Source organism: Streptomyces xantholiticus, from assembly GCF_014651015.1.
GTDB classification, from domain to species: domain Bacteria; phylum Actinomycetota; class Actinomycetes; order Streptomycetales; family Streptomycetaceae; genus Streptomyces; species Streptomyces xantholiticus.
Genome location: NZ_BMWB01000001.1, coordinates 521,771 through 633,347 on the forward strand (window position 1 = coordinate 521,771; position 111,577 = coordinate 633,347).

The 111,577-nt window shown below is 71.2% G+C and carries 110 protein-coding genes and 5 pseudogenes (2 of these 115 cut by a window edge); 41 read left to right on the plus strand and 74 right to left on the minus strand.

The window, feature by feature from the left end:
- Positions 1-420: the 5' portion of a hypothetical protein gene (locus IE198_RS02405; RefSeq protein ID WP_189882054.1), read on the minus strand. The gene continues 252 nt to the left of window position 1, outside the view; 420 of the gene's 672 nt are visible here — the first part of the coding sequence; its start codon is at positions 418-420; the stop codon falls past the left edge of the window.
- Between the two features lie 361 nt (positions 421-781).
- Here IE198_RS02405 and IE198_RS02410 point away from each other — a divergent pair, with 361 nt between their 5' ends.
- The 3 genes from IE198_RS02410 to IE198_RS02420 all read left to right on the plus strand — a co-directional run bounded on the left by IE198_RS02410 (position 782) and on the right by IE198_RS02420 (position 4,123).
- Positions 782-2,581: an AMP-dependent synthetase/ligase gene (locus tag IE198_RS02410; RefSeq protein ID WP_189882792.1), complete on the plus strand. Its 1,800-nt coding sequence runs from the start codon at positions 782-784 to the stop codon at positions 2,579-2,581.
- A gap of 87 nt (positions 2,582-2,668) precedes the next feature.
- Complete coding sequence (locus IE198_RS02415) at positions 2,669-3,499, plus strand: aldo/keto reductase (RefSeq protein WP_189882056.1); 831 nt, start codon at positions 2,669-2,671, stop codon at positions 3,497-3,499.
- A 150-nt stretch (positions 3,500-3,649) separates the two neighbouring features.
- A complete protein-coding gene (locus IE198_RS02420; protein ID WP_189882058.1) occupies positions 3,650-4,123 on the plus strand; it encodes an RICIN domain-containing protein in 474 nt (157 codons plus the stop codon).
- Positions 4,124-4,137: 14 nt separating this feature from the next.
- Here IE198_RS02420 and IE198_RS02425 read toward each other — a convergent pair whose 3' ends face one another.
- Complete coding sequence (locus IE198_RS02425; RefSeq protein ID WP_189882060.1) at positions 4,138-5,001, minus strand: class I SAM-dependent methyltransferase; 864 nt, start codon at positions 4,999-5,001, stop codon at positions 4,138-4,140.
- A 218-nt stretch (positions 5,002-5,219) separates the two neighbouring features.
- Between IE198_RS02425 and IE198_RS02430 the strand changes: the two genes are divergently transcribed.
- Entirely contained in the window at positions 5,220-5,408 is a 189-nt protein-coding gene (locus IE198_RS02430; protein WP_189882062.1) for a hypothetical protein, read from the plus strand.
- Positions 5,409-5,414: 6 nt separating this feature from the next.
- On the opposite strand, the gene IE198_RS02435 is transcribed toward IE198_RS02430, so the two are convergent.
- Together IE198_RS02435 and IE198_RS02440 are read right to left on the minus strand one after the other, a co-directional pair.
- The gene (locus IE198_RS02435; protein ID WP_189882065.1) at positions 5,415-6,152 is read right to left on the minus strand and encodes a class I SAM-dependent methyltransferase; all 738 of its coding nucleotides are present in this window, start codon (positions 6,150-6,152) and stop codon (positions 5,415-5,417) included.
- Positions 6,153-6,191: 39 nt separating this feature from the next.
- Positions 6,192-6,494 carry a 4a-hydroxytetrahydrobiopterin dehydratase gene (locus tag IE198_RS02440; protein ID WP_189882067.1) on the minus strand — a complete coding sequence of 101 codons (303 nt, stop codon included), beginning with the start codon at positions 6,492-6,494 and terminating at the stop codon, positions 6,192-6,194.
- Between the two features lie 103 nt (positions 6,495-6,597).
- Here IE198_RS02440 and IE198_RS02445 point away from each other — a divergent pair, with 103 nt between their 5' ends.
- Positions 6,598-7,104, plus strand: coding sequence for an FBP domain-containing protein (locus tag IE198_RS02445; RefSeq protein ID WP_189882069.1), 507 nt, complete (start codon positions 6,598-6,600; stop codon positions 7,102-7,104).
- 51 nt (positions 7,105-7,155) lie between these two features.
- Here IE198_RS02445 and IE198_RS02450 read toward each other — a convergent pair whose 3' ends face one another.
- Positions 7,156-8,697 (minus strand): ATP-dependent DNA ligase, encoded by a 1,542-nt coding sequence (locus tag IE198_RS02450; RefSeq protein ID WP_189882071.1) that lies wholly within the window; start codon positions 8,695-8,697, stop codon positions 7,156-7,158.
- 185 nt (positions 8,698-8,882) lie between these two features.
- On the opposite strand from IE198_RS02450, the gene IE198_RS02455 reads away from it, so the two are divergent.
- From IE198_RS02455 to IE198_RS02465, 3 genes are all read left to right on the plus strand, one after another.
- Entirely contained in the window at positions 8,883-9,953 is a 1,071-nt protein-coding gene (locus IE198_RS02455; protein ID WP_189882073.1) for a phosphatidylinositol-specific phospholipase C domain-containing protein, read from the plus strand.
- Positions 9,954-10,439: 486 nt separating this feature from the next.
- Positions 10,440-10,859, plus strand: a complete 420-nt coding sequence (locus IE198_RS02460) for an SsgA family sporulation/cell division regulator (protein WP_189882075.1) — start codon at positions 10,440-10,442, stop codon at positions 10,857-10,859.
- Between the two features lie 32 nt (positions 10,860-10,891).
- On the plus strand, positions 10,892-11,704 hold the full coding sequence (locus IE198_RS02465; protein WP_189882077.1) for a helix-turn-helix domain-containing protein: 813 nt from the start codon (positions 10,892-10,894) through the stop codon (positions 11,702-11,704).
- Here IE198_RS02465 and IE198_RS02470 read toward each other — a convergent pair.
- From IE198_RS02470 to melC1, 5 genes and pseudogenes are all read right to left on the minus strand, one after another.
- Complete coding sequence (locus tag IE198_RS02470; RefSeq protein WP_189882079.1) at positions 11,694-12,113, minus strand: hypothetical protein; 420 nt, start codon at positions 12,111-12,113, stop codon at positions 11,694-11,696. The genes IE198_RS02465 and IE198_RS02470 overlap by 11 nt on opposite strands.
- Positions 12,114-12,250: 137 nt before the next feature.
- Positions 12,251-13,290 (minus strand): annotated as a pseudogene (locus tag IE198_RS02475) (zinc-dependent alcohol dehydrogenase family protein).
- 57 nt (positions 13,291-13,347) lie between these two features.
- Positions 13,348-13,485: a hypothetical protein gene (locus IE198_RS02480; RefSeq protein ID WP_189882852.1), complete on the minus strand. Its 138-nt coding sequence runs from the start codon at positions 13,483-13,485 to the stop codon at positions 13,348-13,350.
- A gap of 63 nt (positions 13,486-13,548) precedes the next feature.
- Positions 13,549-14,370, minus strand: coding sequence for a tyrosinase MelC2 (gene melC2, locus IE198_RS02485; protein WP_189882081.1), 822 nt, complete (start codon positions 14,368-14,370; stop codon positions 13,549-13,551).
- A gap of 24 nt (positions 14,371-14,394) precedes the next feature.
- Positions 14,395-14,793, minus strand: a complete 399-nt coding sequence (gene melC1 / locus IE198_RS02490; RefSeq protein ID WP_189882083.1) for an apotyrosinase chaperone MelC1 — start codon at positions 14,791-14,793, stop codon at positions 14,395-14,397.
- Positions 14,794-15,390: 597 nt separating this feature from the next.
- On the opposite strand from melC1, the gene IE198_RS02495 reads away from it, so the two are divergent.
- Entirely contained in the window at positions 15,391-15,819 is a 429-nt protein-coding gene (locus tag IE198_RS02495; RefSeq protein WP_189882086.1) for a subtilase-type protease inhibitor, read from the plus strand.
- Between the two features lie 226 nt (positions 15,820-16,045).
- Here the strand turns inward: IE198_RS02495 and IE198_RS02500 are convergent, their stop codons facing one another.
- Positions 16,046-18,223 carry a phage holin family protein gene (locus IE198_RS02500; RefSeq protein WP_189882088.1) on the minus strand — a complete coding sequence of 726 codons (2,178 nt, stop codon included), beginning with the start codon at positions 18,221-18,223 and terminating at the stop codon, positions 16,046-16,048.
- Between the two features lie 115 nt (positions 18,224-18,338).
- On the opposite strand from IE198_RS02500, the gene IE198_RS02505 reads away from it, so the two are divergent.
- Positions 18,339-19,121, plus strand: a complete 783-nt coding sequence (locus IE198_RS02505; RefSeq protein ID WP_189882090.1) for an MBL fold metallo-hydrolase — start codon at positions 18,339-18,341, stop codon at positions 19,119-19,121.
- Entirely contained in the window at positions 19,118-19,783 is a 666-nt protein-coding gene (locus IE198_RS02510; protein ID WP_189882091.1) for a DedA family protein, read from the plus strand. The genes IE198_RS02505 and IE198_RS02510 overlap by 4 nt, the downstream gene beginning before the upstream one ends.
- Here the strand turns inward: IE198_RS02510 and IE198_RS02515 are convergent.
- Both IE198_RS02515 and IE198_RS02520 read right to left on the minus strand, forming a co-directional pair.
- A complete protein-coding gene (locus IE198_RS02515; protein WP_189882094.1) occupies positions 19,763-20,794 on the minus strand; it encodes an MBL fold metallo-hydrolase in 1,032 nt (343 codons plus the stop codon). The genes IE198_RS02510 and IE198_RS02515 overlap by 21 nt on opposite strands.
- Before the next feature lie 79 nt (positions 20,795-20,873).
- Positions 20,874-22,091, minus strand: a complete 1,218-nt coding sequence (locus tag IE198_RS02520; RefSeq protein WP_189882096.1) for an aminotransferase class I/II-fold pyridoxal phosphate-dependent enzyme — start codon at positions 22,089-22,091, stop codon at positions 20,874-20,876.
- 210 nt (positions 22,092-22,301) lie between these two features.
- On the opposite strand from IE198_RS02520, the gene IE198_RS02525 reads away from it, so the two are divergent.
- From IE198_RS02525 to IE198_RS02540, 4 genes are all read left to right on the plus strand, one after another.
- Positions 22,302-23,804, plus strand: coding sequence for a bifunctional phosphatase PAP2/diacylglycerol kinase family protein (locus IE198_RS02525; RefSeq protein ID WP_189882098.1), 1,503 nt, complete (start codon positions 22,302-22,304; stop codon positions 23,802-23,804).
- A gap of 106 nt (positions 23,805-23,910) precedes the next feature.
- A complete protein-coding gene (locus IE198_RS02530; protein ID WP_189882099.1) occupies positions 23,911-24,720 on the plus strand; it encodes a methyltransferase domain-containing protein in 810 nt (269 codons plus the stop codon).
- Positions 24,721-24,778: 58 nt separating this feature from the next.
- On the plus strand, positions 24,779-25,135 hold the full coding sequence (locus IE198_RS02535) for a VOC family protein (RefSeq protein WP_189882101.1): 357 nt from the start codon (positions 24,779-24,781) through the stop codon (positions 25,133-25,135).
- A gap of 115 nt (positions 25,136-25,250) precedes the next feature.
- Positions 25,251-25,589, plus strand: coding sequence for a DUF6204 family protein (locus tag IE198_RS02540; protein ID WP_189882104.1), 339 nt, complete (start codon positions 25,251-25,253; stop codon positions 25,587-25,589).
- On the opposite strand, the gene IE198_RS02545 is transcribed toward IE198_RS02540, so the two are convergent.
- Together IE198_RS02545 and IE198_RS02550 are read right to left on the minus strand one after the other, a co-directional pair.
- Complete coding sequence (locus IE198_RS02545; protein WP_189882106.1) at positions 25,571-26,164, minus strand: GNAT family N-acetyltransferase; 594 nt, start codon at positions 26,162-26,164, stop codon at positions 25,571-25,573. The genes IE198_RS02540 and IE198_RS02545 overlap by 19 nt on opposite strands.
- 9 nt (positions 26,165-26,173) lie before the next feature.
- Positions 26,174-26,743, minus strand: a complete 570-nt coding sequence (locus tag IE198_RS02550; protein ID WP_189882108.1) for an SRPBCC family protein — start codon at positions 26,741-26,743, stop codon at positions 26,174-26,176.
- Positions 26,744-26,943: 200 nt separating this feature from the next.
- On the opposite strand from IE198_RS02550, the gene IE198_RS02555 reads away from it, so the two are divergent.
- Both IE198_RS02555 and IE198_RS02560 read left to right on the plus strand, forming a co-directional pair.
- Entirely contained in the window at positions 26,944-27,684 is a 741-nt protein-coding gene (locus IE198_RS02555) for a GntR family transcriptional regulator (protein ID WP_189882110.1), read from the plus strand.
- 252 nt (positions 27,685-27,936) lie between these two features.
- Positions 27,937-28,998: an adenosine deaminase gene (locus tag IE198_RS02560; protein ID WP_189882112.1), complete on the plus strand. Its 1,062-nt coding sequence runs from the start codon at positions 27,937-27,939 to the stop codon at positions 28,996-28,998.
- A 215-nt stretch (positions 28,999-29,213) separates the two neighbouring features.
- Here the strand turns inward: IE198_RS02560 and IE198_RS02565 are convergent, their stop codons facing one another.
- The 13 genes and pseudogenes from IE198_RS02565 to IE198_RS02625 form a co-directional block, all read right to left on the minus strand.
- On the minus strand, positions 29,214-31,004 hold the full coding sequence (locus IE198_RS02565; protein ID WP_229833698.1) for an alpha/beta fold hydrolase: 1,791 nt from the start codon (positions 31,002-31,004) through the stop codon (positions 29,214-29,216).
- 185 nt (positions 31,005-31,189) lie between these two features.
- A complete protein-coding gene (locus IE198_RS02570) occupies positions 31,190-32,119 on the minus strand; it encodes a S66 peptidase family protein (RefSeq protein ID WP_189882116.1) in 930 nt (309 codons plus the stop codon).
- Positions 32,116-34,113 (minus strand): S9 family peptidase, encoded by a 1,998-nt coding sequence (locus tag IE198_RS02575; RefSeq protein ID WP_189882118.1) that lies wholly within the window; start codon positions 34,111-34,113, stop codon positions 32,116-32,118. The genes IE198_RS02570 and IE198_RS02575 overlap by 4 nt, the downstream gene beginning before the upstream one ends.
- Before the next feature lie 11 nt (positions 34,114-34,124).
- Positions 34,125-35,471, minus strand: a complete 1,347-nt coding sequence (locus IE198_RS02580) for a M20/M25/M40 family metallo-hydrolase (protein WP_189882121.1) — start codon at positions 35,469-35,471, stop codon at positions 34,125-34,127.
- Positions 35,464-36,300, minus strand: coding sequence for a M55 family metallopeptidase (locus tag IE198_RS02585; protein ID WP_189882123.1), 837 nt, complete (start codon positions 36,298-36,300; stop codon positions 35,464-35,466). The genes IE198_RS02580 and IE198_RS02585 overlap by 8 nt, the downstream gene beginning before the upstream one ends.
- A 120-nt stretch (positions 36,301-36,420) precedes the next feature.
- Positions 36,421-37,644 (minus strand): ornithine--oxo-acid transaminase, encoded by a 1,224-nt coding sequence (gene rocD, locus IE198_RS02590; protein ID WP_189882124.1) that lies wholly within the window; start codon positions 37,642-37,644, stop codon positions 36,421-36,423.
- Positions 37,641-38,471, minus strand: coding sequence for a dimethylargininase (gene ddaH, locus IE198_RS02595; protein ID WP_189882126.1), 831 nt, complete (start codon positions 38,469-38,471; stop codon positions 37,641-37,643). Before ddaH ends, rocD begins: the two co-directional genes overlap by 4 nt.
- Positions 38,472-38,675: 204 nt before the next feature.
- The gene (locus IE198_RS02600) at positions 38,676-39,326 is read right to left on the minus strand and encodes a maleylpyruvate isomerase N-terminal domain-containing protein (protein WP_189882128.1); all 651 of its coding nucleotides are present in this window, start codon (positions 39,324-39,326) and stop codon (positions 38,676-38,678) included.
- 44 nt (positions 39,327-39,370) lie between these two features.
- Positions 39,371-39,871 carry an Lrp/AsnC family transcriptional regulator gene (locus IE198_RS02605; RefSeq protein ID WP_189882130.1) on the minus strand — a complete coding sequence of 167 codons (501 nt, stop codon included), beginning with the start codon at positions 39,869-39,871 and terminating at the stop codon, positions 39,371-39,373.
- 73 nt (positions 39,872-39,944) lie between these two features.
- Positions 39,945-40,850, minus strand: coding sequence for a DUF8017 domain-containing protein (locus IE198_RS02610; RefSeq protein WP_189882132.1), 906 nt, complete (start codon positions 40,848-40,850; stop codon positions 39,945-39,947).
- Positions 40,851-40,883: 33 nt separating this feature from the next.
- Positions 40,884-41,447 (minus strand): annotated as a pseudogene (locus IE198_RS02615) (SpoIIE family protein phosphatase); the annotation flags it as partial.
- Between the two features lie 376 nt (positions 41,448-41,823).
- Positions 41,824-44,232: an MFS transporter gene (locus IE198_RS02620; RefSeq protein ID WP_189882134.1), complete on the minus strand. Its 2,409-nt coding sequence runs from the start codon at positions 44,230-44,232 to the stop codon at positions 41,824-41,826.
- A gap of 236 nt (positions 44,233-44,468) precedes the next feature.
- Positions 44,469-44,912 carry an SRPBCC family protein gene (locus IE198_RS02625; RefSeq protein WP_189882136.1) on the minus strand — a complete coding sequence of 148 codons (444 nt, stop codon included), beginning with the start codon at positions 44,910-44,912 and terminating at the stop codon, positions 44,469-44,471.
- A gap of 137 nt (positions 44,913-45,049) precedes the next feature.
- Here IE198_RS02625 and IE198_RS02630 point away from each other — a divergent pair, with 137 nt between their 5' ends.
- Together IE198_RS02630 and IE198_RS02635 are read left to right on the plus strand one after the other, a co-directional pair.
- Complete coding sequence (locus tag IE198_RS02630) at positions 45,050-46,078, plus strand: Rv2578c family radical SAM protein (protein WP_189882794.1); 1,029 nt, start codon at positions 45,050-45,052, stop codon at positions 46,076-46,078.
- A gap of 76 nt (positions 46,079-46,154) precedes the next feature.
- Positions 46,155-46,685 (plus strand): GNAT family N-acetyltransferase, encoded by a 531-nt coding sequence (locus IE198_RS02635; protein ID WP_189882138.1) that lies wholly within the window; start codon positions 46,155-46,157, stop codon positions 46,683-46,685.
- A gap of 390 nt (positions 46,686-47,075) precedes the next feature.
- On the opposite strand, the gene IE198_RS02640 is transcribed toward IE198_RS02635, so the two are convergent.
- Positions 47,076-47,645, minus strand: a complete 570-nt coding sequence (locus IE198_RS02640; protein WP_189882140.1) for an adenylosuccinate lyase — start codon at positions 47,643-47,645, stop codon at positions 47,076-47,078.
- A 358-nt stretch (positions 47,646-48,003) separates the two neighbouring features.
- On the opposite strand from IE198_RS02640, the gene IE198_RS02645 reads away from it, so the two are divergent.
- From IE198_RS02645 to pssA, 9 genes are all read left to right on the plus strand, one after another.
- Positions 48,004-49,785, plus strand: a complete 1,782-nt coding sequence (locus IE198_RS02645; RefSeq protein ID WP_189882142.1) for a 3-hydroxyacyl-CoA dehydrogenase family protein — start codon at positions 48,004-48,006, stop codon at positions 49,783-49,785.
- Positions 49,786-49,897: 112 nt separating this feature from the next.
- On the plus strand, positions 49,898-50,740 hold the full coding sequence (locus IE198_RS02650) for a TetR family transcriptional regulator (RefSeq protein ID WP_229833699.1): 843 nt from the start codon (positions 49,898-49,900) through the stop codon (positions 50,738-50,740).
- A 413-nt stretch (positions 50,741-51,153) separates the two neighbouring features.
- Positions 51,154-52,491 carry a crotonyl-CoA carboxylase/reductase gene (gene ccrA, locus IE198_RS02655; protein ID WP_189882146.1) on the plus strand — a complete coding sequence of 446 codons (1,338 nt, stop codon included), beginning with the start codon at positions 51,154-51,156 and terminating at the stop codon, positions 52,489-52,491.
- Between the two features lie 16 nt (positions 52,492-52,507).
- Positions 52,508-54,520 (plus strand): ethylmalonyl-CoA mutase, encoded by a 2,013-nt coding sequence (locus tag IE198_RS02660; RefSeq protein ID WP_189882148.1) that lies wholly within the window; start codon positions 52,508-52,510, stop codon positions 54,518-54,520.
- On the plus strand, positions 54,517-55,491 hold the full coding sequence (locus IE198_RS02665; protein ID WP_189882150.1) for an HpcH/HpaI aldolase/citrate lyase family protein: 975 nt from the start codon (positions 54,517-54,519) through the stop codon (positions 55,489-55,491). Before IE198_RS02660 ends, IE198_RS02665 begins: the two co-directional genes overlap by 4 nt.
- A 16-nt stretch (positions 55,492-55,507) precedes the next feature.
- Positions 55,508-56,020: a MaoC family dehydratase gene (locus IE198_RS02670; protein ID WP_100110066.1), complete on the plus strand. Its 513-nt coding sequence runs from the start codon at positions 55,508-55,510 to the stop codon at positions 56,018-56,020.
- Between the two features lie 2 nt (positions 56,021-56,022).
- Positions 56,023-57,228 (plus strand): acyl-CoA dehydrogenase family protein, encoded by a 1,206-nt coding sequence (locus IE198_RS02675; protein ID WP_189882152.1) that lies wholly within the window; start codon positions 56,023-56,025, stop codon positions 57,226-57,228.
- 169 nt (positions 57,229-57,397) lie between these two features.
- On the plus strand, positions 57,398-58,054 hold the full coding sequence (locus IE198_RS02680) for a phosphatidylserine decarboxylase (RefSeq protein WP_189882153.1): 657 nt from the start codon (positions 57,398-57,400) through the stop codon (positions 58,052-58,054).
- Positions 58,041-58,904 (plus strand): CDP-diacylglycerol--serine O-phosphatidyltransferase, encoded by an 864-nt coding sequence (gene pssA, locus IE198_RS02685; RefSeq protein ID WP_373299742.1) that lies wholly within the window; start codon positions 58,041-58,043, stop codon positions 58,902-58,904. Before IE198_RS02680 ends, pssA begins: the two co-directional genes overlap by 14 nt.
- Before the next feature lie 169 nt (positions 58,905-59,073).
- On the opposite strand, the gene IE198_RS02690 is transcribed toward pssA, so the two are convergent.
- The 9 genes and pseudogenes from IE198_RS02690 to IE198_RS02725 all read right to left on the minus strand — a co-directional run bounded on the left by IE198_RS02690 (position 59,074) and on the right by IE198_RS02725 (position 66,839).
- Positions 59,074-59,460, minus strand: a complete 387-nt coding sequence (locus IE198_RS02690; RefSeq protein ID WP_189882154.1) for a VOC family protein — start codon at positions 59,458-59,460, stop codon at positions 59,074-59,076.
- An 81-nt stretch (positions 59,461-59,541) separates the two neighbouring features.
- A complete protein-coding gene (locus tag IE198_RS02695; protein WP_189882156.1) occupies positions 59,542-60,000 on the minus strand; it encodes an SRPBCC family protein in 459 nt (152 codons plus the stop codon).
- Between the two features lie 181 nt (positions 60,001-60,181).
- Positions 60,182-61,441 (minus strand): ABC transporter substrate-binding protein, encoded by a 1,260-nt coding sequence (locus IE198_RS02700; protein WP_189882159.1) that lies wholly within the window; start codon positions 61,439-61,441, stop codon positions 60,182-60,184.
- Complete coding sequence (locus tag IE198_RS02705) at positions 61,438-62,508, minus strand: branched-chain amino acid ABC transporter permease (RefSeq protein ID WP_229833729.1); 1,071 nt, start codon at positions 62,506-62,508, stop codon at positions 61,438-61,440. The genes IE198_RS02700 and IE198_RS02705 overlap by 4 nt, the downstream gene beginning before the upstream one ends.
- Before the next feature lie 223 nt (positions 62,509-62,731).
- A complete protein-coding gene (locus IE198_RS02710) occupies positions 62,732-63,622 on the minus strand; it encodes a branched-chain amino acid ABC transporter permease (RefSeq protein ID WP_189882161.1) in 891 nt (296 codons plus the stop codon).
- Positions 63,619-64,422, minus strand: coding sequence for an ABC transporter ATP-binding protein (locus IE198_RS02715; protein ID WP_189882163.1), 804 nt, complete (start codon positions 64,420-64,422; stop codon positions 63,619-63,621). The genes IE198_RS02710 and IE198_RS02715 overlap by 4 nt, the downstream gene beginning before the upstream one ends.
- Positions 64,419-65,219 (minus strand): ABC transporter ATP-binding protein, encoded by an 801-nt coding sequence (locus tag IE198_RS02720; RefSeq protein ID WP_189882165.1) that lies wholly within the window; start codon positions 65,217-65,219, stop codon positions 64,419-64,421. Before IE198_RS02720 ends, IE198_RS02715 begins: the two co-directional genes overlap by 4 nt.
- Before the next feature lie 282 nt (positions 65,220-65,501).
- Positions 65,502-65,585, minus strand: a pseudogene (locus IE198_RS36525) (transcriptional repressor LexA); the annotation flags it as partial.
- A gap of 120 nt (positions 65,586-65,705) precedes the next feature.
- Positions 65,706-66,839 (minus strand): glycerate kinase, encoded by a 1,134-nt coding sequence (locus IE198_RS02725; RefSeq protein ID WP_189882167.1) that lies wholly within the window; start codon positions 66,837-66,839, stop codon positions 65,706-65,708.
- Between the two features lie 161 nt (positions 66,840-67,000).
- Here IE198_RS02725 and IE198_RS02730 point away from each other — a divergent pair, with 161 nt between their 5' ends.
- Both IE198_RS02730 and IE198_RS02735 read left to right on the plus strand, forming a co-directional pair.
- Positions 67,001-67,495 (plus strand): NUDIX domain-containing protein, encoded by a 495-nt coding sequence (locus IE198_RS02730; protein WP_189882169.1) that lies wholly within the window; start codon positions 67,001-67,003, stop codon positions 67,493-67,495.
- A 141-nt stretch (positions 67,496-67,636) separates the two neighbouring features.
- Positions 67,637-68,866, plus strand: a complete 1,230-nt coding sequence (locus tag IE198_RS02735; RefSeq protein WP_229833700.1) for a YncE family protein — start codon at positions 67,637-67,639, stop codon at positions 68,864-68,866.
- On the opposite strand, the gene IE198_RS02740 is transcribed toward IE198_RS02735, so the two are convergent.
- Positions 68,841-69,041 carry a type II toxin-antitoxin system VapB family antitoxin gene (locus tag IE198_RS02740; RefSeq protein ID WP_189882171.1) on the minus strand — a complete coding sequence of 67 codons (201 nt, stop codon included), beginning with the start codon at positions 69,039-69,041 and terminating at the stop codon, positions 68,841-68,843. The two genes, IE198_RS02735 and IE198_RS02740, sit on opposite strands and share 26 nt — an antisense overlap.
- A gap of 71 nt (positions 69,042-69,112) precedes the next feature.
- On the opposite strand from IE198_RS02740, the gene IE198_RS02745 reads away from it, so the two are divergent.
- A complete protein-coding gene (locus IE198_RS02745; RefSeq protein ID WP_189882175.1) occupies positions 69,113-69,844 on the plus strand; it encodes an SIR2 family NAD-dependent protein deacylase in 732 nt (243 codons plus the stop codon).
- Here IE198_RS02745 and IE198_RS02750 read toward each other — a convergent pair.
- Together IE198_RS02750 and IE198_RS02755 are read right to left on the minus strand one after the other, a co-directional pair.
- Positions 69,841-70,350: a methylated-DNA--[protein]-cysteine S-methyltransferase gene (locus tag IE198_RS02750; RefSeq protein ID WP_189882177.1), complete on the minus strand. Its 510-nt coding sequence runs from the start codon at positions 70,348-70,350 to the stop codon at positions 69,841-69,843. The genes IE198_RS02745 and IE198_RS02750 overlap by 4 nt on opposite strands.
- A gap of 11 nt (positions 70,351-70,361) precedes the next feature.
- The gene (locus tag IE198_RS02755; protein WP_189882180.1) at positions 70,362-71,846 is read right to left on the minus strand and encodes an AlkA N-terminal domain-containing protein; all 1,485 of its coding nucleotides are present in this window, start codon (positions 71,844-71,846) and stop codon (positions 70,362-70,364) included.
- 114 nt (positions 71,847-71,960) lie between these two features.
- On the opposite strand from IE198_RS02755, the gene IE198_RS02760 reads away from it, so the two are divergent.
- Positions 71,961-72,560 carry a DUF4291 domain-containing protein gene (locus tag IE198_RS02760; RefSeq protein WP_189882182.1) on the plus strand — a complete coding sequence of 200 codons (600 nt, stop codon included), beginning with the start codon at positions 71,961-71,963 and terminating at the stop codon, positions 72,558-72,560.
- 14 nt (positions 72,561-72,574) lie between these two features.
- On the opposite strand, the gene IE198_RS02765 is transcribed toward IE198_RS02760, so the two are convergent.
- The 3 genes from IE198_RS02765 to IE198_RS02775 are packed head-to-tail and all read right to left on the minus strand — an operon-like array spanning position 72,575 to position 74,678.
- Positions 72,575-73,096: an O-acetyl-ADP-ribose deacetylase gene (locus tag IE198_RS02765; RefSeq protein WP_189882184.1), complete on the minus strand. Its 522-nt coding sequence runs from the start codon at positions 73,094-73,096 to the stop codon at positions 72,575-72,577.
- Positions 73,097-73,104: 8 nt separating this feature from the next.
- Entirely contained in the window at positions 73,105-73,287 is a 183-nt protein-coding gene (locus IE198_RS02770; protein ID WP_189882186.1) for a hypothetical protein, read from the minus strand.
- The gene (locus IE198_RS02775; protein ID WP_189882188.1) at positions 73,263-74,678 is read right to left on the minus strand and encodes a phytoene desaturase family protein; all 1,416 of its coding nucleotides are present in this window, start codon (positions 74,676-74,678) and stop codon (positions 73,263-73,265) included. Before IE198_RS02775 ends, IE198_RS02770 begins: the two co-directional genes overlap by 25 nt.
- Positions 74,679-74,765: 87 nt before the next feature.
- Here IE198_RS02775 and IE198_RS02780 point away from each other — a divergent pair, with 87 nt between their 5' ends.
- Positions 74,766-75,560, plus strand: coding sequence for a nucleotidyltransferase domain-containing protein (locus tag IE198_RS02780; RefSeq protein ID WP_189882190.1), 795 nt, complete (start codon positions 74,766-74,768; stop codon positions 75,558-75,560).
- Between the two features lie 55 nt (positions 75,561-75,615).
- Here the strand turns inward: IE198_RS02780 and IE198_RS02785 are convergent, their stop codons facing one another.
- On the minus strand, positions 75,616-76,434 hold the full coding sequence (locus IE198_RS02785) for an inositol monophosphatase family protein (RefSeq protein WP_189882192.1): 819 nt from the start codon (positions 76,432-76,434) through the stop codon (positions 75,616-75,618).
- Positions 76,431-76,615, minus strand: a pseudogene (locus IE198_RS34915) (hypothetical protein); the annotation flags it as partial. The pseudogene IE198_RS34915 and the gene IE198_RS02785, both read right to left, overlap by 4 nt.
- Before the next feature lie 531 nt (positions 76,616-77,146).
- On the opposite strand from IE198_RS34915, the gene IE198_RS02790 reads away from it, so the two are divergent.
- Entirely contained in the window at positions 77,147-79,312 is a 2,166-nt protein-coding gene (locus IE198_RS02790) for a DUF1996 domain-containing protein (RefSeq protein ID WP_189882194.1), read from the plus strand.
- Positions 79,313-79,566: 254 nt separating this feature from the next.
- On the opposite strand, the gene IE198_RS02795 is transcribed toward IE198_RS02790, so the two are convergent.
- From IE198_RS02795 to IE198_RS02815, 6 genes are all read right to left on the minus strand, one after another.
- Entirely contained in the window at positions 79,567-80,223 is a 657-nt protein-coding gene (locus tag IE198_RS02795) for a M15 family metallopeptidase (protein ID WP_189882195.1), read from the minus strand.
- Between the two features lie 55 nt (positions 80,224-80,278).
- Positions 80,279-80,785, minus strand: coding sequence for a MarR family winged helix-turn-helix transcriptional regulator (locus IE198_RS02800; protein WP_189882197.1), 507 nt, complete (start codon positions 80,783-80,785; stop codon positions 80,279-80,281).
- A complete protein-coding gene (locus IE198_RS02805) occupies positions 80,782-81,477 on the minus strand; it encodes an FUSC family protein (RefSeq protein WP_373299744.1) in 696 nt (231 codons plus the stop codon). Before IE198_RS02805 ends, IE198_RS02800 begins: the two co-directional genes overlap by 4 nt.
- Positions 81,449-81,862: a hypothetical protein gene (locus IE198_RS36530; RefSeq protein WP_373299745.1), complete on the minus strand. Its 414-nt coding sequence runs from the start codon at positions 81,860-81,862 to the stop codon at positions 81,449-81,451. Before IE198_RS36530 ends, IE198_RS02805 begins: the two co-directional genes overlap by 29 nt.
- Before the next feature lie 359 nt (positions 81,863-82,221).
- On the minus strand, positions 82,222-82,824 hold the full coding sequence (locus IE198_RS02810) for a TetR/AcrR family transcriptional regulator (protein ID WP_189882199.1): 603 nt from the start codon (positions 82,822-82,824) through the stop codon (positions 82,222-82,224).
- Between the two features lie 4 nt (positions 82,825-82,828).
- Positions 82,829-84,259 carry an amidase gene (locus tag IE198_RS02815; RefSeq protein ID WP_189882201.1) on the minus strand — a complete coding sequence of 477 codons (1,431 nt, stop codon included), beginning with the start codon at positions 84,257-84,259 and terminating at the stop codon, positions 82,829-82,831.
- Positions 84,260-84,314: 55 nt separating this feature from the next.
- Here IE198_RS02815 and IE198_RS02820 point away from each other — a divergent pair, with 55 nt between their 5' ends.
- A complete protein-coding gene (locus tag IE198_RS02820) occupies positions 84,315-85,106 on the plus strand; it encodes an SDR family NAD(P)-dependent oxidoreductase (protein WP_189882204.1) in 792 nt (263 codons plus the stop codon).
- A gap of 62 nt (positions 85,107-85,168) precedes the next feature.
- Positions 85,169-86,119: a nucleotidyl transferase AbiEii/AbiGii toxin family protein gene (locus IE198_RS02825; protein WP_229833701.1), complete on the plus strand. Its 951-nt coding sequence runs from the start codon at positions 85,169-85,171 to the stop codon at positions 86,117-86,119.
- On the opposite strand, the gene IE198_RS02830 is transcribed toward IE198_RS02825, so the two are convergent.
- The 8 genes from IE198_RS02830 to IE198_RS02865 all read right to left on the minus strand — a co-directional run bounded on the left by IE198_RS02830 (position 86,082) and on the right by IE198_RS02865 (position 94,523).
- Positions 86,082-87,614, minus strand: coding sequence for an NCS1 family nucleobase:cation symporter-1 (locus IE198_RS02830; RefSeq protein ID WP_189882206.1), 1,533 nt, complete (start codon positions 87,612-87,614; stop codon positions 86,082-86,084). The two genes, IE198_RS02825 and IE198_RS02830, sit on opposite strands and share 38 nt — an antisense overlap.
- A 26-nt stretch (positions 87,615-87,640) precedes the next feature.
- The gene (locus IE198_RS02835) at positions 87,641-88,642 is read right to left on the minus strand and encodes a TIGR03842 family LLM class F420-dependent oxidoreductase (RefSeq protein WP_189882208.1); all 1,002 of its coding nucleotides are present in this window, start codon (positions 88,640-88,642) and stop codon (positions 87,641-87,643) included.
- Positions 88,643-88,654: 12 nt separating this feature from the next.
- The gene (gene hydA, locus IE198_RS02840) at positions 88,655-90,061 is read right to left on the minus strand and encodes a dihydropyrimidinase (RefSeq protein WP_189882210.1); all 1,407 of its coding nucleotides are present in this window, start codon (positions 90,059-90,061) and stop codon (positions 88,655-88,657) included.
- 18 nt (positions 90,062-90,079) lie between these two features.
- Positions 90,080-91,360 carry an aspartate aminotransferase family protein gene (locus tag IE198_RS02845; RefSeq protein WP_189882212.1) on the minus strand — a complete coding sequence of 427 codons (1,281 nt, stop codon included), beginning with the start codon at positions 91,358-91,360 and terminating at the stop codon, positions 90,080-90,082.
- The gene (locus tag IE198_RS02850; protein ID WP_189882214.1) at positions 91,357-92,199 is read right to left on the minus strand and encodes a nitrilase-related carbon-nitrogen hydrolase; all 843 of its coding nucleotides are present in this window, start codon (positions 92,197-92,199) and stop codon (positions 91,357-91,359) included. The genes IE198_RS02845 and IE198_RS02850 overlap by 4 nt, the downstream gene beginning before the upstream one ends.
- A 158-nt stretch (positions 92,200-92,357) precedes the next feature.
- Complete coding sequence (locus IE198_RS02855; RefSeq protein WP_189882216.1) at positions 92,358-93,791, minus strand: hypothetical protein; 1,434 nt, start codon at positions 93,789-93,791, stop codon at positions 92,358-92,360.
- A gap of 94 nt (positions 93,792-93,885) precedes the next feature.
- Positions 93,886-94,266: a PPOX class F420-dependent oxidoreductase gene (locus tag IE198_RS02860; RefSeq protein ID WP_189882218.1), complete on the minus strand. Its 381-nt coding sequence runs from the start codon at positions 94,264-94,266 to the stop codon at positions 93,886-93,888.
- Positions 94,263-94,523: a helix-turn-helix domain-containing protein gene (locus IE198_RS02865; RefSeq protein ID WP_189882220.1), complete on the minus strand. Its 261-nt coding sequence runs from the start codon at positions 94,521-94,523 to the stop codon at positions 94,263-94,265. The genes IE198_RS02860 and IE198_RS02865 overlap by 4 nt, the downstream gene beginning before the upstream one ends.
- Positions 94,524-94,592: 69 nt before the next feature.
- Between IE198_RS02865 and map the strand changes: the two genes are divergently transcribed.
- Positions 94,593-95,360 (plus strand): type I methionyl aminopeptidase, encoded by a 768-nt coding sequence (gene map / locus IE198_RS02870; RefSeq protein ID WP_189882222.1) that lies wholly within the window; start codon positions 94,593-94,595, stop codon positions 95,358-95,360.
- On the opposite strand, the gene IE198_RS02875 is transcribed toward map, so the two are convergent.
- Together IE198_RS02875 and ggt are read right to left on the minus strand one after the other, a co-directional pair.
- Positions 95,347-96,096 (minus strand): glycoside hydrolase family 75 protein, encoded by a 750-nt coding sequence (locus tag IE198_RS02875; protein ID WP_189882224.1) that lies wholly within the window; start codon positions 96,094-96,096, stop codon positions 95,347-95,349. The two genes, map and IE198_RS02875, sit on opposite strands and share 14 nt — an antisense overlap.
- Before the next feature lie 101 nt (positions 96,097-96,197).
- Positions 96,198-98,006, minus strand: a complete 1,809-nt coding sequence (ggt, locus tag IE198_RS02880; RefSeq protein ID WP_189882226.1) for a gamma-glutamyltransferase — start codon at positions 98,004-98,006, stop codon at positions 96,198-96,200.
- Positions 98,007-98,122: 116 nt separating this feature from the next.
- Here ggt and IE198_RS02885 point away from each other — a divergent pair, with 116 nt between their 5' ends.
- Positions 98,123-98,866: a hypothetical protein gene (locus IE198_RS02885; protein ID WP_189882228.1), complete on the plus strand. Its 744-nt coding sequence runs from the start codon at positions 98,123-98,125 to the stop codon at positions 98,864-98,866.
- Positions 98,867-98,881: 15 nt separating this feature from the next.
- Positions 98,882-99,293: pseudogene (locus IE198_RS02890) on the plus strand (CocE/NonD family hydrolase C-terminal non-catalytic domain-containing protein); the annotation flags it as partial.
- Between the two features lie 112 nt (positions 99,294-99,405).
- On the opposite strand, the gene IE198_RS02895 reads toward IE198_RS02890, so the two are convergent.
- The 6 genes from IE198_RS02895 to IE198_RS02920 form a co-directional block, all read right to left on the minus strand.
- Entirely contained in the window at positions 99,406-100,149 is a 744-nt protein-coding gene (locus IE198_RS02895) for an amino acid ABC transporter ATP-binding protein (protein WP_189882230.1), read from the minus strand.
- Positions 100,150-100,298: 149 nt separating this feature from the next.
- Positions 100,299-100,745 carry a DUF6278 family protein gene (locus IE198_RS02900; protein ID WP_189882232.1) on the minus strand — a complete coding sequence of 149 codons (447 nt, stop codon included), beginning with the start codon at positions 100,743-100,745 and terminating at the stop codon, positions 100,299-100,301.
- Between the two features lie 58 nt (positions 100,746-100,803).
- Positions 100,804-101,583: an exodeoxyribonuclease III gene (locus tag IE198_RS02905; RefSeq protein ID WP_189882234.1), complete on the minus strand. Its 780-nt coding sequence runs from the start codon at positions 101,581-101,583 to the stop codon at positions 100,804-100,806.
- A 44-nt stretch (positions 101,584-101,627) separates the two neighbouring features.
- The gene (locus IE198_RS02910) at positions 101,628-102,260 is read right to left on the minus strand and encodes an MBL fold metallo-hydrolase (protein WP_189882236.1); all 633 of its coding nucleotides are present in this window, start codon (positions 102,258-102,260) and stop codon (positions 101,628-101,630) included.
- A 12-nt stretch (positions 102,261-102,272) separates the two neighbouring features.
- Positions 102,273-103,550 (minus strand): bifunctional 3-oxoadipate enol-lactonase/4-carboxymuconolactone decarboxylase PcaDC, encoded by a 1,278-nt coding sequence (pcaDC, locus tag IE198_RS02915; protein WP_189882238.1) that lies wholly within the window; start codon positions 103,548-103,550, stop codon positions 102,273-102,275.
- A gap of 32 nt (positions 103,551-103,582) precedes the next feature.
- A complete protein-coding gene (locus IE198_RS02920) occupies positions 103,583-103,792 on the minus strand; it encodes a hypothetical protein (protein ID WP_189882240.1) in 210 nt (69 codons plus the stop codon).
- A gap of 240 nt (positions 103,793-104,032) precedes the next feature.
- On the opposite strand from IE198_RS02920, the gene IE198_RS02925 reads away from it, so the two are divergent.
- Both IE198_RS02925 and IE198_RS02930 read left to right on the plus strand, forming a co-directional pair.
- Positions 104,033-104,692: an RNA polymerase sigma factor gene (locus IE198_RS02925; RefSeq protein WP_189882242.1), complete on the plus strand. Its 660-nt coding sequence runs from the start codon at positions 104,033-104,035 to the stop codon at positions 104,690-104,692.
- Positions 104,693-105,373: 681 nt separating this feature from the next.
- Positions 105,374-105,715 carry a hypothetical protein gene (locus IE198_RS02930; protein WP_189882244.1) on the plus strand — a complete coding sequence of 114 codons (342 nt, stop codon included), beginning with the start codon at positions 105,374-105,376 and terminating at the stop codon, positions 105,713-105,715.
- A 356-nt stretch (positions 105,716-106,071) separates the two neighbouring features.
- Here IE198_RS02930 and IE198_RS02935 read toward each other — a convergent pair whose 3' ends face one another.
- From IE198_RS02935 to IE198_RS02960, 6 genes are all read right to left on the minus strand, one after another.
- The gene (locus tag IE198_RS02935; RefSeq protein WP_189882246.1) at positions 106,072-106,644 is read right to left on the minus strand and encodes a hypothetical protein; all 573 of its coding nucleotides are present in this window, start codon (positions 106,642-106,644) and stop codon (positions 106,072-106,074) included.
- Entirely contained in the window at positions 106,641-107,807 is a 1,167-nt protein-coding gene (locus IE198_RS02940; RefSeq protein WP_189882248.1) for an ROK family glucokinase, read from the minus strand. The genes IE198_RS02935 and IE198_RS02940 overlap by 4 nt, the downstream gene beginning before the upstream one ends.
- A 125-nt stretch (positions 107,808-107,932) precedes the next feature.
- A complete protein-coding gene (locus IE198_RS02945; RefSeq protein WP_189882250.1) occupies positions 107,933-108,760 on the minus strand; it encodes an ATP-binding cassette domain-containing protein in 828 nt (275 codons plus the stop codon).
- The gene (locus tag IE198_RS02950) at positions 108,761-109,822 is read right to left on the minus strand and encodes an ABC transporter permease (protein WP_189882252.1); all 1,062 of its coding nucleotides are present in this window, start codon (positions 109,820-109,822) and stop codon (positions 108,761-108,763) included.
- Positions 109,819-110,832, minus strand: a complete 1,014-nt coding sequence (locus tag IE198_RS02955) for a sugar ABC transporter substrate-binding protein (protein WP_100110017.1) — start codon at positions 110,830-110,832, stop codon at positions 109,819-109,821. Before IE198_RS02955 ends, IE198_RS02950 begins: the two co-directional genes overlap by 4 nt.
- Before the next feature lie 151 nt (positions 110,833-110,983).
- Positions 110,984-111,577 carry the 3' portion of a sugar ABC transporter substrate-binding protein gene (locus tag IE198_RS02960; protein ID WP_189882254.1) on the minus strand. 405 nt of this gene lie beyond the right edge of the window, so the window shows 594 of its 999 coding nt (coding positions 406-999); its start codon lies off the right edge, out of view; its stop codon occupies positions 110,984-110,986.

A 111,577-nucleotide genomic window follows, 5' to 3' on the forward strand; every position in this document is an offset into this window, starting at 1 on the left:
CTCCATGTCGCCGACCATGAAGATCCGGGTGCGCTGGTCGCTGTTGCCGGTACTGCAGACGCCTCGTTCCGTCACGCCCCAGTCGGCGTCCATCTCGGCGTCCTGGGGGTAGAAGCGCTCGTCGTTCGGGTTCGTCCCGAGGTCCTCGCAGTCGGAGTTGCCCGCGACGAAGTCGTATGCGGCCTTCATGCTGCCCGCGACCGGCAGTCCCGCGAAGCCGGTTGCGTCGTCGGGGGCGGCCCCGTTGACTCCGCCGTTCCTCGTGGGATTCTCCAGCGTGCCTTCGGCCGGGTCGCCGGCTCCTGCCTGCCCGGCCCCCTGGCCCGGCCCGAATCCCGGGCCGGTTTCCGGCCCTCCGCCTCCGCAGGCGGTCAGAACGAGGAGTGCGGCGGTGGTGGCGAGCATGGCTTTACTGCGCATTGAATGTGATCCCCCGAGAAGATGACCTTGAACCGCGGCGACCCTACGTTGATCAACATGTACACGGCAAACTGAACCGGGCTCCGCCCGGACCTGGTACGCACCACGGTCGCCCAGGTAGAGCGGCGGTGATCGGGCCGTACAGATTCGGTGGAGATTGACGACCGGGCTACTTACTCACCGGTCAGATATCGGGGCCCAAGGTCCGCTTCGCCGCCCGTCCACCGCGGCTGACCTGTGCCTACGCCATTCGTCCACAGTTCACGAGGACCCTCCCGCCCGAGGGGATGGTGGGGTACGGTCACGGCGCTGTGCGGAGCGCCACAAGGAGCAGCCATTGCGCGAGTTCACTGTCCCACCCCTGGCCGCGGCGCCTCAGGTCGGCGGACTTGCGGACGCGGTCTTCGACCATGCCCTCGACGATCCGGACCGCGTCGCGCTCGGCCGCAAGGACAGTGCCGGCCAGTGGCAGGAAGTGACCTCGGGGCAGTTCCGCGACGAGGTCCTGGCGCTGGCGAAGGGGCTGCTGGCGCACGGGGTCCGGTTCGGTGACCGGGTCGCCCTGATGTGCCGTACGCGCTACGAGTGGACTCTGTTCGACTTCGCGTTGTGGACCGTCGGGGCCCAGTCCGTGCCGCTGTACCCGACCTCCTCCGCCGAGCAGGTCTTCTGGATGCTGCACGACTCCGAGGTCTCCGCGTGCATGGTGGAGCACGAGGACCACGCCATGACCATCGGCTCGGTGATCGACCGGCTGCCCCTGATGAAACGGCTGTGGCAACTGGACGCCGGCGCTGTGGAGCAGCTGGTCGCGGCGGGCGCGCACATCGACGACGAGGTCGTGCACCGGCACCGGCGCGCGGTGACCCCCGACTCCGTGGCCACGATCATCTACACGTCCGGCACGACGGGCCGCCCCAAGGGCTGTGTGATCACCCACTCGAACTTCATGTTCGAGACGGACACGATGGTCGGCCGCTGGGAGCCGGTCTTCCGCTCCAAGCCGGGTGACGAGCCGTCGACCCTGCTCTTTCTTCCGCTGTCGCACGTCTTCGGCCGGATGGTGGAGGTCGCGGCGATCCGGGGCCGGGTCAAGATCGGCCATCAGCCGGTCCTGCAGGCGAGCGCCCTGCTGCCCGATCTTGCCGCGTTCCGGCCGACGTTCATCCTGGCGGTGCCGTACATCTTCGAGAAGGTCTTCAACGCCGCCCGCCGCAAGGCGGAGCTGGCCGGCAAGCTGGGCCCCTTCGACAAGGCGGCCGAGGTGGCCGTGAAGTACGCGGAGGCACTGGAGCACCGGGCCTTCGGGCTCGGCCCGGGCCCGTCCGCCGGACTGCGCGTCCAGCACCAGCTGTTCGAGAAGCTGGTGTACGCGAAGGTCCGCGAGGCGATGGGCGGCCGGGTGCGCCACGCGATGTCCGGCGGCTCCGGCATGGACCGTCGCCTGGGGCTGTTCTTCGAGGGCGCCGGCGTCACCATCTACGAGGGCTACGGCCTGACCGAGTCGACGGCCGCGGCCACCGCGAACCCGCCGGAGCGCACCCGCTACGGCACCGTGGGCCTGCCGATCCCCGGCACCACCGTGCACATCGCGGAGGACGGCGAGGTGTGGCTGCACGGCGCACACGTCTTCCAGGGTTATCTGGGCGACCCGAAGGCCACCGACGCCGTGCTGCACGACGGCTGGCTGGCCACCGGCGACCTGGGCGCGCTCGACGAGGACGGCTATCTGACGATCACCGGGCGCAAGAAGGAGATCCTGGTGACCTCGGGCGGCAAGAGCGTCTCGCCCGCCGGCCTGGAGGAGCGGGTACGGGCGCATCCGTTGGTGGCACAGTGCATCGTCGTCGGCAACGACCGTCCCTACATCGCGGCCCTCGTCACCCTCGACCAGGAGTCGGTCGACCACTGGCTGGCCATTCAGGGCAGGCCGGCGCTGCCGCCCGCGGAGATGGTGCGCGACCCGGACCTGGAGATGGAGGTCCGCCGTGCCGTCGTCGCCGCGAACACCCTGGTGTCCAAGGCCGAGTCGATCCGTACGTTCCGGATTCTGGCGCATCCCTTCAGCGAGGAGCACGGTCTGCTGACGCCCTCGCTGAAGCTGAAGCGGAAGGCGATCGAGAACGCCTACGCGGTCGAGGTCGAGGCCCTGTACCAGTGAGCCGCTACGCCTGGCCGGGGAATTCACCGGCGGCGCTGCTCGTTCATCGTGGGAGTACGCAACCGACGACGTAAGGATCGACCGCTCGTGAGCAAGGTCCCGTTCATCACCCTCCACAACGGCGTCGCGATGCCGCAGCTCGGCCTCGGTGTCTGGCAGGTGCCCGACGACGAGGCGGAGCAGACGGTCGCCACCGCCCTCGAGGCCGGCTACCGCAGCATCGACACCGCGGCCGTCTACGGGAACGAAAAGGGCACCGGCAAGGCCGTCACCAGCTCCGGGATCGCCCGCGAGGAACTCTTCGTCACGACAAAGGTCTGGAACTCCCACCAGGGGTACGACGCGACGCTGCGCGCCTTCGACGTCTCCCTCGGGAAGCTCGGCCTCGACTACGTCGATCTGTACTTGATCCACTGGCCGATGCCGGCCAAGGACACTTACGTGGACACGTACCGCGCCCTGGAGAAGATCCACGCCGACGGCCGCGCCAAGGCGATCGGCGTGTCCAACTTCAAGCCCGAGCACCTCGAGCGCCTCATGGGTGAGACGTCGGTCGTCCCGGCGGTCAACCAGATCGAGCTGCACCCGCAGCTCCAGCAGTCCGGCGTCCGGGACTTCCACGCGGAGCACGGCATCGCCACGGAGGCGTGGTCCCCGCTCGGCCAGGGCAAGGGCCTGCTCCGGGCCCCCACGGTCGTCGCCGTGGCCCGCAAGCACGACCGGACCCCGGCCCAGGTGGTGCTGCGCTGGCACCTCCAGGTGGGCAACGTGGTGATCCCCAAGTCCGTGACGCCGTCGCGGATCCAGGAGAACATCGACGTGTTCGACTTCGAGCTGGACGCCGACGACATGGCCGCCTTCGCGGCTCTGGACGAGTCCAAGCGCCTGGGACCCGACCCGTCGGACATCAACTCCTGAGCGGACGACGCCCTGACGACCCGTGCGGCGCAGCCGCGTACACGCGGATGCGCCGTTGCCGTGCGGGGTCGTTGTCAGTGGCGGGTGCGACGATGATCGTGTCGCTGACCCGGACGGGCCGGGTGGGGCGTCGGGACGAGGCGGGGTGCGGTGGACGGGCCACTTGAGCCAGGGCTCTACCTGGTGCGGAACGTGGGCAGCGGACTGCTGCTCGAGGTGTACGGCGGAGGCAAGGGCAGCGGGGTCAAGGTCCAGCAGGGCAAGGAGACGGGCGCGCCCTCCCAGCAATGGCACATCACCCCGGTGCCGAACGGCAACGGGCTGTACCACTTCGTCAACGCCGCAAGCGGCAAACGCCTCGACGTGGCGAACGCGTCGACGGAGAACGGCGCCGATGTCCAGCAGTGGAGGGCGAACAATTTCGGTGCCCAGGAGTGGATCGTCGAGCGGCACCTCGACTCGCCCGGCACGGTGACCGTCGTCAGCTTCATCAGCGGCCTGCTGCTGGAGGTGGCCGGTTCCTCCACGGACGAGGGGGCGAACGTGCAGCAGTGGGAGGACACCGACTCCCCCGGCCAGTGGTGGCGGTTGGAGCCGGTGGTCCCGGGCACGGCCGGCGGCTGAAGGCCCCGGCGGTCTCAGCCCTTGCGCGCCGTGAACACGGTCCGCGCGGTCAGGATGTACGCGTCGGGGCGCCGCAGCAGGCCCTCAGGGGCCTCGGGGTCCAGCAGCCGGTCGATGATCGCGATGTCCTCGTCCGGCAGCAGGCCCTCCACCATGCTGCGCTGCCATGTGAAGGCGGCCACCAGTTGCTCGCGTACGGTCATCGGTGCGGGCGCCGGGATGTCGAGGAGGAAGGAGCGCGTGCCGCTCGGGGTGAGTCCCGCGTCGGCCAGCAGCGCACGCCAGTCCTCGACCTCGTCCTTCACTCCCGGCAGCTCCGCCCGCATCCGCGAGAACCACTCGTCGACGGCCGCGCCGATCCTGCTTTCCAGGCCCGGCCTGCCGATCCCGATGTCGCGCGGCAGATGGCGGGCCGGCAGCCCGCCCTCGACGACGGCGAGCAGGCCGCCCGGCCGCAGCAGACGGGCGAGGGCGGCGGTCGCGGCGCGCTGGTCACCGAGGTGGTGCACGGACCCGGACGCCCAGATGAGATCCGCCTCGCCCAGGTGCTCGATCCCGTCGGGCAGTTCGGCGTGATGGGTGCGCAGGCGGTCGGCCAGGCCGCCCTGCGCTGCGCGGGCGAGAGCCCGCTGGAGCAGCGGCGCGGTGGCGTCGACGGCGACGACCTCGGCGTACGGGAAGGCCTCTGCGAGCAGCCCGCTGATCACGCCGGGGCCGCTGCCGATGTCGAGGATGCGGCGGATGCCACCGACCGGAACCAGCGCGCCCAGCCAGTTCGCCGCCTGCCGGTACAGAGGGCTCTGAACCTCCGCGCCCTGTTCCAGCAGCTGCTGCTTCTCGTTCCAGTCGATGTGGGTGGAGTCGTGGTGATGGCTCATGGCCTCAGGGTGGCCCGAGCACCGGCGTCACCGCGAACCTTGTTGCCGTTCCGGCAAAGACCCACCCGTTCGGTGCTCCTGCGGGCTGATGTCCCCTACCCCTGTGAACGCGGCGCTCAGGTGGGTCTGACGCTGCGGCTGTACGACCCCGAGCGGCAACCGTGGTCCCTCCACTGGGCCGCGGGCCGCGGGCCGTACCGGACCTGTTCCCTCCTGTCGTGGGACGCTTCGGCACCGACGGGAGGGGCCTCTTCCACGGCGAGGGCACCCATGACGGCAAGGCCGTCCCCATGCGCTTCGTCTGGTCGGGGATCACCGGCTCGGCCGCCCGCCGGGAGCAGGCGTTCTCCGTCGACGACGCGCGGACGTGGCTGACGAACCGGGTGATGGAGCTGTCGCGCCGGTAGGGCGTCTCAGGTCTCCTTGCGGAACGCCACGAGGGTGTAGGCGGGGTCCGGGCGGCGCCGGTCCTGGTCCGGCAACCGGCGCAGTTCCACGGCCAGTCGCCGGGCGCCGCCACCGTCGCCGTCGGTGAACCAGGAGGCGAACCGCCCTGCCGACAGGACGTCCGCCGCCGAACGCGGAGTGCGGCCCTGGCCGTGGCCGGTGAACCGGGCACGGCCGACGGGGCGCAGTCCGCCCGCGGCGGCGTACTCCTCGATGAAATCGGCCCTGTCAAACGCCGCGGCGAACGAGCGGTGCGGGCGCAGAACAGCGTCGATGTCGCTGCCCACGTCGTGACCCGCGTCCTTGTCGACGGTGGTGACGAACACCCCGCCGGGCCCGAGGACGCGGGCGACCTCGGCGACGACCGCCGCCGACCGGCGCACCAGGTGCAGCAGCCATACGGCACTGACCGCGTCGACGGACGCGTCGCGCAGCGGCAGCCGCCGTACGTCCCCGAGCACGACACCCCCGCCGAGGCGGTCGGCGGCCATGCGGGCCATTCCGTACGAACCGTCGCAGCCCAGTACGCGCAGACCGGGGCGGTGCAGGCGCTCGGTCACCAGGCCGGTGCCGCAGCCGATGTCGAGAAGGGTGCGGGTACGGTCCGGCAGCAGGCCGAGCACCGCCGCCGCGGCCGCCGCCGCCCTGGGTACGCCGCCACGTGTCGTGTCGTAGACGGCGGCCTCACGGTCGTAGTCGAGCATGCGCAGAGCATGACAGAGGTGATGACCTTTCTGCCGTGACTAGTTGGCGCCGTGGCCCGCCGCGATCTGCTCGATGCGCTCGGCCAGCCGGAAGTCCCGTTCCGTGAGGGTGTTGAGGTCGTGGGACTGGACGGTCAGGGCGACGGTGTTGTAGCCGAGGGTGAGGTCCGAGTGGTGGTTCAGCTCCTCCTGGATCTGGGCGATGTGCACGACCATGGCGGTCGCCGCGAAGTGCGAGTCGAGGCGGTAGGAGCGGGCGATCCTGGCGCCCTCGAGGGACCAGCCGGGAAGTTCCCGGAGCCGGTCCTCGATCTCCTTCTGCGACAGCGGCTCGGTGGGCATGGCCAGGCTCCTTCCGGGAGGGGGCGGCGGACGGGGACACCATAGATCCGATGCCCGGTAAATCGGATGCCCGCACCCGGCCACGCTGTGTACGTTCCACCGGGTGGAACCATTGACCGACAAACAGATCCGCTCGTCCTTCGTGAACTGCACGAAGGGCGAGGCCGGCCGTATGCGCCTGCCGGCCGACTTCGCCGAACTTCCCTGGGGCGACCTGGACTTCCTCGGCTGGATCGACCCGGGCGCGCCGCTGAAGGCGCATCTTGTGCTGCCGCGGGAGGACGGGCTCGTCGGAATCACCCTGCGTGTCCCGTCCACCGGACGGACCAGCGCCGTGAAGTCGAGCCTGTGCCATGCGTGTCTCACGGGGCACGCCTCCTCCGGGGTGACCCTGTTCGCGGCGCCCCTGGCGGGGACGGCGGGCCGCGAGGGCAACACGGTCGGCACGTATCTGTGCGCGGATCTCGCCTGCCCGCTGTACGTGCGCGGCAAGCGGCAGCCGAAGCTGCGGCACGGCCGTTACGAGGAGAACCTGACGCTCGAGGAGCAGATCGCCCGGACCATGGACAATCTGTCGGCGTTCGCCGACAAGGTGCTGGGGCTGCGCTGACTTTGGGCGCCAGGCGCGAGCGGCCTGCGCCGTGCGGGGCCGCCGGGCGGCTCAGCGCCCGGCGGCGGCCAGCACCTGTTCGATCGTGTCCGCCTCCGCGGCCGTCTTGTCCGGCCGGTGCCGCAGTACGCGCGCGAAGCGCAGGGCGACCCCGGCCGGGTAGCGGCTGGAGCGCTGCAGTCCGTCGTACGCGATCTCCACGACGAGCTCGGGCCGCACCCGCACCGTGAAGCCGTCGTCGTCGACGGCGAGTTCACTCAGCATCTCGGTCTGCCGGTGCAGCATCTCGTCGGTGAGCCCCTTGAAGGTCTTGCCGAGCATCACGAAACCGCCGTCCGGGGCCCGGGCGCCGAGGTGGAGGTTGGACAGCAGCCCCGTGCGCCGGCCATGACCCCGTTCGACGGCGAGGACCACCAGGTCCAGGGTGTGGACGGGCTTGACCTTGAGCCAGGAGCGGCCACGGCGCCCGGCGCTGTACGGCGCGTCCAGCGCCTTGACGAGGACTCCCTCGTGGCCGCGGTCCAGGGTCGCGGTGAAGAACTCCTCCGCGGCGGCGACCTGTTCGGGGTCGGACGGGTCGTCGACGACGGCGCGCCTGACCCGGGTCGGCCCGGGGACGAGCCGGGCCAGGATCTCGTGCCGGTCGCGGCCGGGGAGGTCGAGCACCGGCTCCCCGTCGGCGGCGAGGACGTCGAAGTACACCGGGTACAGCGGCAGCGCGGCACGGGCCGCCTCGACGTCGAGGCGCGAGCCGACGCGGGAGGCGATGTCCTGGAACGGTACGGGCCGGCCGTCGGCGGCCATCGCGATGACCTCGCCGTCGAGGATGAACCGGTCGCCGGTCATCTCCCCTGCCTGCTGGGCCACTTCGGGCAGCCGATCGGTGATGTCGTCCAGGGACCTGGTGAAGATCCGGACATCGGTTCCGGCGCGGTGCACCTGGACGCGGATGCCGTCGAGCTTCTCCTCGACGACGCAGGCGATCCCGAGCGCCCGGACCGCATCTGTCACGGACTTCGCGGTGTGCGCGAGCATCGGCTGCACGGGACTGCCGACCCGCAGCCGGAACCGTTCGAGGGCCGCAGGCCCCTCGGCGAGCAGGGCCGCGGCGACGCGGGGCAGCGAGCCTTCCAGCATGACGGCGCGGCGCACGTCCGGCGCCGGCGCGCGGGCGGCCTTGGCGACCGCCTCGAGCGCGACGGCGTCCAGCGCCCCTTGGCGTACCTCGCCGGTGAGGAGCCGCAGCAGGAACTGCTGCTCCTCCGCGGTGGCCGCGGACATCAGGCGGTGGACCCGGCTGCGGCGTTCCGCCTGGGCGCCGGGGCCGGAGACCTGGGCGAGGGCGGCGAGCGCGGCGTCCGTCTCGCCGACGGTGAGGGCCGGTACGGAGGCGGGCGGCACACTCTCCTTCAGCACGCTCCAGCCGATGCCGATGCGGCCCTGAGGGACCCGCCCGGCCAGGTAGGAGATCACCAGCGCGACGTCCTCCGGCCAGGCCTCGGCGAACAGTTCCGCCAGCGCGGCGATCTTGCGCGAGCGGGCCGAGGTGGCGGCGACCTCGCGGGAGGCCTCGGCGACGCGGGCGAGCAGCATGCGGCCATAGTGCCCCGGCCGGACGGCGTACGCATCCTGGCACGACGCCCGTGGGGGGCCGGTGAACACCGTTCGCCCAGCACCACGCGGCGCCCGGGGTGGCCGGGTACAGTCTCCCCACGGGCCGTCCAACTCCCTTAGCCTTCCGTCGACTTGACCCCCCGACGCAAAGGCAGGGATCCCCCATGGGCAAGTTTTCGCGCGCCGCCGTGACGACGACCGTCGCGGCCGGACTGCTGTCGGTCGCGCTCGCTCCGGCGCAGGCGACCACCACCGGCACGGCGGACACGGGGCAGCTCCCGTACTCCGCCACCACCGGCGTCGGCGTCCACAACGCCTACGAGAAATCGAAGTACACCTACCTCGCGGACGCGCTCGACTCCGGTGCCGCCATGCTCGAGATCGACGTGTGGACCAACGTCTTCGGCAGGTCGTGGCGGGTCTCGCACAGCAACCCGTTGGGAAACGACAACAACTGCGTGAACGCGTCGAGCGCCGCCGAGCTGCGCACGAAGGCGAGAAACCAGGACCTCGGGGGGTGTCTGGCGGACATGAGGTCCTGGCACGACGCGAACCCGGGCCACCGGCCGATCCTGATCAAGATGGAGCTCAAGGACGGCTTCCAGGGCAAGCAAGGCCGCGGACCCGCCGCGCTGGACGCGCTGCTGACCGCACGACTCGGTGACGCCCTGTACCGCCCGGCGGACCTGGTCGGCGGGCACCGCGACCTGGACACGGCCGTACGGGCGGACGGCTGGCCGGCGCGTTCGGCACTGGCCGGGAAGTTCGTGGTCGAGCTGATCCCGGGCACGCTCGAGGAGGACAACCCGTTCGACTCACTGTGGACCGACCGCGAGTACGCGACGCATCTGCGCGGCCTCGAGGCGGCGGGCCGCCTCGGCGAGGCGGGCGCGTTCCCGGCGGTCCATCACGCCGCGGCCGGTGACCCGCGCAGCCGGTACGCGGACGCCTCGATCCGCCCGTGGTTCGTCGTCTTCGACGGGGACGCGGCGGCGTACGCGGGCGGGTCGATCGACACGTCCTGGTACGACCGGAACCACTACCTCGTCGTCATGACCGCCGCACACAGCGTGGCGCCGGCGATCGACGGCACGAACCCGACCGAGCAGCAGGCCCGCGACCGCCTCTCGCTGCTGGCGGGTCGGCACGCGAGCGTGGTGTCGGCCGACTGGTATCCGCTGCCGTCGGTGCTGGGCTCGGTGGTCGCACGGGGCGGGTTGCAGCCGGGCTCGTGACCTTTGTCCGGAAATCACCTCCCGGTAGGTGACCGTGGGTAACGCACATCACAGCGGGCCCCTCGGTTCGCCGGAACACCACCAAGTGGTTTATCGTTCATCTACAAGTGGGTGCGCACGGGGCAGATGCCCCCGGGCCTCACCTTTTGCCCTAGGCGACCGCCGCTCGCGCCCACGCCCTGTGACCGCCCCGGCCGGAAACCCCCGTCCGGCCGGGGCATCCCCTCTTTTCCGGCCTGTCGCCACCCGTCCCGGGCGGCGATGCGGCGACTCAACCGCAACGCTTTGCGGCTACCCGTCCGTAACCAGCCAGCTGTCCCATTTACGGGGAAATGCGTTGGCGCAAAAGCCTAGCCATCCTGGCGCAATCGTTTCAGTCTTGGTGATGCAGGTCACACGCGCCACTGGCGTCGCTCACCCAGGCCTCTGCCTGCCCGCGACGTACGAGCACGAGAGCGGAACCGCACAGCAGCAGAGGAGCGAGCGATGTCATCGACCATCGAGCAATCCGTACGGGCCCGCCTCATCAGCGATGCGCCCCACTCCCTGGCCGTGCCGGTGGTTCTGTGTTACAGCGACACCGACCCGTTCGCCGTCCGCATGGCCTTCCCGCCGGAGGCCTGTCTGAACGACACCGGCGTGACCTGGACCTTTGCCCGCAGTCTGCTCGACGCGGGGTTGCGCGCGCCGTGCGGGGACGGGGATGTGCACATCTGGCCCTGCGGGCGGGTGCAGACCATGATCGAACTGCGTTCGCCGGAAGGGGTCGCGCTGCTCCAGCTCGACACCGCGAGCCTGCGCCGCTTCCTGGTCCGGTCGTACGCGACCGTGCCGGCCGGCAACGAAGCGGCCGCCATGGACATCGAGCGGGTGCTCGCTGCCCTGCTGGGCAACGCACGGGGCTGAGACGGGGGACCGGGTCGTAATACGGTCTGGCTATGACAACTGCCGTTTCCGCCGGCGGGGTGGGTCCGCTGCTGCGCCGCTGGCGCGAGGAGCGCCGGATCAGCCAGCTCGAACTCGCCCTGCGCGCCGGCTCCTCGGCCCGGCACATCAGTTTCGTCGAGACCGGCCGTTCGCGCCCCAGCGAGGAGATGGTCCTGCGTCTCGCCGAGCACCTCGACGTCCCCGTGAGGGAGCGCAACTCGCTGCTGCTGGCCGCCGGTTACGCGCCCCGTTACACCGAGACGCCGTTTGGCGACCCGGCGATGGAGGCGCTGCGCGAGGGCATGGAGCGACTGCTGCAGGGCTACGAGCCCTACCCCGCGCTGGTCGTCGACGGCACGTACAACGTGCTCGCCGCCAACCGGGGCATCGCGATGCTGCTCGAGGACCTGCCGGAGCATCTGCTCGCCCCGCCGTTGAACGCCATGCGGATCACCCTCCACCCCGAGGGCCTCGCGTCCAGGATCCGCAATCTGCCGGAGTGGCGCGGCCATCTGCTGCAGCAGATGGAACGGCAGATCGCGCCGGCCCGCTCCGACGCGCTGCGCAGCCTGTACGACGAGGTCGCGGCCTATCCGCTGCCCGAGGGCAGCGGTGACGAGCGGGGCGTGGCAGCGGGCGAGGCGCCGTATCCGTACTTCGCACTGCCGCTGCGGATCGAGCACGAGGGCCGCGTGCTCTCCTTCGTGTCGTCGATCTCCACGTTCAACACGCCCTTGGACGTGACCGTCGCCGAGCTGGCCATCGAGACGTTCCTGCCGGCCGACCCGGCGACGGTGAAGTACCTGCAGTCGCTCACGCCGTAGCGGTGGCGCGCAGGGCCGACCACTGCAGGACGGCGAATCCGGCGACGGTCAGCGCCTGGAGCACGGTCCAGGCGGCGCCGACGGCGGTCGGGTCGAGCCACACGCCGAGGGCGGCGACGCTGAGGAGGGACCACAGGATGTTGGCGTCGACGACGAGCGTGACACCGGCCCGCGGCGGCCTTGCGCGGGCGGCGAGGAGGCCGACGGCCAGGCCGTAGGCCGCGAGGAAGGCACCGAGGCCGACCAGCAGCGTGGCGTCCACACCGAGCAGCCGCCCCAGCGGCCCAGAAAAGGCCGCGTACGCCAGGCCGTTGGCACCGGTGACGACGGCGTCGACGGCGAGGAAGCGGCGCAGCATGGTCTGCGGCTCCGTGGTGCGGGAGATTCCGGCAAGCAGGGTCGTGGACATGGCGGATCAGCCTCCGTCGAGGGTTGGGCGGGCCGGTCGTGGGCCCGGAGCCCGGACGGAGTGCGTCGCCCGGGTCCCGGTGCTCACAGACTGCCGTGCCGCCCTCGGGGGGTCGATTACGCCTGAGGTAATGGCCTTCAGATGCCCGGGGTGATCACGGTGACCCCGGTGCCGGGGGCGGTGCCGAGTGCCACAAGGGCCTCCGGCACGTCGACCAGGCCGATCTCCTTGGTGACCAGCAGATCCGGCCGCAGCGCCCCGGAGGCGACCATGGCCATCATCTCCGGGTAGGCGTGGGCGGCCATGCCGTGGCTGCCCAGGATCTCCAGTTCGAGGGCGACGACCCGGTCCATGGGCAGATGGACCCCGTCCGGGAGCAGGCCCACCTGCACGTGGCGGCCCTGCCCGCGCAGGCTCTGTACGGAGTTCGCACAGGTCACCGGCGCTCCCAGGGCATCCAGCGAGAGGTGCGCGCCGCCGCCGGTCGCGTCAGGAGGGCTGCTGCGACCTCGCCCCCGCCCGGCGTCGAGGCGTCCAGGCAGATCTCCGCGCCGAAGGTACGGGCCAGCTCCAGCGCCCCCGGCGAGACGTCCACGGCGACGACCCGGGCCCCGCAGGCGGCGGCGATCATCACCGCGGAGAGGCCGACCCCGCCGCATCCATGCACGGTGACCCACTCCCCCGGCCGCACCCGTCCCTGGCCGACGACGGCGCGGAACGCGGTGGCGAAGCGGCAGCCGAGGCCGGCGGCGGTGGTGAACGCCATGGCGTCCGGCAGCGCCACCAGATTGGTGTCGGCGTGGCGCAGGGGGACGTACTCGGCGAAGGAGCCCCAGTGGGTGAAACCGGGCTGCTCCTGGCGTTCGCACACCTGCTGGGCGCCGCGGACGCACGCGGCGCACCGGCCGCAGGCGCAGATGAACGGCACCGTGACCCGGTCGCCGGCGCTCCAGCGGGTCACGTCGTCGCCCACCGAGTGGACGGTGCCCGCCAGTTCGTGGCCGGGGACGTGCGGCAGGGCGATGCCGGAGTCGTGGCCCCTCCAGCCGTGCCAGTCGCTGCGGCACAGCCCGGTTGCCTCGACCTTGACCACGACACCGTCGCGCGACGGCCGGGGGTCGGGGACCTCCCGTACCTCGGGCCGCTTTCCGAAGTCGTCGAACACCACCGCGCGCACGTACCACTCTCCTTGTTCCTGGGCGGCCGTTCCGATCCTGCGGGTCGGCGCCCAGGCCTACACCAGGACACCGGCGAAGAGGAAGGGCACGCCCTGGTACAAGGCCGCGTGGCCGGAACCGGGGACCAGCCACATGGAGAACGCGAAGGCGAGGACCGAGCCGGGCACGAGGCGGCCCGGTTCACCCGGTGCCACTGGCCGGGGACACCCGGTGGTGGACAGCCCGGCCGCCTCCGGTCGCGGCACCTGGCTTCGGGCTCAGGTGTCGAATGTGTAGAACCGTGTGTGGTCCAACATGTCTCGTGGCGTGACGTCGTTCCAGGGGCGCATGGTGGAGTCCAGATCCACCACGTTTTCGGTCGGGGTTTCCGGCAGATACGGCGATGCGGGATGCCGTGTCTGCCAGTCCGCCCACAGTTTGTCTATGAAGGCGTGGTGCAGCCAGAAAACGGGATCGTTCGGGGAGGCGCCCGTTGCCATGTGGCCGCCCACCCAGACGTGCACCCGGTTGTGCAGGTTGACGCCTCGCCAGCCCTCGATGAGGTTTCGAAAACCCCGCGAGGTGCTGTTCCACGGCGGTGCGTCGTATGTTTCCACTGCCAGAACCGCCTCGATGTCGGCGCGTGTGGGTAATGCCCTTCCTCCGCCACCCAATGCACGCCGCAGGAAGGGGCGCGTGTCCACTTGGGTGTCGATGGACCAATTTCCGGCCAGGTTCGCGAAGGGCCCGGCCATCACCTGTCCGTCGCGGCTGCGTCCGTCGCCGCCCAGGAAATCGGTGGCCCACAGGGAGGACGCGGGCGTACGGTCCGTGCTCCAATCCCAGTAGGGCAGTGCCACGGAGGGGATGATTCGTTGGAGTTCCTGCTCGAATTCGAGCAGGAACTTCCGGTGCCAGGGCAGAAAGGACGGAGATCGGTGTCCGACCCGTTCTCCTTGATCCGTATCACCCATGATGAATGCGTTGTGCGTGCGCACGAATTCGTCATAACGACCGCTGCGTTTGAGTCCGAGGACTGCATCGATGAATTCGCGCTTCTCGGTGGAGGTGAGCGTGGACTGGTTTTTTCGCACGGCCATGTCAGGCGCCCCTTTCCTGGATGCTCACCGATGTGCCGGGCGAGGGACGAGGTCGGCGCCGGCGAGATTGTCGACTGCCGACCGTGCGAGGGCACGCGGAGTCGCGAAAACCTCGTAGTGATCGATGAGACTGACCCACGTCCCGTCTCCGTTCAGCATGACGTGGAGCTCGGTCCCGTCTATCAGAACGCGGTAGCCGCTCCCCGTCCCGTGATGTCCGTGATCAGTCGGCCATCCCTGGATACGCCTGCCCTTGTATGTCTCGTCGAACGGCTCGCCGGCCTCGCCACGGGGCGGACGGCCCTGCCCTGTCCGGTTCACCCGGGCGGATTCTTCGTCGAGGACAGAAGCGGTTGTTCCGGCGACGGCCACCGCCGCAAGCACGGCAGTTCCTCCTCGAAGAAACCGACGGCGAGTACGCATTGTCTTTCCTCTCTGCAATGCAGCCGACCATTCGCGCTGTTGACGGTTCACAGCCGACTGCCCCGGATCACATCAACGTTGCCTAAAGAATTTGCGCGGGCCGCCCACATGGCGGATATCTGGACAACAGTTGCATGAAGGAGCAACTTTGCAGCGAAGTGGATCGTCCTGCGGGACCGGACGACAGGGCGTCCCGTGCAGGAAATCCTTGAGCCGCTCACCCGGTGCTGCGGGAGATTTTTCACCGATCAAGGGCGCCTGACCGCCGTCAGAGGCGCGACAGCTTGACGCAAAAACCACGCCCAAGGGATTTTTATATGCCGCTTCAACAACCTTCCTTCGACATCGAGCGTAAAGGTTGCATATCGGTCGAGGCGTCACGACTCATTAACGGCCCTGAGGTCGTCCCACCCGGTGTGAGTCCAATCTGACGAACTGCGGCGAAGCCTGCGGAAAAGAATGCTTCGACCCCGGGTCATGCCTATTTTTCGGCCAATTACAACCGTCGCCGATGTCCGAAGCAGGGGTCATCGATGTGAATTCTCGGGACGCCTGAGCAACGCTGCAGGTTCCGTAGTCGAGAAAAAGGAGAATCCGATGCGTCGCTCAGTTACCAAGATCACCTGCATGGCGGGGTTGGCCGCCGGCGTCGTCGCTCTGGCAGCCGGCCCTGCCGCCGCCGGCACGCACGACAGCCTGTACTCGCCCTCCGCCATGGTGCTGACGGTCGGTCAGGGCGAGAGCGCGGCAACAGCGACCGTCGAACGGGCGGTCACCCTGCACTGCAGGCCGACCGCCGGCGGAACCCACCCGGACGCCGAGGCCGCATGCGCGGACCTCGAACGCGCCGACGGCCGGCCCGCGCTCACGCTGAACGACGATTCGGATCGTGCGTGCCCGCAGATCTACGCTCCCGTCACCCTCACCGCTGACGGGGTGTGGGAGGGCCGCCGAATCTCGTACGAGCGCACGTTCGCCAACAGCTGCGTGGCGCAGTCCCGGGTCACGAATCTGCTCGACTTCTGACATCGGCAACCCCCGGCACGCCGGGATGGTGGTCCGACCCCACGGGGCCGGACCACGATCCTTGTCTCTGCCCTGCGCCTCGGCGACCTCCGTGGCGCGGCGACTGACGAGCGACACGTTGCCGAAGCCGTGGCGCGTCCAGGGTGTGCAGCGGCCGCGGGGAGCGGCAGGGCGTCGGAGGCGCACTGACCAGCGTCCGGCCAGTGGCACGGCCGACGTCGCGGGGTCACGGGCCTCGTCGGCACTGACGGCCGTGGACCCGATGCCGAGACGACTGAGGATTTTCGTCCGGCGCGGCACCACCACCGACCGGAACCTGTTCCTGCGCTTCACCGTCCGGTCGGGAAACCTCAACCCGCCCGATCGGCACCTGCGGCCCGTCCCCCTCCCGCAGCCAGCGCCGCAGCACGTGGTGCACCTGTTCCGCGCCGATCAGGTCGACGCCCGCGGGGACCGGCCGCGAGAGCTCGAACGGCGACAGCAGAAAGGCCTGCGACTGCTCCCCGCCGAGCCCGCCGTGCGAACCGATCTGCTCCTCGAAGGCGTGCACCACACCGGTCCTCGGGTCGTGCATCGAGTTGACCATGATGTCGGCGACATGCGGGAACGAGTCGGTACGACGTACGGCGTCGGCCGCGCCGGGACCGAAACCGGCCAGCGGCCCGTCATCGTCCTTCAGCGCGTCTACGGGCACCTCCGCACCGTCGGCGCCGAGCACCACCGAGCCGTGCTCCTCGCTGCGCACCAGCAGAAAACCGATCCCGGGATGGTTCGCGAGCGTGCCGAGCAGCGCCGGGTGGCGGCGCCGGATCTCCTCGCAACTCATGCGGTAGGGCACGTCGGGGAACGAGATCAGGGCCAGGTTCCCGGAGGACAGCACGATCGGGTCGGAGCCCGACGCGGGCCGTTCCTCCTCACCGTCGCCGGCCGGCTGCCGGTGCAGCGCGGTCCGCAGGGCGTCGCGCGCCGCGTCGCGGGCCTCCGCACCGCTCTTCGAACGCTCGGCCCGCCGGGACACCGGCAGCCCGCACCCCGCGCGCACCAGGTCCTTCAGCGTGAGCCCGTAGGCTCCTTCGAAGGTCTCCCCCGGGCTCTGCCCGTGGTCGGAGAGCAGCACGATCCGGTAGGTGCGGGGCGTGTGCTCGGCGACCTTGGAGATCAGCGCGATGGAGCGGTCCAGACGCTCCAGCACCGCCTGCGCGTCCGAGCTGTGCGGCCCCGAGTGGTGCGCCACCTCGTCGTAGGCGACCAGGTCGGCGTAGACCGCCCTTCGCCCGGCGAGCATGTCCCCTATCACCGCGGCGACGACCACATCGCGCTCGACGACCGTCGCGAACGCCCGGATGAACGGGTAGAGCCCGCCGCGGCCCACCCGCGGCGTGTCCCCGCGGAGCCTGGCCCGGGTCGACTGCCCGACCTCGCGCCCGACCTCGGCGACGAAGGACAGCGCGGTACGGACGGCGTTGGCGGGATCGGAGAAGTACGCGAAGTAACCGGCCCGGGAGCGGTTCCCCCTGCCGCGCCTGGCCGCCATGGACAGCACCAGCGCCAACTGGTCGGCGCCGCCGCTGAAGAGGTTTCCCCGGCTCGCGCCGTCCACCGTGAGCAGGCCGCCGTCCCCGGTGTGCTCGATGGCCCGCCGCTGCAGTTCCACGGCGCTCGCCGGGCGGTTGCTGACGACGATCCGGCGGGTTTCCTTCTCGTACCAGCGAAAGGCGGGCACGTCGTGGTTGGAGCCGTGCAGGATGCCGAGCTGGCTGGCGCCGGTCTGGCTGGACCAGTCGGTGCGCCACGGGGTGAGCCGGTGTGTGGCGCCGACCCATCCGGCGACGGTCGGCATCACCCTGCTGTCCACGGCGCCGCGCAGCGCCTCGTACCCGACGCCGTCGAGTTGCAGGAAGACCGTGCCGGGCGGTCCCGAACGGTCGTGGGCAACCCTCCCGCGTCCGCGGCGGTGGGCGAGCCGGGAAAGTCTTCTGCGGTAGGCGTTGTCGTCGCGGACCGCGAGCGCCGTCGAGGTGGCGGAGGCGACCGCGGACATCACGGCGGCCACCACCACCGCGGTCTCCGGGTTGGCCGTGCCGCGTCCGTCGGGGATGAGCCACAGGGCGATCAACAGCAGCGAGCCGTTGAGGAAGAACACCAGCAGGCCCAGTACCAGGGCCGGTACGAGCAGCAGCGCCCGTACGACCACGGGCCAGACCAGGCCCGTGAGCAGGCCGAACGCCCCCGCGCCCCAGCCCGCCGTGACCGCGGTCCGGGTGATGCTGTCGCCGTCGTCCGACTGGAGCTGGAAGTCCGGCAGCAGTCCGGCGAGCGCCAGCATCGTCAGCGTCGACACCGCCCACACGACGGCCACGCGCAGCAGAGCGCTGCCGGCCCGGCGCCACCGCCCTTCGACCACGCTTCGTTCACCTCACCTCGGAACCGGTCTCCAGCGTGGCACAGAGCCCGGCCCGCCCGGACGGGCGAAGGCCTAGGCTCGTACGGTACGGGGATCGACAGCGAGGAGGCGTCGCGTGCCGGTGGAGGTCACCTGGTGGGGTCATGCCACCTGCACGATCGAGGACTCCGGGGTGCGGGTGCTGACCGACCCGTTGTTCGTGCGGCGCCTCGCCCATCTGCGGCGGCGCCGCGGTGAACTGCCGCCCCGGCAGGCGGCCGTCGCCGACGCCGTCCTCGTCTCCCATCTGCACTCCGACCATCTGCACCTGGCGTCGCTCGCGCGGCTCTCTCCCGGCACCCGGCTGGTCGTGCCGCGCGGCGCGGTACGTTCGGTGCCGGGGCTCGGCCGGCTGGTACGCGCGGCCGGGCTGCGGGTCACGGAGGTCGCGCCGGGCGAGAAGGTCCGGGTGCGCGAGCTGCTCGTACGGGCCGTGCCCGCCAAGCACGACGGGCGGCGGCTGCCGCTCGGACCGCACCGCTCACCGGCCCTCGGCTTCGTCGTCAGCGGCGAGTCCCACACGTACTTCGCGGGCGACACCGGCCTGTTCGACTCGATGGCCGACGAGGTCGGCCCGATCGACATGGCGCTGCTGCCCGTCGGCGGCTGGGGCCCGTACCTGGGCCACGGCCATCTGGACGCCGTTCGCGCGGCGCAGGCAGCGGCCCGGCTCTCGCCGCGGGCCGCCGTACCGGTGCACTACGGCACGTACTGGCCGATCGGGATGGACGCGATCAGACCGCACGAGTTCTACGCGCCCGGCGACGAGTTCGCGCGCAAGGCGGCGCAACTGGCACCGAAGGTGACAGTGCACCGGCTCGGGCACTGCGAGCGGATCGGGCCGGAGGGGACCAGGTGACGGCACAGCTCGCCGACGCGCTCGACCGGTTGTCCGAGCTGGTGCGGCAACTTCCTCCGGAGTCGACCCAGCAGGCCGTGGGCTATCCGTCCCTGTTCCTGCTGGTGGCTCTCGGAGCGCTGGTGCCAGTGGTGCCCACCGGCGCCGTGGTCAGTTCGGCCGCCGTGGTCGCCTTCCACCAGACCGCACCGCTCGCGCTGCTGTTCGTCTTCCTCGTCGCGTCGGCGGCCGCGTTCGCCGGTGATGTGGCCCTCTACTGGCTGGGAGGGCGCGGGGTCCGGTCGAGGAACGGTTCGCGCTGGCTCGCCGCCCTGCGCGAACGCGCCGCGCCGGACCGGCTCGCGCAGGCCCAGCGAGGGCTCGACGAGCACGGGGTGACGGTGCTGGTGGTCTCCCGGCTGGTGCCCGCCGGGAGGGTGCCGATCATGCTGGCGTGCCTGCTGGCCAGGATGCCGCTGCGTCGCTTCGTCCGCGGTGACGCGCCCGCCTGCCTGGCGTGGGCCGCGACGTACGGCCTGATCGGCATCCTGGGCGGGTCGCTGTTCGCGGAGCCGTGGCAGGGCGTCGTCGCGGCGGTCGCCCTGACGGTGCTCGTCAGCGGCGTGCCGGCGCTGTGGCGCAGGCTCCGCCCGTCCCGCGGCTCAGACGGTCAGCACGCGTGACCCGCCGACCGGCAGGTCCCACAACTCGTGGCGCGGCCGGCCGGTGCGCTCCCATGCGGCGCGCAGCCGTCGCAGGGGTTCCACCACCGGCTCCGCGGACAGCACGAACGTCGCCCAGTGCATCGGCGCCATGTTCCTTGCCCCCAGGTCGGTGAAGGCCCGTACCGCCTCCTCCGGGTCGGTGTGCACGTCCCTGAGCCACCAGCGGGGGGCGTACGCCCCGATGGGGAGCAGCGCGAGATCGAGGGCGGGGTGCCGGCGGCCGATCTCCTCGAACCAGTGGCCGTAGCCGGTGTCTCCGGCGAAGTACACCGACCGGCCTTCGGCGTCGGTGAGCACCCAGCCGCCCCACAGGGTGCGGCAGGTGTCGAGCAGGGTGCGCTTGGACCAGTGGTGCGCCGGTACGAAGTCGAACCGTACGCCGCCGAGTTCGGCCCCCTCCCACCAGTCCAGTTCGGTGACGTGCGTGAACCGGCGACGGCGGAACCAGCGCCCGAGGGCCGCCGGGACGAAGAGCGGTGTGCGGCGGGGCAGCCGCCGCAGGGTGGGGGCGTCCAGATGGTCGAAGTGGTTGTGGCTGATGACCACCGCGTCGACGGGCGGCAGGTCCTCCCAGCGGACGCCGACCGGAGTGATCCGTACGGGTGTGCCCAAGATACGGCGCGACCAGACGGGATCGGTCAGGACGGTGAGCCCGCCGATGCGCAGGATCCAGCTGGCGTGCCCGGCCCAGGTGACGGCGACGGTCCGCCCGTCCACCTCGGGCAGCGGTCCCGGCTCGAACGGCAGCGCCGGGATGCCCCTCAGCCCTTCCGGGCCCGGACGCACCGCACCTTCCCTGGCGAGCCTGGCCATGGCGCGCACGCCGGGGAGCGGGGCGGTCAGCCGATCGGCGAAGCATCTGGGCCAGGTGCGCTGTCCGTACAGCGGGCGGGTGCGGGATCGTGGCTGCGGGTGGCGTGCTGCCGCCGGTGAGGTGGGCTCCGCCGGTCGCTCCGTCTGTTTCGCCATCGGGGTCTCCGATCAACGCGGGTCCGGGTCCTTCAGCGCTCCTGGCGTCCTGTCGCGTCCGTCCCGACGCGGGGATCACTCACCGCAGATTCTCGAAAGCCGCTCCGAGCCTCTCCAACGCGGCGGTGACATGGGGCAGTTCCAGCGGGGCCGATGCGGCGAGCGATTCGAGCCGCTCCTCGTCGGTGGCGCCGAGGAAGGGCGCCGTGTCCAGCCGTACGTGCAGGGCGCCCAGCTCGTCGCCGAACCGGTGCCCGCCGGGCACCGGCATGTCGAGGCGCCCGCTCAGATGGTCCTCGAGCTCCATGGAGTCGGTGACGCCGCTTGCCGCGAGGCCGGCGCGCAACGGGCCGAGGTCCGCGTAGAGGTGGCGGCCGGCCTGCGGGGGCCGGGAGACCGCGCCGGCCGTCACGACCAGGTGGTGGACCGCGGCCGCGACGCGGGCGTGCAGGGCGGACGCGGCCGTCGCGCGCTCGGTGACCTCCGGAGGTTCGTCGAGCGCGTGCGCCGCGGCCGCGGCGACCGGGGCGGGGACGACGGCCCCGAGCGCGGTGAGGACGTCCAGGGTCCTGGCGCGCCGGGCCGCGCCGCGCTCGCCCTGCGGGAAGCGGGCGACGGCGACCGGCCAGGAGGACGGGGTGAGCGCCCCCGCGAGATCGCTGATGACGGTCACGTCCTCGGGGTACATCTCGGCGGGGCTGACCAGCACCGTCTCGTGCGGCTCGTGCACCGTGTCGCGCCAGGTCTCGTCGCTGACGATGTGCAGACCCTCGCCGAGCGCCGCCTCGCAGGCCTCGCGCACGGTCTCCGGCGGGGCGACGGTGGCGGTCGGGTCGTCGGCGACGGACAGCAGCAGCAACCTGGGCCGGCCGCCCTCCGCCCGCACCCGGCGTACGGTCTCCAGCAGCGCGAACGGGTCCGGGACGCCACCGCACTCCGCGGGCACCGGCACATGGTAGGCGGGCCGCCCCAGCAGCCTCACCTGCGGAGTCCACCAGGCGGGGCACGGACGGGGCATCAGCACGTCGCCGTCGTAGGCGCCGAGCAGCGCGAAGAGCAGGGACTGGGCGCCGGACGCCGCGACGACCTCGCCCGGACGGGTGCGCAGTCCGCGCCGCCACCAGTACCCGCAGGCCGCCTCCCGCAGCGTCGGTCCGCCGCCGGGCGGCTCGCCCGCCGGGTCCCCCGCGGCCGCCGCCAGGACGGCGCTCAGGCCGGGCAGCACCGGAAGGCCGGCGCCGGGGGCGTGCGGCCCGTAGCGGACGGGTCCGCGGCCCTCCGTGTCCGTCCCGGTCATCACGTCCACCTCCGCAGCCACTCGCACCCGGGTCGTCTGCCCGGTCCACGAGCCCTTTATACGAAGGATCGGTCGTCCTCGCCGCGCGGACGGGTCCGGGCGGCGGGGTGGGGGGCGAGTGAGGTGCGGGTGGCGTGCGGCTCGGATGGGGGCGGCGGCGCAGCGGTGGGCGGCGGCGTTACCGGAGCCGCCAAAGGGTAGACGCCGAGCATGACCGACACGTACGTACCGGGACAACAGCCGCTCGACGGACAGATCGCGGCGCTGCTCAGAGGCTGGGACCGCCGCCTGTTCCACGCCGTGGCCGCACGTGAGTGGCCGGGCGCCGAGCCGGTGCTGCCGAAACTGAGCCGCAGCGCCAACCACGGGCTGCTCTGGTTCGGCGCGGCCGCCGGCATCGCCGCGCTGGGACGCGGCGCCCGCTCGCGGCGGGCGGCGGTGCGGGGAGTCGCTTCCCTCGCCGTCGCCTCCGCCGTCATCAACACCGTCGGCAAGCGGTCCGTGCGCAGGGCACGGCCGCTGCTCGATGCGGTGCCGGTGATACGGCAGTTGAAGCGGCAGCCGTTCACCACGTCGTTCCCCTCGGGCCACGCCGCGTCGGCGGCGGCGTTCGCGACCGGCGTCGCTCTGGAGTCGAAGGCGTGGGGCGCGGTCGTCGCACCGGTGGCGGCGTCCGTCGCGTTCTCGCGCGTCTACACCGGGGTGCACTACCCGAGCGACGTCCTCGTCGGCGCGGCACTCGGTGTGGGTGCGGCCTTCGCGGTGCGGGGCGCGGTGCCCACGAGGTCGCAACTGCCCGCGCCGGGCACCCCGCATGCCGATGCGCCGGCGCTGCCGGGCGGCGAGGACCTGGTCGTGATCGTCAACCGCGAGTCCGGGTCTGCGGACATGGCGCCGCTGGTGCGCGAGGCGCTGCCGCTCGCCGAGGTGGTGGAGTGCGCACCCGAGGAGCTGCGGGCGGAGTTGGAGAAGGCCGCGGGGCGCGGGCGCGCGCTGGGCATTGTCGGCGGCGACGGGACGATCAACAGGGCCGCGGCTGTCGCGGCGGAGCACGGCGTACCGCTCGCCGTCTTCCCCGGGGGCACGCTCAACCACTTCGCCTACGACCTCGGCATCGAGTCGCTCCATGACACCTGCCGTGCGCTCGCCGCAGGTGACGCGGTCCGGGTGGACCTGGGCCGGTTCACACCGGGCCCGGGCGGCAGCGCGGAACCGGGGCACTTCCTGAACACCTTCAGCCTCGGCGTCTACCCGGATCTCGTACGCATCAGGGAGCGCTGGTCACCGCGGATCGGCAGCTGGCCCGCCGGTGTGCTGGCGGCATCGATGGTGCTGCGCGCGCGGCATCCGCTGGAGGCCGAGGTGCAGGGCAGGCGTCGCCCGATGTGGCTGCTGTTCGCGGGCAACGGCGTCTACAAGGGTGTCGACCCCACGCCGGGCCACCGTCAGAACCTGGTGGACGGCCTGCTGGACGTTCGCGTGGTGCACGGCGGCCGGGCCCCGGGCTGGCGCCTGCTCGGTGCGGCCCTGGCCGGGAAGCTGAACCGCTCCCCCGTCCACGCGGCGCAGCAGCTGCGTCACCTCAGGATCGGCGGTCTGGCGCCGGGGACCCTGCTGGCCTACGACGGTGAAGTGGCGCAGGCTCCGAGCGAGTTGGTCGTGGACAAGATCACGGAGGCGCTCACCGTCTACCGTCCGCAGGCCCTGCTGTAGAGGCCCGCGCACGCCGGCAGCTGTGTCCACATAGTAAGAAACGGGTCTCGAAATACGGGATGTCGGCGTACCGTTGGCTGCACTCGCCTCAGCAGAAGGAGACGTCATGCCGCAGGAGACCGCCGTCTACACCCACGGGCACCACGAGTCCGTGCTGCGCTCCCACACCTGGCGCACCGCCGCGAACTCCGCGGCATACCTGGTCGGCGAACTGCGGCCGGGACTCGACGTGCTGGACGTGGGCTGCGGGCCCGGCACCATCACCGCCGACCTCGCGGAGCTGGTGGCGCCGGGCCGGGTCACCGCGGTCGACGCGGCGGAGAACGTGCTCGGGCAGGCGCGGGCGTACGCGGAGCAGCAGGGCCTGGACAACGTCCGCTTCGTGGTCGCCGATGTCCACGAGCTGGACTTCCCCGACGACTCGTTCGACGTCGTCCACGCCCACCAGGTGCTCCAGCACGTCGGGGACCCGGTGCGGGCACTGCAGGAGATGCGGCGGGTGTGCCGGCCGGGCGGCGTAGTCGCCGTGCGCGACAGCGACTACGGGGGGTTCACCTGGCACCCCGGGCCACCGGCGCTGGACGAGTGGCTGGCGCTGTACCGGCGCGTCGCCCGCGCCAACGGCGGCGAGCCCGACGCCGGCCGCCGGCTGCTGTCCTGGGCCCGCGCCGCCGGTTTCACCGACATCACGGCCACCGCGGCCACCTGGTGCTTCGCCACACCCGCCGACCGCGCGTGGTGGAGCGGACTGTGGGCCGACCGCACCACCGGGTCGGTGTACGCGCAGCTCGCCGTGGAGGGCGGCCACGCCTCACGGGAACAGCTCGAGGCGATCTCCGACGCCTGGCGCGCCTGGGGCGAGCACCCCGACGCCTGGTTCATGGTTCCGCACGGCGAGCTGCTCTGCCGCGTGTGACGGGCGGGTCCCGGACTCTCCCTGCCGCCTGGCGCGGCTGCCAACTACCCTCGTTCGTATGGAGATCCTCGGAACCACCCTCCGCATCTGCGTAGACGACCTGGACGCCTCCGCGGCCTTCTACGAACGCCTCACCGGCGCCCCGCCGCTCCGCTTCGACCGCGGTGGGGTCTCCGTGGCGGCCGTCGGCTGCTTCCTGCTGATGAGCGGACCGGAGTCGGAGCTGGAGATCCTGCGCAAGGTGTCGGCGACGATCGCCGTCAAGGACGTGGACGACGCGCACGCCACGCTCAACGACGTCGGTGCCAAAGTGCTGGCCGGTCCGGTGGAGACGCCGGTGGGCCGGAACCTGATCGCCGTCCACCCCGACGGGTCGGTCTTCGAGTACGTCGACCGCAAGCCGGCGGCCGGCTGAACCGGCAGGCCGGGCGCCCTCCCCGATATTCGGTGGGCGCCGGGCCGAGGCCTCCGTAACGTTGCTCCCCGGCCGGTCACGGCCAGGTGGACGACGGGGAGCAAGGGGAGCAGGGATGAGCACCCAGCACACCTACCGGGTGATCGTGCGAGGCACCTGGGACGGGCCGACCGACGAGGGCCGCGCGGCGCTGCTCGCGGACGTGGACGACCACGGGCTCACGCAGATGCAGTTCACCGAGGAGGGCTCGCTCACCTACGACCGGACGCTCAAGCACTTCTCGTACCGCTTCGTCGTCGTCTCCGACGCGTCGGACGGCGACGAGATGGCCGCGGCGATCGCCGAGGACCGCGCGGAGCGCGCGCTGGCAGCGCTCGGGCACGCCCACGGCAGGCTCAGGTCCTCGGTGACGGACATGGACACCATGAAGGTCAACTACAAGGGCCGCCGCTGACGGGCGCGGTCCGTCATCTCACGGGTGATCGCCCAGCGCTCGTGGTCGCGCCAGGCGCCGTCGATGTACAGGAAGTCGGGCGAATAGCCTTCGAGCCGGAAACCGGCGGACCGTACGAGTCCCAGTGAGGCGGTGTTGCCCGGCTGGATGTTGGCCTCCAGCCGGTGCAGGCCGAGGCCTTCGCCCTCGAAGGCGTACGCGACCAGCAGCCGCAGGGCATCGCCCATCAGGCCGCGGCCGAGCGCGTGCGCGAAGGCGCCGTAGCCGATGGCGCCGCTGAGGAACGCGCCGTGGACGATGTTGTTGACGTTGATGTATCCCGCGATCCTGCCGGTGGGGCGCTCGCAGACGAGGAAGCCGACCCGGGCGGGGTCCTCGATCAGACGCCGGGCATAGGTGGCGTAGTCGTCCTCGGTGAGCGGCGGGAAGAGCCAGGGCCTGTGATGAGCGGTGCTCCGCCGAGCGCACACGGTGAACTCGGCGGCGTCCTCGTACGTGCAGTGGCGCAGGCCGACGCGTTCGCCGACGGTCAGGTAAGGGCGGACGGGGCCGTCGGCGGGCGGTGTCGCGGACATTTCGTCAGATTACGGCACAGTCGGCACACACGGCCCTCTCCAGGGTGCGCTGCGCTCCGCTTCCGCGAGTGCTTTGATCCCCTGCAGTGACGCCTCGATGTTGGCGCGGAGTTCGCCGAGGCGGAAGGCCACGATCTCCTCCTCGCGCTCCGGCATCCTGTCGATGGCGAGGTTGACGCCGGAGCGGGCGGGGCCGATGCGTACCGACTGCCGCAGGCGGGTGCCGCTGCCTTCGGCCTCCAGGGCGAACGACCATGTCGCGAGCGGGTGGGCGGGATCAGGGGCCTGCTCGGAGTACCTGCCGTCCGCGTCCACGACGGCCCAGCGGAACAGGCGCTGCTCCGCCACCTCCAGGACGTGGGATACGGTCCGCCATTCGCCGATCATCGGGTGGCGGTTGTGTCCGGCGAAGCAGGCTCCCACCTGCGGCTCGACGGCGTCGCCGAGCCATTCCGCACGCTGCAGCTCAGGGCTGAGGCGGGCCGGGAGGTGGATGTCCGTCACCAGTTCCCAGACCACCTGCGGAGCGGCCTCGATGTACACGTCGTGGGCCGTGGCGGGCCCGTCGGCGTAACGCATGTCGTCCCCGTTCCTGCGGTTGACTGCGCGCCCCTGCGGTTGGCCGCGCGGTGCCTGGCGACACTTTACGGGCGATACGGCGGCCCAGTGAGGCCACCCCCGACCTTGGCCTTCTTGTCAGACAAGTTGGGCTACTGGGTCGCTTTGCCAGCGGCCCACGCGCTCGCATAGCTTGCCGACAGATGATCCGAGGAGGACCAGTGGCAGTCAGCCGGCAGCAGCGCAGACCGGTCGTCGTCCTGTACGAGCGGATCGCGGACGCCATCCGCGAAGGCGTCTATCCGCCGGGCTCCACACTCCCGTCCGAGCCGCGGCTCGCCACCGAACTCGGCGTCGGCAGACCCGCGCTGCGCGAGGCGCTGCTGCTGCTCCAGGAGGACGGGCTGCTGTCCGTGCGGCGCGGGGTCGGGCGGACGGTCAACGACCGGGTGCGCAAGCGTGGTTACGAGCGCATCCAGCCGCTGGAGGAAGTGCTCTCCCAAGGGTCACCGCTGACGGTGCGGCCGCTGCTGCGGACGGTGGAGGAACCGACGGACTTCACCACCCAGCACCTGCTCGCGCCGGCCGGCGCGGAGCTTCGTTTCTGGGAGTCACTGGTGACGGGGGACGGTCCGGCGGCAGCCCTCAGCCACGAGTGGGCCGCTCCCGAGGAGACGCTGGCCACGGCGCACCCGACCTTCGCCGCGGCGCTGCCTGCCGCGGGACCGGCCGCGTCCATGCTCTCGGTGCTCATCACGGCATCCTCCGGCCTCCCCCTGGCCGCACGCAGCAGCGTGAGCGCGACGCTGCTGGGCCGTCGGCGCGGCGAACAACTGGGACGGGCGGCGGACACACCGGCGGTACTGATCACGCAGGTCGTCCGAGTCGGGGACACACCGGTGCTGGCGGCGAAGCACATGCTGCCGACGGGGGCGCCGGGGCTGCCGGTGCTGTCGCACTGAGAAGGCGCGGGTCCGGGCTGCGGGTGGCGTGTGCGCCGGGCGGCGGGTGCGTGTGCGCCGGGCGGCGGGCTCGCCCCCCACCCCGCCCGTTCTGGAAACCGGGGCTCCGCCTCGGCCGTACCGCGCTTCGCTCGGGTGTCCTCGAACGTCGGACGGGCTCCGTGGCAGCGCCGCGGGCGGAGCCCGGTGAGGCAAGGCGGGGCGGAAACGCCCCGCGCAGTGGACACACGCCACATCCCGTACACTCCCCGGATGCACTTGTCTGACATCATCCGCGCACCCAAGGTCGTCCTCCATGACCACCTCGACGGCGGTCTCCGCCCCGCCACGATCATCGAGCTCGCGCGCGAGGTCGGTTATCGGGGCCTGCCCACGCACGACCCCGCCGCTCTCGCCACCTGGTTCCGTCAGGCCGCGGACTCGGGCTCCCTGGAGCGTTACCTGGAGACGTTCGCGCACACGTGCGCGGTGATGCAGACCCGTGAGGCACTGGAGCGCATCGCGGCCGAGTGCGCAGAGGACCTGGCCGCGGACGGGGTCGTGTACGCCGAGGTGCGGTACGCGCCCGAGCAGCACCAGGAGCGCGGGCTGAGCCTCGACCAGGTCGTGGAGGCGGTCAACGCCGGCCTGCGCGAGGGCGAGCGCCGCACCGGCGGCCGGATCGTGGTGCGCGCGCTGCTCACCGGGATGCGCCACACCGACCGGTCGCTGGAGATCGCCGAGCTGACGGTCGCGCACCGCGACCGCGGGGTCGCGGGGTTCGACATCGCGGGCGGCGAGATCGGCAACCCGCCGGCCCGCCACCTTCCCGCTTTCCGGTATCTGAAGCGGCACAACTGCCACTTCACGATCCACGCCGGCGAAGCGGTCGGCGCCGAGTCGATCCACGAGGCCGTGCAGGTCTGCGGCGCCGAGCGGATCGGTCACGGCGTCCGGATCACCGACGACATCCAGGTCCACGACGACGGCACGGCCACGCTCGGCCACCTCGCCGCGTACGTGCGCGACAACCGCATCACCCTCGAGGTCTGCCCGACCTCCAACCTCCAGACGGGCGCGGCCAAGTCGTACGACACGCACCCGATCGACCTGCTGCGCCGCCTCGGGTTCCGCGTCACCCTGAACACCGACAACCGCCTGGTGTCCGGCACCACCATGAGTCAGGAGTTCCAGCACATGGCGGACGCCTTCGGCTACGGCGCCGAGGTCTTCCAGGAACTCACCGTCGCCGCAGCCGAGTCGGCATTCCTGTCGCTCCCTGAGCGGCAGCGCCTGATCGACGAGGTCATCCGCCCGGGGTACGGGCTCGAGTAGCAGCAACAGCGGTTGACGCCGAGACTGATCGGTGGCACGCGCCGGCGGGCCGACCCGGTGCAGTCGGCGGAACCCGTCGCGCTCCTGGCCGTCCTCGGACACCTGCTTGGCCTGCACCCTCGCGGCCGGCAACAGCACCCGGTTCCCGCTCAGCCAGGCCACCGCACGAAGGGAACGCGGGTACGGGTACCCGGTCCACGGCGCGTGACAGCCGATCAGGACTGCCTGCCCCCCACCACCGGCATTTCCAGCACCCCCATGTCGTCGGGCGCGCTGACGACGGTCACCGGTTTGATGCCGCGGTTCCCGAAGTACGCGGTGTCGCTCGCGGCGATCACGAACTCCAGCCGGTGGCCGGCCTCGTAGCGGTGGACGATACCGGGGAGCTCGACGGTGAAGGGGCGGGTGACGTCCGGGACCCGGACGGGTGCGACCAGGCGGTTCACGAGGGTCCTGGTGCCGTCCGGTGCGAGGTCGTAGACCTTGGCGAACAGAACCAGCTTGTCGGCCGCGTCGTCCGAGTCCTGGACCCGCTCCGCCTCGGGCGAGACGACCTTCAGCCGGGCCCTCGGCGCGCCGACGACGTCGACCGGTCCCGCCAGCGGCTCGCCGCGCCAGCTCAGGTGCGTGCCCCTGAGGTCGTACGGCTCGGGGTCCGGCAGGCCGAGGACGCCCGCCAGTGACGACTCCGAGTGGCTGGTCGGGAACAGCCGGTTGGCGTAGCTGCGGCTGCCGGGGGCCACCTGGGAGGGAGTGTCGACGAGTTTGCCGTCGCCGGAGAGGTAGAGCTTCCGGGAGAGGGGCGGTACGGCGCCCGCCTCGCCGTATCCGCTCCGCCAGTCGCGGTAGTAGGCGAAGGCCGGGCCGGTGTCCGTATTCGCGTTCTTGTGCAGATACCGGTCGAACCAGGCGAGGATCCGCTTCCCGACGTAGCTGGTTTCGAAGTTCCCCTCACCGAGGTTGAGCTCGCCGGAGGCGGGATCGGTCATACCGCCGCTGTGTCCCCAGGACTGCCAGATCATCTTGGCCTCGGTGCCCTGGGCCTTCAGTGTCTCGTAACTCGCCTGCGCCTCGTGGAGGGTGAAGAGGCTGTCCGCCTGCCCCTGGACGAACAGGGTCGGCGCCTCGACCTGGGGCAGGTAGGAGACGGGCGAGACGCTGCGGGCGAAGCGCTGCATCTCGTCGACCCGGTCGGCCGGGTAGCGGCCCGAGTTGAGGAGCCGCTGGGTGTCACAGGCCCGGGCGACGAAGTGCAGACAGGTCAGGGATCCGAAGCGGGAGGGATCGATGCCGGGGTTGATCAGCGGCTGGCCCTCGCCGATGAGGAAGAAGCCGTTCGTCCACTGCCATTTGAAGGCGCCGGGGACGGTGGTCCCCGTGGCGTTGTTGGGATCGAGCGAGTGGTTGAGGTCGTTCCATGTGATCAGGGGGACGAGCGCGTCCACCCGGTGGTCCACCGCGGCGGTGGCCAGTTGGACGGCGCCGCCGTACGAGCCGCCGATCATACCGACGCGCGGGTCACCTGCGCCGTCCTTGAGCACATGGTCGATGACGGTGCCGTCGTCGGCGGCGCGAGTGCCGGCCAAGAAGTCGATCAGCCGGGACGCCGCGCGGCCGTCGAGCTGCGGGTCGTCGAGGGAGATGAGACAGCCCGACTTGCCGAAGCCCAGACCCGAGTAGGCCAGGGCCACATAACCGCGGGCGGCGAACGCCTTCGCGGTGGCGTCCGTGGAGCCGTCGGCCTTGCTGCCGCCGAAGCCGTTGGTGGTCAGAACCGCAGGAGCGGGTCGTGCGGCGTCGACACCGGCGGGGCGGTAGAGGTCGGCGTCGATCGCACAGGTCCTGTCGCCGCCCGCCACCACGGTGAACTCCAGTGCGGTGACCGTGTACTGACCGGCCGTCGGGTCGTCGGCCGCGGCCGGGCAAGCGAGTGCGAGCGGTGCGAGCAGCGCCGTTCCGACGGCCAGGGCCAGCGACTTGCGGCTTCGGGGCAGGGCACGGGACACGAGGACCTCCACGTCGAGGACGCCATACCGACCGGTAAGTAGGGGCTGGCGCCATGGTGTTCCAGGTGTCAGATGCACGTCAACGCTCGTGCGGACACTTCTTGACAGGAATTCAACGGGCCCCGTCCGGGGGCAGCCCGTCACCCGGGCTCACCCGCCCCTCCGGCGAGCCGCCGTCGTCGGCGTCAGGTGAGGGCGGGGACGTCCAGGGTCACGGTGTGGGCGTCCGCGTCCAGTACGGCCGGGATGCCGAGCGGCATCGTGAGATTCGTCGGGCCGTGACCGAAGCCGAACTCCTCGACTACCGGAACACCCAGGCCGCCGAGACGGTCGGCGAGTACCGCACGGACCTGCTCGTAGGGGCCGCACTCCGCCCAGGAGCCGAGGACCACGCCGGTGACGCCGTCCAGCCAGCCGACGCGCAGGAGTTGGGTCAGGATCCGGTCCAGGCGATAGTCCTCCTCCCCCACGTCCTCGAGCAGCAGCAGTCCACCCCGCGCCGACGGACGTCCGTGCGGTGTGCCGAGGTCGGCGGCGAGCAGGGCGAGGCAGCCGCCGAGGGTGACGCCGCGGGCCCTGCCGGGAACCATCGTGCGGGCGCCGTCCAGGGCGTGCAGGGTCCGCACCGACTCCGGCTCGAAGAGGGTGTCCCGCAGCGATTGCTGGGTGCGGACGTCCTTGAGGAAGGTCACGGCGCCGGCCATCGGGCCGTGCAGGGTGGCCAGACCCATCCGCATCGCGAACGCCTCGTGCAGCGCGGTGATGTCGCTGTAACCGACGAAGACCTTGGGACCGGCGGCGCGCATCGCGCTCCAGTCGGCCAGGTCGGCCATGCGCTGGACACCGTAGCCGCCGCGGGCGCAGATCACGGCGGAGACGGACGGGTCGCACCAGGCCTCGGTCAGGTCGCGGGCGCGGGCCTCGTCCGCGCCCGCGAGATAGCTCAGGCCCGGATGGGTCTCCCTGGCGTGCGGCATGACGACGGGGTCGAGGTCCCAGGCGCGCAGGATGTCCAGGCCGGCGTCGAGCCCCTCGCCGCGCACGGGGCCGCTGGGCGCGACGACGGCCACCCGATCGCCCGGTCGAAGGCGCGCAGGGCGGGTCAGCGGCGTCATTTCCTCAGCTCCAGCAGCGGAACGTCGGACCGGGAGACCCCGAACGTCTGGACGTAAAGGGACAGTTCGGCCTCGAGTGCCCGAACCATGGTGTCGGCCCTGCGGAATCCGTGGCCCTCGCCCTCGAAGGCGATGTACGCGTGAGGGATCTGACGTCCCGCCACCTGTTCCAGGAACCGCTCGCACTGCAGGGGCGGGCAGATCACGTCGTCCAGACCCTGCAGCAGCAGGAAGGGCGCGGTGATGCGGTCCACATGAGTGATGGGCGAGCGTTCGTCGTAGCGCCCTGGCACCTCGGCGAGCGGGCCGATCAGCGACTCCAGGTACTGCGACTCGAAGTCGTGGGTCTCGCCCGCGGCCCACGAACGCAGGTCGAGGATCGGATAGATGACCGTTGCGCAGGCGTACACCTCGGTGCCGGCGAGGGAGGCCGCCGCGGTCCAGCCGCCCGCGCTGCCGCCGCGGATCGCGAGCCGGGCCGGGTCCGCGGTGCCCTCGTCGGCAAGGGCCTGGGCGACTGCCGCGCAGTCCTCGACGTCGACCACGCCCCACTGCTCCCGCAGCCGGTTGCGGTACTCGCGGCCGTAGCCGGTGGAGCCGCCGTAGTTGACCTCGGCCACGCCGATGCCGCGCGAGGTGAAGTACGCGATCTCCAGGTCGAGTACGAGACCGGCGCGGCCGGTCGGGCCGCCGTGCGCCCACACCACGTACGGAGGGAGTTCGTCGTCCGGTGCGACCCGGTCGGGACTCTGCGGCGGGTAGATGTGGGCGTGGATGTCGCGGCTGTCGGGGCCGGTGAAGACGCGGATCTGCGGCTCCGGGTAGTACGCCGGGTCGACCGGGTCGTCGTGCGGGCTGCCGACGACGCGCGTGTGGCCGGTACGGGTGTCGAGCTCCACGACCTCGTAGGCGCTGCGCGGGCTGGCCGCGACGCCGAACACGCGGTCGCCGGCGGCGGCGAGGGTCGGCGCCCACTCGCTCCACGGTCCGGCGGCGTCGACGAGTTCGCCGGTCTCCGGGTCCAGTATCCCGAGTGCGGTGGTGCCCTTGCCGTGGATGACGGCGATCAGTCCGCTGCTCAGCGGCTGGAACCACTGGGAGCCGATCTTCCAGAGCGGTCCGCCGAACTCCTCACCGCGGCCCTGGCACAGCGGGGTGCGGTCCGCGGAGCCCGACGCGTCGGGCCGGATGCGCTGCAGGTCCCACCAGCCGCCGAGGTCACCGGTGAACAGCAGGGAGCCGTCCGGCGCCCACTCGACCTGGGCGACCGACTCGTCACTCTCGCCGGCCACGGGCCGGATGCCGCCGAACGGCCCGCCGTCCGTCACCTCGCCGAGCATCACGACCGTGGAGTCCCAGGGCATCTGCGGATGGTCCCAGGCGATCCAGGCCGCGTGCCGGCCGTCCGGCGACAGCCGCGGCCCGGTGACAAAGCGGTGCCTGTCGTCGCTGAGCTCCCGTACCGCGGACCGGTCGCCGGCCGCCGATCCGTCGAGCGGTACGGCGGCGATCACCCGGCGTACGTCGGTGGGCGAGGGGCCGGTGAACTCCTCCAGCACGCACCAGACTTCGCCGCGCTCGGGCCGCAGTTGCGGGTCCACCCAGCGGAGGCCGCCGCCGAATGGCGACACCGGGGTGAGCGGCCGCGGCTCGGCACCGGGTACGTCGGGCTCGTAGGCGTACAAACGCTGGTCGGGGAAGTGCACGAAGACCACGAGCGGACCGGCCTCGTCCCGCGCGGTCCCGGCCCACGGCATGCCGCCGTACTCGATGACCCGGCTGCGGACGTTCCACGGGGCGGGGAGGACCGATTCCTCCCTACCGTCGGCGAGCCGGCGCACCAGGGCGCGTCTGCCGCCCTCCGCGGGGCGCGGGGCGGTCCACCACACCTCGTCGCCGACGACGCCGAGGTACTCGGGGCGGCCGTCGTGCGAGGCGGCGAGCGCCGCGTCGATCGGTGACGGCCAGGTTCCGTACGCCCCGGTGGGCACCATGTCCGTTCCCCCTAAGCGGTCTGCAGATAGTGGTCGAGGACCCGGACGCCGAAGTGGAGGGCGTCCACGGGGACGCGTTCGTCGACGCCGTGGAAGAGTGCCTGGTAGTCGAAGCCGGGCGGCAGCTTCAGTGGCGAGAAGCCGTAGCCGGTGATGCCGAGCCGGGCGAACTGCTTGGCGTCGGTGCCCCCCGACATGCAGAACGGGACGACATGGGCGTCGGGGTCGAACGCTTCGAGTGCGGCGCGCAGTTTGGCGAAGGTCGGGGAGTCGACGGGTGCCTGGAGCGCGATCTCGTTGTGGTCGAACTCCCACTCGACGTCCGGGCCGGTCAGCGCGTCCATGGTGGCGAGGAACTCGTCGTCGGTACCGGGCAGGATGCGGCCGTCGACGAGGGCCATGGCGTTCCCCGGGATGACGTTCACCTTGTACCCGGCCTCCAGCAGGGTCGGGTTGGCGCTGTTGCGCACGGTGGCCTCGACGAGTTTGGCGGCCGGACCGAGCTTGACGAGCAGCTCGTCCACGTCGAAACCGGTGGCCTCCAGCTCGGCCGCGGTGAGCGAGATGCCGTGCAGCGTGGCCATTTCGAGCAGCGCCGCCTTGACGGTCGGGGTGAGCCGTACCGGCCAACGGTGTTCGCCGATCCGGGCGACGGCGGCGGCGAGCCTGGTCACGGCGTTCTCGCGGTTGACCTTGGAGCCGTGTCCGGCCCTGCCCTGGGCGGTGAGTTTCATCCAGGCGGTGCCGCGCTCGCCGGCGCCGACGGGATAGAGCGCGAGGCCCGGTCCGGCGTGGAAGGTGTAGGCGCCGGACTCGCTGATGCCTTCCGTGCAGCCCTCGAAGAGCGAGGCGTGCTCCTCGGCGAGGAAGGCGGAGCCGTCCTCCGCGCTGGCCTCCTCGTCGGCGGTGTACGCGATCACGATGTCACGGCGGGGCCGGATGCCGTGCCGGGCCCAGGCGCGGACGACCGAGAGGATCATCGCGTCCATGTTCTTCATGTCGACCGCGCCCCGGCCCCAGACCACTCCGTCACGGACCTCGCCGGAGAAGGGGTGCACGGTCCAGTCGTCCGGCTCGGCGGGGACCACGTCGAGGTGGCCGTGGACGAGGAGCGCGTCGGCCCCCGGGTCCCAGCCCTCGTAGCGTGCCACCACATTGGTGCGGCCGGGGGCGCGTTCCAACAGCACCGGATCGAGCCCGGCGCCCACCAGCCGCTCGGCGACGTACTCGGCGGCGGGCCGCTCCCGGCAGTCGCCGCCGCCCCGGTTGGTGGTGTCGATGCGGATGAGTTCGGAGGTGTACGTCACCACTTCGTCGAGGGCCCGGGCGTCGATGGTGGTGTCGGTCACGTCAGCCATACTGCTCCTCCACGGCGGCCGAGACGATCGTCGTGACCGCCTTGAATGTGCGGATGCCCTCGTACATCGTCCCGCTGGTGTACACGACCCGCCGCTCCCCGCGCGCCCTGGCCACGCCGGGTACGACGGTGGCCGCGGCCGCGAGATGCTCCGCGTCGAACTCGATCTCCACGGTGAACGGACCGGCCTCGACGGGCTCGTGGCGTACGGCGAGGGCGGCGGCCTCCTTCGCCGCGGCGCGGATGTCGGCCGCGGTGCGGGCGGGGGTGCGGCAGACGGCTGCGTAGCGCGAGACGTGGTCCTTGACGGCCACCTTGAGCGCCTCGGGCGCGTAGCCGAGGGCGTCCTCGCAGGTGAGGTCGTCGCCGGTGACGAGGACGACGGGGACGCCGTGTTCGGCGACGACATGGGCGTTGAGGTGGCCCTCGCTCGCGCGGACACCGTTCAGCCAGACACCGGTGACGGAGTTGGCGAGGTAGGTGTGGGCGAGGACGCCTTCGGTGCCGGCGCCGGTGTGGTAGCCGACGAAGGCGATGCCGTCGACGTCGCCGTGCTGCACACCTTCGACCATGGACAGGGACTTGTGGCGGCCGGTGAGCATCTGGGCCCGCTCGTCGAGTTCCTCGAGGAGGAGGTTGCGCATGGTCGAGTGCGCCTCGTTGATCAGCACCTCGTCCGCGCCGCCGTCGAAGAACCCGAGGACGGCCGCGTTCACGTCGGAGGTGAACAGGGACCGGCAGCGTTCCCACTGGGGGGTGCCCGGCAGTACGTCGGCCGGCCACGTCACCCCCGTGGCGCCCTCCATGTCGGCGCTGATGAGGATCTTCACGCTGTCTCCGTTCCGCCTCGGCCACGCTGCCAGAAGTGCACCTTACGACAGCGTGGCCGTGGACCGGAGGGGCTGGTCACCCGCGCTTCGGCCGTCCTGGGGAGCGGCCGAACCCAGGGGTCAGCCGAGGACCTTCTCCAAGGAGGTGAGGGCCGAGGTGAGTTCTTCGCGGGTGATCGTCAGCGGCGGCGCGATGCGGATCGTGGAGCCGTGGGTGTCCTTGACGAGAATGCCCTCGGCCATCAGGCGTTCGCTGATGTCCCGGCCGGTGCCGATGCCCGGGTCGACGTCGACGCCGGCCCACAGGCCCCGGGAGCGGAAGCCGACCACGCCCTTGCCGACGAGCCCGGCGAGGCCGTCGCGCAGCACCTCGCCCAGGTCGGCCGCCCGGCGCTGGAACTCGCCCGTGGCGAGCAGGTCGACGACGGCGGAACCGACCGCGGCGGACAGCGGGTTGCCGCCGAACGTGGAGCCGTGCTCGCCCGGGCGCAGCACGCCGAGGACGTCGCGGCGGGCGACGACCGCGGACACCGGCACGATGCCGCCGCCGAGCGCCTTGCCGAGCAGCAGCATGTCCGGGACGACGGACTCGTGGTCGACGGCGAGGGTGGTGCCGGTGCGGCCGAGGCCGGACTGGATCTCGTCGGCGATGAACAGGCAGCCGGCCCGGCGGGTCAGCTCGCGCACGCCTGCGAGGTAGCCGTCGTCGGGGATGAGGACGCCCGCCTCGCCCTGGATCGGCTCGATGAGCACGGCGGCCGTGGTCTCGTCGACGGCGTTCTCGAGCGCGGCGAGGTCGTTGTAGGGGACGACGCGGAAGCCGGGCGTGAACGGGCCGAAACCGCCGCGTGCGCTCTCGTCGGTGGAGAAGCTGACGATGGTGGTGGTGCGGCCGTGGAAGTTGCCGTCGGCCACGACGATCGTGGCCCGGTCGGGGGCTACGCCCTTGACCTCGTACGCCCACTTGCGGGCGACCTTGATGGCGCTCTCGACGGCCTCTGCTCCGGTGTTCATCGGCAGGGTCATGTCGAGCCCGGTGAGCTCGGCGAGGCCCTCGGCGAAACCGGCGAGCCGATCGTTGTGGAAGGCGCGGGAGGTGAGGGTGACCTCGTCGAGCTGGCGGTGCGCGGCGGCGATGAGGCCGGGATGGCGGTGGCCGAAGTTGAGGGCCGAGTAGCCGGCCAGCATGTCCAGGTAGCGGCGGCCCTCGACGTCCTCGACCCACACGCCTTCGGCGCGTGCGACGACGACGGGCAGCGGGTGGTAGTTGTGCGCCAGCGTGGTTTCCTCGGCGCGGATGAGCTCCTCGGAGGAGCGCTGGGTGCGTACGGGCGTGAGGGTCATGCGCGGATCTCCTGAGTGCAGCACTTGATGCCGCCGCCGGCCTTGTGGAACTCCGACATGTCGACGGGGACGGGTTCGTAGCCGTGCGCGGCGAGTTGCTCGACGAGGGCGTGCGCCTGCGGGGCGACGAGGACGTGGCGGCCGTCGGAGACGGAGTTGAGGCCGAACGCCATGGCGTCGTCCCGGGTGGCGATCAGGGCCTGGGGGAACAGCCGCCGCAGCACCGCGAGGCTGTCCGGCGAGAAGGCCTGCGGGTAGTAGGCGATGTTCGCCTCCTGCCCGTCGTGCCCGTCCTCGAGGACGAAGAGGGCGGTGTCGAGGTGGTAGAAGTACGGGTCGACCAGTTGGAGGCCGATGACCGGCACGCCGAAGAACTCGTGCACCTCGCGGTGGGCCTCGACGGTCGTACGGAAACCGCTGCCGGCCAGGATGTGCTCACCCACGGGCACGAGGTCGCCCTCGCCCTCGACGACCGCCGACGGCCGGTGCACGTCGAAGCCGGCGACCTTGAACCAGGCCGCGTACACCTCTTCCTCCGGCCGGCGCTGCGGGGCGTGGAAGCGGGAGCCGAAGACCTTGCCGTCGAGGACGAGCGCCGAGTTGGCGGCGAACACCATGTCGGGCAGTTCGGCGTGCGGTTCTACGGACTCGACCTTGTGGTTGAGGGCCCGGTAGGTGTCGGTGAGTGCGGTCCACTGGGACCGGGCGAGGTCGAGGTCGACCTCGCTGTTCCCGCTCATCCACGGATTGATGGCGTACTTCACGTCGAAGTAACGGGGTTCGCAGACCAGGTAACGCCTGGGACGCGGCATGCGGCTGGGTGGCACCCGGTTTCCTCCCGATTCCTGGGACGACCGCTGGACGGCGGAGTCGACGGTGACGACCGGTGACGACCGGTGACGTCTCAACGGTAGGAATCGGAAGGTTGGGGCGACAAGGAACAAGTGCTGCGTGTATGCGCAGGAATGCTGCGTCATGAGGCCGTTCGGCGGCGTTTCGCGTCGCCCACCGGCTCACAGCACCCGTTCGGGTCATCCGAGCGGGGCTCCGTACCAGCGCCAGCCGGCCGGGCGGGGGCGGCCGGGGAGGTCGGCCCGGCCGGTGGACCACAGCAGTGCGGGCCAGGGCGCGGCGCCCGCAGGCATGTCCCGGAACAGGCGGGTCAGCACCCGCGAGCAGATGCCGGCGGGCGGTTCCCAGCCCAGGCCGAGCCCTTCGGCCAGGTCGTGGGTGTGCACCAGCGTCTCCACGATGCCCATCGCGGCGAAGCCCTCCGGGTCCGACGCCCCGAAGACATGGTGGGCCCGTACGTCAGAGGCGGTGGTGCGCACCATGGCGACCAGCAGCGCGCCGCTCGCCTCCAGCACCTGGAGCAGGCCGTCGGGGCCTGCGGAAGGGTTCGCGTGCACCGAGTTCGCCGGGCCGCCCGGCCGGCGGCTCTCGTAGACGAACGGCACTTCGCGGTCGAGCGGCGGGGTGCGGGGTCCGAGTTGGACGGCGTAGGCGAAAAGGTCGTCCGCCAGGTGTTCGGCCGTCTCCCAGCAGGTCCACTCCAGGGTCCCCGCCTTGCCGTCCCAGGCCGGCTCCGGCGCGTCCCGCAGCACCGCGACGGCGAGCTGCACGGCCCGGTCGAGGTCGTCGGCGGTGACCCGCGGGCGCTGTGCTCCTGCTGATCGCTGCATGGCGGAACGGGAACGCGCCCCCGGCCGCGGCGGCGGGGGCCCGGTCAGCTGCCGGCGTCCGGGGACGTCGCGGCGCGGCCGGCCCCGGCCTCGGGGCTGCCGGTCAGCAGGTGGGACAGCACCATGTAGCTGATCGTCTTGCGGATGAACGGTTCGGCCCTGATGCGTTCGAGCACCTCCTCGAAGTGCTCGACGTCCGTCGCCCGTACGTGCAGCAGCGCGTCCGCGCCGCCGGTGACCGTCATCGCGGCGGTGATCTCCGGGTGGTTGCGCACGACTTCGGCGAGGCGCCGGGGCGGGGCGGCGCTGTCGCAGTACACCTCCACGTACGCCTCTGTCGCCCAGCCCAGTGCGGCCGGGCGCACCGTGGTGGTGAAGCCGGTGATGATGTCGTTCTCGCGCATCCGGTCGACGCGGCGCTTGACCGCCGTGGCCGAGAGCCCGATGGCCGCGCCGATCTCCGAGAAACTCGTCCGCGCGTTCGCCACCAGAGCGGCGACGATCTTGCGGTCCAGCTCGTCGAACGGCGCGGATTTGTTGGTCATGTCGGTGTTCCTTCGGACGGCCCTGTCGCGCGCGGACACTATCGGAAGACGGCCGCGGCCCGCACGCGGACCGTCAGCCGCCGGCCAGGCGGACCGTGCTCAGGACCTTGTGGACCGTCGTGTCCGGAACCTCCTCCCGTACGCCCTTCGCTCCTACGAACGTCCAGGAGACGATGTCGCCCTTGGGGTTCTTGAAGGCGAAGGCGGTCGCCTTGCCGTCGGTGTCGCACTTGCCCTCGGGTTCGACGCCCATGGAGGAGGCGGTCGCCACACTGCCGGTGATGCCCGAGGCCGTGGTGTACGGCTCGGCCTCGCCCTTGGTCACCTTGGCCCTGTCCGGCTGGGTGTAGCCGCCGTACACCCACAGGGAGGCATTGTCGCGGGCGGCCTCCTGCGGCGTTCTCGCCCCGCCTTCGGCGCGGGAGCCGGCGGCGGCGAGCCAGGTCTCGTCCGGCGAGCCGTCGAGGTCGGCGTCGGACACGCACCACTTCTCCTCGAGCATCGCCGGGGCGGAGAAGCCGACGAGGGGAATCTCCTCCGGGTCGCTGTCGTCGGCGACATAGGTCGACCATGACGCCGGTCTGAGGCCCCACTCGGGCGGTACGTCGAAGGCGATGCCGGTCCTCGGGTTCGTCACGGTCCGCCAGCCGGGCACGGTCGGCTGCTCCCCGGCGTCCGTACGGGCGCCATCCGTCACAGGTGCGGAGGAACCGGTGGAAGCGGGCGGCCGGGCGCTCTCGTCACCGTCGCCGCCGAGGACCAGATATCCGGTGACCGCGGCGGCCACGACGACGACCGCGGCAGCGACCACGGCGACGACCGTGGCAGTGCCGCGGCGCTCAGGGACAGGTACGGCGGGGCCGGCGGGCTGCGTGGGCATGTTCCACGACTGCTGAGGGCCGCCAGGCGGCCCGTAGGGACCGGGCTGCGGGTGGTGCGGGTGCTGCCCGCCTTCCGGGTGCTGCTGTCCAGGCCACATGTGCAGCAACCTTAGGTTGCGCCCCGAAGCGCCTTACGGGAGGGCCAGTTCGAACCAGACCGTTTTGCCGCCCGCCGTGCGTCCGGTGCCCCACTTCGAGGACAGACTGCTCACCACGCGCAGCCCGCGCTCCCTGTTCGGCGTCCGGGCCTGCATCCTGAAGGGTCGGCAGCGTGTGGTCGTCGTCCGCGACCTCGCAGAGCAGCGACTCGGCCCGTACCAGCCGCAGTTCGGCTTGACGGGCACCCGAGTGCCGTAGGGCGTTGGCCACGACCTCTCCGGCCGGCAGCTCCGCGGTCTCCGTCAGCTCCTCCAGCCCCAGGCGGCCAGTCGTCCCCGCACCAGCCGGCGCGCCGGCGCCGCCTCCCGCGGTTCGACGGCCATGAGCAGTGCCACGTCGTCCTTGCGGCCGCCCCTGGCGCCCAGGGCACGGATGATGGTGTCGCAGGCGTCGTCCATGGAGGCGGCCGGGTGGGCGGCGGACTCGAAGAGCGTGGCCAGCCCCACGCCGATGTCCTTGCCGCGCATCTCGACCAGTCCGTCGGTGCACATCACGAGCCGGTCGCCGGGCGGCACCGGTACCCGGACGCTCTCGAAGGCCGGAGACCGGCAGCAGTTCGACGGCCCGTCGCCCGACGGCCTCGGCCCTGCCCGGGCCGAAGAGCCGGCATGGGGCCGGTGGACCAGTGCGAGACGAGGCCGTCCCCGTCCACGACGACCACGGCAAGCGGAATCCGGCGGCGGCGTGCTGCTGCGGCGAGGCCGACGGAGGACCACTGTCCATGGGTGGAGCGCTCCTTCCCCGCCGCCGGGGTCCGCGGCCCACGACCACGGTACGGCCGGTTCGGCGCGGTGCGCCGGGAAGTCACGGAGGGGGTGGTGCGCCGGAGCGAACCGACAAAGGGTCAAGCTGCTGGTTCTGCAGGGCACATGGCCACACTGCGAGGCACGTCCCTCCCCCGCGGCTCAGGGCTCAGTCGGCGTGGCCGAGCTGGAGGTCGCGCTCGGTCCGTCCGCCGCCGGCGACCTGGAGCACGGTCGCGACCGGCGGGTAACCCGATGCGATGACCGTGTACTCGCCGGACGACAGATCCACGAAGCGGAATGTGCCCTCCGGGCCGGTGGTGAGCGTGTCGACGACATTGCCCGCCGCGTCCAGCAGTGTCACGCGCGCATCGTCGACGGGCCGGCCGTCGCCGGCCCGCACCGTGCCGCGCAGCACGGCACCGCCGGCCAGTTCGATGTCCTGCCGGGTTTCCCGGGACGGCTGCACGCTCACCGGGTGGGCTGCGGGCCGGAAGGCGGGTGCGCTCGCCGCCAGGGTGTACTCCCCGGCCACCAGTTCCGTCATCACATAGCCGCCCTCCCGTCCACTGCGCGTCGTGGCCACGACCTCGCCCCGCACATCGGTGAGGGTGACGGCCGCGTCCCGTACGGCGCTGCCGTCGGCGGTGGCGACGACACCGGCGAGGCGGCCCGCACCGCCGAGGACGACGTCGAGGTCGACGGGCCGCTCGCCGACGGTGACGGTGACGGCCTGCGGCTGGTGGCCCCCGGCCGCCGCGATCAGCACGTAGGAGCCCGGGCCGGGGACGCTCAGCGCGTACCGGCCGTCCTCGCCGCTCCCTCCTCGGCCGATCTGCGCGCCCTGCGCGTCGACGAGGGTGAGGGCGGCGCGCGGGACGCTGCTGCCGTCGTGGTGCTGAACGGTGCCGCAGACGGGGACGCCGGCCAGGTGCGGTACCGGCGCGGGCCGGGTGGCGGCGGGGGCAGTGCGGGCGTGCGGGACGGCGGTGGTCTCGGCGGAGGCGTAGTGGGACATCAGCGGTTTCTCCTTGAGGAAGAAGGCGATGAACAGGCCGAGTACGAGCACCGGCACGAGGTAGAGGAAGATCCGGGGCATCGCGTCCGCGTATGCCTGGACATACCCGTCGCGCAGCGCGGGCGGCATGGCGTGCACCATCTGCGGGGTGATGGAGGACGGGTCGGGCAGACCGGCCCCGTCCGGAAGGCGGTCGGCGAGGGCGTCGGTGAGCCGGTCGGCGAAGAGGGTGCCGAAGACGGCGGCGCCGACGCTGCCGCCGATCTGCCGGAAGTAGTTGTTGGCGCTGGTGGCGGTGCCGAGGTCGGAGGGCGGCACGGAGTTCTGCACGGCGAGGATCAGTACCGGCATCACCAGGCCCATGCCCACGCCGAGCACGGCCTGCCAGAGGCTGTACTCCAGCCGCGGGGTGTCGGTCTCCAGCCGGGAGAGCAGCCACATGCCGACGGCGGAAAGGGCGCTGCCGAGCACCGGGTAGACCTTGTAGCGGCCGGTGCGGCTGATCAGCTGCCCGGAGACGATCGAGGCGACGACGATCCCGCCCATCATGGGGAGCATCAGCAGGCCGGACTCGGTGGCGCTGGCGCCGTCGACCATCTGCAGGAAGGTCGGCAGGTAGCTCGCGGCTCCGAAGAGCGCGATGCCGACCACGGCGCCGACGAGCGAGGTGATGTTGAAGACGGAGTCGCGGAACAGCCGCAGGGGGATGACCGGTTCGGGCGCGAAACGCTCGACGACCAGGAAGAGCACGGTGCTCGCCGCCGCTCCGGCGCCGAGGCCGGCGATCACGCGCGAGCCCCATGCGTACTCGGTGCCGCCCCAACTGGTCAGCAGCACCAGGCAGGTGGAGGCCGCGGCGAGGAACAGCGTGCCGAGGACGTCGAGCCGGGCCCTGACCGCGGGCCTGGGAAGCTTCAGCACCGCGCTGACCACGACCAGGGTGACCAGCCCGAAGGGGACGTTGAAGTAGAAGCACCAGCGCCAGGAGGCATGGTCGGTGAAGAAACCGCCGAGCAGGGGGCCGGCGACGGAGGCGAGTCCGAAGGCGGCGCCGATCAGGCCCATGAACCGGCCTCGTTCGCGGGGCGGGACGATGTCGGCGATGATCGCCTGTACGCCGATCATGAGCCCGCCGGCGCCGATGCCCTGGACGGCGCGGAAGGCGATCAGCTCGTTCATCGAGCGTGACCAGCCGGCGAGCGCGGAGCCGACGACGAAGACGACGATGGCGAACTGGAAGACGCCCTTGCGGCCGTAGAGGTCGCCGAGTTTGCCGTAGACCGGCAGACCGATCGTGGCGGTGAGCAGGTAGGCGGTGATCGCCCACGACATCCGGTCGAGGCCCTGCAGCTCGCCGACGATCTTCGGGAGGGCAGTGGCGACGATCATCTGCTCGAGCGCGGCGAGCAGCAGCGCGAGCATCAGGCCCATGAAGACGAGCCGTACGCGGCGGGGGGTGAGCGGCGCCGGGGCCGTCTCCGAAGCGGGCGGCGGCGGGTCGACAGGGCCGCTGGTGGCCGGTGCGGCCGGTTCGTCCTTGACCAGAGTGATGCCGCCCACGTCCGTCTCCCCTCGACGCACTGCTCGTCGCGCTGTGCGGCGTCATTCTTCGCATTGCGCGCGAAGGGGGGAGCAAGTCGGGCACGGGCCGGCCGGGCGTTCGCGAGCCGGCTCAACACCCCTCGGAGGGGGCGCATTTGGGGCGCTCACCAGCGGCTTTCCCAGTGACCCGGCGCGCGCGGGAGCGCGCCGGGCGCACGTCGGTACGGCGGGAAAGACCACTCGAACCGGTGAGGTTACTTCTCCACGCTCGCGGCAAGGTTGGCGAGCACGGCGTCGTAGATACGGCCGAGACCCTTGGGGGCGAAGGTCTTCTCGAAGAAGCCGCCGATGCCGCCGGCCCCGTTCCAGACGGTGGTCACGACCACCTTGCACCTGCCCTCGCCGGCCGGCGTGACCGTCCAGGTGGTGACCATGGAGGAGTTCCGGTCCTTCTCCACGAGGCGGCCGTCGCTGGTTTCGGTCACCTCGAGCAGGCAGTCGCGGACACGCTTGCTGGTCGCCTGGAGCTTCCAGTGGACGAGAGTGCCTTCACCGTCGCCGCCCTCGCGGACCTCGTACTCGCTGAAGTGCTCGGGCAGGAGCTTCGCGCGGGTGTTCTCGTAGTCGGCCACGGCATCGAACACCGTCTCCGCGTCCGCCGCGACGATCCGTTCCGTGGTGGCTTCGACCTGCGCCATTTTGCTTGCTCCTCCAACACTCGCTCCAGCGGGACACCGCTAGCCAACCACCTTCGGCGCGGGCCCCCAAATCACGATTGCGGCGATCATGGGAACAGGTGTTCTATTCTATGGCCAGAGCGAACGAGGAGGCACCCATGCGCTGGGACAACCTGGTCGACGGCCCCGCCACATCAGGGGACTCCGCCCTGTTCGGCATGTCCGCGGTCACCACCCGGACCTTCGACACCCCCGAGTTCCGGGGCATCACCTTCCACGAGGTCCGCGCCCGTTCGATCCTGAACCGGGTGCCCGGCGCGTCGCGAATGCCGTTCGAATGGACGGTCAACCCCTACCGGGGCTGCACCCACGCCTGCGTCTACTGCTTCGCCCGCAAGACCCACAGCTATCTGGACCTGGACACCGGTCTCGGTTTCGACTCCCAGATCGTGGTCAAGGTCAACGCCCCCGAGCTGCTGCGCCGCCAGCTGGCCTCCCGCCAGTGGCAGGGCGCGCACATCGCCATGGGCACCAACGTCGACTGCTACCAGCGGGCGGAGGGTCGCTACCGACTGATGCCGGGGATCATCTCGGCGCTGCGCGACCACGCCAACCCGTTCTCCGTCCTGACCAAGGGCACGCTGATCCTGCGCGACCTGGATCTGCTGGTCCAGGCCGCCGAGGTCACCGACGTCGGCATCTCCGTCTCCGTCGGTTTCACCGACCACGAGCTGTGGCGCACCGTCGAACCGGGCACCCCCTCTCCCGAGCGCCGCCTGGACGTCGTACGCACCTTCACAGAGCACGGCATCGACTGCGGCGTCCTGATGGCGCCGGTCATCCCGTTCCTCGGCGACCGCCCCGACCAGCTGCGCGCCACGGTCCGGGCGATCGCGGCCGCGGGCGCGACCTCCGTCACCCCGCTCGTCCTTCATCTGCGCCCCGGCGCCCGCGAGTGGTTCATGGCCTGGCTGTGCGAACACCATCCGCATCTGGTGGCACGGTACGAGCGGCTGTACGCGGAGGGCGCCTACGCGCCAAAGTGGTACCAGCGCCGGATCACCCGCCATGTGCACGAACTGGCCGCCGAGTTCGGCATCGGCCCCGCCGACCGGGGCAGCCACCGCCGGCTGCCCGTGCGCCCCGAGCCCGTGGCGCCGGAGCCGACGCAACTCACGCTGCTGTGACGCCAATTCCGGTAGCGTCGACGGATCTCGGCGGCCAGTGTGCCGATCGGCTGCGGCGAGGGGAGGCCACGGAGTGATGAGCATGCGCGTGCGGGCCATGACGATCGACGACTGCGACGCGGTCGCCACGATCCGCGTGGGCGGTTGGCGGTTCGCGTACGCCGGTCTCCTGCCCCAGTCGTATCTGGACGCGATGAACACGGCGGACGAAGCGGCCGACCACCGCTCCCGTCTCCTGGCGGGTACGGCCGCCGAGGTCAGCAACGTGGTCGCCGAGTGGGACGGCGAGGTGGTCGGCTGGGGCTGCTTCGGCCCGCTCCGCGGCAGGCACGGCGATCAGCGTCCGGGCGCGTGCGAGCTCTACGCGATCTACGTCCGTCCGGAGCGCATGTCCAGCGGCGTGGGACACGCCCTGATGGCCGAGCTGACGGGCCGCGCGAGGGCCGGCGGTTTCGAGGAGATGCTCCTGTGGGTCCTCAAGGACAACGCCCGCGCCCGCCGCTTCTACGAGCGGGCGGGTTTCGCACCGGACGGTGCGGAGGAGATTTTCGAGGTCGACTGCGAACTCGTCCCCAAGGTCCGGTACTCCCGGCGCCTGGTGGCGTGACCGGTTCCCGCACCCCACGGCCGGCAGTTGCCGTCCCGACCCGCGCCTCCCGGCGATCCGACGTGCTCCTCTCAGTGACCGGCCGCCTCCGGGGCGCGCCGCAGACCGTCCGTGGCCGACGCCGACGGAGCTGCCGGGCCGGTGACGTCAGTGCGTCCCGGGCGGAGCCGAGGGCAGCCGGATCGCCGTCCTCGGGGCCTGCGCCGCACGCGCCACACGGGCTTCCTCGAGCCCTGGCCTCCGCGAGCGGCTCCCGGGCCGGGCCGTGGTGTGCAGAGGGACGACCCGTTGCCGGCGCTTCAGCAGCCCGAGGTCGGTGAGCCGGGACACGAGCCCGGCGGATACGCGGTCGATGTCCCTGGCGGACGTTCTCGACGCGGCATGTCTGCCTCACGTCTCCAGCCGCGCCAGCGCCGCCGACGCCGCCGCCTCGAGACGGGGGTGCGGCAGGGCCGCCCGGACGACCTCGGCGGCGCGCCTGTCGCCCAGCGCACCCAGTCCCTCCACGCACGCCAGAGCCACCCGCCAGTGCGGGTCGCCGGCGGCGAGCCGGCGGCCGAGGACCGTGATCAGGGCGGGGACGGACTCCGGAGCGCGCAGGCGGGTCAGCAGGCGGACCGGGAACAGGGCGTAGGCGACGCGGAGTTCGTTGGTGGCGAGCGCGGCGGCGGCCCGGGGCGTGCGGGGGTCGGCCAGCTCGGCGAGGGCATGGGCGGCGGACATGCATCGCTCGGGGTCGCGGTGGTTGAGCAGCAGGACCAGGGACTCGAAGGCGCGGCGGTCCCCGGCGCAGCCGAGGCGGAACGCGGCGAGTTCGCGTGCCCACAGGGGACGGCAGGGTTCGGTGAGGACCGAGACGAGTTCGTCCGGATCGGCGGTGGTCAGCAACCGTTCGTACGCGGGGCCGCCACCCGCCTCGTCGCGCAGCCGGCTCGCCAGCGACCGTAACTCCTCGTCCATGGCGGAATCGTAGCGACGGGACGGGGCCGCGATCCAGATCACATGGATGCGCCTCGGTCGAGGGCTGGCGCGCTCGTTACCGGCGAGTTAATCTCAGGTGAGCGGGGCACCCCCGCGACTCCCGGCGGCCTGGTGACGCAGCCGCCGAGAGGTTGTCGGTTCGGCTTCGGGGTTTCGAGCACCACGAAGCACGAAGTACGACGTGGCCAGGGACAGGCCCGTCGACCCAGCACCATGACACGCGGTTCCCGCGCGCCGTACGCCCTTTCGGTGTCCGGCCCTCGCGCCTGTGGCGTTTCTCCCGTTCCGCCTCCGCGCGCGCTCCTCATCAGTCGTCACTCATCCCTGGAGTCCCGTGATGGACACCCCTCTCCAAACCATTGCCGTTGTCGGCCTCGGCACCATGGGCACCGGCATCGCCGAGGTCCTCGCCCGCGCCGGCCGTGAGGTCATCGGCATCGACGTCAGCGACGCCGCCGCCGGCCGGGCCGTCGTCGCACTCGAGGCCTCCACCGCCCGCGCCGTGGAGCGCGAGCGGATCACCGAGGAGGAGCGCCGCAACACCCTCGCCCGCTTCCGCACCTTCTCCGATCTGCAGGCCGCCGCAGGCGCGGACCTCGTCATCGAGGTCGTGCCCGAGTCGTACGAGGCCAAGCAGCAGGTCTTTCGCGAGCTCGACGCCGTCGTCCGCCCGGAGACGATCATCGCGACCGGCACCAACGCCCTGTCCGTCACCCGGCTCGCTGCCGACTCCGAGCACCCGGAGCGCGTGCTCGGACTGCACTTCTTCAACCCGGCCCCGGCGATGAAGCTCGTCGAGGTGGTCTCCTCCGTGCTGACCGCCCCGGCCGCGGTGGAGGCCGTGACGGCGCTCGCCCGGGAGCTCGGCAAGGAGCCCGTCGCCGTCGGCGACCGTCCCGGATTCATCGCGGACGGCCTGCTGTTCGGCTACCTCAACCAGGCGGCGGCGATGTACGAGTCGCGCTATGCCTCCCGCGAGGACATCGACGCGGCGATGAAGCTCGGCTGCGGTCTGCCGATGGGCCCCCTCGCGCTGCTCGACCTGATCGGCATCGACACCGCCCGCACCGTGCTGGAGGCCATGTACGCGGAGTCGCAGGACCGGCTGCACGCGCCGGCGCCGATCCTCAAGCAGCTCAGCGAGGCCGGCCTGACCGGCCGCAAGTCCGGCCGCGGTTTCTACACCTACGCCGCGCCCGGCACTGCCGAGGTCGTGGACGACGCCCTGACCCCGCGGCCGCTCTCCGGGGCCACCGCCGGCCGTGAGGTCCGCTCGGTCGGCGTGGCCGGCTCCGGCACCATGGCGAGCGGCATCGCGGAGGTCTTCGCCAAGGCCGGTTACGACGTCGTGCTCGCCGCCCGCAGTCTGGAGAAGGCCGAGGTGGCCAAGGCCCGGATCGGCAAGTCGCTGGCCCGCTCGGTCGCCAAGGGCCGGATGACGGAGGAAGCCCGCGAGGCCACCCTCGCCCGGATCGCCCCGGCCGGGTCGCTGGACGCCTTCGCCGATGTCGATCTGGCGCTGGAGGCGGTGGCCGAGGACCTGGAGATCAAGCAGCAGCTGTTCGCCACCCTGGACAAGATCTGCAAGCCGGGCGCGGTGCTCGCCACCACCACCTCCTCGCTGCCCGTCGTCGCCTGCGCCCGCGCCACCTCGCGGCCGCAGGACGTCATCGGCATGCACTTCTTCAACCCGGCCCCGGCGATGAAGCTGGTCGAGGTGGTCCGTACGGTCCTCACCTCCGACGATGTGCACGCCACGGTCCGCGAGGTGACCACGAAGATCAAGAAGCACCCGGTGGACTGCGGCGACCGTGCCGGATTCATCGTGAACGCGCTGCTCTTCCCGTACCTCAACAACGCGATCAAGATGGTCGAGGAGCACTACGCCTCCCTCGACGACATCGACGCCGCGATGAAGCTCGGCGGCGGCTACCCGATGGGCCCGTTCGAGCTGCTCGACGTGGTCGGCCTCGATGTCTCCCTCGCGATCGAGAAGGTGCTGCACAGCGAGTTCCGCGACCCGGGCCTCGCCCCGGCGCCGCTGCTCGAGCACCTGGTCGCCGCGGGGTGCCTCGGACGCAAGACGGGCCGCGGCTTCCGCGAATATGCCCGGCGCTGAGCTCGACGCAGGCTGGGGCGGGCTGCTTGGTCCGGGCGGCCCGCCCCCGGGGGAGACGCCGGGCAGCAACCCGCAGGCGCATCCAGCTGACCGAATGCAGTACGTTCAGATCATGCCCACGCCCGCTGAATCCTCCCGCCGCTCCGGCCGCGCCGGCGCCCAGGCCGACGCTCCGGAGAGCGCCGCGGGCTCCCGCGCCGCCGCGCAACGCCTGAAGATGCGCCGCGAACTGGCCGCGGCCGCCATGGAGTTGTTCGCGACCAAGGGCTACGAGGCGACGACGGTCGACGAGATCGCCGCCGCGGCGGGCGTGGCACGGCGCACCTTCTTCCGGCACTTCCGCTCCAAGGAAGAGGCGATCTTCCCGGACCACGACGACACCCTGGTGCGGGCGGAAGCGGTGCTGAACGCCGCGCCGCCCCACGAGCATCCGCTCGACACCGTCTGCCGGGGCATCAAGGAGGTGATGCGGATGTACGCCTCCTCCCCCGCCGTCTCCGTCGAGCGCTACCGTCTGACCCGCGAGGTGCCCACCCTGCGGGAACGTGAGATCGCCTCGGTGGCCCGCTACGAGCGGCTGTTCACGCGCTATCTGCTGGGCCACTTCGACGAGCGCGATCACCACGACGGCAACGACGACCCGCTGCTGGCCGAGGTGGCCGCGTCCGCGGTGGTCACCGCGCACAACCATGTGCTGCGCCGCTGGCTGCGGGCCGGCGGGCAGGGCGACGTGGAGGCTCAGCTGGACCACGCGTTCGCCATCGTCCGCGACACCTTCGGTTCCGGGATAGGGGCGGGCCGCAAGCACGCGGCGGTCATGGCCGACGCCGCGGCGGCCGAGGAGCCTGCGGCGACGGCCCGTACGCAGGACGAGGTGCTGGTGGCGGTCGCGCGCACGGACGCACCGCTGAGCGAGGTCATGCGCACGATCGAGCAGGCGCTCAAGCAGTCCTGACCGCCGCATCCACATGCGGCTGATGGCCGCCCGATCGGGGCGGCCATCAGCCGTTTTGCGGGGCACTTCGATCGATCATCGCTCATACGTGTCGCGCAGATTGCATCCAAGAGAAATTCTTGGCACGGAGTGTCTTGCGGGCTGGCACGCCGTGCCATACGTTGATGTTGTCCGGGCGGCCGGCGTGCAGAGAACACTCGTACGCCGGCTGTCCCAGCAACCCTTAGCGGTTGCCCGCCCGGACGCCTGCGTCACAGGCACCTTCAAGCGCCCACCCGCGCTGCCAGCAGCACCACCCGCCGAACCGACGGCACACCTCCACAGCAGCAACACCACCCGACGTACCCCTCAGCGTCCGCGAGGACGTTCGCTCCCCCGGACGCCGTCCGGGGGGACCCCCTGGAGGCAACACCGTGAAGGAAATCCTGGACGCGATCCAGTCGACGGAATCCACGTCGGCCGACTTCGCCGCACTGAAGATCCCCGAGTCGTACCGCGCGATCACCGTGCACAAGGACGAGACGGAGATGTTCGCCGGTCTCGAGACCCGGGAGAAGGACCCGCGCAAGTCGATCCACCTGGACGACGTGCCCGTGCCGGAGCTCGGCCCGGGCGAGGCACTGGTGGCCGTGATGGCCTCCTCGGTCAACTACAACTCCGTGTGGACCTCGATCTTCGAGCCGCTGTCCACCTTCGGCTTCCTGGAGCGCTACGGACGGCTGTCGGAGCTCACCAAGCGTCACGACCTCCCCTACCACGTCATCGGCTCCGACCTCGCGGGCGTCGTCCTGCGCACCGGCCCCGGCGTGAACGCCTGGAACCCGGGTGACGAGGTCGTCGCGCACTGCCTCTCGGTCGAACTGGAGTCCTCCGACGGCCACAACGACACGATGCTCGACCCCGAGCAGCGCATCTGGGGCTTCGAGACCAACTTCGGCGGCCTGGCGGAGATCGCACTGGTCAAGTCGAACCAGCTGATGCCCAAGCCGAAGCACCTCAGCTGGGAGGAGGCGGCGGCCCCGGGCCTCGTCAACTCCACCGCGTACCGCCAGCTCGTCTCCCGCAACGGCGCCGGCATGAAGCAGGGCGACAACGTCCTGATCTGGGGCGCGAGCGGCGGCCTCGGCTCGTACGCCACGCAGTTCGCGCTGGCCGGTGGCGCCAACCCGATCTGTGTCGTCTCCAGCGACCAGAAGGCGGACATCTGCCGCGCGATGGGCGCCGAGGCGATCATCGACCGCAACGCCGAGGGCTACAAGTTCTGGAAGGACGAGCAGACCCAGGACCCGAAGGAGTGGAAGCGCTTCGGCAAGCGCATCCGCGAGCTCACCGGGGGCGAGGACATCGACATCGTCTTCGAGCACCCCGGCCGCGAGACGTTCGGCGCGAGCGTCTACGTCACCCGCAAGGGCGGCACCATCACCACCTGCGCCTCGACCTCGGGCTACATGCACGAGTACGACAACCGCTACCTGTGGATGTCGCTGAAGCGGATCATCGGCTCGCACTTCGCCAACTACCGCGAGGCGTGGGAGGCCAACCGCCTGATCGCCAAGGGCAAGATCCACCCCACGCTGTCGAAGGTCTACTCGCTCGAGGAGACCGGCCAGGCCGCGTACGACGTGCACCGCAACCTCCACCAGGGCAAGGTCGGCGTCCTCGCGCTCGCCCCCGAAGAGGGTCTGGGCGTCAAGGACCCGGAGATGCGCGAGAAGCACCTCGACGCGATCAACCGCTTCCGGAACGTCTGAGGGCTGAGGTCCGTAGATGACTGAGCGCAAGAAGGACCGGCCCTGGCTCATGCGGACGTACGCCGGCCACTCCACGGCCGAGGCGTCCAACGAGCTGTACCGGCGCAACCTCGCCAAGGGCCAGACGGGTCTGTCGGTGGCCTTCGACCTGCCGACCCAGACCGGTTACGACCCCGACCACATCCTCGCCCGCGGCGAGGTCGGCCGGGTCGGTGTGCCGGTCTCCCATCTGGGCGACATGCGGCGGCTGTTCCAGGAGATCCCCCTGGAGCAGATGAACACCTCGATGACCATCAACGCCACCGCCATGTGGCTGCTGGCGCTGTACCAGGTGGTCGCGGAGGAGCAGGGCGCGGACATCACCAAGCTCCAGGGCACGACGCAGAACGACATCGTCAAGGAGTACCTCTCGCGCGGGACGCACGTCTTCCCGCCCGGTCCTTCACTGCGCCTGACCACCGACATGATCACGTACACGGTGGCCAACATCCCCAAGTGGAACCCGATCAACATCTGCAGCTACCACCTGCAGGAGGCCGGGGCCACACCGGTGCAGGAGATCGCGTACGCGATGTCCACCGCGATCGCCGTGCTGGACGCGGTGCGCGACTCCGGCCAGGTGCCGCAGGAGAAGTTCGGCGATGTGGTCGCCCGGATCTCGTTCTTCGTGAACGCGGGTGTCCGCTTCATCGAGGAGATGTGCAAGATGCGCGCCTTCGGCCGCATCTGGGACAAGGTCACCCGCGAGCGGTACGGCATCGAGAACGAGAAGCAGCGCCGCTTCCGCTACGGCGTCCAGGTCAACTCCCTGGGCCTCACCGAGGCGCAGCCGGAGAACAACGTCCAGCGCATCGTGCTGGAGATGCTGGCCGTGACCCTGTCCAAGGACGCCCGGGCGCGCGCCGTGCAGCTGCCGGCCTGGAACGAGGCGCTGGGCCTGCCCCGGCCCTGGGACCAGCAGTGGTCGCTGCGCATCCAGCAGGTGCTGGCGCACGAGTCGGACCTGCTGGAGTACGAGGACATCTTCGCCGGCTCGCACGTCATCGAGGCCAAGGTGAGCGCCCTCGTCGACGAGTGCCTGGCCGAGATCGGCCGGATCCAGGAGATGGGCGGCGCGATGGCGGCCGTCGAGTCGGGCTACCTCAAGTCGCAGCTGGTCTCCTCGCACGCCGAGCGGCGCGCGCGGATCGAGGCGGGCGACGAGAAGATCGTCGGCGTCAACATCTACGAGACGACCGAGGAGAACCCGCTCACCGCGGACCTCGACACGGCGATCATGACGGTCGACCCTGCGAACGAGGCCCGGGTCGTCGCCAAGCTGCACGAGTGGCGCGCCGACCGCGAGGAGGGCCGCGCCGCCGAGGCACTCGCGACGCTGAAGAAGGCCGCGGCGGGCACCGAGAACCTGATGGCGGCCACCGTCGAGTGTGCGCGTGCGGGCGTCACCACCGGCGAGTGGGCCTGGGCGCTGCGTGACGTCTTCGGTGAGTTCCGCGCACCGACGGGCGTCAGCAGCGCCCCGGTGGCGGTCACCGCGGAGGCGGGCACCCCGCTCGCCGCCGTACGGGAGAAGGTGTCGCGCACCGCGGAGGAGCTGGGTTGCGGCCGGCTGCGGCTGCTCGTCGGCAAGCCCGGCCTGGACGGGCACTCCAACGGTGCCGAGCAGATCGCCGTACGCGCCCGCGACGCCGGGTTCGAGGTGGTCTACCAGGGCATCCGGCTCACCCCGGAGCAGATAGTCTCCGCCGCCCTGGCGGAGGACGTGCACTGCGTCGGTCTGTCGATCCTGTCCGGTTCGCACGCCGAACTGGTGCCGGACGTGCTGGAGCGCCTGCGCGACGCCGGCGCGGCCGACATCCCGGTGATCGTCGGCGGGATCATCCCCAACGCCGACGGCGCCGCGCTGAAGGCGGCGGGAGTGGCCGCCGTATTCACCCCGAAGGACTTCGGTATCACGGAGATCATCGGCCGTATCGTCGACGAGATCCGTAAAGCGAACAAGCTCGACCCTCTGGAGGTCCCCGCATGAGCACGCCTGTGCACCCGGTCAACCGTCTCCGTCCGCGTCGTTCCTGCCTGGCGGTGCCCGGCTCGAACCCGCGGTTCCTGGAGAAGGCACAGGGCCTGCCGGCCGACCAGGTCTTCCTGGACCTGGAGGACGCCTGCGCCCCGCTGGCCAAGCCGGAGGCCCGGCACACCATCGTGAAGTTCCTCAACGAGGGTGACTGGACGGGCAAGACGCGGGTCGTGCGCGTCAACGACTGGACCACCGAGTGGACCTACCGCGACGTCGTCACCGTCGTCGAGGGCGCCGGCCAGAACCTCGACTGCATCATGCTGCCGAAGGTGCAGAGCGCCGAGCAGATCGTCGCGCTCGACCTGCTGCTCACCCAGATCGAGAAGACCATGGGCTTCGAGCTGGGCAAGATCGGTATCGAGGCGCAGATCGAGAACGCGCAGGGCCTCAACAACGTCAACGCCATCGCGCAGGCGTCCCCGCGCGTGGAGACGATCATCTTCGGCCCGGCCGACTTCATGGCCTCCATCAACATGAAGTCGCTGGTCGTCGGTGAGCAGCCGCCGGGTTACCCTGCCGACGCGTACCACTACATCCTGATGAAGATCCTGATGGCCGCCCGCGCCAACAACCTCCAGGCGATCGACGGCCCCTACCTGCAGATCCGCAACATCGACGGCTACCGCGCAGTCGCGCAGCGCGCCGCCGCGCTCGGCTTCGACGGCAAGTGGGTGCTGCACCCGGGGCAGGTCGATGCGTCCAACGAGATCTTCTCGCCCTCCCAGGAGGACTACGACCACGCCGAGCTGATCCTGGACGCGTACGACTACTACACGTCCGAGGCGGGCGGCAAGAAGGGCTCGGCGATGCTCGGCGACGAGATGATCGACGAGGCCAGCCGCAAGATGGCGCTGGTCATCTCGGGCAAGGGACGCGCCGCCGGAATGCAGCGCACCAGCAAGTTCGAGATCCCCGCCGGCTGAAAAGGACAGAGCGATCATGCAGTTCGGACGCACCTACGAGGAGTTCGAGGTCGGGGCCGTCTACAAGCACTGGCCCGGGAAGACGGTCACGGAGTACGACGACCACCTCTTCTGTCTGCTGACCATGAACCACCACCCGCTCCACATGGACGTCAACTATGCGGAGAACACGACGGACTTCGGTAAGAACGTCGTCGTCGGGAACTACATCTACTCGCTGCTGCTCGGGATGTCCGTGCCGGACGTCTCCGGCAAGGCGATCGCCAACCTGGAGATCGAGTCGCTGCGGCACGTGGCGCCGACCTTCCACGGCGACACCATCTACGGCGAGACCACAGTCCTCGACAAGACCCCGTCGAAGTCGAAGAACGACCGCGGCATCGTCTACGTCGAGACCAAGGGCTACAAGCAGGACGGAACCCTCGTCTGCGTCTTCCGGCGCAAGGTGATGGTCCCGACCGAGACGTACATCAAGGAGCGCGGCGGCGAGCAGCCCGGCCGCCCCGAGCTCAAGACGCAGGAGAAGTAGTCATGGCCCGACTCGCCCGGACCGCAGGTCTGACCGACGTCCAGCAGGAGATCCTTTCCACCGTTCGGGACTTTGTCGACAAGGAGATCATTCCTGTCGCGACCGAACTGGAGCACAAGGACGAGTACCCGCAGGAGATCGTCGACGGTCTCAAGGAACTCGGACTGTTCGGCCTGATGATCCCCGAGGAGTACGGCGGCCTGGGCGAGTCCCTTCTCACGTACGCGCTGTGCGTCGAGGAGATCGCCCGCGGCTGGATGTCCGTCTCCGGCATCATCAACACGCACTTCATCGTGGCGTACATGCTCAAGCAGCACGGCACGCAGGAGCAGAAGGACACCTTCCTGCCGCGGATGGCGCTCGGCGAGGTCCGGGGCGCGTTCTCGATGTCGGAGCCGGCCCTCGGCTCGGACGTGTCGGCCATCACGTCCAAGGGCGTCAAGGACGGCGACGAGTACGTCCTCAACGGCCAGAAGATGTGGCTGACGAACGGCGGCACGTCCACTCTGGTCGCCGTTCTGTGCCGGAGTGACGAAGGACACCCCGAGGGCACCGCCCCGCACAAGTCGATGACGACCTTCCTCGTCGAGAAGGAGCCCGGTTTCGGAGAGGTCCGCCCCGGCCTCACCATTCCCGGGAAGATCGACAAGATGGGCTACAAGGGCGTCGACACGACCGAGCTCATCATGGACGGACTGCGCATTCCGGCCAATCGGGTCCTCGGTGGAACCACCGGCCGAGGGTTTTACCAAATGATGGACGGGGTCGAGGTCGGCCGGGTGAACGTCGCGGCCCGTGGCTGCGGCGTCGCGCAGCGTGCCTTCGAACTCGGCGTCTCCTATGCCCAGCAGCGCCACACCTTCGGCAAGCCGATCGCCTCCCACCAGGCGATCCAGTTCAAGCTGGCCGAGATGGCCACCAAGGTGGAGGCCGCGCATGCGATGATGGTGAACGCGGCACGCAAAAAGGACTCCGGGGAGCGAAACGACCTGGAGGCAGGGATGGCGAAGTACCTCGCCTCCGAGTACTGCAAGGAAGTCGTCGAGGACGCCTTCCGTATCCACGGCGGCTACGGCTTCTCCAAGGAGTACGAGATCGAGCGCCTCTACCGGGAGGCCCCGATGCTGCTGATCGGCGAAGGTACCGCCGAGATCCAGAAAATGATCATTGGTCGTCGGCTGCTCGAGGAGTACCGATTCCAGGGTTGATTGTCGCTTTTGAGTCGGTTAAGGCCGGAAGATGATCACACCCTGTCATCATCTTCCGGCCGCCGACTCGGCTTCTGCCTTTCCCAGTTGCGGGTCGTAACCGATACGATCGCGGGAAAGCCGCCGTCCCCCGTTGCCAGCGCGGCATCATCCGCTACGAAGGTCATCCATGCCCCACAGCCAAACCTCTGCACCTCGCGACAGCCTCCTTGGCGTACGTATCGCTCGCGGAGCATCGCCGTGGCTTCTGCCGACCGTCGCCACCGCTGCACTCAGCCTGGCCCGTGCCCGCCGCTCGCGGCGGGCCGCGGCCGTTGCCGTGCCCACCACCGCGCTCGCGGCGGGCATGCTGTGGTTCTTCCGCGACCCTGAGCGTGAGATCGCACAGGGCCGGGTCATCTCGCCCGCCGACGGCGTGGTGCAGAGCATCATGCCGTGGAAGGACGGACGTACCCGCGTCGCGATCTTCATGAGCCCGCTCAATGTCCACGTCAACCGCGCGCCGCTGGCCGGCACGGTGACGTCGGTCGAGCACATTCCCGGCGGCTTCGTCCCCGCGTTCAACAAGGAGAGCGAGAACAACGAGCGCGTTGTCTGGCACTTCGACACCGAACTCGGCGACATCGAGATGGTCCAGATCGCCGGTGCGGTCGCGCGGCGGATCGTCCCCTACATCCCGCAGGGCACGAAGGTCGAGCAGGGTGAGCGCATCGGTCTGATCCGCTTCGGATCGCGCGTCGACATCTACCTTCCGGAAGGTGTGGACGTCGCCGTCGAGGTCGGTCAGACCACGACCGCGGGGGTGACTCGCATTGACCGTGGTTGATCCCGACACACAGGCGACCAACTGGGTCGACGAGGACGAGGACGGCGACACCGAGGAGATGCCGCTGTCGCTGCGCCTGTCGATAGCGGACACGCTCACCCTCGGCAACGCGACGTGCGGATTCATGGCGGTGTACTTCACCACCACCGGAATCCTCATCCCGGACCTGCAGGGCAGCCAGGAGACCGGCATGGCGCGGCACAGCGCCGCGACCGCCGTGATCCTCATGCTGCTCGCGGCGATCTTCGACCTCTGCGACGGACTCGTGGCGCGCAAGCTGCGCAGCTCGCCGATGGGCGCGGAGCTGGACAACCTCTCCGACCTGATCAGCTTCGGCCTCGCGCCGGCGTACTTCGTGCTCGTCTACGGAATGGTCGGCGACGACGCCCACCAGAAGGTCTCGGCGGTGGCGGCGATCGTTGTGCTGCTGGCGGTGGTGCTGCGGCTTGCGAGATTCTCGTGCGTGACGATGAAGGACGGCATGTTCCAGGGCATGCCGAGCCCCTTCGGGGCGCTCACCGTCGTCTCGATCGTCCTGCTCGAGCTGCCGTTCATCCCGACACTGCTGGCGATCATCGGCACCGCGTGGCTGATGGTGAGCCGGGTCGAGTATCCGAAGCCGCGGGGTGTACTTGCGGTCGCGATGCTGAGCTGGATCGTCGCGGCGATGGGCATGCTGGCGGCCTGGGCGTTCGACGCCCCCGGGGGCCAGGTCATGCTGCAGATGGGCTGTGCGCTGCAGATCGTGATGGCGGCGACGATCCCGCTGTTCGCGACGGCTCGCCGGGTGAACACCTTCCGCGACAACCGTCGCGAGAGCCGCGAGGCGCGGGCGGCGCAGGTGCCGTAGCGCCTCTGGCGCGCGTGGCGTGAACGCCGAGGGGCCCCGGATGCGAGAGCATCCGGGGCCCTCGGCGCGTTCGGGCCGCCCGATCACCGCACGGCCGGGTACGGAACGCCGCCAGTTCCGTGGGCGGTGGCCGCGGCCTGGCGGCTGTGGTGCACGGTGCTGAGTCCCGTCAAGGGCGATGGCGAAGCGGATGGTCCTCGGGCACCTCCACCACCGCGATGCGCACTCCGTCCGGGTCTGCGATCCACATCTCGACCAACCCCCACGGCTCCCTCTGCGGCGCCCGCAGCACCGCTACGCCCCGTTTCCGCAGTTCGTCGTGGGCGGCCCGGACGTCGGGCACCTGCAGCCACAGCCGCACCGCCGACGAGGGCGGGGTGTCGGAGCGGCCGGAGAGTTCGAGGAACCCGCCGCCGAGGAAGTACACCGTTCCCCGCTCGGTGCCGGTCCCGAATTCACGGTAGACCGCCAGCCCCAGAGCGCGGCCGTAGAAGTCGCGCGAGCGCTGCGGATCGGTAGGGCTCAGCAGAATCCTGCTGCCAAGTACGTGCACCATGCGGCAGAGCGTACGGGCCGGGGCGTCGGTCGCGGCGGCGGCAACCCGCCGCCACTGCGACGACGACGGCCCGAGCCGGGGTCATCCCGGCTTGATGCGACCGCGCCAGGCTCCGCTCTCGCCACCCTGGTGCTCGATGTACTCCTTGAAACGTCGCATGTCGCCCTTGACGCGCCGGTCGATCATCCCGGTCATGTCAGCGGCCTTCTCGGCGACACCCCCGGGCTCGACGTCCATCACGAGTTCCACGCGCGTGTGCGTCTCGTCCAGGCGCTGGAAGCTCACCATGCCCTTCTGCTTGGTGTCGCCACCGATGGTGCGCCAGGTGATGCGTTCGTCGGGGAGCTGGTCGACGATCTCGGTGTCGAATTCCCGCTTTACTCCTCCGATCTTGGTGGTCCAGTGGTTGTGGCGGTCGTCGACCTGGGTGACCGTCTCCACGCCTTCCATGAAGTTCGGGAATTCCTCGAACATCGTCCACTGGTTGTAGGCGGTGCGGACGGGGACCTCGACCTCGACGGTCTCCTTCACCGTGCTCATGCTGTGCCTCCTCCTCGATCTGCCGCGGGGCAAGCTCTGCCGCGCAGGCCGTGCGTTGTGGCGGGTACCCAGCGGCCGCCTTCCTACAACCGTGCGGGCCGTGCATTGTCCGCCGAGCACGCCTCGCCCCCTGGCGACGTGCGCCAGGGGGCGAGGCCGGGCCGGGAGGGCCAGGGGTGGGTCAGCCCGCCGAGGGCTTGTAGGAATCCGCGGCCTTCGCTGCCGTGGCCGGGCGGACCACCTTCAGGCCGCCGGGGACGCTCTTGTCCGGCTTCATGATCAGGCTCTTGCGGGTGGACGGCGCCGCCGGGTCCGAGAAGTCGTGAGTGATGCCGAAGTCGCTCTCGTACTTGTTCAGCGTCAGCAGCGCCTTGTCCACTCCCTCTCGGGTGAGGTCCTTGGAGTCGCACGCCTTCTTCAACGCCTCGCCGAAGACACTCGCCGCCGTGTACCCGGCGACGACGCCGTTGTCGAGGCCGTCCTTCGGATAAGCGGCCTTGTACTCCTTGGCGAGCTTCGCCGGGCCCGCGTCGGGTGCCCCGATGGGAAGCGTGGACGCGGCGATGTAGAAGTCCTTGGCCAGCGCCGGCCCCGCCGGTGTGGCCAGCAGCTGCGGCGCGAAGGCCGAGTTGTTGCCGATGACCGGGACGTTGAAGCCGCCCGCCGCCGCGACGCCGACGAGCGAGGCCGCCTGGCGCGGGCCGGCGCTGAGCAGGATCGCCTTGACGCCCGCCTTCTTCAACGCGGCGACCTGCGCGGACATGTCGTTGTCGGTCGGCTTGATCTTCTGCTCGACGACGGTGAGACCTGCCTGCTTCGCCGCGTACCGGGAGCCGGCGAGCGCGTTCTCGCCGTAGTCGCCCTCGAAGAAGACGTGGCCGATCTTGTCGCCCTTGGCGATGCGCTTCTCGGCGAGCAGGTAGTCGACGGCGTTGATCGTCTCGATGTCGTACGTCGCTCCGATCACCCGGATGTACGGGCTTCCGAGCAGGCTCGCGGACCACGCCTGGGGCAGTACGAGCCCCTTGTTCTGGCCGTCGATGCGCTGCTCGACCGCGGCGACGAACGGCGAGCCGATGAACTGGGCGAAGCCGAGCACCTTCGGCTCGAGCTCGGTGTAACCGGCAACGGCCTTCTGCGGGTCGTAGCCGTGGTCGCGAACGGTCAGTTCGATCTTCCGGTCGCAGATACCGCCGGCGGCGTTGGTCTGCTTGGCCCACAGCTGCTGGGCCTGGGTGACGCTCTTGCCGAGGGACGCGTAGACCCCGGTCATGTCGGTCAGCACGCCAAGAGTGATCGTCTTGTCGCTGACGCCCTTCCCGGTCTTCACTCCCCCGGCGCCCTTGGTGTCACCGTCGCCGCTGGCGGCCTTGGAGCTGCAGCCGGCCGTCACCGTCAGCGCGAGGACGGCGAGGACCGCCGCATAGGTTCTTGATTTCATTTCTTCTCCCGAGAGGACGGAACGAGGCGGGTGAGGCCGCCGGGCAGGAACAGCACGACCGCGACGACCGCCGCGCCGTACAGATAGCGGGATGCCTCGCCCGGGGAGACGCCGCCGGTGCCCGGTGCGGAGACCAGGGGCAGGGCGTCGCTCCAGCGGGTGAGCACCTGGGGCAGCAGCGAGACGAAGACGGCGCCGACGACGGCGCCGGCCACCGTGCCGAGACCGCCGATGACGATCATGGCGAGGTACTCGAGCGAGAGGATCATGCCGAAGTACTCGGGCACGGTCCGCTGGAAGACCAGCGCGAGCAGAACGCCCGCCAGGCCCGCGTACATCGAGGACAGGACGAAGACGGCGGCACGGTAGCGGGCGACCGGCACGCCCATCACGCCGGCGGCGATGCGGTGGTCCCGCAGGGCGTTCATCGCCCGGCCGGGCCGCCCGCGGAGCACCCCGCGGGCGAAGAGCCCGCAGGCCAGGAGCGCGACGAGCGCGACGTACCAGAGCTTCTCCATGGACTGGAACGGGACGGCGGCGACAACGAGTTCCGCGTCGTCGAAGTCGAACCCGAAGAGGGAGAGCGGAGGTACGGAGCGGCCGTTGAAACCGCCGGTCAGGTCACGGGCGTTGAACAGCACATGCTGGCCGACGAAGATCAGCGCGAGGGTCGCGATACCGAGGTACGCACCGCGCAGCCGGCCGGCGATCGGGCTGAACACACCGCCCGCGAGCCCCGCGAGGCACACGGCGAGCACGGCGGCCAGCCAGGTCGGCAGGCCGAAGCCGGTGAGCTGGTGGCCGCTCTCCACCTCGTTGCCGCCGGCCAGGACGCAGTAGCCGTACGCGCCGACGGCGAGGAAGAAGGCGTGGCCCATGGACAGCTGCCCGGTCGCACCGGTGAGCAGGTTGAGCCCGATGGCGCCGATGGCGGCGGCCATGGCGAACAGCCCGGCCTGCAGCCAGAAACGGTCGAGGTAGAAGGGCAGCGCGAGGAGCAGGAGCGAGAGCGCGACCCAGGCGTACGCGCGCGGCCTTGGCCGGGCGCGGAGCCACGTCGGCCGCACGGCCGTGGGTGGCTCCGGCGGCTCTGCCGCCGATGGCTCGGCCGGCGTCGCGGAAGCCGCGGGCTCGGTGTCGGTGTCGGCGGCGTGGGCGTCAGGCACCGCCGCAGGCGCGGACGGCTTCGACGCGGCCGACTCGGGCACGGAGGGCCCGGCGGTCCCGGAGTCGGCCGCCTGGCCGGCGGGGGCGTCGGGGGCCGGCGTGACCGGGCCCGGGCGGGAGGTGTCAGACACGGGCTAGCTCCTTCGTGCCGAAGAGTCCGGCGGGCCGCGCCAGCAGCACGAGCAGCATCACCAGATACGGGGCGAGGTCACCGATCCCTCCGCCGAGGAACGTCAGTTCGCTCTGGTATCCCGTGGCGAACGACTCCGTGACCCCGACGATCAGACCGCCGGCGAGCGCGCCCGTCGTCGAGTCCAGGCCGCCGAGGATGGCCGCGGGGAACGCCTTGAGGGCGGCGAGCGACGTGGCCCGTTCCAGGCCGGGCGTCGGGAAGACGGTCAGGAACAGCGCCGCGACCGCGGCCAGCGCACCGGCGACCGCCCAGGCCGACATGGACACCCGGCCGAGGCGTACCCCCATCAGCGCGGCCGTCTGCGGGTTCTCGGCCGCCGCCCGCATGGCCACGCCCCACGAGGTGTAACGGAAGGCGAGCAGGAACGCGGTGATCAGCAGCGCTGCCGCGGCGAAGGCGGCGATCCTGGTCTGGGCGATCGTGATCTCACCGAGGTTCACGACCCGGTCGCCCCACGGGTCGCCCAGCGCCATCACGTCCGTGCCGATCAGGCGGGTCAGCTCGGTCGTCAGCAGGATGTCGACGCCGATCGTCACGATGGCGAGGACGCTGTGGTCGGAGCCCCGGTAGCGCCGCATGACCAGGAAGTCGACGGCCGAGCCGACGACCGCGGCGCCCGCGATGCCGACGGCCAGCGCCGGCCAGAAGCCGAGGTCGTCGTGGAGGACGGCGGTGACGTAGCCGCCGGCGAGCAGGAGCGAGGCGTGGGCGAAGTTGACCACTTCGGTCGCCTTGAAGATCACGACGAAGCCGAGGGCGATCAGTGCGTAGACGGAGCCCATGGACAGGCCGCCGAGGAGAAGTTCGGTGAACGTGGTCATGGCGTGGCCTCCGTACCGAGGTACGCCTGGACGACTGCCGGATCACTCTGCACCTGTGCGGGCGTGCCGCCCGCGATACGGCGTCCGAAGTCGAGCACGGTCACGGCGTCCGCGAGCCGCATCACCACCCCCATGTCATGTTCTACGAGCACGATCGATATACCGAGGCTGTCGCGTACGCCCGCGACGACGGCGGCGGTCTGCCGCCGTTCGTCGGCGGTCATTCCGGCGACGGGTTCGTCGAGGAGCAGGATCCGCGGCTCCATGCACAGGGCGCGGGCCAGCTCCACGAGCTTCTGCTTGCCGTACGGGAGTTCACCGGCCGGCCGGTCGAGGTCGTCCGCGAGGCCGACGAACTCGGCGATCTCCGCCACCCGTTCGCGGTGCCGGCGTTCCTCGCGCGCCGCCGACGGCAGCCGCAGTCCCGCCGCCACGAACCCGGTACGGGTCAGCCGGTGCCGGCCCAGCAGCAGGCTGTCGGCGACCGTGGCGCTGGGCGGGAGCGCGAGGTTCTGGAACGTCCGGGCCACGCCGAGGGCCGCGATGCGGTGCGGCGGGAGGCCGGTGAGCTCGTCGTCACCGAAGCGGACGCTGCCCGCTGTCGCCTTGTAGACGCCGGAGAGCACGTTGAACGTGGTCGACTTGCCGGCCCCGTTCGGCCCGATGACGGCGTGGACACTGCCCGGTTCGACGGTGAACGAGACCCCGTCGAGAGCGGTGAGCCCGGCGAAACGGACGGTCACGTCCTCGACCGCGAGCGTCGCGACGGCGGTGGTCGTGGTGGTTGTCGTCGTGGTCATGCAGACCACCTCCGCAGCTCGGGCGCGACGCGCTCGGCCCGGTCGGCATCCTGCGCGGCGGTCTCGTCGACGACGCCGAGGTAGCGGCGCCGGACCTCGTCGGAGGCCGCCAGCTCGTCGGCGGGGCCCGCGAGCGCGACCTCGCCGACGTCCAGGACGTACGCGGTGGACGCCAGGCGCAGGGCGATCGCCGCGTTCTGCTCCACGAGCATGACGGGTGTACCGGCCGCGTTGATCTCCTGGACCGTCTCCGCGATCCGCGCCGCCATCAGCGGGGCGAGGCCGAGGGAGGGCTCGTCCAGCAGGAGCAGCCGGGGCCGGGCCATCAACGCACGGCCCATGGCGAGCATCTGCTGCTCGCCGCCGGACAGGAGACCGGCCTTCTGGTGGGCCCGGTCGGCCAGTACGGGAAACAGCTCGTGCACACGGGCGAGCGATGCGGCGGACTCCCGGCGGCCGCGCACACCGAGGGTCCCGGCCCGCAGATTGTCCGCCACGGTCATCCGCGCGAAGACCTGCCGGCCCTCGGGCACCTGGACGACTCCTGCTGCCACGACGCCGGCGGCACTGAGGCCGTCGAGCGGGCGGCCCTCGAACGTGATCGTCCCGGCGGTGACGTGCCCTCGCTGGAACGGCAGTGTGCGTGACACCGCCCGCAGCAGGGTGGACTTGCCTGCGCCGTTGCCGCCGAGCACGGCGACTACGGCGCGCTCGGGCACCTCTATGGAGACGTCTCGCAACGCCCGTACGGGCCCGTACCCCACGGACAGCGCCCGCACCTCCAGCGCGGCGGCCATACGCAACCCCTTGTCCGGCTCGCCAGCGGTCGGCTCGCCTGTCGGAGCCAACACCAACACCGGCCGCCACCCGCGGTCCATGTCTCCCACCCGACTCGCTGCGCCTGACCAGCGGCGGGAGAGCCACGTTGTGCACGCGCACAGCCCCGGTCCACGGGCTCGACCACATCGCGTTCGGGCCGGAACCGCCCGTTTCCGCAGAACCTTTGCGTGGCACATCGCCCGAAGGCCCGGCGGCCTGGTGGCACGCGCCGTCCAGTACGGAAACCTGCGCACCCCTCAGTGCGGCACGAGCCACGATCGACCGATCGCGTGGCGCCGGAAGCGCTTCACCGTGGCTTCCTCGTCGATCATGGCCGCGACGATGGTATGGCCAGAGGGGGCCGAGCCCGGGCAGGGGCGGGGCATCGCCCAGGCACAGCCCACCCGGCGCGAGCGGTGGCCCGCAAGGCGCGGCCCGAAGCTGCCGCGCCCTGGGCCGTCCCGTCAGGTCAGGAAGTCCCTTGCGATGGACATCGCCGCACGCTCCAGCAGCGGCCCCGCCTCCGCCATGCACTTCGCCGGGTCCGGTTCGATCGCCGTCAGGGCGTAGGCGCGGCGGATTCCCGCGTGGCCCAGGGCCTCCGGGGGGAGGGCCAGGCGGCCACATACCGCGACGACCTCGAGGTCGCGGGCACGGGCAGCCGCCGCGACGCCCGCGGGGGCCTTGCCGTGCAGGGTCTGCTGGTCCAGGGAGCCCTCACCGGTGATGACGAGGGTCGCCCGCTCCAGCGCACGGGCGAAGCCGAGTACGTCGAGCATGACCTCGATGCCGGGCCGGAAGCTCGCTCCGAGGGCGACGAGCGCCCCGTAACCGATGCCGCCGGCCGCGCCCGCGCCGGGCAGGTCCGCCTGGTCGGGTCCGAGGACGGACGCGTAGTGCGCGAGGGCCTCGTCGAGAACGGCGACGTCCTCAGGCGTGGCGCCCTTCTGCGGGCCGTACACGGCGGGCGCGCCCTTGGGCCCGGTCAGCGGGTTGTCGACGTCGCTGGCCAGGATCAGTTCCACGTCCTTGAAACGGGCGTCGAGCCCGGACAGGTCGGCCGTCGCAAGGTCGCGCAGTCCTCCGCCCCCGGGCGGCACCGGCCGGCCGGACGCGTCGAGGAAGCGCCCGCCGAGCGCGGCGAGCATGCCTGCCCCGCCGTCGGTGGTCGCGCTGCCGCCCACGCCGAAGACGATCGTGCGCGCGCCCGCGTCGAGCGCGGCGCGCAGCAGTTCCCCGGAGCCGTACGTCGTGGCCGTCAGCGGCGCGAAGACGCCTGCCGGGAGGTGCTGGAGGCCCGAGGCCTCCGCCATCTCGACGACGGCGGTGCCGTCCCGCAGGGCGTACGCCGCGGTGAGCAACTCGCCGCGCGGTCCGGTGACCTGCACCTCGCGGCGCTCGAACCCGGCCGCCACCGCGGCGGCGACCGTCCCGTCGCCGCCGTCGGCCACGGGGAGGGCCTCAACGGCCAGGCCTGGCACGACCCGCTGGAGGCCGGCCGTCACCCGCTCCGCGACCTGCACGGCCGTGAGCGAGCCCTTGAACTTGTCAGCCGCGACGAGCACCCGCGCGGGTTGAGAAACTGCTCCGTCCGTCACCTTGCATCCCTTGCTATCGAACAGGCAGTCGCGCCGCCCCGACCCTATCGGCAGCGTCGGAGGACGTGCCACCCCGGCATCGTCCGACATCGCGCGGAAAAGATGGTCGGGAAGCACAAGCCGGGCGCGTCGGGCGCAGGCCATGTCCTACGCTGCGTGCCGTGACGACCTCCGACTACGCGGCGTACATTGCGTCCCTGCCCCGTGTCCTCGCCGGCGCCGCCGCGCTGCTGCGTGACGGCGAGGGGCGGGTGCTGCTCGTCGAGCCGAACTACCGCAAGGGCTGGGCGCTGCCCGGCGGCACCGTCGAGTCCGATCTGGGCGAGACGCCGCGCCAGGCCGCCCGGAGGGAGACGCTGGAGGAGATCGGCCTGGAAGTCGAGCTGGGGGCGTTGCTCGCGGTCGACTGGGTGCCCGGAGAGGGCCGACCGCCGATCGCCGCGTATGTGTACGACGGCGGAGTGCTGTCCGCGGACCGGTTCGAGGCGATCCGGCTGCAGGAGGAGGAGCTGGTGTCCTGGCGGCTGGTGGCCCGGGAGGACCTCCCGGAGTATCTGCTGGGTTCGCTGGGCGACCGGGTGCTCGCCGCCCTCGACGCGCTGGCGGCCGGGACCGGCACGGTCGAGCTGGAGAGCGGGCTGCCACCGGTCGTCTGACCGCCCGACCGGGGCGGGTTTCGCCCGTTCCGCCGGTAACCGGCCCACCGTAGACGGCCGTTCACGACGCGTTGTCCGAACCGACCAGGGCCGTGCACACCCGCCGGGCAGCATCCGGATCCCCAGGACTCCGGAGGGACAATGTTCCTGCAGCTGCGCGGCTGGCTGACCGCCATCGCGGCCCTGACGCTGGTGACGACCGCCGGCACCGCTCCCGCCGCCGCCCCCCACGAGACATCCTCGACCACACGAGCCGTCGTCGGCCCCGCCCTCCCCCGCATCGCCGCTGCGCATACCCCCGTACGGGCGCTGCCCGCCTCCGTCGCCGGGGGCACCTGGAGGTCGGGCCACCTCCAGGGGATGGCCTTCGACCCGGGCAAGCGCCATCTGTACTTCTCGTTCACCGACATGATCGTCAAGACGGACCTGGCCGGACGTCCGCTCGGATCGGTCCGCGGCATCGGCGGGCACCTGGGCGACCTGGACTTCAACCCGCGGGACGGGCGGGTCTACGGCTCTTTGGAGTACGCCGATGCCGTGGCCTTCCACATCGCCGTCTTCGACGGCGACCGGATGACGCGGATGAACATGGACGCGCAGACCGGCGGCGTGGTGACGACCGTCCATCTCGACGAGGTCCGCCGCGACCACACGGCGGACATGGACGGCGACGGCGTCTTCGACGGCCCGACCGCGGACACCGCCGACCACCGCTACGGGAACGCCGGCATCGACGGGATCGCGTTCGGCCCCGCCTTCGGCAGTAGGGGCGGGCCGCAGCGGCTGACCGTCGCCTACGGCGTGTACGCCAACACGCGCCGCGAGGACAACGACCACCAGGTGCTGCTCCAGTACGACACGAGGGACTGGAAGCGTTACGAGCGGCCTCTGGACGAGTCGCGCCACAATCGCCGGGGCCCGGCCGGGCCCGACGGCAAGTACTTCGTCCACACCGGCAACACCACGTTCGGCGTGCAGAACCTGGAGTACGACGGGCACAGCGGCAACTGGCTGATGGCCGTCTACAAGGGCACCAAGCCGTCCTTCCCCAACTACGGGCTCTTCGTCGTCGACGGCAGCCGGCCGCCCGTGACCGGTGAGATCCGCGGGCAGCGGCGGCCGGAGCGGGGCCTGCTGCTGTCGCTGCTGCCCGAGGGACTGCGGCACAGGGCGTCGGGGACGTACGGCTTCGAGTCCCCGGGGCAGTTCGGGCTGGTCGCGCTCGACGACGGCCGGTTCTACGTGGGCAAGGCCGCCAAGGTCCGCGACGGCGGCGTCACCAGGCAGACCGGCAGTGCCGAGATGCACCGCTGGACGGGAGCCGCGCCGACGCCGTTCGTCAAGGTCACCCCTGGGGCTCCGGCGGGGTGACGTCCCGTTCGGCGCGGGGCTCCTCGCGCGCGGCCGCCCGCGCCTCCGTGCGGTGGCCGCGTGCGATGTAGTCGCGCACGACGAGTTCGACCGCGTCCTGCGGACTGCCCACCCCGGCGAGAACCATGACCTCGACGACGAGTTCGGCGTCCAGACTGACCGTGACCTTCGGCATGGGCGGACGGTAGCACCGGCGGTGCGGAAACGGTTCGCTAACGGTGACGCCGCCTGCGTAGGCTCGGCCGTATGACTCTCGTCGCGATCCTCAGCGGCGCCGGCATCTCCACGGACTCCGGCATCCCCGACTACCGTGGCCCACAGGGCCTTTGGCGGCGCGATCCGGAGGCCGAGAAGCTCGTCACGTACGACTACTACATGGCCGACCCCGACATCCGGCGCCGCTCGTGGATCATGCGGCGCGAGAGCGCGACCTGGAACGCGGAGCCGAACGCCGCGCACCGGGCCGTGGCCGAGCTCGACCGCCGCCCGGGTGTCGCGGTGCGGGTCATCACTCAGAACGTCGACGGGCTGCACCAGCTCGGCGGCATGCCCGACCGCAAGGTGCTCGAACTGCACGGCACCGCACGGACGGTGACCTGCACCCGCTGCCACGTCCGCTCCCCGATGGCGGACGCGCTGGCGCGGGTCGCGGCAGGCGAGGACGACCCGGCGTGCACGAAGTGCGGCGGGATCCTCAAGTCGGCGACGATCATGTTCGGCGAACGGCTGGACCCGGTGGTACTCGGCCAGGCCATGGCCGTCGCCAAGGCCTGCGAGGTGTTCGTCGCCGTCGGCACGACGCTCCAGGTGCAGCCCGCAGCCTCACTGGCCGGTATCGCGGCCGAGCACGGCGCCCGGCTGATCGTGGTGAACGCCGAACCGACACCGTACGACGAGCTGGCCGACGAGGTCGTGCGGGAGCCGATCGGGACGGCGCTGCCCGCGCTGCTGGAGCGGTTGGCCGGCGAGAAACCCTAGAAGAGCGCGTCGTCCCCCGCCCCGTACTCGAACGCGAGCAGCCGCTGCTTGCGGTCCAGGCCGCCGCCGTAGCCGACGAGGCTGCCGGAGGAGCCGATGACCCGGTGGCAGGGCACGATGATGCCGATCGGGTTCCTGCCGTTGGCGAGGCCCACCGCGCGGGACGCGCCCCGGTTGCCGAGCTCCTCGGCCAGTTCGCCGTAGGTGCGGGTCTCGCCGTACGGGATCTGCCGCAGCCTCTCCCAGACGCTGCGCTGGAAGGCCGTGCCCTCGACGTGCATCGGCAGGTCGAAGTCGGTCAGTTCACGGGCGAAGTAGGCCTCGAGCTGGCGAATCGTCTCTGCGAACGGCGACTCGTCGCGGTCGCCGAAGGTCTCTTCCCCGGGACGGTGCCGCTGACCGGTCATGTAGAGGCCGCTCAGTACTCCGTCGGTCGCCACGAGCGTGAGCGGGCCGTACGGGCTGTCGACGACTGTGTGCCGCCTGATGGAGGTGAGGCTGGTCATGCTGGACTTCCTTACGCGGGAAGGTGGTTGATGGGGTGGTCGTCCGACGCCCACAGATACTGGACCGCGTATGCGCGCCAGGGCCGCCAGGCCGCCGCGCGTGCGGTGAGGGCGGCGGGCGTGGCCGGCAGCCCCAGTTCGGCGGCGGCGCGCCGCATCCCGAGGTCGGTGGGCAGGAAGGCGTCGGGGTCGCCCAGGGCGCGCATGGCGACGACCTCGATGGTCCACGGTCCGAACCCGGGCAGGCCGGCGAGCTGGACCCGTGCCCGGTCCCAGTCGCTGCCCGGGTCGAGCTTCAGCGTCCCGTCGGCGAGGGCGGCGACCAGAGTGGTCAGTGTCGTGCGGCGGCTGCGGGGCAGCGCCAGGGTGTCGGGATCGAGGGCGGCCAGGGCTTTTGAGGTCGGAAAGAGATGGGTGAGGCCGCCCTCCGCGTCCTCCACGGGTACGCCGTGCGCCCGTACCAGCCGGCCCGCGTGGGTGCGGGCGGCGGCCGTGGAGACCTGCTGGCCGAGCACGGCCCGTACGGCGAACTCGGCCGCGTCGACGGTACGCGGCACGCGCCGCCCGGGTGCCTTGTCGACCAGCGGGGCCAGCAGCGGATCGTCGCGCAGCTGGTCGTCGACGGCGACCGGGTCGGCGTCCAGGTCGAGCATCCAGCGGCATCTGCTGATCGCGATGGTCAGGTCGCGCGGGTCGGTGAGCGACAGACGGCAGCCGATGTGGTCCGGGTGCGGGGTGAGGGCGACGATCCCGTGCCCGTACGGCAGACAGAGCGTGCGCCGGTACGCGCCGTCCCGCCATTCCTCCACGCCGGGCACACCGGTGGCGGCGAGATGGCCGAAGAGGTTGCTCGGGTTGAGGGGCGCCCGGTACGGGAGCCGGAGTGTGATCACGCCGGGAGTGGGCCGGGGCGCGGTGCGGGCCCGCCCCGAGCGTCCCGCCCGCTCGCGCAGCTCGCCCGGGGCGAGCGCGAAAACCTCGCGGACGGTGTCGTTGAAGGTGCGGATGGAGGAGAAGCCGGCCGCGAAGGCGACCTCGGCCATGGGCAGTGCGGTCGTCTCGATGAGCAGGCGCGCGGTCTGCGCGCGCTGCGCCCGGGCGAGTGCGAGCGGGCCGGCGCCCAACTCGGCGAGCAACTGGCGCTCCACCTGCCGGGCCGAGTACCCGAGCCGCGCGGCCAGCCCGGGCACGCCCTCCCGGTCGACGACGCCGTCCCCGATGAGCCGCATGGCCCGGGCGACCGCGTCGGCGCGGGCGTTCCACTCGGGGGAACCGGGGCTGGTGTCGGGCCGGCACCGCTTGCAGGCCCGGAACCCGGCCTGTTGGCAGGCGGCGGCGCTCGGGTAGAAGGTCATGTTCTCGACCTTCGGCGGCACGACCGGGCAGCTGGGACGGCAGTAGATCCGCGTGGTGAGTACGGCGGTGAAGAACCATCCGTCGAACCGCGCGTCCTTGGACTGAACGGCACGTACGCAGCGCTCGATGTCGGTGTGCATGCGTCCAGAATGAGGCCTCGGCGGCGCGGTCGCTGGCGAGAATCCGACATCGCCGTTGCCCTGCCAGGGCGAAAATCAGTTCCCGGCGTCCAGTACCGCGCATAAGGTCGCCCCATGCTGCAGAGCCCCACGCACGAGGTCCGTGCGGTCTTCACCGATGAGACGATCACCGTGTACCAGGCGTACGCGGCGCGGATCGCGAACCCGGCGCTCGAGTCGGGCACCTTCGTCGAACCGTTCAAACGCGACCGGATGACGTGGATCAAGCCGTCGTTCCTGTGGATGATGTACCGCTGCGGCTGGGCCACCAAGGCCGACCAGGAACGGGTGCTCGCGGTCGAGATGTCCCGGGAGGGCTTCGAGTGGGCCCTCTCCCATGCCTGCCTCAGCCATTTCGACCGGTCCCGTTTCGCCACCGAGAGCCGGTGGCGCGAAGCGCTCAGGTCGAGCCCGGTGCGGGTCCAGTGGGACCCCGAGAGGGATCTGGGGCTGAACCCGCTGCCGCACCGGGCCATCCAGATCGGGCTCTCGGGCCCGGCGGTCGACCGTTACCTGGACGACTGGATCACCGGGATCCGTGACGTGACGCCGCTCGCCCACGCGATCCGCAGGACGGTCGCGGACGGCGACCTCGAAGCGGCGCGTGCGCTGCTCCCCCCGGAGCGCGTGTACCCGCTTCCGGCGGAGGCGGCCGACCGCGTCGGACCTCGCTGACGGGAACGACGGGGTCAGGCGCGGGCCTCGAGCGCGGCCTCGAAGGCCGCGTACGCCGCCTCGTCGAAGAGGACGAAGCGCACCTCGGTGACCGGCTCCGCGGCGCACTCCCCGACCGTGGCGATCGCGATGCGGGCGCCGTCGTCGATGGGCCAGCCGTAGATGCCGGTCGAGATCGCCGGAAAAGCCACGGTCCGGGCCCCCAACTCCGCTGCCACGCGCAAGGATTCCCGGTAGCAGGAGGCGAGCAGCTCCGAGCGGTCCTTGGTTGTGCTGTGGACCGGGCCCACGGTGTGGATGACGTGCGCCGCGTCGAGACGCCCGGCCGTGGTGGCGACGGCCTGCCCGGTGGGGAGCCCCTTGCCGTAGCGGGAGGCGCGCAGGGCCCGGCACTCGGCGAGGATCTCCGGGCCGCCCGTGCGATGGATGGCGCCGTCGACTCCCCCTCCGCCGAGCAGCGAGGAGTTGGCGGCGTTGACGATCGCGTCGGCGTGCTGCTGCGTGATGTCGCCGCGTACAAGAGTGATCTGCGTCATGGGTCCGATCATCTCTCCCACCGGCCGCCCTTCACGATCTGCCGCGCGAGTCGTTCCCGCGCCCCGGCCAGTTCGCCGGCGACGGCGGCGAGTCGCACTTCATCGACCACGACGCTCGCGGTGAGCGGTTCGCCGCTGAGCAGGAAGGCACGCCGCAGGTGTCGGCTCAGCGCGCCCGCAGGCGGCGCCACACCGCCTTGGCCGCGTGGTGGCCGGACATACCGTGCACGCCGGGGCCCGGCGGCGTCGCGGAGGAGCAGATGAAGACGGCGGGGTGCGAAGTGGCGTAGGGGACGCGGGCGAGCTTGGGGCGGATGACGGTCTGGAGGCCGGAAAACGCACCGCATGCGATGTCGCCCCCGACGTAGTTGGCGTTGCGCGCGGCCAGTTGGGGCGGGCCGGCGACGGCGCGGGCCAGGACGAGGTCGCGGAAGCCGGGCGCGAAGCGCTCCAGTTGACGCTCGACGGCCTCGGTCGCGTCACCCTCCCAGCCGGCCGGCACATGGCCGTACGCCCACAGGACGTGCTTGCCCTCCGGTGCTCTGGTCGGATCGATCACGCTCGGCTGGGCGGTGATCAGGAAGGGGACCTCGGGGGCGCGGCCGGAGACCGCCGCGCCGAGGGCGCTCTCGATCTCGGCAGCCGTGGGACCGATGTGCACCGTCCCGGCCGCACGGGCCTCCTCGGCCGTCCACGGCATCGGGCCCGACAGCGCGTAGTCGATCTTGAAGGCGGACGCGCCGTATCTGTAGCGCCAGTACGCCTGGCCGAGGCCCGCGATCCTGGCGAGCGCGGTCGGCGAGGTGTCGAAGATGTACGCGCGGGCCGGCGGGAGCTCGTCGAGCCGCTTGACCGTGGTGCCGGTGTGGATCGTGCCGCCCTGTTCGCGCAGGTAGGAGGCGAGGGCGTCCGAGATCGCCTGTGACCCGCCGCGCGGGACGGGCCAGCCGACCTCGTGCGCGGCGAGGGCGAAGAGCAGGGCGATACCGCCGGTGGCCACGCCGCTGGTGGGGGCGATGGCGTGGGCGGCGAGCCCGGCGAGCAGGCCACGGGCCTTCTCGCCGCGGAAACGGCGGGCGAGCATGCTCGCTGGCCGGATCGCGTCGAGGCCGAAGCGGACGTACCGGTACGGGTCGCGGGGCAGCCCGTCCCAGGGGGTGCGCAGGAAGTCCGCGGCGAGGCTGTCCCAGTGGCCGAGATAGGGGGCGACCAGTCGGCGGTACGCGCCGGCGTCGGCTGCGCCGAACGACATGGCGCTCTCGCCGACGGAGCGGCTGAGCAGCGCGGCGGTCCCGTCGGGGAACGGATGGGCGAGGGGCAGTTCCGGCTGCAGCCACTCGAGGCCGTGCCGGGCCAGGGGCATGCCCCTGAAGGCGGGAGAGCCGATGCCGAGCGGGTGGACCGCGGAGCACGGGTCGTGGCGGAAGCCGGGGAGGGTGAGCTCCTCCGTCCGCGCGCCTCCGCCGACGGTGTCCAGGGCCTCGTGGACGGCGACCGAGAAGCCGCGGCGGGCCAGTTCGACCGCGGCGGTCAGCCCGTTGGGGCCCGCTCCCACGACGACGGCATCGAGCATCGACGGCACCTTCGGACTCCTTTGTCAGCCGACGCCAGGAGTCCCAAGGATATTCCGGGGCGGTGACATCGCGTGGCCGGGTACCGTCCGGTCGCGATGAACAACACGATCGAAGACATGGCGGCGCGGCTCGCGCATGTGCCCGGCGTCCGCGCGGTGGCGCTCGGCGGCAGCCGGGCCCGGGGCACGCACCGGCCGGACTCCGACTGGGATCTCGGCGTCTACTACCGGGGCCAGGTCGATGTCGACGCCCTGACGGCACTCGCGTCCGAGCTGACCGGCGGGCCGGTGGAGGTCGCGGGGCCGGGTGGCTGGGGCCCCTGGGTCGACGGCGGTGCATGGCTGTCGCTCGGCGGAGTGCCGGTGGACTGGATCCTGCGGGACCTGGACCGGGTCGAGCGGGTGTGGACGGACTGCCTGGCCGGACGGTTCGAGACGGGGAGCCAGCCGGGGCATCCGCTGGGGTTCTGGTCGCCGGCGTACGCGGGCGAGGTGGCGCTGTGCCGCGTGCTGGCCGACCCGGCTGGCGAGTTGGCGGCGCTGCGGGAGCGGACGCGGCAGTACCCGGAGCCGTTGCGCCGCGCACTGGTCGACGCCGCGTGGGAGGCGGATTTCTCGGTCGCCGCCGCGGGCAAGTCGGCCGGGTCCGGGGACACCCTCCATGTGTCGTTGTGTCTGTCACGGGCGTTCGGCGTGCTGGTACAGGCGCTGCACGCACACCACCGGCTGTGGTGCGTGAACGAGAAGGGCGCGCTGGCGACGGCGGGGGCGCTCCCTGGTGTCCCCGGGGACTTCACGCAGCGGGTGTCGGCGGCGCTGGCCGGCCTGGACGCGGCAGCGGTGGCGGACGCGGGCGCCCTGATCCGGGAGGTACGGGCCCGGATGGTGTGAACCGGGCCGTGTGAGCGGGCCCGTGCGACCGGGCTGGGCGCACCGGGCCGCCACCTCAGGTCAGCAGCTCCCGGACCCGGCGGGCGGTGGCCTCGTCGCGTGCGGCCGTGAACGGAAGGTCGTTGACGCCCGCGATACGGAACGGCTCGCCGGTGACCGTGAGATGGGCGCCACCGGCCTCCGTGACCAGGAGCAGACCGGCCGCGTGGTCCCAGGCGAGCTCCCACGAGAACGCCACCGCGTCCAGGTCGCCACGTGCGACGTCCAGGTACTCGAGGCCCGCCGAGCCGCACGGCCTCGCCTCGACGCCCGGGACGGCGAGTCCGAGCAGCGCGCGCTTCTGCTCGGGGGTCGTGTAGTCCGGATGGGACATCGCCACCCGGAGCACCGAGCCCCGGGCGGGTGAACCGGAGTGCAGCGGCGTGCCGCCCAGCCGGGCGCCCTCGCCGCGGACGGCGACCGCGAACTCCTCCAGCACCGGTGCGTAGGTCCAGGATGCGAGCACCTCGCCGCGCAGGGCGAGCGCGACGAGCGTGCAGAATCCGGGCTCGCCGCGCACGAACTGGCGGGTGCCGTCGACCGGGTCGACGATCCAGACGGGCGCGTCACCGCGCAGCGCCTCCGCGACGGTCGGATCGGCGTGCACCGCCTCCTCCCCGACGACCACGGAACCGGGCATCAGCGCGGTGAGCGAGGCGGTCAGGTGCTCCTCCGCGCTGCGGTCGGCGATCGTGACGAGGTCGTGCGGGCCGGTCTTCTCGTCGACCTCGTGCGCGGCCAGCCGGCGGTAGCGCGGCACGATCTCGGCGGCCGCCGCCTTGCGGACGGCCTCCTCCACGTCGGACAGATCACCGGTCAGAAACTCATCGATCATGCCTCAAGACAATCACGCCCGGCTGACATCGCGGGAGGTGTTCGGCGTCCCACCGCGTAACCCTGCATTCCCCTGGGGTTCGCCACGGCAAGGAGCACACCGGTGCGCGGATCGCGGGCGACGGCGCGAGCCGGCCCTCCGACCAGGGGTCGCCGACCATGACGCGGTGGCCGCGGAGCCGCGGCGAGGTCACCGTCCATGCCGGACTCGACGGGAGACGCGGCCGTGCAAGCCCGTAAGGGGCCACCAGGGCAGTGGTACGCCGACTTCGGTATGTGCGCATCCGAGTGGCGCCCGCTGATCGTGCCCGGCCCGGCGCCGAGCAGGCGAGGGTGGTCCCCTCACGGGACGCCGCCCAGGACGTCAGCCGCTGCGGCATGGCGGCTCACCTCTGCGCCGGTCACGAACGAAGCGCAACCGCGCCCGAAGTCGGCACGCTCCCACCGCCGCCCGAAGACCGGCGCCGCCCGTAGCTTCCCTCCGGGTTTCCGGCTCACGCCCCGACCGGGCCGGCCCGCGGTCCGCCGACCGTGCACGGCTCGGTCGTACTCGGGCCGTCCCACAGGCCGGCGATGCGGTCAGGGGCTGGGCGTCGGGCACACCCGTGGTGTCCGGCGTTGAACGCCTCGCCCGTTCCTCTCGTATGGACCCGGACGGGCTCCTGCCCGGGTGCCGTCATGCCCCTTTGGTGATGCAGCGGATGGAGTTCTGAATGGGAAGAACAACGCGAAGACGTCCGAGAGCAGGCGGCCGCACGGTCGCAGCCTCGATCGCGCTCATCCTCGGCGGCGGTGGTCTCATCGCGGTCAACTCCTATGCCGCCGCCGGAGAGGGGCAGGGCCCCTGGCCCGGCGGGGTCGACCGGCAGGAACAGACACGAGTCGCCGGGCCCTCGCCCGCGACCGTCAAATGCCCTGAGGTGGCGAACGGGCTGCCGCAGGTGCCGGATGCGGCCAGGCCCGAGGTCGACCGCGAACTCGCGACGCTGGACAGCCAGATCACCGAGGCGTACCAGCGGTTCGCCGAGGAGAAGGAGCAGGTGGCCCGGGATCCGCAGTTCGCTCAAAACGCGATCCTCGGGCCGCTCGAGAGCAAACGGACGGCCGGTATCGACCGTATCGCGGAAGCCATCGGCCGGGTGTCGGGCCAGCGCCCCCAGGGGCTGCGGGCGCTGGCCCCGTGCACTCTGCAGACCGACGAAGCGGACCAGGCCGACCCGGGCAGCCAGGGCGGGGGCGAGGGCGACCAGGGCGGCGGGGGAAACGGCGGACAGGCCGGAAACGGCCCCGAGGCGTCCGACTTCGCCGACATCCGCACCGTGCAGCCGAACGTTCAGGACCCCCCGCGACTGCCCGGCGCCTCCCGCGGCACGTTCACCACGGACTGCGGGATCAACGCGAACGGCAAGTTCAATCCGGACAACGTCATCGCCGCCCCGGGTGTGAGCAACGGCGCCCACCACATGCACGACTACGTGGGCAACCAGGCCAATGACGCGTTCGCCTCGGACGACGATCTCGCGTCCGGTGAGACCACGTGCCGCGACCAGGGCGACCGGTCGACGTACTACTGGCCCGTGCTGCGGCTGCAGAACGGGCAGGACGAGGACGATGCCCGGGCGGACGGCGGCGGAAAGGACCGGAACGTCGGTGAGATCCTGACCCCCTCCCAGGTGACGCTCGACTTCGTCGGCAATCCGCAGGGCAAGGTCACCGCCATGCCGCGGTTCCTGCGGATCATCACCGGTGACGCGAAGGCCTTTGTCAACGGCGACGCGAACGTCAACGCCTCGTGGAGCTGCACCGGCTTCGAGGACCGGCAGCTGAGGGACAAGTACCCGATCTGTCCCGGGGGCAGCAACGTGGTGCGCAGCTTCAGGTTCCAGAGCTGCTGGGACGGCCGGAACACCGACAGCGCCAACCACCGCACCCATGTGGCCTTCACGGACGCGAGCGGCCGTTGCCCGGGCGGCTTCCTGGCCGTTCCTCAACTGGTGCAGCGGATCGTCTACGACGTGCCACCGCCGGTCTTCGACGGCCCGGACGCTGCCGTCTTCGCGCTGGACTCGTTCCCGGAGCAGCTGCACAAACCGGTCACCGACCACGGTGACTTCATCAACGTCTTCGACGAGGGGCTCATGCGGGAGTTGGTGAGCTGTCTCAACGAGGGGCGTCGCTGCGGCCCCGGCGATCCGGTGCGCACTCCGGCCGGCGACGGCCAGGAGCCGAAGGACACCCCCGGGATCGCAGACGGAGCCCCCGCCGGTCCGGCCCCGTCCACCCCTGCGGAGCAGGAGACCGGCGCCCCGACCCGCCCGGCCGCACCCGCCCCCGGGGCCGAGCAGGTGACTGCGGCTCCCTACGAGGCCGCAGCACCCGACGCCGGTCACGAGCCGGTCACCGCGGCCCCCCGTCAGAGCGCAGCACCCGACGCCGGGGAACCCGGCACAGAAGAGGCCGCTACCGAGGCCGAGCGGGCGCCTGGACCACTCGATGCGGCCGCAGCGGGACCCAAGGCGTCGCAAGCCCCTGTGCAACCGGCCGGCCGCGGCAGCCGGTCCGGCACCGGCGTGCCGGCCGACCCGAGCGCCGACCCCTCGCCCGCGCGGAGCGAGCCGGTCCCCGCGGCCGCAGCGGCGCAGAGCCCGGAGACCACCGCCGGGACGAATACCACCGCACCGGCCTCGCCGACGGCCACGAACAGCGAGCCGACCCCTTCGGTGCCGAACGGTGGCGTCGGCGCGCCACAAGCGGCCGAGGGCGCCCTTGCCAGGACCGGCGCCCAGCTGTGGCCGTCGGCCGCCGGAGCCGCGCTGCTGATCGCGGGCGTCGCCCTGCTTCGCGTACGAACGCGCCGTGTGGTCCCCCGTCACCGATGACGCACCGGTTCCCCGACCTTCCCCCGCTCGTGTGCGCGCATGATCCGACCGCCGCCGTACGGCCTGTGCGACGGCGTACACGCATGACGACGCGTATGAGTGGGGGGGCTCCGTCGGCCCCGGGCCACGGCGGAGCGGAGGGCCGGCTCGATCCAGCGGTCGCGGGCCGCCTCCGACGGCCGGTCGTCCGGGCGCGGACGCGGCGATGAGGGCCGCGTCCGACACGGCCCGGCCAAGGGCGCGGCGTGCCCCCGTCAGGTGCCGTCGGCGGAGAAGTGCTGGTAGTCCGGGGGCGACCAGTGGCCGCCCCACTCCCAGCCGGCGTCGTTCATCGCCGTGGTGACGGCGTCGCCGGGCTCGAGCATGCCTGCGGCAGGGCGGTCGCGGTCGAGGTGGTCTTCGGCGGCCGGCGGGTGCACCTGCCCCGAGCGGTCGACGTAGGGGTTCTCCATGGGATTGATGTCGAGCGCGTCGCCGTAGGAGTGGCGGGACAGATGGCTGGAGTCGCCCGTCACCCGGCGGCAGTTGAACGCGGAGGTGTTGTCGGCCGCCATGGCCCTGGCGTCGTCTCCGTCGTACTCGGCCATGACCTTCATACGGCGGATGGGGAACCGTGCCTCGAAAGCCTTCTCGAAGACGTTCAGCAGGGGTCGGACCACGTCCTGATGGACGATCAGTTCGCCGCGGTGCACGCGGCCGTCGAAACCCCAGTGGTTCATGGTGATCAGCCGCAGCCGTGACGGTGGCACCGGGCAGCCCGGTTCGTAACTGGCGCCGAGTTCGTCCGGGGGGACGTCGCTGACCGTGGCCGACAGCCGCGGCGCGGCACTCGCTGCCGCCTGTGCGGGCACGGTGCCGAGTGTGAGCCCGAGGGCCAGGACGGGCACGGCGGCCCGTCGCACCACGTTCACCCTCTCAGGGTAAGGATGCCATCGGTCGTCGGCCTTTTCTGGCGCCCTCCGGCCATCAGCTCCGCGCCGAGCCGAGCCGGCCTTCGAGCTGTACCAGCAGCTCACCGAGGTGCGTGGCGAGGAGGGTGCGGGTCTCCTCCTCGAGGCCGGAGAGGACGGTGCTCTCGTAGGCGAGCTGCAGGGGCAGCAGCCGGTCGACGAGGTCCTGGCCGGCGTCGGTGAGGCGGACGTGGGCGACTCTGCGGTCGCGCTCGTCACCGCGCCGGTCGACGAGGCCCCTTTCCTGGAGGGCCCGCAGGCGTTTGGTGACGGCCGTTCCGGAGGAGAACGTCTCGCGGGCGAGCTCTCCGGGGGTCAGTTCGCGGGCGTTGCGGCGCACCGCGCCGAGCAGGTCGAACTCGGCCCTTGTCAGTCCCGCGGAGCGCAGCGGCGCGTCCTTGGCCTGTTGCAGCAGCGTTGCGCAGCGGTTGATGCGGCCGATGAGTTCCATGGGCGCGGTGTCCAGGCCGGGATCGACCGCCTGCCACTGCCGTACCACCGAGGCGACGACGTCGTCTGTCACACCGCTCCGATCGAAGGGACGGGAGCCAGGCCCTGTCCGGGCCGCCCGCGCCGCTCTGCTGTTGCCGCGAGCGTACGGTGTGCCGCCTGCTCGGCCGCGAGGACCTGCTGTTCCGCAAGGTCGCGTTGCCACCATTCGCCGACCGCGGCGTCATGCGCCTCGCGCGGTTCCACGAATGCGGCGGCCAGTCGGCGCCCGGCGTCATGGGGGGCGGCCGGTGCGGCCGCCGGGTCGGCGAGCGTGCGCTCGGCGTCGGCCCGCAGCCGCTCGGTGGCGGCGAGGGCCCGCTCGACGCGGCCCGCCGCCCTGCGGTTGGTGACGGCGATCGCGGCGAGCAGTCCCACAACGGCCCCGATGATGCGCTGCAGGGACCTGTTCCAGCTGAGGGTGACGCTGACCGGGAAGACCGACGGTGCGGTGACGACGGCCCAGTACGGCCGGTCGACGTCCAGTGCGACGGCGGGTAGCCGGCGAGCGCGCAGCCGATGAGGGTGCGGCCCGCGATGGGCATGTGCGGCGAGCCGGACGCCAGCTGCGCAGCAGCGTCCGCGTGCCGCGCGGCGGCGCTCCCGAAGGAGGTACCGCTCGGCCTCGAGCCCGGCCGGTTCGCCGGTCTCGCCGGGCGCGGCCGGCGAGACCCGCGCCGCTCGGGGCCTTCCCGCCTCAGGGCGGGGCCCACGGTGACCAGCCACGAGACGGCACCGGCGCCCAGGGCGAGGGTGAGGTGGCGGGGGACCTCGGGGAGCCGCTGGGGGGGGCGAAGAGGGCGGCCGTGGCGACGAAGGTGAAGATCACGTTGCCGGGCGGGCCGATCCGGCCGGCGTCGCAGAGCGCCTTCTGGACGGCCGCGAGCAGTGCGGCGACGGAGAGTACCGCGATGGAGTCGGTGAGTGAGGCAACGACCAGGGACACGGCGAGGCCCGCGACCATGCCTAGCACCACCCGGGCGACGGTCCTGGCGCGGCGGGCGTAAGGGTCGGCACCGCGTACGGGGCGCTGCGCGAGGCGGCGCTGATGGGGGCCGCGCTGCTGTCGGACGACGACCGGGCGCTGGTGCGCAAGACGGTCGCGGCCCACGACGGCGTCGACCGCCCTGCCCTGTCCACCGACTGGCTGCCCGCCCGCGAGGACCGGCCGGGTGCCCGGCCGGGTGCCCGGCGGGCGCTCCTCGCGACGCTAGCGCGGCGGCGATGTCCTCGCTCGCCGACCCTGACCGGACCGGAAAGGTCCTCGAAGCGGCTGGGTTCGAGGACATCCGCATCACCGGGTCGAGGCGGCCACATGCTGGGGCCGGGACGCCGCCGACGCCGTCGACTTCTATGTGTCGCGCCAATCCGGCGCCGAGGTCACGGAGCCGGCCAGGGCCGCGATGCGGGACGCGCTGCGGGCCTACGAGACGGAACGAGGCGTCATGTTGGCCGCCGGGGTGTGGGGGGTCACTGCCCGCCGGGCACGCTGAGCGCCTCGGGGCCGACGGCGCCGCGCGCGAGCAGCAGCAGCGCGTCCACCAGGTCCTCCGCCGGCGCGCCGGTGGCGAGCCTGCGCAGCTGAAGGCCCATCACCAGCGCTACCGTCGTCGCGGCGAGCCGCTCCGCGTCCGGAACACCGAGGCCGGTCAGGATCTGCGCGGCGAGCCGGTCGTACGCGGCGAACGCCTCCGCGGCCGCCTCCCGCAGCCGTTCGTCGCGGCCCGCCTCGACGTACAGCTCGAACGTCGCGATGTGCCCGCTGTCGAAGCCGGTGCCGCCCGCCACCTGGCCGGCGAGTGCCGCTGCGCCCGCGATGTCGATCCCCTCGCTGCGGCACCCGTCGGCCAGTTCCGTGAAGCGGCGCGTCTCGTCGCGGACGAAGTGCAGCAGGCTCTCGCGCAGCAGTTCATGCTGCGTCTCGAAGTGGTAGGTGACGGACCCGAGGGAGACACCCGCCTCCTTGGCTATCCGCCGGTTGGTCACAGCGGCCACCCCGTCCCTGCCGATGATGTGCAGGACGGCTTCGATGATGCGCTGCCTGGTGGGCGCGGAACGGGCGGCAGTGGACATGGCCCTATTGTCCCAGAGCAACGCCTCCGCTGGTCACAGGGGTGGGCGGGCGCTTCTCGTACCACCGCAGCTCCGCCTCCAGCTGGGCGGCGAGGGAGATGAGCCGTTCCTCCGCCCCTGCCGGGCCGAGGAGTTGGGCGCCGACCGGCAGTCCGTCCCGGGTGAGCCCTGCCGGGACGCCTACGCCGGGCCAGCCGAGGACGTTCCACGGCCAGGCGTACGGGCAGGCGGCGGCGATACCGATGTCGGTGCGCCGGGCGGACAGGCCGTCGAAGGCGCCGACCCGCGGGGGCGGGGTGGCCGTGCTGGGCGTGAGCAGGACGTCGTACCGGTCGAAGAAGCCGCCGAGCCTGCGGTGCTGCGCAGCTTCCCGGGCGCGTGCGGCGCGTACGACACGGCCACCGAGCCGGTGGCCGGAACGGGTGGCGGACCGGGTGCGCGGGTCGAGGAGCGCCGGGTCGGGGTGGCGGTCGGCGTACTCGGCGATGCCGTTCGCGGCGCGGGGCAGGAAGCTCAGGCCGATCAAACCGTAGCGGGGGCGGGCCTCTTCGACGTCGTGCCCGAGCCCCGCCAGGGTCTGTGCGAGTGCGGTGACCGCCTGGCGCACCTCGGGGTGGAGGCGGGCGCCGGTGAGGGTGAGCGGCGGGCGCAGGGCGACCGCGATGCGCAGCCGGCCCGGTTCGCGGCGGGCGGCGGCCGAGGCGTCGATCGCGTCCGGGTGGTACGGCTCGTCGGGGTGGGCACCGGACGCGGCGTCGAGAAGCAGGGCGGCGTCGGCGACGGTCCGTGCCAGGGGACCGTTGACGGTGAGGCCCTGGAAGCAGTCGGTGTAGGGGTGGACGGATACCCGGCCGCGCTGGGGCTTGATGCCGACGAGGTGGGTCCACGCGGCGGGGATGCGGATGGACCCGGCGCCGTCGGAGCCAAGGGCTGCCGGGACGAGGCCCGCCGCGACGGCGGCCGCGGAGCCGCCGGAGGAGCCGCCGGGGGTGTGGGCGGTGGACCAGGGGTTGCGGGTGGCTCCGAAGGCGGGGCCCTCGGTGAAGGGCCATTGGCCGAGTTCGCAGGAGTTGGTCTTGCCGACGATGACGGCTCCGGCGGCCCGTAGCCTGCGCACGGCCTCGCCGTCGGCCGTGGCCGGCGCAATCTCGCCCGGACAGCCGAAGTAGGTGGGCACGCCCGCCACATCGGTGTCGTCCTTGACGGCGATCGGCACACCGAGCAGCGGCAGCCTCTCCCCCGCCGCGTATCGCCGGTCCGCGTCCCGCGCCTCTTCGAGGGCCCGTTCGCCGCGGACCGTGCGGAAGGCGTTGACGGTGCCCTGACTTGCCTCGATACGGGTGAGAGCACCCGCGACGAGCGCCTCGGACGTCGTCTCGCCTGCCGCCAACGCCCTGGTGTGTTCGGCCAGTCCGCCGAATGGATCTGTGGACACGCTGCACCCGCCTCCCTATTGTTCGTTCGAACGAACAGAACTGGAGGGTAACCAGATGCGGATCACCGGAGCAACCGTTCTGCTCACCGGGGTGACCGGCGGTATCGGTGGCGCGCTCGCCGCCGAACTGGCCGCTCGCAAAGCGAAGTTGATCGTCAGCGGCCGACGTGCCGATGCCCTCGAACCGCTCGCCGAGCGCTACGGCGCCCGCGCGGTGGTCGCCGATCTGGCCGATCCGGCCGATGTGGAGCGGCTCGCGAGCGAGGCAGCGGGGGCGGACATCCTCGTCGCCAACGCGGCACTGCCTTCCAGCGGCGACCTGCTGGACTACAGCCCGGAACAGATCGACCGCGCCTTCGCCGTCAACCTCCGCGCCCCCGCCATGCTCGCCCGGCTGCTCGGGCCGGCCATGGTCGAAGCGGGGAGCGGGCACCTCGCCTTCGTCGGCTCGATCTCCGGCAAGACAGCGACCAGGTCGGCGTCGCTCTACAGCGGGACCAAGTTCGGTCTGCGCGGCTTCGCGCTGGGACTGCGCCAAGACCTTCATGGCTCGGGTGTCGGTGTGTCGATCGTCCAGCCCGGTTTCGTACGGGACGTGGGCATGTTCGCCGTGACCGGGGCGAAGCCCCCGGCGGGCATGCGGACGGTGTCGCCGCGGCAGGTCGTCGCGGGAGTGGTCCGGGCGGTGGAACACGATGTCGCCGAGGTCAATGTGGCGCCGCTGGAGTTGCGGCTGCTCAGCGCGATCGCCGGCCAGTTCCCGGGCTTCGCCGAGCGGGTCCAGCGCGGTGGCGCCGGCGACCGCACCCTGCGCCAACTGGTGGCCGCCCAGCGCGACCGCCGCTGACGCGGCGTTGTCGGTGGGCGCTGTTACGGTCTGCCTCGCAGACGCCGCGAGGGGAGGTGACCGTGCAGCAGGCCCGTCGGGCAGCACTGGACCATGTGCTGCGGCTGATCGCCGACGCGCCCTGGAGCAGCGGTCTGGTCCTGCGTGGCTCGATGACGCTGACGGCATGGCTGGGGGCGGCGGCCCGCGAGCCGGGCGACCTGGACTTCGTCGTACTGGAGCCGGGCGAGTCCTCGACGGTGGACCGGCTCGCCCCGTTCCCGTACGTCGACCTTCTCCGAGACGTCCAGCAATGGCCGGAGGCGGCGGACGGCGCTGCGGAGCCCGAACTATGGCTTCCCGAGGGTGAGTTCGGCACATACGGCACCCGGCCGCGGCTGCCCCCCGAGGGGCTCCGCTGGATGGACGCCGACGACTTCGAGTGCGAGTCGCCGTCCACAGGGCTGTACGAGACGGTGGCGGCCGACCCGCATGCGGGCGGCGGGGTCGTCCTCGACGCCGGGGGCATCCGCGAGGTCGGCACCTGGATGTACCGGGTCTACGAGACTCCCGGTGTCCGCCTCACGGTGCCGTACCGGACGGCCGACGGCGAGGCCGGCGAGATCCAGCTGGACTTCGCGAGCGACGAGACCCTGCCCGAGGCACCCGTATGGACGGCCGTCCCGCGCGGCGACGGCGGGCCGCCGACCGTCTGGGCGACCGCGAGCGCGGGTCTCTCGCTCGCCTGGAAACTGTTGTGGCTGTGCAGCGACGGCGTCGCCCGGGGCAAGGACCTGTACGACGCCGTGCTGCTGGCGGAATCGCCCCGCACACGGCTCGGGCCGCGGCTGCTGCGGACCGTGCTGGGCGAACACACGGCGGATTTCGGGCCGCTGCTCCTGCGGTCCCTGCTCGTGGACCGGGACGCCTTCCGTGCGGCGTACCCGGCCGTCGAGGGCGACGCCGAGCACTGGTGCGAGCGCCTGGCCACGGCCCTCACTCCGCTGTGCGCGGCCCTTCGCCGATCCGCATGAGCGCCACGTACAGCACCAGCGACGCGGCGAGGCCCACCGCCCAGCCGTAGTCGGCAAGGGGCTCGAGGAAGGGGATCAGTCCGTCCTCGGGGAACGGGCCTTTGCCCGGAGCCGAGTGGGAGCCGCCCACCGCGAGCACCCCGCCGACCAGGAAGGCTGCGACGGCGCGCAGGTTCCAGCCGGAGGTGTACCAGTAGGCGCCGCCGGGTGTGTAGAGGGCCGGCAGGTCGAGGACGGTACGGCGCAGGAGCCAGTAGTCGGCGATGAGGATGCCGGCGACGGTGCCGAGCAGCCCGCCGACCAGGCCGAGCCAGGTGAAGATGTACAGCTCCGGGGTCTCGGTCAGCTTCCACGGCATGATCAGCACCCCGACGACTCCGGTGATCAGCGCGCCGGTACGGAAGTTGATGAAACTGGGCGCCAGGTTCGCCAGGTCGTACGCGGGTGAGACGACGTTCGCCGCGATGTTCACCGAGATCGTCGCGATCAGCACCGTCACCAGCGCGAAGAGCAGCCCGAAGACGTTGTCGGTCTTGGCGGCGAGTGCGACCGGGTCCCACACTGCGGCGCCGTACACGGTCTGCGAGCCGGAGGTCACGAACACGGACAGCAGGGCGAACAGGGTCATCGTGGTGGGCAGGCCGAGGGACTGGCCCCAGATCTGGGCGCGTTGGCCGGCACCGAAGCGGGTGAAGTCGGGGATGTTCAGCGAGAGGGTGGCCCAGAAGGCGATCATCCCCATCAGGGACGGGAAGAAGACCGGCCAGAAGTCGGCATCCCAGCCGAGCTGCGACGGCTGGTCGAGCAGCGGTCCGGGACCGCCCGCCTTCGCGGTGATCCACACCAGCAGCACCAGCGCGCCGACGATGACGAACGGCGCGGCCCAGTTCTCGAACCGGCGCAGTGTCTCCATCCCACGGTAAATGATGGCGAGTTCGAGTACCCAGAAGAGGACGAAACAGACCCACAGCGTCCATGGCTGCCCGCCGATCTTCGCCGCCTCCGCCCAGCCGCCGAAGATCTTGCCGAGCAGGACGAAGATGCCCTGGCCGCCGATCCATGTCTGGATGCCGAACCAGGCGCAGGCCACCCCCGCCCGGATCATCGCCGGCAGGTTGGCGCCGCGCAGACCGAACGAGGCGCGGGCGAGGACCGGGAAGGGGATGCCGTACTTGGGGCCCGCGTGGCCGGTGAGCAGCATCGGCAGCAGCACGATGACGTTGGCGAGGGCGATGGTGAGCACGGCCTGTTTCCAGTCCATGCCGAGCGCGACGAGACCGGAGGCGAGCAGCCAGGAAGGGATGTTGTGGGCCATGCCGACCCACAGGGCGGCGAAGTTGTACGTGGTCCAGCGGCGGTGGGCGACGGGCACGGGCAGCAGGTCGTCGTTGACGAACCGGTTGCCGGTGAGGTCGGTGCCGGGCGGGAGTTCGACGCGTCCCGCCGGGTCGGAGAGGGGTCCTTGCGAGGGTACGGGCGGGACGGTCGCGGTCATGGGCTTGACCCTTCGGCAGGGACCGGTCAGCTGTCGAGTGCCGGGATGATCTCCGCGCCGTACGCGTCGATCGTCGTTTCCTTCGCGTCGTGCATGTTGTAGACGGCGAACTGGTCGACGCCCAGGTCGCGCAGTGCCCGGAGCTTTTCGATGTGCGCCTGGGGCGGCCCGAGCAGACAGAACCGGTCGACGATCTCGTCGGGGACGAAGTCCGTGGACGGGTTCCCGGCGCGGCCGTGGTGGCTGTAGTCGTAGCCGTGCCGCTCCTTGATGTACGCGGTCAACGCCTCCGGGACCATGCCGGAGTGTTCGCCGTAGCGGGAGACCAAGTCCGCGACATGGTTGCCGACCATCCCGCCGAACCAGCGGCACTGTTCGCGGGCGTGGTCCAGGTCGTCGCCCACGTACGCGGGTGCGGCGACGCAGATGGTGACCGACGCCGGGTCGCGTCCCGCCTCCGCGGCCGCGTCACGAACGGCCTTGACCATCCACTCCGTCAGATACAGGTCGGCGAGCTGGAGGATGAACCCGTCGGCCTTCTGCCCGGCGAGGGCGAGCGCCTTCGGCCCGTATGCGGCCATCCACACCGGCAGTCGGCCCTCCTTGATCCAGGGGATCCGGACCGGGTTGCCGTCGACGAGCGCCTCGCGACCCTCGGCGAGGTCACGGATGACGTCGATGGCCTCGCCCAGCCTGGCAAGGGTGTTCGGCTTGCGGCCCGCGACGCGCATTGCGGAGTCGCCGCGGCCGATGCCGCAGACGGTCCGGTTGCCGTACATGTCGTTGAGGGTCGCGAAGGTGGAGGCGGTGACCTCCCAGGTCCTGGTTCCCGGGTTGGTGACCATCGAGCCGACGTGCAGCTTGGTGGTGTGTTCGAGGATGCGGCTGTAGATGACGAAGGGTTCCTGCCAGAGCACGGCGGAGTCGAACGTCCAGCCGTAGCGGAAGCCGTTGCGTTCCGCGCGCCGCATCAGTCCGACGACCGCGGATGCGGGCGGATCGGTCTGCAGGACGAGTCCGAAGTCCACGGCGGGGCCTTTCTAGTGGTCGAGGTACTGGCAGGTGGAGCGGGGGGTGTAGACGCCGTGGCCGGCGCGCCCGGTGAAGGTCCGCTGGTCGATGACCACTTCGCCGCGTGACAGGACGGTCTCCACCCGTCCGGTGATACGCCGGCCCTCGTAGGCCGAGTAGTCCACGTTCATGTGGTGGGTCCGGACGGAGAGGGTCTGCTCGGCGTGCGGGTCGTAGATGACGACGTCGGCGTCCGCGCCGGGGGCGATGGTGCCCTTCTTCGGGTAGAGGCCGAACATCCTGGCCGGGGTGGCGCAGGCGATCTCGATCCAGCGGCGGCGGGTGATGTGGCCGTCGACGACGGCCTGGTGGAGGAGGTCCATGCGGTTCTCCACGCCGGGCAGCCCGTTGGGGATCTTCGAGAAGTCGCCACGGCCGAGCTCCTTCTGGCCGGTGAAGCAGAACGGGCAGTGGTCGGTGGAGACGACCTGGAGATCGTTGGAGCGCAACCCGCGCCACAGCGCGGCCTGGTGCTCGCGCGGCCGCAGGGGGGTGGAGCACACGTACTTCGCGCCCTCGAAGTCGGGCTCTGCGAGGTTGTCGGTGGACAGGAAGAGATACTGCGGGCAGGTCTCGCCGAAGACGGGCAGCCCCTTGTCCCGGGCCACCGCCAGTTCCGCCACGGCCTCCTCGGCGGACACGTGCACGACGTACAACGGGGCGCCGGCGACGCGGGCCAGCTGGATGGCCCGGTGGGTGGCCTCGGCCTCGAGCAGCACCTTGCGGACCTCGCCGTGGTACCGGGGGTCGGTCTCCCCGCGGGCGAGCGCCTGCTCGACGAGCACGTCGATGGCGATGCCGTTCTCCGCGTGCATCATGATCAGGCCGCCGTTGACCGCGGAGCGCTGCATGGCCCGCAGGATCTGCCCGTCGTCGCTGTAGAAGACGCCCGGGTAGGCCATGAAGAGTTTGAAGGAGGTGATGCCCTCCTCCACCAGCAGGTCCATCTCCTTCAGCGACTGCTCGTTGACGTCGGAGAGGATCATGTGGAAGCCGTAGTCGATGGCGCAGTTGCCGTCGGCCTTGGCGTACCAGGCGTCCAGGCCTTCCCGCAGTGCCCGCCCCACCGTCTGGACGGCGAAGTCGACGATGGTGGTGGTGCCGCCCCAGGCGGCGGCCCGGGTGCCGGTCTCGAAGCTGTCGGAGGCGAAGGTCCCGCCGAACGGCAGCTCCATGTGGGTGTGGGCGTCGACGCCGCCCGGGATGACGTACCTGTTGGTGGCGTCGATCGCGCGGGCCGCCGTCCAGCCCTGCGAGACGGGCGAGTTGTGGGCTGCGAGTGCGGCGATCCGGCCGTCCTCGACGAGTACGTCGGCGTGCATCTCGTCGGCGGCCGTGACGACAAGACCGCCGCGGATCAGTGTGCGGTTGCTCATGGTCTCCTCTCGTGTGGACTAGAGGCTGCGCAGGGCCCGTTCGAGGACGGAAGCGCCTTCTTCCGCCTCGGCGACGGTCAGCGAGAGCGGTGGAGCGACACGCAGGACGCTGGTGCTGTGACCACCGCCCTTGCCGATCAGCAGCCCGCCCTCCCGGGCGGCCTCCAGGACGGCCGCGGCCGCCTGCGGGTCTGCCTCGTCGGTGCCGGGCCTCACCAGCTCGATACCGATCATCAGTCCCCTGCCCCGTACCTCGCGCACGGCCGGCACGCTCGCGGCGATGCCGCGCAGCCGCTCGAGCAGGAGACCGCCGACCCGGCGGGCATTGCCCTGGAGGTCGTGCTCCAGCAGGTACGAGAGGTTGGCGACGCCGGCGGCCATGGTGATCGGGCTGCCGCCGAAGGTGGAGATGGAGTTGGCGTCGAGGCAGTTCATGATCTCGGCGCGGGCGACGACGCCGCCGACGGACATGCCGTTGCCGATGCCCTTGGCGAAGGTGAGGATGTCCGGCGGGCCGTTTCGCGCGTGGGCCTGCCAGCCCCAGAAGTGCTCGCCGGTGCGGCCCCAGCCGGTCTGCACCTCGTCGGAGATCCACAGGATGCCGTGCCGGTCGAGGACCTCGCGGAACGCCGCGTACAGCCCGTCGGGCGGCGAGGTGAAACCGCCGACGCCCTGCACCGGTTCGGCGATCAGCGCGGCCACGTCGTGGGTGTGGCCGAGGAGGTCCTCGAGATCGGCGACGCACGCCTCGATGAACTGTGCGTCCGACAGCTGGGCGAAGGGGCCGCGGGTGCGGACGCCGCCATGGACGTACAGCGTCTGGAGGGGCGAGAGGCTGGTCGGCGACCAGGCGTGGTTGCCGGTGATCGACACCGCGGAGAACGACCGGCCGTGGTAGCTGTTGCGCATGGCCAGGATCTGGTTCGAGCGGCGGTGGCCGGTGGCGAGCAGCAGGGCGGTGTCGTTGGCCTCGGTCCCGGACGTGGTGAAGAAGACCCGGGCGTCGGGGATGCCGGACAGTGCGGCGATCCGCTCCGCGAGCTCCACCATGGGGCGGTTGAGGTAGAGGGTGGAGGAGTGGATGATCCTCCCGGCCTGTTCGCTGACCGCCTTGGTGACCTCGGGCAGAGCGTGCGCGGTCATGGTGGTGAGGATGCCGCCGAAGAAGTCGAGGTAGCGGTTGCCGTCCGCGTCCCAGACGTGGCGTCCCTCGCCGTGCGTGATCTCGATCGGCTGCTTGTAGTAGAGCGCCACCCAGTCGGGGATGACGGCCCGGTGCCGCTCGTACAGGTCGGTCACGGCTGCACCAGCCCCTCGTACGCGTCGGGGCGGCGGTCGCGGTAGAACGCCCACTGCTGCCGTACGGTCTCGATCAGGTCGAAGTCGAGGTCCCGGACGACCAGTTCCTCTTCCTTGTCGGAGGCGACGTCGCCGACGAACTGACCGCGTGGGTCGACGAAGTAGCTGGTGCCGTAGAAGTCGTTGTCGCCGTACTCCTCGATGCCGACGCGGTTGATGGCGGCGACGAAGTACTCGTTGGCGACGGCGGCGGCCGGCTGCTCCAGCTGCCAGAGGTGGGACGAAAGGCCGCGGTGTGTGGCGGACGGATTGTAGACCAACTGGGCACCCTGGAGACCGAGTTGGCGCCACCCCTCCGGGAAGTGACGGTCGTAGCAGATGTAGACGCCGACCTTGCCGACGGCCGTGTCGAAGACGGGCCAACCGGCGTTGCCCGGCCTGAAGTAGTACTTCTCCCAGAAACCCTTGACCTGGGGGATGTGGTGCTTGCGGTACTTTCCCAGGTAGCTGCCGTCGGCGTCGATCACGGCCGCGGTGTTGTAGTAGAAGCCCGCACCCTCGGCCTCGAAGACCGGGACCACGATCACCATGCCGGTCTCCCGGGCGAGGTCCTGCATCCGCCGGACCGTCGGGCCGTCCGGGACGGGCTCCGCCCAGCGGTAGTGCTCGGGCTCCTGGACCTGGCAGAAGTAGGGAGCGTTGAACACCTCCTGGAAGCCGATGACCTTGGCACCCTGCCGGGCCGCTTCGCGGGCGTGCTCCTCATGTTTGGCGATCATGGAATCGGTGTCGCCGGTCCAGGTGGCCTGGACGAGCGCGGCGCGTACGACGGTGGCCATGAGCTGCTCCTTCGACGGGACGCCAGAGAGCCTCTACGCACGTAGACGCAATACGTAGGAGGAGAACGTAAGCCTCGTCACAGACTGGGGCAAGACCATCGTCGTGAACCCGCTGAGTCGATCTTGTTTCGCACCCGAGCGGTCGACAGCGGACAGCTTCAGCTGTGGATGTGTCCGGCTACGCGCAGGGCGTGGACGATGTCGCGCTCCCTTGCCGGTGCCCCGCTCCGGGCGGCGTCGAGCAACAGCGGCACCAGGCGGGCGGGGTCGCCCGCGGCGACGGCGGCGACGTCTGCAGGGGTGTGGACCGATACGAACGCGGTGAGCAGGGTGCGGGCGCGGTGCGGCATTCCCTCGTCCTGGAGGGCGATTACGGCGTCCGCGATCTCGTCGGCCGAGCGGAAGACCCCCTGGCGCAGGAGCTGCCGTCCGTCGTCGCCCCGGCCGGCGGCGATGAGCGCGTCGGCGGCGGCCGCGAGCCGTGAGACCGGCTGGGACGCCACCTCCCAGAGCAGGGTGGCCCAGTCGGCCGCGAGTCCCAGACGGTGCAGTTCGTCGGCGAGCGCGGGCAGCCAGGGGGCGGGGCTGGCGGCGGCCTCACAGATCAGGGCGTGCGCCTCGCCGCCGCGGCCGTGGGCGCGGAGCCGGGCGAGAGCCGCGACCGTCTCCCTGGCGGCGCGGTCGGCGCCGTCGTCCGGCGCCGGGTCCGCCGCCTCGGGCACGGGGTCCGCCACGGAGGCGCCCCCGTAGCGGGCGCCGCGGGGCGTGTCCCCCGAGACGGGCAACAGGGGCACGGCGACGGCGTCGTCCGCCACGTCCTCGACACCGGCGAACCGGGCGCCGCCGCGGGGCCGACGCGGCTTCTTGGGGGTGGGCGGCACGCCGTCCCCTCCTCGGGGGGAAACTCCCCCACCCCACCCCTTCCCGAAACCCCGCGGGGCCTCGGCCGGCTGGACGCCGTGGGCGACGGGCCCACCGGAGACGGGGTGTTGGCCTTGGCCATGGGCGGGGCCGGAGGGCGGGGCCTGATCCCATGTGGGGGCCAGGGGCCGGCCTGGGCCGGTAGACGCAGCCCCGGGCGGCGGCGGAGCGGTGTCTCCGGGCCCGTCGTATGAGGCTACGGCTGCGGCGCGGGACTCCAGTTCCGTCTGGCGGCGTACCGCGCGCGCGTGATCGTCGCGGGCCCAGGCCAGGTCGTATGCGAGGCGGTCCGCGTCCGGGGAGCCGGGCAGGAGCCGCAAGAGCTCTTCTGCCCGGGCCTGTGCGCGCAGCCGCTCGTGGCGCATGAGCTCGGCGCGTTCCGCCAGCATCTCGCGTCCGCCGGGCAGCCGGTCGTACGCCGCGGCGGCCGCGGCATGGAGGCCGGACGCCCGCGTGAACTCCGCCTCCTCCACGGCCGGCAGGTCCCGCAGCAGCGACTCGACGACGTCCCAGGGCGGGATCTCGCTGCCGTCCAGACAGGCCCGCATACCCTCGGGGTCACGCTGCCGGAAGATCGCGTACCAGCCGCCGTGCGGGTCCAGCCGAGCGGCCAGCTCCCCGAAGTACCGAGCGAACGCCCGCACGTCCGCCGGGAGTTGATGCACCGCCATCGAATGCCCTCACTGCCGAGTGGAGCCCTCCGCTCCGGGGGGCGTCCGCAGGCATTCGACCGTAGTGGTGTTACGGGGCTGCTACGGCCGGTTTTCAGAACGTGACCGCGATACCCGTGTGCGGACGTTTGCCGAGGCGCACGAGCGTCGCCGGCCAGTCGACGGCCCAGAACTGCCAGGTGTATTTGCGGCTCAGCAGGCGGCGCACCGCGCGAGTGTCGGCGTCACCGAGCAGCCGGGCGGTGCCCTCCGCGGTGGGAGCGCCCTCGGCGACCTTGCCGCGTGCGTCGCAGACGGTGATGACGACCCTGCTGTCGTTGCGCAGGCGCTTGACCTTCCACGAGTCGGACCGGGTCCAGACGAACAACTCGCCGCCGTCCACGGCGAACCACACGGGCGTGGCCACTGCGGTCCCGTTCTTACGGAAGGTGGTCACACTGACGTATCTGGCGTCGGCGAACCTTTCGGCGCTCATGCCGCCGGCATCGACACCGGCGCGCACCGCGCGACGAGGTCGTCCATGGAGAGGCCGAGCGCCGCGGCCAGCGCGGCCACCGTGAAGAACGCGGGCGTCGGGGCCCGGCCCGTCTCGATCTTGCGGAGCGTCTCGGCGGAGAGTCCGGCGGCCGCGGCCACCTCGACCATGCTGCGGTCCCCGCGCGCCTCGCGGAGCAGTCTGCCGAGCCGTTCGCCGCGTTCGCGCTCTTCTGGGGTGAGAGGTGTGCGCACCATGCCGGTATTCTATGCCGGTATTTCAATACCGGTATTGAAATACCGGTTGGACCGGTATAGTAATTGGGCATGGTGGAGATCAAGACCGATACGTCTATCGAAGCGATGCGCATGGCGGGCCGCGTCGTGGCCGACGCGCTCGCCGCTGCCCGGCAGGCCGCCGCGGTGGGCGCGAGCCTTGGCGAACTCGACCGCGCGGTCCGTATGGTGCTCGACGAAGCGGGCGCCGGTTCCCCGTTCCTCGGCTACCGGCCGGACTGGGCCCCGGTCCCCTTCCCGGCCGTCCTCTGCGTCTCAGTCAACGACGCGGTCGTCCACGGCATCCCCGGCGACCACCGGCTGCGCGACGGCGACCTCGTCAGCATCGACTGCGGCGCCGTCCTGGACGGCTGGGTGGGCGACGCGGCCGTCAGCTTCACGGTGGGGCGGGCGGAGCCCGAGGACGTCCGGCTCATCGGCACGGCCGAGGAGGCGCTGGCCGCCGGCATCGCCGCGGCCGTCGTCGGCAACCGCATCGGCGACATCGCCCACGCCGTCGGCCGGGTGTGCCGCGCGGCGGGATACGGCATTCCCGAGGGCCTGGGCGGCCACGGCGTGGGCCGCAGCATGCACGAGGATCCCGGCGTGCCGAACGAGGGGCGGCGCGGTCGGGGCATGCCGCTGCGGCACGGCATGGTGCTCGCGATCGAGCCGATGGTGATCGCGGGCGGGCGGGACGACACGTACACCGCGCGCGACGGCTGGACGGTCCGTACGGGGGACGGCAGCCGCGCCGCGCATACCGAACACACGGTCGCCATCACGGACGACGGCCCGCGGATCCTCACTGCGTCCTAGCCGCACCGGCCCCGGCGGCGTCGCCGGCCACGAAGCGCCGGGCCAGTTCCTCGCCGAGTTCCACCGCAGCCGCGTGGCTCTCGATGGGTGACACCTTGGAGTCCTTGAAGACGATGTAGGTGACCCCGGAGGAGACGCCGCCCGTCGCCGGGTCCGGATCGATCCCGAGCGCCTGCGCCGCCGCGTAGGACGCCTCGCCGATGATCCCGCTCGGCCCGGTGTCGCCGACCACCCCGTACACCACCTTGCCGTCGTGGATCATCGCGACGACCGAGCCGCCGCGGATGCCGGACGACCGGTAGTCCCAGATCCTGCTCGGGACGGGCACGACGACGAACGGCAGCCTCTCGGCGTTCAGATACTCCCCGTCCGACTCGGTGAAGGCCGTGGCGGGCTGGTACGAGGGGTCGGTGTCGCGGTTGCACCGCTCCGTGGGCCGGCCGTCGCAGTCGATGTCCATGTCCGCCTTCCAGAACACGGCCCCGTTGTGCTCGCAGACCGGAATGTCCGCGGGGCGGCCGCGGTCGGTGGCGTACCTGCCCTTGGAGATCTGGTTGCAGTGCCCCAGCTCGGCGAGCAGCGCGGCCGCGTCGACGCCGGCCTCCGGTGCGGCCCGGTAGCTGCCGGGGGCGGGCGGCGGCGGAACCTTTACGGGCTGCGCGGCCGCGGGCAGCGCCGCCGTGCCCAGGACGACGGAGCCGACGATCAGGGCGAGGGCGATGTTACGAATGCACACGGGGCAGCCTTTCTGTCGACAGACTCCCTACCCGTGCGCGCCCTTGCCGCCCCGCTCGCACCGCCGGACGGGTTACCAGTCCGGCGGTGCGAGCGGGGTCCTCAGGAACGGTGGACCACCATCGCGGATCCGCCGCCGCGCCGCTGCTTCTCGGCCGCGGCGAGCCAGCGGCCGTCGGGCAGTCGCTGGACGCCGGTGGCGGCGCCGATCTCCGGGTTGAGCCGGAACGCGTGGCCGATCGCCTCCAGACGCGTCCGCAAGGGGCTGTTCCACAGGGCCGGTTCCAGTTCGGTCGTCGGCTGGTTGCGCTGGCTGGCCCGCGGCGCCGCGATCGCGTCCACCAGTCGCATTCCCCGGTCCAGATGCCCCGTCAGCGTCTGCAGGACGGTCGTGATGATGGTCGCGCCGCCGGGTGAGCCGAGCGCCAGCAGGGGACGGCCGTGGTGGTCGAGCACGATCGTCGGGGACATCGAGGAGCGCGGCCGCTTGCCGGGACCGGGCAGATTGGGGTCGTGGACCGCGAGGTCGGCCGGCGCGAAGGAGAAGTCGGTCAGCTCGTTGTTGAGCAGGAAACCGCGCCCAGGCACCGTGATGCCGCTGCCGCCCGTCTGCTCGATGGTCAGGGTGTAGGCAACGACGTTTCCCCACTTGTCGGCGGTCGTCAGATGGGTGGTGTTCTCGCCCTCGTACGTCGTCGGCGCCGCGCGCCCCGACGATACGCAGCGCTCGGGCCGGCGCGGGTCGCCGGGCGCCAGGGGGCTGGTGAGGACCGCGTCGTCCTTGATCAGGCACTCGCGCGAGTCGGCGAACCGCTGCGACAGCAGCTCCCACGTCGGCACGTCCTCGAACGCCGGGTCGCCGACCCACCGGCCGCGGTCCGCGAAGGCGATCCGGCTCGCCTCGATGAACCGGTGGAGATACTGCTCCTCGGAGACCTCCGACAGGTCCGTGCGCTCCAGGATGTTGAGCACCTCGCCGACGGTCGTGCCGCCGGAGGAGGACGGCGGCATGCCGTACACGTTCAGACCGCGGTACGAGACCTTCGTCGGCGTGCGCCGGACCGTCTCGTACGCCCGCAGGTCACGCTCCGTCAGCTCACCCGGCCGGACCACGCGGGTGGCGTCCTCGGCGACGGGCGGGCTCTGCACGGTGCGGACGATGTCCCCGGCGAGGTCGCCCTCGTAGAGCACGTCCGTGCCGTTGCGGCCGATCTCCTTGTAGGTGCGGGCGAGGTCGGGGTTCTTGATGACGGAACCGACGACCGGCAGCTGCCCGCCGGGCAGGAACAGCTCCGCGGAGGCCGGGAAGTCCCGGAAGCGCGCCTCGTTGGCCGCGGTCTGCGAGCGGAAGGTGGCATCGACGGTGAAGCCGTGCTTCGCCAGCCGCTCCGCCGGCTTCAGCAACTCCCGAAGCGGGCGACTGCCCCATGCGTCGAGGGCGGCTCCCCAGGTGGCCGGGGTGCCGGGCGTGCCGACGCCCAGACCGCTGGTCACTGCCTCGGCGAACGGGATCGGTTCGCCGTTCTCCAGGAAGAGCGAGGCGTCGGCGGAACGCGGCGCGGTCTCCCGGCCGTCGATGGTGTGTACCGTGCGGGTCCTGGCGTCGTAGTGGACGAAGTAGCCGCCCCCGCCGATGCCTGCGGAGTACGGCTCCGTCACGCCGAGCGCCGCGGCGGTCGCCACGGCCGCGTCCACCGCGTTGCCCCCGCCCCGGAGCACCTCGATGCCGGCCGCCGACGCGTCGGCGTCGACGCTCGCGACCGCGCCGCCGTGGCCGACGGCGACCGGCGTCTTGACGGACGACGCCGGCGGTGAGGCGGTGTGAGGTGCGGGCGGGCCTGCCGCGCCGATCGAGACGACGGCCGCGGCAAGAGCCACGACCGACACATTCCGTGCGGCGGAGCGACGCATGCAATACCTCCAGTCAGCCGTTTCCGGCGCAGCGTAGCTTTCCGGCGGCGCCGCCGACAGGACCGGGGCGGACCGGATTCGAACAGCCTTCCGCGGCACCGCTAACATGCGCGCCCATGACTGACGACGTACGCAACATCGTGCTCGGCGTGGTGGCCGCGGGGATCAGTGCCACGCTCGGCTGGCTTGCCCGCACCTACCTCTGGCGCCGGCGGCTGCGGCGCAAGCAGGCCTTCTTCGGCCTGCCGGGAAACTCCGAATGCATGCTGGTCGTCAACCGGGATTCGAGCCGTGACGGTTCCGTGCACCGGTTCGACGTGTTCGCGCTGCTCGAACTGTCCGCGCTGATCAAGGACTGCGGGGCGCACACCCAGATCATCTGGCACGATGCAGCCCAACAGGGCTTCGGCGAGCGGACGGAGTTCTGCGTGGGCGGCCCGGGGTCGAACAGGCGCTCACTGGCCCATCTTCACAGCATGCTGCCCGGCGTGAAGATCAACATGGACGCCGAACCGGGTCCGGACCAGGCCGCGTTCCAGATCGGTTCGGAGCGGTACCGCATGGAGCCGGGCGCGTCCGAGTACGTGCTGCTGGCGCGGCTGACGACCGACCAGGGAAAGCGTCCCGTCTTCCTGTTCTTCGGGCAGCGCGCCATCACCAACCAGGCGGCCACCCGTTATCTGGCCAGGCACCACGAGCAGCTCGCCCGCAAGCACGGAAGCGGTTCCTTCTGCCTGCTGCTCAAGGTGGTCAACTCTCAGGCCTACGGCCCCGATGTGGTCGAGCTCGTGGCGGATGTGACACGGGCGGCCCAGACGGCGGCACCGGGGGCGCACGCTTCCCACCGCGCGACGAGCTGACCGGGCGCACCTGTGCCGATGGCGTCGATCCCGCTGCTGCCGCGCTCCTTCGCCGCCGTACGGGCGTCGGAGCGGTACGGGACCGAGCAGCAGCTGCGGTACCGCGAAGCCGCACACCACGGTCACGAGCACCAAGGAGAGCGGCACCCTCGTCGCATACCTCTACGACGTGGGCCCGCCCGGCCTCGGCAAGCTGGTCGCAGGCGCGCCGTACACCTTCCACGGCAAGACACCCGGTCAGCCGTTCGCCGTGGACGTGGAGTTGTTCTCCACCGCCTACGACGTACCCGCCGGCCACCGTCTCGCCCTGGTCGTCGACACCGTCGACCCGCTCTACATCGAGCACAACCCGGGCGGCGCGCAGCTGACCTTCTCCTCGCCGGCAGCCGACCCGTCATATCTGTCGGTCCCGCTGCGCCAGGAGTGATCACCGGCTGCTGCCGGCCGGGTCCCCGTGTCTCGCACAGGGAGAGGGTGGTGCTCCATGAACCACTGCACTGTCCCGCTCACGCCCTCGGGGCGCCGGGACCCGCCGGCAGTCAGTGCTTGAGAATCTTGGAGAGGAAGTCCTTGGCGCGGTCCGTCTCCGGGTCGGTGAAGAAGTCGTCGGGGCTGCGGTCCTCGATGATGCGGCCGTCGGCCATGAAGACGACACGGTTGGCGGCGGAGCGGGCGAAGCCCATCTCGTGGGTGACGACGACCATGGTCATTCCCTCGGCCGCGAGTTGCTGCATCACCTCCAGCACCTCGTTGATCATCTCCGGGTCGAGGGCGGAGGTCGGCTCGTCGAAGAGCATGACCTTGGGGTCCATCGCCAGAGCGCGGGCGATGGCCACACGCTGCTGCTGACCGCCGGAGAGCTGGGCGGGGAACTTCGACGCCTGGTCGGCGAGCCCAACCCGGTCGAGCAGTTCACGGGAGCGGCGCTCGGCGTCCCCCTTCTTCAGGCCCCGGACCTTGACGGGCCCCAGGGAGACGTTCGCGAGGACGGTCTTGTGTGCGAAGAGGTTGAAGGACTGGAAGACCATGCCGACGTCGGCGCGGAGTTTCGCCAGGGCCTTGCCCTCCTCCGGGAGGGGCTGCCCGTCGATCGTGATACGGCCGGACTCGACGGTCTCGAGTCTGTTCATGGCCCGGCACAGCGTCGATTTTCCAGAGCCGGAGGGTCCGATGACCACCACCACCTCCCCGCGGCCGACGACGAGATTGATGTCCCGGAGTACGTGTAACTGCCCGAAGTGCTTGTTCACATCACGCAGCTCGATCAACGGATCGACGGCCATACGCTGCCCTGCCCACTTGTCGCTGTGTGTCCCGGTCAGCGCAAACTATCCAGCCCGCCAAAGGGCTTCACACCCGACACGCATAAAGAGGGCATAAGCCGTACTAACGGAATCCGGCTGAGCGGCGGTGGGCGGCGGGGCAGGACGGCTCAGGCTTCCGCCGCCTCGCCGTAGACCTGGGACAGCTCGGGCGCCCCGTTGAACGCCCACTCCACGCCCGCCTCCACCACACTGATCTCCCGCCCGGACGCGAGCCGTACCACCGGGTGGCCGCCCGGCCAGATGTGCCAGGCCGCGCCGGGAACCGTGCGCACGATCACGGTGCCGAGGTAGAGACCGGCGTCGTTGCCCAGCCACGGCAGCTCCTCCGGGTCGTCGCGCCACCGCGGCGGCAGCTGATCGAGCGCGGACAACGAGCCGGGGGAATCGTCGAGTTCCAGTCCCGCCTGTGCTGCTCTGGCACGCAGCAGTTCACACTCGGACAGCAGCTCGGTGATGGCCGCCGCGCGCTCCGGATCGTGCTCGGTGGCGGCCGCGTCACTCTTGTCCCGTTCACCGTGGCGCCCCAGCCAGTGGTCCAAGAAAGGGATGTTCATATCGCAAAGCCTCCCATCCCGTCACCCGGGCGCACCACAGGGCGCGCGCCGGCGAACCTCACGTGTCCAGGTCGACGACAACCGGGGCGTGGTCCGAGGCCCCCTTGCCCTTGCGCTCCTCGCGGTCGACATAGCTGTCCTTGACCGCCTTGGTGAAGGGCTCGTTGCCGTAGACCAGGTCGATGCGCATGCCGCGGTTCTTGGGGAAGCAGAGCTGGCGGTAGTCCCAGTACGTGAACGGGTGCTCGTACTTCAGAGGGCGGGGCACCACGTCGGCCAGACCCCGCTTGCGCAGCGCCTCCAGGGCGGCCCGCTCGGTGGGCGTCACATGGGTCATGCCTTCGAAGAAGGACGGGTCCCACACGTCGTCGTCACTCGGCGCGATGTTGAAGTCGCCGAGCACGGCGAACGGGCGCCCGGCCGCCGCGTCGTCGGTCACCGCGACGGACAGGGCCTCCAGCCAGCGCAGTTTGTAGTCGTAGTGGTCGTGCGCGACCTCGCGGCCGTTCGGCACGTAGACCGACCAGAGGCGGGCCGGGCCGCAGGTCGCGGAGATCGCCCTCGGCTCCTGCAGACCCCCGTAGTCGGGGCCGCCGGGCAGACCGCGGACGACGTCCTCGAGGCCCACCCTGGAGACCAGCGCCACCCCGTTCCACCGGCCGGTGGCGTGGACCGCGGACTCGTAACCCCGCTCGCGCAGCTCGGCGGCTGGGAACTGTTCCTCGGTGCACTTGGTCTCCTGGACGCACAGCACATCGGTGCCGCTGCTCTCCAGCCAGGCCAGCAGCCGGGGCAGCCGGGCGGTGATCGAGTTGACGTTCCACGTGGCGATACGCATGGCGCAAAGCCTAACGGCGGGGTCGGACACTCACCCCGGAGGGCTCACAGCTCCCGCTCCTCGCCGGGGGCGAGCCGACCGTGCTCAGCACCGCCCAGTCCACCGATCTGCCGGTCGTAGATCGGCCGGGCGAGGTCGGAGAGATAGGCGTCGTGAACGTCGATGGCGCGGCGCGGTCCCACCTCCCGCACATAGTCGATGACCTCGGAGATCTTGTTCCACGGGGCGTGCACCGGCACCATCAGCGTGTCCACCGGGTGGTCGGGCACGGTGAGCGCGTCGCCCGGGTGGAACACGGAGCCGTCGACCAGATATCCGACGTTGGTGATCCGCGGGATGTCCGGGTGGATCACCGCGTGCAGCTCGCCGTGCACCTGGATCTCGAAACCGGCCGCCGTGAACGCGTCACCGTGGCCCACCGTGTTGACGCGCCCGGGGAAGGCTGCCGAGAGCTGGTCGGCGACGCTTCGCAGGCTCCACAGCGCGGCCCCGGGGTTCGCCTCGAGCGCCGCGCGCAGCCTGCCCTCGTCGAAGTGGTCGGGGTGCTCGTGGGTCACGAGCAGGACGTCGGCCCCGAGGGCGGCGTCCTGCTCGCTGAAGCCGCCGGGGTCGATGACCAGGCGCCGCCCGTCCTTCTCCAGCTGGACACAGGAATGGGTCCTCTTGGTGAGCCTCATGCCCCCATCCTGCTACGCCCGCGGTGTCGTCTCCTCCCGGATCACGCCCTGCGCCACCTTGAACGCCGCATTGGCCGCGGGGACGCCGCAGTACACGGCCGTGTGGATCAGGACCTCCCTGATCTCCGCCGGGGTCAGTCCGTTGCGCAGTGCCGCGCGGGTGTGGAAGGCCAGCTCCTCCAGGTGCCCGCCCGCGACCAGCGCGGTCAGCGTCACACAGCTGCGGGTGCGTCTGTCCAGCCCCTCGCGGGTCCACACCTCGCCCCAGGCGTACCGGGTGATCAGCTCCTGGAAGTCGCCGGTGAAGTCGTCGCCGTCGGCCATGACCGCGTCGACGTGCGCGTCGCCGAGCACCTCGCGCCGCACCTTCATCCCGGCCTGGTACGGATCGGGCCTGCCGGCCCCGGTGGCCTGCGGCTGCTCGGGCGCGGCCGGGGCGATCTCGGCGACCGGCGCCACGGGAGCCGACGTGGCGGGCGCGGCCGGGGCCGGGAAGGCCGCGAGGGTGTCGTGCCAGGCGGTGGCGAAGTGGTGGGCGAGCAGATCTGTGACGGCGGCGGGCTGCTCGACCGGGGCGAGGTGGGAGGCGCCGGGGACGAGCGCGAGCCGGGCGTCCGGTATCCCGGCGACCAGGGTGCGGGCCTCCGCAGGTCCGGTCACCTGGTCCTCGGAACCGACCACGACCAGTGTGGGGGCGCCGATACGGCCCAGTTCGGCACGGGCGTCGAAGGCCGCGAGTGCCTCGCAGGCGGCGATGTAGCAGCCCGGGTCCGTGGTGCGGACCATCTGGACGGCCCACTCGACGATCGCCGGCTGGGCCGCGGCGAAGGCCGCGGTGAACCAGCGCTCCGGCGCGCTGCGGGCCATCGGGTCGAGGCCGTTGGTGCGTACGACGACTCCGCGCTGACGGAACTCGTCGGCCGTGCCGAACCGGGGTGACGCGGCGACCAGTGCCAGCGTGGCCACGCGCTGCGGATGGCGCAGCGCCAGCTCCATGCCGACCGCGCCGCCGATCGAGCAGCCCGCGTAGCCGAAGCGCTGCACGCCGAGCTGGTCCAGGGTGGCGAGCAGCCGCTCCGCGAGCTCGCCGACGGACGCGGCGGGGTGCGCGGGCGCGCCGCCATGTCCGGGCAGGTCGAACCGGATCACCCGCCACCGCTCCGAGAGCTCGGGGATCTGCCGGTCCCACATGTGCCATGTGGTACCCAGTGAGGGACCCAGGATCAGGACAGGTGCGTCTTCTGGCCCGTCAGAGCGGTATTGCAGGGTGTTCGGTGGTGTCTCACTCACGCCCCAGACCCTCTCACGTATCACGGACGCCCCTATGACGGGGGGTCGCTGGATACCGTCCTGACCAGGTTGAAGACCTCTCGGGCGGCATATCGCTCGAGGCATCGGATGCTCTCACGTGGGGTCTTGCCCTCCTGGGTGCGGCATTCGTAGTACGCCCGGGTGCGAGGGTCGAAGCGCAGCCGGGTGAAGACCTCGCGCGTCTCGCGATCATCTGCGTTGGCGATGAGCGGGCAGGGCATGACGGACCTGCGTACGACTCAGGGAGCCCGGCCCACAACCGGCGGCGACAGATCGTGCCCATCCGCAACCCGAACGCTCGGCCCCTCAGCACCTTCCTGACCTGCCATCACCCGCCGGTCAGAAAGAATCTTGAAAAGTCGGATGCAATCCCCGAGATCGACGCCTCCTTATGGGGGACAGCGCAGAGAGGCGAGCCCACCAGGTCCTCGGGACCGGCTCGCGTGCGATCGAGGAGCGCGATGGCTCAGCAGGATGGCAAGCCAGGCAAAATCCCGGGGTTGCTCAAGTACTTCCGACCAGATCTGTTCGGCCCCCGCCATGGAGTTCTCCAGGTAATCGGCGGCAACGGAGAGGAGCAACTCTCGCCAGAGGCCGCCGAGCAGTGGCACGAGGCGCTCGCCATCGGCGACCGCTGGTTCTACATGACCCGGAAGCGGCTCACGAAGGAGCACGCCGAGGACATCTGGCAGATCGTGCTTCTTGCGGTGTGGCGGTCTCTGAGGGAGCACGGACCAGTGGACTGCATGAGCGCGTACATGGGCGTGGTCTACAACCGCGAGGTCGCAAGGTACATCGGGCGGATGAAGGAACACACGCTGACCGTCCTGGGTCAGGACGTCCACCTTGAGGCGGAGAACGACGCGCACGTGCCGCACAACCTGGCGGACCTGCACGAGCGCGCCCGTCGCCTCGCCAAGGAGCTTGAAGGGCTGGTGACTCCGGCGCAGGCGGAGGCGGTGATCCTCATCGACGCGTACGGCCTCGACTCCAAGTTCGTCGCCGAGCTGACGGACACGACTCACACTGTGGTGCGCAACCGTGCCAGCAGGGCGCGCCGGGAGATGAGGAAGCCCGGCGTCAAGAAGCAGGTGCACACGCGGCTGGGCGTCACCGACTGAAGCCTGGAATGCCTTCTACGGTCCGCGTCCGTACGACTGCCGCCGCGTACGGACGCGGCCCCGAGTGGGCCGTCCGACATCAGGCCCAGAGATGCGCAGAGAGCAACTGCGCAAACCCGAATGAAGGAAGTTGGTCGCAGATGAACAACGAGTCTGGGGGGGCTATGCACAACGTGGGGCGGTGGGTGATCGTACTTCTGGCCGCGCTCTGGGGGGCGGTGTACCGGTTGTACGACCGAACACTGATCGCCGTGATGTCCTGGCTGCCGATTCGAGCAGACCAGGACGTTCCGGGGAGGCGTGCCAACAGCAGGAACGACGCGACCCGGTCCGTACGCAACGGGGCACGGACGCTGGACCCACGGGAAGCATGAGCAGAATTCGGATGCCTCAGCATCTCGGCCGGGCGTAGCGGCCGAACAACTGAATGCAGCCACATCGCACCCATTGCTTGTCGACGCCGCGGGGGTTGCAACTGAGGTGACAGATGCGTCAATGCTTTGATGTTTCGGGGGAACGTCAAGGTTGTGACTGGGGTCACCGACAGAGCCGGACGCCTTTGATGCAAATGAGGCGTCCGGCTCCTCCTTTTGAGGGACAGGACAACACCGCACTGTCGCAGCGAAGTTCGAGTGAGGCCCGGCTTCGCCGCATCCCGGCAGTGCTCCTTGAAGGAGTCCCATGAACACCCTGCCTGAGCCGTACGCGAACCGCCGGGTCGAGGTCGCCGAGGTCGACGCCCTCCTCATCAAGGCGAAGCACGAACTCGACCTGCGCGAAGCGCAGATGCGGGTCGCCCGTCGCGAGGTTCGCCGACTGCGCCGCGTTTGCCGGGCCACGATGTGCCGCCGCATCGTGCGCAACACGCAGGTGCCATTCCGCGTCGGATGTGCCGTGCTCGGCGGCCTGGCCTTCTTCGCGAGCGTCGTGCTGTTCGCCCACGACCACCAGCAGGCGGCAGACATGCTCAGCGCCGCCGGGGCGTTCTGGGCGCTCGCCGTGATGCTGCGGCCATCCAAGTAGTCCGGCCCGAAACACGTCTGGCCTCGACCAGTTCCACGGTCGAGGCCAGACGTATGTCCGCAACTCAGTGGCGGGCGGGGCCGCTCACTCCTCGGGGTGACTCTGGCGCCGGTCCAGGCCCCGCCGAACTCGGTCGTGAAGTCACGCGGGCATCGGTCGCACCGGAAGGTCTCCAGCTCGTTCGTCGGAACCGCCGACACTGGTCGACGGGGGTTCGTCACCTCTCACACACGTCTTCGGGGCGTCTGGGTGTCACTCACCCGCCCCACGGCAATGAGTGGAATGACAGGATCCGGCCATGGGGTGGACCGTTGGGCCCTTTGTCCCAGGTCGGGTTCCCGCGGGTCCCGCCGCTTCTACGGGTTCGCGGTCGAGACGACGTATACCCAGGGGCGTTCCGGTTCGGTCAGATCGACCGTGATGTCCTGGCTCGGCCGGGGGTCCTTCTGAGTGTGGACGGTGCCGGCCCAGGCGTGGCCCTGGAGACCGAAGTTCCAGCCGACCACTCCGGCGTCACGCTCGCTGATGGTGACGGTGCCGTCCTCGAGTGCGTCGCGGCTCGTCCCGACGCCCTTCAGGAAGGTGTCGAGTCCCTCGGAAGAGGTACGGAACTGCACGTACAGCCGGCTGGTCTTCCAGTTGCTGGTCTCGAAGTAGGCGACCCGGGTGGAACCCTCGGGGATCGGGACCTCGAAGATGCGGCGCTTCATCAGGGAGGGCGAGAAGTCGCGCAGGCCCTCGGCGGCTGACTCCGCCTCCTTGTCACGGCCGCTGGCGCGGCTCTGCTCGGCGGAGATCGCCAGATAGCCGGCCGGGATGCCGATGAGCAGGACGATGACGACCGCCGTGATCCAACGGCGCAGGATCATGTGGCGCCGTTCCTCGGGGGGCGGTGTCGGCGTGGGTCGGCGGGTGGTCAGCGTTGTCATGACGGGGGTTCCTGGGTGAGGCGGACGGAACTCGGACTGCGCAGGGCCTGCGCGTAGCGCTCGTAGCGCTCATGGCGTTCCACACGGCGGCGGTTGGCCCGGCGGAAGCGGCGGGCCACCAGCCGTGCGAGGTCGGCCGCGCCGACCATACCTGCTTCGGGACCGAGCTCGGCCTTGGCGATCCGCGCCTCCGGGCGGTAGCCGCGGCCGGTCAGATGGCGGCGGAACGCATCCCTGGCGGGGCCGATCAGCAGGTCGTCGGCGGCGCTGACGCCGCCGCCGATGACGAAGCAGGACGGGTCGAGGGCAGCGGCGAGATTGGCGATGCCGACACCGAGCCACTGGCCGATGTCCTGGAACAGCTCGACGCACATCGCGTCGCCCTCCCGGGCCAGCTCGGTGATCAGCGGCCCGGTGATGTCGCGGACGTTGCCGCCGACCCGGTCGATGATGTTGTACGCGACCGGGGAGTCGGCGGCGGCGAGTTCGCGCGCCTCGCGGACCAGGGCGTTGCCCGAGCTGTACTGCTCCCAGCAGCCGCGGTTGCCGCACGCACAGCGGTGGCCGCCCGGCACCACCTGCATATGGCCGAACTCGCCGGCGACACCGAACTTGCCGCGCTTGACCTGGCCGTCCTCGAGGATCGCGCCACCGATGCCGGTGCCCAGCGTGATCATCACGATGTGGTCCTCGCCGCGTCCGGCCCCGAAGCGCCACTCCGCCCATGCTGCGGTGTTGGCGTCGTTGTCGACCAGGACGGGCACGGCGAGGCGGGCTGAGAGCGCGTCGCGCAGCGGCTCGTTGCGCCAGGCGAGATGCGGCGCGAAGAGGACCTTGGAGCGGTCCGCGTCGACCCAGCCGGCCGCGCCGATGCCCACGGCGTGCACGTCGTGGCGGTCGGAGAGATCGAGGACCAGCTCGCAGATGGTGTCCTCGACGACCTTCGGGCTCTTGGACTTGTCCGGGGTCTCGGTGCGGACCTTCTCCAGGATGACGCCGTCGGCGTCCACGACACCCGCCATCACCTTGGTGCCGCCGATGTCGATGCCGACCGTGGGGACGCGCGGCGCGGTGAGGTGCGAGCGCCGCTCGCGCGTGCCGACCGTCTTGAGGACGGTGGCGCGTGCGGTGCCTCGGTTGGTGAAGTCGCGGTACGTGCTCAAGTCGTCCCTGCGGGTCGTGGTGGCCGGTCCGGGTCCCGGGGCGGGGTGGGGGTCCATGAGGTCCGGGCGGGTGGGGGTCCGCCCCTCGATGCTAGTCCGCGGGCGTGCCCGCCCCGAACCGTGCTCTAGTCGGCGGGCCGCTCCTTGCCGGCCGGGTGGCCGCCGAGGTGCGTCGGTGCCTGGGCGCGCTCCAGTTCGTGGCGCAGGTCCTCGAGTTCGCTGCCACCCGCCATCTGCCGTGTGAGCTCGTCGAGGGTGACGGTCTGCCTAGTGTGGCTCGCCGACATGACGCCGCGCTTCAGCAGCACAAAACGGTCGCCGACCAGATAGGCGTGGTGCGGGTTGTGCGTGATGAGCACCACGCCTAGACCCGCGTCCCTGGCCGCGGCCACATATTTCAGCACTACGCCGGACTGCTTCACGCCCAGCGCGGCGGTCGGCTCGTCCAGCACCAGTACCTTGGCGCCGAAGTAGACGGCGCGGGCGATCGCCACGCACTGCCGCTCGCCGCCGGACAGCGTCCCGATGGGCTGGTCGACGTCGCGCAGGTCGATGCCCATCCTCAGCAGCTCGGATCGGGTGGTCCTGCGCATCGTCTCGACGTCGAGGCGCTTGAAGGGCCCGGCTCCCTTGGTCGGCTCGGAGCCGAGGAAGAAGTTCCGCCACACCGGCATCAGGGGGACGACGGCGAGGTCCTGGTAGACGGTGGCGATGCCGCGGTCCAGCGCTTCGCGCGGACTGGCGAGCGAGGTCTCCTCGCCCTCGATGCGGAACGTGCCCGCATCGTGCCGGTGCAGCCCTGCGACGATCTTGATCAGGGTCGACTTGCCGGCACCGTTGTCGCCGAGGACACACGTGATCTCACCGGCGCGGCACTCGAGCGAGACGCCTTCGAGGGCCCGGATGTTGCCGTAGTACTTGCTGACGCCGTCGAGCTCGACAAGGGCACTCATTTAGGTGGTCGCCTCCGCACGCTTGCGTACCCATGCGTTGAGCAGGGTGGCCAGGAGGAGCATCGCTCCGAGGAAGAACTTGAACCAGTCCGGGTTCCACTCCGCGTAGACGATGCCCTTGCTGGTCATGCCGAAGATCAGCGCGCCGACCGCGGAGCCGATCGCCGAGCCGTAACCACCGGTGATCAGACAGCCGCCGATGACCGCCGCGATGATGTACGTCAACTCATTGCCGACGCCCTCGCCGGACTGCACCACGTCGAACGAGAAGAGCAGGTGCTGTCCCGAGATCCAGGCGGCGAAGGCGACGCCCATGTACAGCAGGATCTTGGTCCGCTTGACGGGGACGCCCACCGCGCGGGCCGCGTCCGCACCGCCGCCCACCGCGAAGATCCAGTTTCCGAAGCGGGTCCGCAGCAGGATCCAGGTGGCGAATGCGATCAGTACCAGCCACCACACGATGGTCGCCTTGACGGTCGTGTCACCGATGGTGAACTCCCCGAAGACGATCGATGCCGAGGCGAAGCCCTCCATGTCGCCGATGGACTTGGTGGAGACCGTGCCGCTGATCAGCTTGGTCAGGCCGAGGTTCAGGCCCGTCAGCATCAGGAACGTGCCGAGCGTGATGATGAAGCTGGGCAGCTTCGTACGAGTGAGCATGAGGCCGTTGAAGGCGCCGAGCCCGAGCGTGACCAGCAGCGAGACGAGCGCGCCGACCCACACGTTGGCCGTCATCTGGTAGCTGAACATCGAGGAGATCAGCGCGGAGCTGGTGACCATCACACCGGCGGAGAGGTCGAACTCGCCGCCGATCATCAGCAGGGCGACGGGCACGGCCATGATGCCGAGCGTCGAGGCCGCGTACAGGACGGTGGCGAGGCTGGACGCCTGGAGGAAGGCGTCCGCGACGATCGAGAAGAAGACGAAGACGGCAACGGCGCCGACGACCGAGCCGAGCTCCGGCCGGCCCATCAGCCTGCGCAGCGGAGAGGTCCGGAGCAGCCGTTCGTCCACCTTCTCCGGAGTCCTGCCGGGTGTCGCTGGTGGTGCGGCCTGGCTCATCGGGTCCCCCGCTCCGTGTATTCCTGAAGCTCTGCGGCGTCCTTGTCCGTGATGATCTGCGGTCCGGTCAGGACCGGCCGCCCTCCGCCGAGCACGTCGGCGTTGTACCGGTACAGCCACAGCAGGTCCACGGCCTGGTAGCCCTGGAGATAGGGCTGCTGGTCGACGGCGAAGCCCAGCGTGCCCTGCCGCAGCGCCTCGGCGACCTTCGCGTTGAGGTCGAAGGTGTCGATCTCGGCCTTGGCCCCCGCGCTCTCCTTGGCCTGCACGGCCGCGTCGGCGAAGGGCGCGCCGAGGGTGACGACCGAGTCGATGGACCGGTCGGCCTGCAGCTTGGCCTCGATGGAAGCCTGGACGTCGGGCATGTTGGTGCCGTCGACGTACAGGTTCTGCATCTCGCCGCCGAAGGTCTTCCTGGCTCCGGCACAGCGCTGCTCGTGGCCGACGTTGCCCTGCTCGTGCAGGACGCACAGGGCCTTCTTCCTGCCGCGCGCGTCGAGCTCGTCGCCGACGGCCTCGCCGGCGATCGTCTCGTCCTGGCCGATGTGGGTGAGGGCGCCGTAGGCCTTGGACTGCTCCGAGCCGGAGTTCACCGTGATCACCGGGATGCCGGCCTTGCGGGCCTTGGCGACGACGGACTTCATCGCGTCGGGCTTGGCGAGGGTGACGATCAGGCCGTCGACCTTCTTGGAGATGTAGGAGTCGACGAGCTGTGCCTGCTGCTGTCCCTCGTCGCTGTGGGCGTAGAGGAAGTTGATGTTGTCCTTGGCGGCGGCCTGCTTCGCGCCGTTCTGGACGATGTCCCAGAACGTGTCGCCGTCGCCCGAGTGCGTGACCATGGCGAAGGTCCAGCGGGGTGTGTTCACCGCGGCCTTCCCGGCCGCGGCCTGTGCCTTGCGGGCGTCCTCCGCGCGCTTGCCGCCGGTGCTGCTGCATCCCACGAGGGAGGCTCCGAGTACCGCCGCCAGCACCGCGCCCAGCGCGCGTACCCCTGTCCTTGCCCTTGCCACGACGTGGTGCCCTTCTTGCCGTCCTCGCTGTGCTGCCTGCCGCGGCCGGTCCCGGGAGGGACCCGACCGGCCGCCCAAGTATCGGTCATCGCTGGTGGCGGGGTCGGCGTCGGGGGCGGGCAGGCGGTCGCGGGACCCGTTTCCGGCGCGTTCACCGCGTGCCGTCGGCCGTGAGCTTCTCGAGGGCGGGGACGTCCTTCTCGGTGACCAGGGCCGGGCCGGTGAGTATCGGCTTGCCGCCGCCGATGACGTTTCCGTTGACCTTGTTGAGCCACAGTTCGTCGATGGCGAGGTATCCCTGGAGGTAGGGCTGCTGGTCGACCGCGAAGGTGATCTCCTTGGCCTTCAGCCGCTTCACCACCTCGGCGTTGAGATCGAACGTGCTGATCTCCGCGGCGGAGCCGGCGCCCTGCTTGGCCTTCACCGACGCGGCGGCGAACGGCGCGCCCAGAGTGACGACCGCGTCGATGTCCTTGGTGCCCTGCAGTTTCGCCTCGATGGAGGAGGTGGTGGCGGGCATGTTGGTGCCCTCTACATTGAGGTTCTCCACCGTGCCCTCGAAGGTCTTCTTCACACCTGCGCAGCGCGCCTCGAGGGAGACGTTTCCCTGTTCGTGGATGACGCAGAGGGCCTTCTTCTTCCCCTGCTCGTTGAGCTCCTCGCCGACGGCCTCACCGGCCACCGACTCGTCCTGGCCGATGTGGCTGAGCGCGCCCAGCCCCTTGGAGAACTCGGCTCCCGAGTT

Bases quoted from the DNA above. Each gene is read 5' to 3' on its own strand.
- IE198_RS02470 (WP_189882079.1), bottom strand. From the start codon at position 12,113: ATGTCCACGACCCTGCTTGCCGGAATCTCCCGCACCACGGAGCCGCAG.
- IE198_RS02540 (WP_189882104.1), top strand. From the start codon at position 25,251: ATGAGCACCCAGCACACCTACCGGGTGATCGTGCGAGGCACCTGGGAC.
- IE198_RS02945 (WP_189882250.1), bottom strand. From the start codon at position 108,760: ATGAGTGCCCTTGTCGAGCTCGACGGCGTCAGCAAGTACTACGGCAAC.
- IE198_RS02790 (WP_189882194.1), top strand. From the start codon at position 77,147: ATGGGAAGAACAACGCGAAGACGTCCGAGAGCAGGCGGCCGCACGGTC.
- IE198_RS02605 (WP_189882130.1), bottom strand. From the start codon at position 39,871: ATGACCAACAAATCCGCGCCGTTCGACGAGCTGGACCGCAAGATCGTC.
- IE198_RS02670 (WP_100110066.1), top strand. From the start codon at position 55,508: ATGCAGTTCGGACGCACCTACGAGGAGTTCGAGGTCGGGGCCGTCTAC.
- IE198_RS02925 (WP_189882242.1), top strand. From the start codon at position 104,033: ATGGCTCAGCAGGATGGCAAGCCAGGCAAAATCCCGGGGTTGCTCAAG.
- IE198_RS02680 (WP_189882153.1), top strand. From the start codon at position 57,398: ATGCCCCACAGCCAAACCTCTGCACCTCGCGACAGCCTCCTTGGCGTA.
- IE198_RS02750 (WP_189882177.1), bottom strand. From the start codon at position 70,350: ATGACCAGCCTCACCTCCATCAGGCGGCACACAGTCGTCGACAGCCCG.
- IE198_RS02515 (WP_189882094.1), bottom strand. From the start codon at position 20,794: ATGGCGAAACAGACGGAGCGACCGGCGGAGCCCACCTCACCGGCGGCA.
- map (WP_189882222.1), top strand. From the start codon at position 94,593: ATGGTGGAGATCAAGACCGATACGTCTATCGAAGCGATGCGCATGGCG.
- IE198_RS02525 (WP_189882098.1), top strand. From the start codon at position 22,302: ATGACCGACACGTACGTACCGGGACAACAGCCGCTCGACGGACAGATC.
- IE198_RS02745 (WP_189882175.1), top strand. From the start codon at position 69,113: ATGACTCTCGTCGCGATCCTCAGCGGCGCCGGCATCTCCACGGACTCC.
- IE198_RS02885 (WP_189882228.1), top strand. From the start codon at position 98,123: ATGACTGACGACGTACGCAACATCGTGCTCGGCGTGGTGGCCGCGGGG.
- IE198_RS02950 (WP_189882252.1), bottom strand. From the start codon at position 109,822: ATGAGCCAGGCCGCACCACCAGCGACACCCGGCAGGACTCCGGAGAAG.
- IE198_RS02675 (WP_189882152.1), top strand. From the start codon at position 56,023: ATGGCCCGACTCGCCCGGACCGCAGGTCTGACCGACGTCCAGCAGGAG.
- IE198_RS02920 (WP_189882240.1), bottom strand. From the start codon at position 103,792: ATGCCCTGCCCGCTCATCGCCAACGCAGATGATCGCGAGACGCGCGAG.
- IE198_RS02760 (WP_189882182.1), top strand. From the start codon at position 71,961: ATGCTGCAGAGCCCCACGCACGAGGTCCGTGCGGTCTTCACCGATGAG.
- IE198_RS02930 (WP_189882244.1), top strand. From the start codon at position 105,374: ATGAACACCCTGCCTGAGCCGTACGCGAACCGCCGGGTCGAGGTCGCC.
- IE198_RS02625 (WP_189882136.1), bottom strand. From the start codon at position 44,912: ATGGCGCAGGTCGAAGCCACCACGGAACGGATCGTCGCGGCGGACGCG.
- IE198_RS02610 (WP_189882132.1), bottom strand. From the start codon at position 40,850: ATGTGGCCTGGACAGCAGCACCCGGAAGGCGGGCAGCACCCGCACCAC.
- IE198_RS02860 (WP_189882218.1), bottom strand. From the start codon at position 94,266: ATGAGCGCCGAAAGGTTCGCCGACGCCAGATACGTCAGTGTGACCACC.
- IE198_RS02570 (WP_189882116.1), bottom strand. From the start codon at position 32,119: ATGACGCCGCTGACCCGCCCTGCGCGCCTTCGACCGGGCGATCGGGTG.
- IE198_RS02450 (WP_189882071.1), bottom strand. From the start codon at position 8,697: ATGCTGCTCGCCCGCGTCGCCGAGGCCTCCCGCGAGGTCGCCGCCACC.
- IE198_RS02665 (WP_189882150.1), top strand. From the start codon at position 54,517: ATGAGCACGCCTGTGCACCCGGTCAACCGTCTCCGTCCGCGTCGTTCC.
- rocD (WP_189882124.1), bottom strand. From the start codon at position 37,644: ATGACCCTCACGCCCGTACGCACCCAGCGCTCCTCCGAGGAGCTCATC.
- IE198_RS02650 (WP_229833699.1), top strand. From the start codon at position 49,898: ATGCCCACGCCCGCTGAATCCTCCCGCCGCTCCGGCCGCGCCGGCGCC.
- IE198_RS02740 (WP_189882171.1), bottom strand. From the start codon at position 69,041: ATGCCGAAGGTCACGGTCAGTCTGGACGCCGAACTCGTCGTCGAGGTC.
- IE198_RS02855 (WP_189882216.1), bottom strand. From the start codon at position 93,791: ATGGCGGTGCATCAACTCCCGGCGGACGTGCGGGCGTTCGCTCGGTAC.
- ggt (WP_189882226.1), bottom strand. From the start codon at position 98,006: ATGCGTCGCTCCGCCGCACGGAATGTGTCGGTCGTGGCTCTTGCCGCG.
- IE198_RS02785 (WP_189882192.1), bottom strand. From the start codon at position 76,434: ATGATCGATGAGTTTCTGACCGGTGATCTGTCCGACGTGGAGGAGGCC.
- IE198_RS02715 (WP_189882163.1), bottom strand. From the start codon at position 64,422: ATGACCACGACGACAACCACCACGACCACCGCCGTCGCGACGCTCGCG.
- IE198_RS02830 (WP_189882206.1), bottom strand. From the start codon at position 87,614: ATGACCGCGACCGTCCCGCCCGTACCCTCGCAAGGACCCCTCTCCGAC.
- IE198_RS02645 (WP_189882142.1), top strand. From the start codon at position 48,004: ATGGACACCCCTCTCCAAACCATTGCCGTTGTCGGCCTCGGCACCATG.
- IE198_RS02600 (WP_189882128.1), bottom strand. From the start codon at position 39,326: ATGCAGCGATCAGCAGGAGCACAGCGCCCGCGGGTCACCGCCGACGAC.
- IE198_RS02455 (WP_189882073.1), top strand. From the start codon at position 8,883: ATGGGCAAGTTTTCGCGCGCCGCCGTGACGACGACCGTCGCGGCCGGA.
- IE198_RS02495 (WP_189882086.1), top strand. From the start codon at position 15,391: ATGCGTCGCTCAGTTACCAAGATCACCTGCATGGCGGGGTTGGCCGCC.
- IE198_RS02900 (WP_189882232.1), bottom strand. From the start codon at position 100,745: ATGAACATCCCTTTCTTGGACCACTGGCTGGGGCGCCACGGTGAACGG.
- melC1 (WP_189882083.1), bottom strand. From the start codon at position 14,793: ATGCGTACTCGCCGTCGGTTTCTTCGAGGAGGAACTGCCGTGCTTGCG.
- IE198_RS02810 (WP_189882199.1), bottom strand. From the start codon at position 82,824: ATGTCCACTGCCGCCCGTTCCGCGCCCACCAGGCAGCGCATCATCGAA.
- IE198_RS02690 (WP_189882154.1), bottom strand. From the start codon at position 59,460: ATGGTGCACGTACTTGGCAGCAGGATTCTGCTGAGCCCTACCGATCCG.
- IE198_RS02850 (WP_189882214.1), bottom strand. From the start codon at position 92,199: ATGGCCACCGTCGTACGCGCCGCGCTCGTCCAGGCCACCTGGACCGGC.
- IE198_RS02465 (WP_189882077.1), top strand. From the start codon at position 10,892: ATGACAACTGCCGTTTCCGCCGGCGGGGTGGGTCCGCTGCTGCGCCGC.
- IE198_RS02865 (WP_189882220.1), bottom strand. From the start codon at position 94,523: ATGGTGCGCACACCTCTCACCCCAGAAGAGCGCGAACGCGGCGAACGG.
- IE198_RS02735 (WP_229833700.1), top strand. From the start codon at position 67,637: ATGTTCCTGCAGCTGCGCGGCTGGCTGACCGCCATCGCGGCCCTGACG.
- IE198_RS02440 (WP_189882067.1), bottom strand. From the start codon at position 6,494: ATGCCCACCGAGCCGCTGTCGCAGAAGGAGATCGAGGACCGGCTCCGG.
- IE198_RS02640 (WP_189882140.1), bottom strand. From the start codon at position 47,645: ATGGACGAGGAGTTACGGTCGCTGGCGAGCCGGCTGCGCGACGAGGCG.
- IE198_RS02700 (WP_189882159.1), bottom strand. From the start codon at position 61,441: ATGAAATCAAGAACCTATGCGGCGGTCCTCGCCGTCCTCGCGCTGACG.
- IE198_RS02460 (WP_189882075.1), top strand. From the start codon at position 10,440: ATGTCATCGACCATCGAGCAATCCGTACGGGCCCGCCTCATCAGCGAT.
- IE198_RS02435 (WP_189882065.1), bottom strand. From the start codon at position 6,152: ATGCTCGACTACGACCGTGAGGCCGCCGTCTACGACACGACACGTGGC.
- IE198_RS02910 (WP_189882236.1), bottom strand. From the start codon at position 102,260: ATGAGGCTCACCAAGAGGACCCATTCCTGTGTCCAGCTGGAGAAGGAC.
- hydA (WP_189882210.1), bottom strand. From the start codon at position 90,061: ATGAGCAACCGCACACTGATCCGCGGCGGTCTTGTCGTCACGGCCGCC.
- IE198_RS02935 (WP_189882246.1), bottom strand. From the start codon at position 106,644: ATGACAACGCTGACCACCCGCCGACCCACGCCGACACCGCCCCCCGAG.
- IE198_RS02635 (WP_189882138.1), top strand. From the start codon at position 46,155: ATGAGCATGCGCGTGCGGGCCATGACGATCGACGACTGCGACGCGGTC.
- IE198_RS02530 (WP_189882099.1), top strand. From the start codon at position 23,911: ATGCCGCAGGAGACCGCCGTCTACACCCACGGGCACCACGAGTCCGTG.
- IE198_RS02425 (WP_189882060.1), bottom strand. From the start codon at position 5,001: ATGAGCCATCACCACGACTCCACCCACATCGACTGGAACGAGAAGCAG.
- IE198_RS02545 (WP_189882106.1), bottom strand. From the start codon at position 26,164: ATGTCCGCGACACCGCCCGCCGACGGCCCCGTCCGCCCTTACCTGACC.
- IE198_RS02780 (WP_189882190.1), top strand. From the start codon at position 74,766: ATGAACAACACGATCGAAGACATGGCGGCGCGGCTCGCGCATGTGCCC.
- IE198_RS02580 (WP_189882121.1), bottom strand. From the start codon at position 35,471: ATGGCTGACGTGACCGACACCACCATCGACGCCCGGGCCCTCGACGAA.
- IE198_RS02755 (WP_189882180.1), bottom strand. From the start codon at position 71,846: ATGCACACCGACATCGAGCGCTGCGTACGTGCCGTTCAGTCCAAGGAC.
- IE198_RS02765 (WP_189882184.1), bottom strand. From the start codon at position 73,096: ATGACGCAGATCACTCTTGTACGCGGCGACATCACGCAGCAGCACGCC.
- melC2 (WP_189882081.1), bottom strand. From the start codon at position 14,370: ATGGCCGTGCGAAAAAACCAGTCCACGCTCACCTCCACCGAGAAGCGC.
- IE198_RS02550 (WP_189882108.1), bottom strand. From the start codon at position 26,743: ATGCGTTACGCCGACGGGCCCGCCACGGCCCACGACGTGTACATCGAG.
- IE198_RS02895 (WP_189882230.1), bottom strand. From the start codon at position 100,149: ATGGCCGTCGATCCGTTGATCGAGCTGCGTGATGTGAACAAGCACTTC.
- IE198_RS02520 (WP_189882096.1), bottom strand. From the start codon at position 22,091: ATGACCGGGACGGACACGGAGGGCCGCGGACCCGTCCGCTACGGGCCG.
- IE198_RS02560 (WP_189882112.1), top strand. From the start codon at position 27,937: ATGCACTTGTCTGACATCATCCGCGCACCCAAGGTCGTCCTCCATGAC.
- IE198_RS02575 (WP_189882118.1), bottom strand. From the start codon at position 34,113: ATGGTGCCCACCGGGGCGTACGGAACCTGGCCGTCACCGATCGACGCG.
- IE198_RS02660 (WP_189882148.1), top strand. From the start codon at position 52,508: ATGACTGAGCGCAAGAAGGACCGGCCCTGGCTCATGCGGACGTACGCC.
- IE198_RS02535 (WP_189882101.1), top strand. From the start codon at position 24,779: ATGGAGATCCTCGGAACCACCCTCCGCATCTGCGTAGACGACCTGGAC.
- IE198_RS02695 (WP_189882156.1), bottom strand. From the start codon at position 60,000: ATGAGCACGGTGAAGGAGACCGTCGAGGTCGAGGTCCCCGTCCGCACC.
- IE198_RS02710 (WP_189882161.1), bottom strand. From the start codon at position 63,622: ATGACCACGTTCACCGAACTTCTCCTCGGCGGCCTGTCCATGGGCTCC.
- IE198_RS02630 (WP_189882794.1), top strand. From the start codon at position 45,050: ATGCGCTGGGACAACCTGGTCGACGGCCCCGCCACATCAGGGGACTCC.
- IE198_RS02720 (WP_189882165.1), bottom strand. From the start codon at position 65,219: ATGGCCGCCGCGCTGGAGGTGCGGGCGCTGTCCGTGGGGTACGGGCCC.
- IE198_RS02820 (WP_189882204.1), top strand. From the start codon at position 84,315: ATGCGGATCACCGGAGCAACCGTTCTGCTCACCGGGGTGACCGGCGGT.
- IE198_RS02905 (WP_189882234.1), bottom strand. From the start codon at position 101,583: ATGCGTATCGCCACGTGGAACGTCAACTCGATCACCGCCCGGCTGCCC.